The sequence below is a fragment of the Streptomyces sp. NPDC021093 genome, assembly GCF_044333135.1.
Taxonomy (GTDB): domain Bacteria; phylum Actinomycetota; class Actinomycetes; order Streptomycetales; family Streptomycetaceae; genus Streptomyces.
The window spans coordinates 504,883-615,866 of the sequence record NZ_JBIRQJ010000001.1 but is presented as its reverse complement, the minus strand read 5'-3'; the positions used below and the strand labels follow the sequence as shown (position 1 = coordinate 615,866).

General features: G+C 71.6%; 104 protein-coding genes, 3 pseudogenes and 1 riboswitch (1 of these 108 running past the window's edge). Of the genes and pseudogenes, 57 read left to right on the top strand and 50 right to left on the bottom strand.

What is annotated here, in order from left to right:
- Positions 1–1,470, top strand: the 3' portion of a protein-coding gene (locus ACH4SP_RS02855) for a cytosine permease (protein ID WP_398408509.1). Its footprint begins 24 nt before the window's first position; 1,470 of the gene's 1,494 nt are visible here — the last part of the coding sequence; its start codon lies beyond the left edge, outside the window; it ends in the stop codon at positions 1,468–1,470.
- Here the strand turns inward: ACH4SP_RS02855 and ACH4SP_RS02850 are convergent.
- Genes ACH4SP_RS02850 through ACH4SP_RS02840 form a run of 3 tightly spaced genes read right to left on the bottom strand, consistent with a single transcriptional unit; the run spans position 1,460 to position 4,006 of the window.
- The gene (locus tag ACH4SP_RS02850; RefSeq protein WP_398408507.1) at positions 1,460–2,092 is read right to left on the bottom strand and encodes a DUF1345 domain-containing protein; all 633 of its coding nucleotides are present in this window, start codon (positions 2,090–2,092) and stop codon (positions 1,460–1,462) included. The genes ACH4SP_RS02855 and ACH4SP_RS02850 overlap by 11 nt on opposite strands.
- A gap of 4 nt (positions 2,093–2,096) precedes the next feature.
- Positions 2,097–2,909, bottom strand: a complete 813-nt coding sequence (locus tag ACH4SP_RS02845; RefSeq protein ID WP_398408505.1) for a family 1 encapsulin nanocompartment shell protein — start codon at positions 2,907–2,909, stop codon at positions 2,097–2,099.
- Positions 2,906–4,006, bottom strand: a complete 1,101-nt coding sequence (locus ACH4SP_RS02840; protein ID WP_398408503.1) for a Dyp-type peroxidase — start codon at positions 4,004–4,006, stop codon at positions 2,906–2,908. The genes ACH4SP_RS02845 and ACH4SP_RS02840 overlap by 4 nt, the downstream gene beginning before the upstream one ends.
- Positions 4,007–4,427: 421 nt before the next feature.
- On the opposite strand from ACH4SP_RS02840, the pseudogene ACH4SP_RS02835 reads away from it, so the two are divergent.
- Positions 4,428–4,736 (top strand): annotated as a pseudogene (locus tag ACH4SP_RS02835) (formate dehydrogenase); the annotation flags it as partial.
- 33 nt (positions 4,737–4,769) lie between these two features.
- On the opposite strand, the gene ACH4SP_RS02830 reads toward ACH4SP_RS02835, so the two are convergent.
- Positions 4,770–5,477 (bottom strand): NAD(P)-dependent oxidoreductase, encoded by a 708-nt coding sequence (locus ACH4SP_RS02830; protein ID WP_398408501.1) that lies wholly within the window; start codon positions 5,475–5,477, stop codon positions 4,770–4,772.
- Between the two features lie 122 nt (positions 5,478–5,599).
- Between ACH4SP_RS02830 and ACH4SP_RS02825 the strand changes: the two genes are divergently transcribed.
- Positions 5,600–6,340 (top strand): TetR/AcrR family transcriptional regulator, encoded by a 741-nt coding sequence (locus ACH4SP_RS02825; RefSeq protein ID WP_398408499.1) that lies wholly within the window; start codon positions 5,600–5,602, stop codon positions 6,338–6,340.
- 57 nt (positions 6,341–6,397) lie between these two features.
- Here ACH4SP_RS02825 and ACH4SP_RS02820 read toward each other — a convergent pair whose 3' ends face one another.
- Complete coding sequence (locus ACH4SP_RS02820; RefSeq protein WP_398408497.1) at positions 6,398–8,473, bottom strand: ATP-binding protein; 2,076 nt, start codon at positions 8,471–8,473, stop codon at positions 6,398–6,400.
- 295 nt (positions 8,474–8,768) lie between these two features.
- On the opposite strand from ACH4SP_RS02820, the gene ACH4SP_RS02815 reads away from it, so the two are divergent.
- On the top strand, positions 8,769–9,086 hold the full coding sequence (locus ACH4SP_RS02815; RefSeq protein WP_398408495.1) for a hypothetical protein: 318 nt from the start codon (positions 8,769–8,771) through the stop codon (positions 9,084–9,086).
- 139 nt (positions 9,087–9,225) lie between these two features.
- Here ACH4SP_RS02815 and ACH4SP_RS02810 read toward each other — a convergent pair whose 3' ends face one another.
- From ACH4SP_RS02810 to ACH4SP_RS02800, 3 genes are all read right to left on the bottom strand, one after another.
- Positions 9,226–10,008 (bottom strand): thioesterase family protein, encoded by a 783-nt coding sequence (locus ACH4SP_RS02810; RefSeq protein WP_398408493.1) that lies wholly within the window; start codon positions 10,006–10,008, stop codon positions 9,226–9,228.
- An 89-nt stretch (positions 10,009–10,097) separates the two neighbouring features.
- Complete coding sequence (locus tag ACH4SP_RS02805; RefSeq protein ID WP_398408491.1) at positions 10,098–10,427, bottom strand: branched-chain amino acid transporter permease; 330 nt, start codon at positions 10,425–10,427, stop codon at positions 10,098–10,100.
- The gene (locus ACH4SP_RS02800) at positions 10,420–11,109 is read right to left on the bottom strand and encodes an AzlC family ABC transporter permease (RefSeq protein WP_398408489.1); all 690 of its coding nucleotides are present in this window, start codon (positions 11,107–11,109) and stop codon (positions 10,420–10,422) included. The genes ACH4SP_RS02805 and ACH4SP_RS02800 overlap by 8 nt, the downstream gene beginning before the upstream one ends.
- A 203-nt stretch (positions 11,110–11,312) precedes the next feature.
- Between ACH4SP_RS02800 and ACH4SP_RS02795 the strand changes: the two genes are divergently transcribed.
- The gene (locus ACH4SP_RS02795) at positions 11,313–11,771 is read left to right on the top strand and encodes an Lrp/AsnC family transcriptional regulator (RefSeq protein WP_398408487.1); all 459 of its coding nucleotides are present in this window, start codon (positions 11,313–11,315) and stop codon (positions 11,769–11,771) included.
- 44 nt (positions 11,772–11,815) lie between these two features.
- Here ACH4SP_RS02795 and ACH4SP_RS02790 read toward each other — a convergent pair whose 3' ends face one another.
- Positions 11,816–12,352 carry a hypothetical protein gene (locus ACH4SP_RS02790; RefSeq protein ID WP_398408485.1) on the bottom strand — a complete coding sequence of 179 codons (537 nt, stop codon included), beginning with the start codon at positions 12,350–12,352 and terminating at the stop codon, positions 11,816–11,818.
- Between the two features lie 662 nt (positions 12,353–13,014).
- On the opposite strand from ACH4SP_RS02790, the gene ACH4SP_RS02785 reads away from it, so the two are divergent.
- Both ACH4SP_RS02785 and ACH4SP_RS02780 read left to right on the top strand, forming a co-directional pair.
- A complete protein-coding gene (locus ACH4SP_RS02785) occupies positions 13,015–14,025 on the top strand; it encodes a cytochrome P450 (RefSeq protein ID WP_398408483.1) in 1,011 nt (336 codons plus the stop codon).
- Positions 14,022–15,104 (top strand): JmjC domain-containing protein, encoded by a 1,083-nt coding sequence (locus ACH4SP_RS02780; RefSeq protein WP_398408481.1) that lies wholly within the window; start codon positions 14,022–14,024, stop codon positions 15,102–15,104. Before ACH4SP_RS02785 ends, ACH4SP_RS02780 begins: the two co-directional genes overlap by 4 nt.
- 112 nt (positions 15,105–15,216) lie before the next feature.
- Here ACH4SP_RS02780 and ACH4SP_RS02775 read toward each other — a convergent pair whose 3' ends face one another.
- Entirely contained in the window at positions 15,217–15,981 is a 765-nt protein-coding gene (locus ACH4SP_RS02775) for an SDR family oxidoreductase (RefSeq protein ID WP_398408479.1), read from the bottom strand.
- Between the two features lie 68 nt (positions 15,982–16,049).
- On the opposite strand from ACH4SP_RS02775, the gene ACH4SP_RS02770 reads away from it, so the two are divergent.
- Positions 16,050–16,724, top strand: coding sequence for a TetR/AcrR family transcriptional regulator (locus ACH4SP_RS02770; RefSeq protein ID WP_398408477.1), 675 nt, complete (start codon positions 16,050–16,052; stop codon positions 16,722–16,724).
- Positions 16,725–16,735: 11 nt separating this feature from the next.
- Here the strand turns inward: ACH4SP_RS02770 and ACH4SP_RS02765 are convergent, their stop codons facing one another.
- The 4 genes from ACH4SP_RS02765 to ACH4SP_RS02750 all read right to left on the bottom strand — a co-directional run bounded on the left by ACH4SP_RS02765 (position 16,736) and on the right by ACH4SP_RS02750 (position 20,067).
- Positions 16,736–17,182, bottom strand: coding sequence for a TIGR03618 family F420-dependent PPOX class oxidoreductase (locus ACH4SP_RS02765; RefSeq protein WP_398408475.1), 447 nt, complete (start codon positions 17,180–17,182; stop codon positions 16,736–16,738).
- Between the two features lie 9 nt (positions 17,183–17,191).
- Positions 17,192–18,760, bottom strand: a complete 1,569-nt coding sequence (locus ACH4SP_RS02760; protein ID WP_398408472.1) for an MFS transporter — start codon at positions 18,758–18,760, stop codon at positions 17,192–17,194.
- A gap of 23 nt (positions 18,761–18,783) precedes the next feature.
- On the bottom strand, positions 18,784–19,545 hold the full coding sequence (locus ACH4SP_RS02755; protein ID WP_398408470.1) for an SDR family NAD(P)-dependent oxidoreductase: 762 nt from the start codon (positions 19,543–19,545) through the stop codon (positions 18,784–18,786).
- A gap of 132 nt (positions 19,546–19,677) precedes the next feature.
- Complete coding sequence (locus ACH4SP_RS02750) at positions 19,678–20,067, bottom strand: hypothetical protein (RefSeq protein WP_398408468.1); 390 nt, start codon at positions 20,065–20,067, stop codon at positions 19,678–19,680.
- Positions 20,068–20,343: 276 nt separating this feature from the next.
- Between ACH4SP_RS02750 and ACH4SP_RS02745 the strand changes: the two genes are divergently transcribed.
- Positions 20,344–20,994, top strand: a complete 651-nt coding sequence (locus tag ACH4SP_RS02745; RefSeq protein ID WP_398408466.1) for a GNAT family N-acetyltransferase — start codon at positions 20,344–20,346, stop codon at positions 20,992–20,994.
- Positions 20,995–21,052: 58 nt separating this feature from the next.
- Here the strand turns inward: ACH4SP_RS02745 and ACH4SP_RS02740 are convergent, their stop codons facing one another.
- The 3 genes from ACH4SP_RS02740 to ACH4SP_RS02730 all read right to left on the bottom strand — a co-directional run bounded on the left by ACH4SP_RS02740 (position 21,053) and on the right by ACH4SP_RS02730 (position 24,560).
- Positions 21,053–21,937: a helix-turn-helix transcriptional regulator gene (locus ACH4SP_RS02740; protein ID WP_398408464.1), complete on the bottom strand. Its 885-nt coding sequence runs from the start codon at positions 21,935–21,937 to the stop codon at positions 21,053–21,055.
- Between the two features lie 64 nt (positions 21,938–22,001).
- Complete coding sequence (locus ACH4SP_RS02735; protein WP_398408462.1) at positions 22,002–22,280, bottom strand: hypothetical protein; 279 nt, start codon at positions 22,278–22,280, stop codon at positions 22,002–22,004.
- Between the two features lie 60 nt (positions 22,281–22,340).
- Complete coding sequence (locus tag ACH4SP_RS02730) at positions 22,341–24,560, bottom strand: MMPL family transporter (protein WP_398408460.1); 2,220 nt, start codon at positions 24,558–24,560, stop codon at positions 22,341–22,343.
- A 323-nt stretch (positions 24,561–24,883) separates the two neighbouring features.
- On the opposite strand from ACH4SP_RS02730, the gene ACH4SP_RS02725 reads away from it, so the two are divergent.
- Entirely contained in the window at positions 24,884–26,233 is a 1,350-nt protein-coding gene (locus ACH4SP_RS02725) for a sensor histidine kinase (protein WP_398408458.1), read from the top strand.
- A complete protein-coding gene (locus ACH4SP_RS02720; protein WP_398408456.1) occupies positions 26,230–27,021 on the top strand; it encodes a response regulator in 792 nt (263 codons plus the stop codon). Before ACH4SP_RS02725 ends, ACH4SP_RS02720 begins: the two co-directional genes overlap by 4 nt.
- Here the strand turns inward: ACH4SP_RS02720 and ACH4SP_RS02715 are convergent.
- Together ACH4SP_RS02715 and ACH4SP_RS02710 are read right to left on the bottom strand one after the other, a co-directional pair.
- Positions 26,970–27,701: a TetR/AcrR family transcriptional regulator gene (locus tag ACH4SP_RS02715; protein ID WP_398408454.1), complete on the bottom strand. Its 732-nt coding sequence runs from the start codon at positions 27,699–27,701 to the stop codon at positions 26,970–26,972. The two genes, ACH4SP_RS02720 and ACH4SP_RS02715, sit on opposite strands and share 52 nt — an antisense overlap.
- Before the next feature lie 112 nt (positions 27,702–27,813).
- Entirely contained in the window at positions 27,814–31,776 is a 3,963-nt protein-coding gene (locus tag ACH4SP_RS02710; protein ID WP_398408452.1) for a type I polyketide synthase, read from the bottom strand.
- Positions 31,777–32,073: 297 nt separating this feature from the next.
- Between ACH4SP_RS02710 and ACH4SP_RS02705 the strand changes: the two genes are divergently transcribed.
- From ACH4SP_RS02705 to ACH4SP_RS02645, 13 genes and pseudogenes are all read left to right on the top strand, one after another.
- Positions 32,074–33,282: a sedoheptulose 7-phosphate cyclase gene (locus ACH4SP_RS02705; protein ID WP_398408450.1), complete on the top strand. Its 1,209-nt coding sequence runs from the start codon at positions 32,074–32,076 to the stop codon at positions 33,280–33,282.
- Positions 33,283–33,296: 14 nt separating this feature from the next.
- Complete coding sequence (locus tag ACH4SP_RS02700) at positions 33,297–34,571, top strand: acyltransferase family protein (protein ID WP_398408448.1); 1,275 nt, start codon at positions 33,297–33,299, stop codon at positions 34,569–34,571.
- Positions 34,568–36,241, top strand: a complete 1,674-nt coding sequence (locus ACH4SP_RS02695; RefSeq protein ID WP_398408447.1) for an FAD-binding oxidoreductase — start codon at positions 34,568–34,570, stop codon at positions 36,239–36,241. The genes ACH4SP_RS02700 and ACH4SP_RS02695 overlap by 4 nt, the downstream gene beginning before the upstream one ends.
- 93 nt (positions 36,242–36,334) lie before the next feature.
- The gene (locus ACH4SP_RS02690) at positions 36,335–37,285 is read left to right on the top strand and encodes an aldo/keto reductase (protein ID WP_398408445.1); all 951 of its coding nucleotides are present in this window, start codon (positions 36,335–36,337) and stop codon (positions 37,283–37,285) included.
- Between the two features lie 12 nt (positions 37,286–37,297).
- Positions 37,298–38,374 (top strand): ROK family protein, encoded by a 1,077-nt coding sequence (locus ACH4SP_RS02685; RefSeq protein WP_398408443.1) that lies wholly within the window; start codon positions 37,298–37,300, stop codon positions 38,372–38,374.
- A 92-nt stretch (positions 38,375–38,466) separates the two neighbouring features.
- On the top strand, positions 38,467–39,660 hold the full coding sequence (locus tag ACH4SP_RS02680; RefSeq protein WP_398408441.1) for an alcohol dehydrogenase catalytic domain-containing protein: 1,194 nt from the start codon (positions 38,467–38,469) through the stop codon (positions 39,658–39,660).
- 5 nt (positions 39,661–39,665) lie between these two features.
- Positions 39,666–40,436, top strand: coding sequence for an SDR family NAD(P)-dependent oxidoreductase (locus ACH4SP_RS02675; RefSeq protein WP_398408439.1), 771 nt, complete (start codon positions 39,666–39,668; stop codon positions 40,434–40,436).
- On the top strand, positions 40,433–41,476 hold the full coding sequence (locus tag ACH4SP_RS02670) for a sugar phosphate isomerase/epimerase family protein (RefSeq protein WP_398408437.1): 1,044 nt from the start codon (positions 40,433–40,435) through the stop codon (positions 41,474–41,476). Before ACH4SP_RS02675 ends, ACH4SP_RS02670 begins: the two co-directional genes overlap by 4 nt.
- Positions 41,473–42,192, top strand: coding sequence for an HAD-IA family hydrolase (locus ACH4SP_RS02665; protein WP_398408435.1), 720 nt, complete (start codon positions 41,473–41,475; stop codon positions 42,190–42,192). The genes ACH4SP_RS02670 and ACH4SP_RS02665 overlap by 4 nt, the downstream gene beginning before the upstream one ends.
- Before the next feature lie 55 nt (positions 42,193–42,247).
- Positions 42,248–43,483, top strand: a complete 1,236-nt coding sequence (locus tag ACH4SP_RS02660) for a serine hydrolase domain-containing protein (RefSeq protein WP_398408433.1) — start codon at positions 42,248–42,250, stop codon at positions 43,481–43,483.
- A gap of 75 nt (positions 43,484–43,558) precedes the next feature.
- Positions 43,559–44,416 carry an LLM class F420-dependent oxidoreductase gene (locus tag ACH4SP_RS02655; RefSeq protein WP_398408431.1) on the top strand — a complete coding sequence of 286 codons (858 nt, stop codon included), beginning with the start codon at positions 43,559–43,561 and terminating at the stop codon, positions 44,414–44,416.
- 201 nt (positions 44,417–44,617) lie between these two features.
- Positions 44,618–46,408 carry an MFS transporter gene (locus ACH4SP_RS02650; protein WP_398408429.1) on the top strand — a complete coding sequence of 597 codons (1,791 nt, stop codon included), beginning with the start codon at positions 44,618–44,620 and terminating at the stop codon, positions 46,406–46,408.
- A 66-nt stretch (positions 46,409–46,474) separates the two neighbouring features.
- Positions 46,475–47,343: pseudogene (locus tag ACH4SP_RS02645) on the top strand (nitrate/nitrite transporter).
- 24 nt (positions 47,344–47,367) lie between these two features.
- Here the strand turns inward: ACH4SP_RS02645 and ACH4SP_RS02640 are convergent.
- Positions 47,368–49,242 (bottom strand): transglycosylase domain-containing protein, encoded by a 1,875-nt coding sequence (locus tag ACH4SP_RS02640; RefSeq protein ID WP_398408427.1) that lies wholly within the window; start codon positions 49,240–49,242, stop codon positions 47,368–47,370.
- Positions 49,243–49,498: 256 nt separating this feature from the next.
- Positions 49,499–50,125, bottom strand: a complete 627-nt coding sequence (locus tag ACH4SP_RS02635) for a TetR/AcrR family transcriptional regulator (protein WP_398408425.1) — start codon at positions 50,123–50,125, stop codon at positions 49,499–49,501.
- Between the two features lie 99 nt (positions 50,126–50,224).
- Here ACH4SP_RS02635 and ACH4SP_RS02630 point away from each other — a divergent pair, with 99 nt between their 5' ends.
- Positions 50,225–50,650 carry a DUF4345 domain-containing protein gene (locus tag ACH4SP_RS02630; RefSeq protein WP_398408423.1) on the top strand — a complete coding sequence of 142 codons (426 nt, stop codon included), beginning with the start codon at positions 50,225–50,227 and terminating at the stop codon, positions 50,648–50,650.
- Positions 50,651–50,661: 11 nt separating this feature from the next.
- Here the strand turns inward: ACH4SP_RS02630 and ACH4SP_RS02625 are convergent, their stop codons facing one another.
- Entirely contained in the window at positions 50,662–51,660 is a 999-nt protein-coding gene (locus ACH4SP_RS02625) for a GlxA family transcriptional regulator (protein WP_398408421.1), read from the bottom strand.
- 149 nt (positions 51,661–51,809) lie between these two features.
- Between ACH4SP_RS02625 and ACH4SP_RS02620 the strand changes: the two genes are divergently transcribed.
- Positions 51,810–52,721, top strand: a complete 912-nt coding sequence (locus ACH4SP_RS02620; protein WP_398408419.1) for an NAD(P)-dependent oxidoreductase — start codon at positions 51,810–51,812, stop codon at positions 52,719–52,721.
- A 7-nt stretch (positions 52,722–52,728) separates the two neighbouring features.
- On the opposite strand, the gene ACH4SP_RS02615 is transcribed toward ACH4SP_RS02620, so the two are convergent.
- On the bottom strand, positions 52,729–53,655 hold the full coding sequence (locus tag ACH4SP_RS02615; protein WP_398408417.1) for a DUF4436 family protein: 927 nt from the start codon (positions 53,653–53,655) through the stop codon (positions 52,729–52,731).
- Positions 53,656–53,681: 26 nt separating this feature from the next.
- Positions 53,682–54,881 (bottom strand): agmatine/peptidylarginine deiminase, encoded by a 1,200-nt coding sequence (locus ACH4SP_RS02610; RefSeq protein ID WP_398408415.1) that lies wholly within the window; start codon positions 54,879–54,881, stop codon positions 53,682–53,684.
- A 280-nt stretch (positions 54,882–55,161) separates the two neighbouring features.
- Between ACH4SP_RS02610 and ACH4SP_RS02605 the strand changes: the two genes are divergently transcribed.
- The 10 genes from ACH4SP_RS02605 (at position 55,162) to ACH4SP_RS02560 (ending at position 66,082) form a co-directional block, all read left to right on the top strand.
- On the top strand, positions 55,162–55,743 hold the full coding sequence (locus ACH4SP_RS02605) for a TetR/AcrR family transcriptional regulator (protein WP_398408413.1): 582 nt from the start codon (positions 55,162–55,164) through the stop codon (positions 55,741–55,743).
- Between the two features lie 197 nt (positions 55,744–55,940).
- The gene (gene ureA / locus ACH4SP_RS02600; protein WP_398408411.1) at positions 55,941–56,657 is read left to right on the top strand and encodes an urease subunit gamma; all 717 of its coding nucleotides are present in this window, start codon (positions 55,941–55,943) and stop codon (positions 56,655–56,657) included.
- Entirely contained in the window at positions 56,654–58,405 is a 1,752-nt protein-coding gene (locus ACH4SP_RS02595) for an urease subunit alpha (RefSeq protein WP_398408409.1), read from the top strand. Before ureA ends, ACH4SP_RS02595 begins: the two co-directional genes overlap by 4 nt.
- 77 nt (positions 58,406–58,482) lie before the next feature.
- Positions 58,483–59,610 carry an agmatine/peptidylarginine deiminase gene (locus ACH4SP_RS02590; protein WP_398408407.1) on the top strand — a complete coding sequence of 376 codons (1,128 nt, stop codon included), beginning with the start codon at positions 58,483–58,485 and terminating at the stop codon, positions 59,608–59,610.
- A complete protein-coding gene (locus tag ACH4SP_RS02585; protein WP_398408405.1) occupies positions 59,607–61,313 on the top strand; it encodes an ABC transporter substrate-binding protein in 1,707 nt (568 codons plus the stop codon). Before ACH4SP_RS02590 ends, ACH4SP_RS02585 begins: the two co-directional genes overlap by 4 nt.
- A complete protein-coding gene (locus ACH4SP_RS02580) occupies positions 61,310–62,269 on the top strand; it encodes an ABC transporter permease (RefSeq protein ID WP_398408403.1) in 960 nt (319 codons plus the stop codon). The genes ACH4SP_RS02585 and ACH4SP_RS02580 overlap by 4 nt, the downstream gene beginning before the upstream one ends.
- Entirely contained in the window at positions 62,266–63,126 is an 861-nt protein-coding gene (locus ACH4SP_RS02575) for an ABC transporter permease (protein ID WP_398408402.1), read from the top strand. The genes ACH4SP_RS02580 and ACH4SP_RS02575 overlap by 4 nt, the downstream gene beginning before the upstream one ends.
- Positions 63,123–64,127, top strand: coding sequence for an ABC transporter ATP-binding protein (locus ACH4SP_RS02570; protein WP_398408400.1), 1,005 nt, complete (start codon positions 63,123–63,125; stop codon positions 64,125–64,127). Before ACH4SP_RS02575 ends, ACH4SP_RS02570 begins: the two co-directional genes overlap by 4 nt.
- Positions 64,120–64,965 (top strand): ABC transporter ATP-binding protein, encoded by an 846-nt coding sequence (locus tag ACH4SP_RS02565; RefSeq protein ID WP_398408398.1) that lies wholly within the window; start codon positions 64,120–64,122, stop codon positions 64,963–64,965. Before ACH4SP_RS02570 ends, ACH4SP_RS02565 begins: the two co-directional genes overlap by 8 nt.
- Positions 64,952–66,082, top strand: a complete 1,131-nt coding sequence (locus tag ACH4SP_RS02560) for an agmatine/peptidylarginine deiminase (protein WP_398408395.1) — start codon at positions 64,952–64,954, stop codon at positions 66,080–66,082. The genes ACH4SP_RS02565 and ACH4SP_RS02560 overlap by 14 nt, the downstream gene beginning before the upstream one ends.
- Here the strand turns inward: ACH4SP_RS02560 and ACH4SP_RS02555 are convergent.
- Both ACH4SP_RS02555 and ACH4SP_RS02550 read right to left on the bottom strand, forming a co-directional pair.
- Positions 66,079–67,239, bottom strand: coding sequence for an AI-2E family transporter (locus ACH4SP_RS02555; RefSeq protein ID WP_398408393.1), 1,161 nt, complete (start codon positions 67,237–67,239; stop codon positions 66,079–66,081). The genes ACH4SP_RS02560 and ACH4SP_RS02555 overlap by 4 nt on opposite strands.
- 114 nt (positions 67,240–67,353) lie before the next feature.
- Entirely contained in the window at positions 67,354–68,034 is a 681-nt protein-coding gene (locus ACH4SP_RS02550) for a GntR family transcriptional regulator (RefSeq protein WP_398408391.1), read from the bottom strand.
- A 171-nt stretch (positions 68,035–68,205) separates the two neighbouring features.
- On the opposite strand from ACH4SP_RS02550, the gene ACH4SP_RS02545 reads away from it, so the two are divergent.
- The 9 genes from ACH4SP_RS02545 to ACH4SP_RS02505 all read left to right on the top strand — a co-directional run bounded on the left by ACH4SP_RS02545 (position 68,206) and on the right by ACH4SP_RS02505 (position 75,908).
- A complete protein-coding gene (locus ACH4SP_RS02545; RefSeq protein WP_398408389.1) occupies positions 68,206–69,228 on the top strand; it encodes a phosphoglycerate dehydrogenase in 1,023 nt (340 codons plus the stop codon).
- Positions 69,228–70,049: a hydroxypyruvate isomerase family protein gene (locus ACH4SP_RS02540; protein WP_398408387.1), complete on the top strand. Its 822-nt coding sequence runs from the start codon at positions 69,228–69,230 to the stop codon at positions 70,047–70,049. Before ACH4SP_RS02545 ends, ACH4SP_RS02540 begins: the two co-directional genes overlap by 1 nt.
- On the top strand, positions 70,046–70,759 hold the full coding sequence (locus ACH4SP_RS02535) for an aspartate/glutamate racemase family protein (RefSeq protein WP_398408385.1): 714 nt from the start codon (positions 70,046–70,048) through the stop codon (positions 70,757–70,759). The genes ACH4SP_RS02540 and ACH4SP_RS02535 overlap by 4 nt, the downstream gene beginning before the upstream one ends.
- Positions 70,756–72,057, top strand: coding sequence for a 3-oxo-tetronate kinase (otnK, locus tag ACH4SP_RS02530; RefSeq protein ID WP_398408383.1), 1,302 nt, complete (start codon positions 70,756–70,758; stop codon positions 72,055–72,057). Before ACH4SP_RS02535 ends, otnK begins: the two co-directional genes overlap by 4 nt.
- Positions 72,054–72,692, top strand: coding sequence for an aldolase (locus ACH4SP_RS02525; RefSeq protein WP_398408381.1), 639 nt, complete (start codon positions 72,054–72,056; stop codon positions 72,690–72,692). Before otnK ends, ACH4SP_RS02525 begins: the two co-directional genes overlap by 4 nt.
- 65 nt (positions 72,693–72,757) lie before the next feature.
- Positions 72,758–73,477, top strand: coding sequence for a molybdate ABC transporter substrate-binding protein (locus ACH4SP_RS02520; RefSeq protein ID WP_398408379.1), 720 nt, complete (start codon positions 72,758–72,760; stop codon positions 73,475–73,477).
- Positions 73,478–73,549: 72 nt separating this feature from the next.
- Positions 73,550–74,899, top strand: a complete 1,350-nt coding sequence (locus ACH4SP_RS02515) for a TRAP transporter large permease subunit (RefSeq protein WP_398408377.1) — start codon at positions 73,550–73,552, stop codon at positions 74,897–74,899.
- A 20-nt stretch (positions 74,900–74,919) separates the two neighbouring features.
- Positions 74,920–75,174 (top strand): hypothetical protein, encoded by a 255-nt coding sequence (locus ACH4SP_RS02510; RefSeq protein WP_398408376.1) that lies wholly within the window; start codon positions 74,920–74,922, stop codon positions 75,172–75,174.
- An 8-nt stretch (positions 75,175–75,182) separates the two neighbouring features.
- Positions 75,183–75,908 carry a class I SAM-dependent methyltransferase gene (locus tag ACH4SP_RS02505; RefSeq protein WP_398408374.1) on the top strand — a complete coding sequence of 242 codons (726 nt, stop codon included), beginning with the start codon at positions 75,183–75,185 and terminating at the stop codon, positions 75,906–75,908.
- Between the two features lie 4 nt (positions 75,909–75,912).
- On the opposite strand, the gene ACH4SP_RS02500 is transcribed toward ACH4SP_RS02505, so the two are convergent.
- The 10 genes from ACH4SP_RS02500 to ACH4SP_RS02455 form a co-directional block, all read right to left on the bottom strand.
- Positions 75,913–76,749: a class I SAM-dependent methyltransferase gene (locus ACH4SP_RS02500; protein ID WP_398408372.1), complete on the bottom strand. Its 837-nt coding sequence runs from the start codon at positions 76,747–76,749 to the stop codon at positions 75,913–75,915.
- Positions 76,746–78,437: a helix-turn-helix domain-containing protein gene (locus ACH4SP_RS02495; RefSeq protein WP_398408370.1), complete on the bottom strand. Its 1,692-nt coding sequence runs from the start codon at positions 78,435–78,437 to the stop codon at positions 76,746–76,748. The genes ACH4SP_RS02500 and ACH4SP_RS02495 overlap by 4 nt, the downstream gene beginning before the upstream one ends.
- Entirely contained in the window at positions 78,434–78,736 is a 303-nt protein-coding gene (locus ACH4SP_RS02490; protein ID WP_398408368.1) for a helix-turn-helix domain-containing protein, read from the bottom strand. Before ACH4SP_RS02490 ends, ACH4SP_RS02495 begins: the two co-directional genes overlap by 4 nt.
- Before the next feature lie 114 nt (positions 78,737–78,850).
- Entirely contained in the window at positions 78,851–79,642 is a 792-nt protein-coding gene (locus ACH4SP_RS02485; RefSeq protein ID WP_398408366.1) for an SDR family NAD(P)-dependent oxidoreductase, read from the bottom strand.
- 105 nt (positions 79,643–79,747) lie between these two features.
- A complete protein-coding gene (locus tag ACH4SP_RS02480) occupies positions 79,748–80,581 on the bottom strand; it encodes a hypothetical protein (protein WP_398408364.1) in 834 nt (277 codons plus the stop codon).
- Positions 80,582–80,734: 153 nt separating this feature from the next.
- Positions 80,735–81,610: a MerR family transcriptional regulator gene (locus ACH4SP_RS02475; protein WP_398408362.1), complete on the bottom strand. Its 876-nt coding sequence runs from the start codon at positions 81,608–81,610 to the stop codon at positions 80,735–80,737.
- A 22-nt stretch (positions 81,611–81,632) separates the two neighbouring features.
- Positions 81,633–82,445, bottom strand: a complete 813-nt coding sequence (locus ACH4SP_RS02470) for an ABC transporter permease (protein ID WP_398408360.1) — start codon at positions 82,443–82,445, stop codon at positions 81,633–81,635.
- Positions 82,442–83,476 carry an ATP-binding cassette domain-containing protein gene (locus tag ACH4SP_RS02465; protein WP_398408358.1) on the bottom strand — a complete coding sequence of 345 codons (1,035 nt, stop codon included), beginning with the start codon at positions 83,474–83,476 and terminating at the stop codon, positions 82,442–82,444. The genes ACH4SP_RS02470 and ACH4SP_RS02465 overlap by 4 nt, the downstream gene beginning before the upstream one ends.
- A gap of 63 nt (positions 83,477–83,539) precedes the next feature.
- Positions 83,540–85,090, bottom strand: coding sequence for an AMP-binding protein (locus ACH4SP_RS02460; RefSeq protein ID WP_398408356.1), 1,551 nt, complete (start codon positions 85,088–85,090; stop codon positions 83,540–83,542).
- Positions 85,091–85,176: 86 nt separating this feature from the next.
- On the bottom strand, positions 85,177–85,749 hold the full coding sequence (locus ACH4SP_RS02455) for a TetR/AcrR family transcriptional regulator (protein ID WP_398408354.1): 573 nt from the start codon (positions 85,747–85,749) through the stop codon (positions 85,177–85,179).
- A gap of 60 nt (positions 85,750–85,809) precedes the next feature.
- Between ACH4SP_RS02455 and ACH4SP_RS02450 the strand changes: the two genes are divergently transcribed.
- Positions 85,810–86,130: an antibiotic biosynthesis monooxygenase gene (locus ACH4SP_RS02450; protein WP_398408352.1), complete on the top strand. Its 321-nt coding sequence runs from the start codon at positions 85,810–85,812 to the stop codon at positions 86,128–86,130.
- Here the strand turns inward: ACH4SP_RS02450 and ACH4SP_RS02445 are convergent.
- On the bottom strand, positions 86,111–87,145 hold the full coding sequence (locus tag ACH4SP_RS02445; RefSeq protein WP_398408350.1) for a helix-turn-helix transcriptional regulator: 1,035 nt from the start codon (positions 87,143–87,145) through the stop codon (positions 86,111–86,113). The genes ACH4SP_RS02450 and ACH4SP_RS02445 overlap by 20 nt on opposite strands.
- Before the next feature lie 105 nt (positions 87,146–87,250).
- On the opposite strand from ACH4SP_RS02445, the gene ACH4SP_RS02440 reads away from it, so the two are divergent.
- The 3 genes from ACH4SP_RS02440 (at position 87,251) to ACH4SP_RS02430 (ending at position 89,360) form a co-directional block, all read left to right on the top strand.
- Positions 87,251–87,901, top strand: a complete 651-nt coding sequence (locus ACH4SP_RS02440; protein WP_398408348.1) for a DinB family protein — start codon at positions 87,251–87,253, stop codon at positions 87,899–87,901.
- Positions 87,898–88,398: a VOC family protein gene (locus ACH4SP_RS02435; RefSeq protein ID WP_398408346.1), complete on the top strand. Its 501-nt coding sequence runs from the start codon at positions 87,898–87,900 to the stop codon at positions 88,396–88,398. Before ACH4SP_RS02440 ends, ACH4SP_RS02435 begins: the two co-directional genes overlap by 4 nt.
- An 80-nt stretch (positions 88,399–88,478) precedes the next feature.
- Positions 88,479–89,360, top strand: coding sequence for an alpha/beta fold hydrolase (locus tag ACH4SP_RS02430; protein ID WP_398408344.1), 882 nt, complete (start codon positions 88,479–88,481; stop codon positions 89,358–89,360).
- Between the two features lie 13 nt (positions 89,361–89,373).
- On the opposite strand, the gene thpR is transcribed toward ACH4SP_RS02430, so the two are convergent.
- Positions 89,374–89,976 (bottom strand): RNA 2',3'-cyclic phosphodiesterase, encoded by a 603-nt coding sequence (gene thpR, locus ACH4SP_RS02425; RefSeq protein WP_398408342.1) that lies wholly within the window; start codon positions 89,974–89,976, stop codon positions 89,374–89,376.
- Positions 89,977–90,247: 271 nt separating this feature from the next.
- Between thpR and ACH4SP_RS02420 the strand changes: the two genes are divergently transcribed.
- Both ACH4SP_RS02420 and ACH4SP_RS02415 read left to right on the top strand, forming a co-directional pair.
- Entirely contained in the window at positions 90,248–91,504 is a 1,257-nt protein-coding gene (locus ACH4SP_RS02420) for an LCP family protein (RefSeq protein ID WP_398408340.1), read from the top strand.
- A gap of 302 nt (positions 91,505–91,806) precedes the next feature.
- On the top strand, positions 91,807–92,370 hold the full coding sequence (locus ACH4SP_RS02415) for an HPP family protein (protein WP_398408338.1): 564 nt from the start codon (positions 91,807–91,809) through the stop codon (positions 92,368–92,370).
- A 12-nt stretch (positions 92,371–92,382) separates the two neighbouring features.
- Here ACH4SP_RS02415 and ACH4SP_RS02410 read toward each other — a convergent pair whose 3' ends face one another.
- From ACH4SP_RS02410 to ACH4SP_RS02400, 3 genes are all read right to left on the bottom strand, one after another.
- Positions 92,383–93,405 carry an ABC transporter substrate-binding protein gene (locus tag ACH4SP_RS02410; protein ID WP_398408336.1) on the bottom strand — a complete coding sequence of 341 codons (1,023 nt, stop codon included), beginning with the start codon at positions 93,403–93,405 and terminating at the stop codon, positions 92,383–92,385.
- 64 nt (positions 93,406–93,469) lie between these two features.
- Positions 93,470–94,249 carry an ABC transporter ATP-binding protein gene (locus tag ACH4SP_RS02405; protein ID WP_398408334.1) on the bottom strand — a complete coding sequence of 260 codons (780 nt, stop codon included), beginning with the start codon at positions 94,247–94,249 and terminating at the stop codon, positions 93,470–93,472.
- Entirely contained in the window at positions 94,249–95,271 is a 1,023-nt protein-coding gene (locus ACH4SP_RS02400; protein ID WP_398409508.1) for a FecCD family ABC transporter permease, read from the bottom strand. Before ACH4SP_RS02400 ends, ACH4SP_RS02405 begins: the two co-directional genes overlap by 1 nt.
- A gap of 275 nt (positions 95,272–95,546) precedes the next feature.
- Positions 95,547–95,625, bottom strand: a riboswitch (cobalamin riboswitch).
- Positions 95,626–96,027: 402 nt separating this feature from the next.
- Between ACH4SP_RS02400 and ACH4SP_RS02395 the strand changes: the two genes are divergently transcribed.
- On the top strand, positions 96,028–96,657 hold the full coding sequence (locus tag ACH4SP_RS02395) for a TetR/AcrR family transcriptional regulator (RefSeq protein WP_398408332.1): 630 nt from the start codon (positions 96,028–96,030) through the stop codon (positions 96,655–96,657).
- A gap of 23 nt (positions 96,658–96,680) precedes the next feature.
- Here the strand turns inward: ACH4SP_RS02395 and ACH4SP_RS02390 are convergent, their stop codons facing one another.
- From ACH4SP_RS02390 to ACH4SP_RS02375, 4 genes are all read right to left on the bottom strand, one after another.
- Positions 96,681–97,310, bottom strand: a complete 630-nt coding sequence (locus tag ACH4SP_RS02390; RefSeq protein WP_398408330.1) for a DUF4865 family protein — start codon at positions 97,308–97,310, stop codon at positions 96,681–96,683.
- A gap of 30 nt (positions 97,311–97,340) precedes the next feature.
- Positions 97,341–97,754: a cupin domain-containing protein gene (locus tag ACH4SP_RS02385; protein WP_398408328.1), complete on the bottom strand. Its 414-nt coding sequence runs from the start codon at positions 97,752–97,754 to the stop codon at positions 97,341–97,343.
- Positions 97,755–97,768: 14 nt separating this feature from the next.
- Positions 97,769–98,386 carry a TetR/AcrR family transcriptional regulator gene (locus tag ACH4SP_RS02380; RefSeq protein ID WP_398408326.1) on the bottom strand — a complete coding sequence of 206 codons (618 nt, stop codon included), beginning with the start codon at positions 98,384–98,386 and terminating at the stop codon, positions 97,769–97,771.
- Between the two features lie 66 nt (positions 98,387–98,452).
- Positions 98,453–99,778 (bottom strand): MFS transporter, encoded by a 1,326-nt coding sequence (locus ACH4SP_RS02375; RefSeq protein WP_398408324.1) that lies wholly within the window; start codon positions 99,776–99,778, stop codon positions 98,453–98,455.
- Positions 99,779–99,908: 130 nt separating this feature from the next.
- Between ACH4SP_RS02375 and ACH4SP_RS02370 the strand changes: the two genes are divergently transcribed.
- Positions 99,909–100,667, top strand: a complete 759-nt coding sequence (locus ACH4SP_RS02370; protein ID WP_398408322.1) for a TetR/AcrR family transcriptional regulator — start codon at positions 99,909–99,911, stop codon at positions 100,665–100,667.
- Positions 100,668–100,685: 18 nt separating this feature from the next.
- Positions 100,686–101,843: a winged helix DNA-binding domain-containing protein gene (locus ACH4SP_RS02365; protein ID WP_398408320.1), complete on the top strand. Its 1,158-nt coding sequence runs from the start codon at positions 100,686–100,688 to the stop codon at positions 101,841–101,843.
- Between the two features lie 163 nt (positions 101,844–102,006).
- Here the strand turns inward: ACH4SP_RS02365 and ACH4SP_RS02360 are convergent, their stop codons facing one another.
- The 4 genes from ACH4SP_RS02360 to ACH4SP_RS02345 all read right to left on the bottom strand — a co-directional run bounded on the left by ACH4SP_RS02360 (position 102,007) and on the right by ACH4SP_RS02345 (position 106,696).
- Positions 102,007–103,047, bottom strand: coding sequence for a glycosyltransferase family 4 protein (locus ACH4SP_RS02360; protein ID WP_398408318.1), 1,041 nt, complete (start codon positions 103,045–103,047; stop codon positions 102,007–102,009).
- Positions 103,044–104,093 (bottom strand): NAD-dependent epimerase/dehydratase family protein, encoded by a 1,050-nt coding sequence (locus tag ACH4SP_RS02355; protein WP_398408316.1) that lies wholly within the window; start codon positions 104,091–104,093, stop codon positions 103,044–103,046. The genes ACH4SP_RS02360 and ACH4SP_RS02355 overlap by 4 nt, the downstream gene beginning before the upstream one ends.
- A gap of 79 nt (positions 104,094–104,172) precedes the next feature.
- A complete protein-coding gene (locus tag ACH4SP_RS02350; protein WP_398408314.1) occupies positions 104,173–105,582 on the bottom strand; it encodes a nucleotide sugar dehydrogenase in 1,410 nt (469 codons plus the stop codon).
- A 37-nt stretch (positions 105,583–105,619) separates the two neighbouring features.
- Positions 105,620–106,696, bottom strand: coding sequence for a glycosyltransferase family 4 protein (locus ACH4SP_RS02345; RefSeq protein WP_398408312.1), 1,077 nt, complete (start codon positions 106,694–106,696; stop codon positions 105,620–105,622).
- 459 nt (positions 106,697–107,155) lie between these two features.
- On the opposite strand from ACH4SP_RS02345, the pseudogene ACH4SP_RS02340 reads away from it, so the two are divergent.
- Both ACH4SP_RS02340 and ACH4SP_RS02335 read left to right on the top strand, forming a co-directional pair.
- Positions 107,156–107,959, top strand: a pseudogene (locus ACH4SP_RS02340) (SDR family oxidoreductase); the annotation flags it as partial.
- A gap of 89 nt (positions 107,960–108,048) precedes the next feature.
- Entirely contained in the window at positions 108,049–109,590 is a 1,542-nt protein-coding gene (locus ACH4SP_RS02335; RefSeq protein WP_398408310.1) for a class I adenylate-forming enzyme family protein, read from the top strand.
- A gap of 34 nt (positions 109,591–109,624) precedes the next feature.
- On the opposite strand, the gene ACH4SP_RS02330 is transcribed toward ACH4SP_RS02335, so the two are convergent.
- Positions 109,625–109,930, bottom strand: a complete 306-nt coding sequence (locus ACH4SP_RS02330) for a phosphopantetheine-binding protein (protein ID WP_398408308.1) — start codon at positions 109,928–109,930, stop codon at positions 109,625–109,627.
- A gap of 123 nt (positions 109,931–110,053) precedes the next feature.
- Between ACH4SP_RS02330 and ACH4SP_RS02325 the strand changes: the two genes are divergently transcribed.
- The gene (locus ACH4SP_RS02325) at positions 110,054–110,938 is read left to right on the top strand and encodes a ketoacyl-ACP synthase III family protein (RefSeq protein WP_398408306.1); all 885 of its coding nucleotides are present in this window, start codon (positions 110,054–110,056) and stop codon (positions 110,936–110,938) included.
- Positions 110,939–110,984: the final 46 nt, after the last annotated feature.

Sequence of the window (110,984 nt, the reverse complement as noted above, 5' to 3'; positions counted from 1 at the left end):
ACCAGCGACACCCACACCAGCGACACCCACAGCTCCGCGCCCCGGCTGCTCGAACAGCGCGGCGTCGACACCATCCCCGACGAGGAGCGCACCAGCAGTCCGCGCGACCTCGTGTCGATCCTGCTCGGCTCGAACCTCTGCCTGGGCGTGATCGTCTTCGGCTGGCTGCCCGTCTCGTTCGGCCTCGGCCTGTGGCCCGCCGTCACCTCGGTCGTCACGGGCACCGTCGTCGGCGTCGCCGTCACCGCCCCGCTCGCCCTCGTCTCGCTGCGCACCGGGACCAACCTCTCCACCTCCAGCGGCGCCCAGTTCGGCGTGCGCGGACGGCTCATCGGTTCGGTCGTCGGGCTGCTGCTGGCCCTCGGCTACACCGCGCTGACCCTGTGGATCGGCGGCGACGTCATCGTCGGCACCCTCACCCGTGTCGCAGGACTGCCCGACACCGGCGCCGCCCACGCCCTGGCCTACGCGGCCCTCGCGGCCTGCACGGTCGTCGGCGCCGTCTACGGCTACCGGCTGCTGCTGCGCCTCAGCAAGATCCTCGCGGTCTCCATGACCGCCCTGCTGGCGCTCGGCCTGATCGCCTACGCCCCCGACCTCACCGCGGCGGCTCCGCCGGACACCCCGTACCTGCTCGGCTCCTTCTGGCCGACCTGGCTGCTCTCCGCCGTCGCGGCCGGGCTCAGCGGACCCATCGCCTTCATCACCCTGCTCGGCGACTACACGCGCTACATCTCACCGCGCCGCCACGGCACCCGCCCGGTGCTGGCCGCCACCTGTCTGGGGCTGCTCGTCGGCCTGCTACTGCCGCAGCTCTTCGGTACGTACACCGCGCTCGCCGCCCGCGCCGCCCTCGACTACGCGGGCCCCCTGGTGGACGCCGCGCCCGCCTGGTACCTGCTGCCGCTGCTGCTCGCCGCGGCCGCGGGCTCTGTGGGCAACGCGGGCCTGATGCTCTACTCGATGGGGCTCGACCTCGACGCGATCGTGCCCCGCGCCACCCGCCCGCAGGCCACCGCGATCGCCGCCTGCGTCGCCACCGCGTTCGTCTTCCTCGGCCACTTCGTCTGGGACGCCCAGTCCGCGATGACGTCCTTCGTGCTGCTGCTCACCGCGGTCGGCACGCCCTGGGCGGTGATCACCACGATCGGCTACGTGCGGTGCCGCGGCGAATACGACGCGGAGGCGCTCCAGGTCTTCAACCGCCGTGCGAAGGGCGGCAGTTACTGGTTCACCGGCGGCTGGCACCCCGGCGCGACGCTCTCCTGGACGGTGGGCGCCGCCGTCGGCCTCGCCGCCGTGTCGACCCCGCTGTACGAGGGCCCGCTGCTCGCGCTGACGGGCGGCGTGGACTGCAGTTTCGTACTGTCGGGGCTGGTCGGCGGGGTGCTGTACGCGACGTTGGAGGCCCGCGCACCGGCGCGTACTCCCGTACGTACTCCTGAACGCGTGCCGCGCGTCAGGCCGTGACGATTCCGGCGACGAGGTTGATGGCGGTGGCCAGGATGCTGACGCCGAACACGTACGAGAGAAGGCAGTGCCGCAGGACGACGGCGCGCAGTTCGGACGTGGCGACGTCGGTGTCGGAGACCTGGTAGGTCATGCCGAGGTTGTAGCTGAAGTACAGGAAGTCGACGTACCGGGGCCGGTCCCGGGTGTGGAAGTCGATGCCGCCCTCGGGCGGTGCGTAGTAGAGGGCCGCGTACCGCGTGGCGTACATCAGGTGCAGGGCCGCCCAGGCCATGAACACCCCGCACAGCGCGGTGCCCGCCGCCGCGCGGCTCAGGTCCTTGCCGACCAGGAGCAGGGCCACGATGGCGCCCAGGCCGCACAGGGCCGCGCCGACGACGGCCAGTTCCTCGGCGACGGGCCGGAACTCCTCGCGCCGTACGTTGCGTTGGGTGTCGGCGGCGCTCATCGGGAAGAGCACCAGCCAGCCGGTCACGACGAAGAGGGTCTCCGCGACGGCGATACCGGCGAGGACGCCCAGCGGGACCGTCGTGGACAGACCCACGGCCGCGCCTGCGAGGGCGCCGACGAGCGAGGAGCCGACCAGCCGGGGGACGGCGGACGGCAGGGCCCAGTGGCTCATGGGCTCAGGCGTTCAGGACGACGACGGCCTCGTCCGTGTACGTCAGGAACGTCAGCGTCTCGTGGAGGTACAGCTCGACGCCCTCCGCGTCGTGCGCCGTGTAGCCGATGGCCACGTCCTGACCGAGGAGCAGGGTGAAGTCGCCGCCCCGGGTGGACAGGACGAAGGCGCCCTGCAGGGCCGGTGCCCAGATCGGCGGGGAGCCGAGCATCCGCGTCAGGTGGGCCGCGACCGGGTAGCCGTGGTCGGAGGTCTCGCTGACCGCCGTGTACGCGTCGGCGCCGAGCAGCAGCGCGTACGGGCCGTCGACGCCGGCCAGCCGCAAGGAGGTCAGCGCCCGGCTGACCGCGTCGGGGTAGTCGCGGGGTTCGGCGGGCAGCCGCAGCACCGGGTTCGAGGACCGTGCGCGCAGTCCGTCGACGGCTGCCGCCCCGTACCCGTCGAAGATCGTCCGGTCCTCGACGAACGCCAGGGTGCGGGCCGCGTCCTTCACCGGCTGCCAGTCGGAGTCCTTCGCGCCGCGCTCGACGTCGTCCACGGCGGCCCGGGAGACGGTGAACGGCACCCGGAGTTCGATGATCGGCCGGGCGTCGCGCAGCCTCGCGTCGACGCCGGGGGCGGGGGCGGTCAGCTCGGACAGGTGTCCCGTACCGGCGGCGGCGAGTTCCGGGCCCGCCGGGTCGGGGACGTCGACCACGCGACGGCCCGCGACGTGGCGCCGGAAGGTACGGCGGGCCTCTTCCTCGATCTCGCCCCAGGCGGCCGGTGTGATCGGGGCGAGTTCACGGTGGAGGTTGTTCGTGGCGGGGGTCGTCATGGGGCCGGGACGCCTTTCAGGCTGCCGATGCCCAGGGATTGCCCGGGACGGGTGGCATCGGGGGACGGGTCGGATTCGATGGACCGGTCGGACTCCAGGGACCGGTCGGACTCCAAGGACCGGTCGGACTCCAAGGGCCGGTCGGATTCCGAGGGCGGGTCGGATTCCAGGGACGGGTCGGGGAGGTCTTCGAGCAGGTCGGCGCTGGGGACGAAGAAGAGGCCGCCGGTCACGGCCCGGGAGAAGTCGAGGATGCGGTCGGTGTTGCCGGGCGGCGCGCCGAGGAACATGTTCCGCAGCATCTGCTCGGTGACGGCGGGCGTCCGCGCGTAGCCGATGAAGTACGTGCCGAACTCGCCGCTGCCGACCCGGCCGAACGGCATGTTGTCGCGGACGATTCTTCGCTCGGTGCCGTCGTCGTCGACGATCGTGTTGAGGGCGACGTGCGAGTCGGCGGGCTTGGCGTCGTCGGAGAGTTCCACGTTGGCGGACTTGGTGCGTCCGATGACGTGTTCCTGCTCCTCGGCGGTGAGCGACGCCCAGGCCGCCATGTCGTGCAGGTACTTCTGCACCAGCACGTAGCTGCCGCCCTCGAACGGCGGGTCCTCGTCGCCGATGAACACGGCGTCGGCAGCCGCGCCGCCTTCGGGGTTCTCGCTGCCGTCGACGAAGCCGAGCAGGTCGCGCCCGTCGAAGTACTTGAAGCCGTGCGTCTCGTCGACGACGGTCACGGCCCCGTCCAGCCGCGCCACGATCAGCGCGGCCAGCTCGAAGCACAGGTCCATCCGCCGGGCGCGCAGGTGGATGAGCAGATCACCGGGCGTGGCGGGGGCCCGGTGGCGCGGCCCCTGCAAGGGCCGGAAGGGGTGCAGGTCGCGCGGTCGCACTCCGCCGACCAGCCGGTCCCAGGCCTCGGACGCGAGACCGACGACGCAGGCGAGGCCGTCCTCGGGAGACCGGAACGCCACCGAGCGGGTCAGCCCGGCCAGGTCCTGGAGCGTCTCGCGCACGGCGGCCTCGCCGCCCGGGTTCACGGTGGCCACCAGGAAGACGGCCGCCTTGGCGGGCGCCCCGACGACGGGCTGAACTGTGACCATGGGACTCCCGCCGAACCAAAAACCCTGAATACGGACAAAACGGATAGCGTGCGGCAGGGTCAGAGTATCCGCAGGAAGATCGGCACGCAGTCGGCACTGCTCCGGGCATGCTCCGGGCCGCGCGCGGCAGGCCGGGCCTCGAATGGCAGGCAGGAGGCGGCGAACATAGCCTGCCCGAAGGCGCAGTTGCCTTCCCCCGCACTTCCCCCGACACTTCCCCCGTACTTGCTTCCCCCCGGGTCCCCGGCCCCACCCGGGTCCCCGGCCCCAGGCAAGGGTGAGAACCATGAGCATCGACAAGGACGAGCAGGATGCTCCGGAGCACCTGGAACCCCAGGCGCCCCCTGCCGGACCTGTCCCCCGGGGCGAGCCGGAGTTCCGCCCGTACCACCACCCCTCGGCCGGCTGGGGTGCGGCCAAGAGCGTCACCTCCGACAACGACCGCTACCGCGGCGTCAAGAACCTGCGCACGCTGGTCTTCATGAACCGGGCCGACATGCGCGAGCGCCGCATCGCCGACCTGGGCCAGGTCGACATCACGAGCACCGCGAAGGACGGCAGCCAACGGCACCTCACCGGCTACCTGGCCGTTCCGTACGACATCCCGCGCGGCTGCGCGGCCGGCTACATGCCCGAGATGAACGTGCTGTGCGCACTCGGCGACTACAGCACCCAGAGCGACCAGCCGATCATGAAGCACGTCAAGGTCACCATCGGCCCCGCCGCCTGAGCGGTCCCGAGCGGTCCTGAGCGGTCCCGAGCGTCAGTACCCGATCGTGAACCGCCGCTGTACGAACCGCGGCAGCTCCACCTCGTCGATCAGGGCGACCGCCGCGTCCTCCGCCGAGATGCGGCTGCGTCCCTCCGCGTCGCGGACCACCTGGTCACCGCCGGTACGGAAGCGGCCGGTGCGCTCGCCCGGGGCGATCTCCTCGGCGGGGCTGAAGTAGGTCCACCGCCGGTTCGACGTACGCAGCACGTTCAGGCCGTCGCGGGCGCCGCGCGCCGCCTCCGCGTAGGCGCGGGGCAGCCCGAGCCGGTCGAGGGTCTCGTGCACGCGCGCGTCCGAGTCGATCCAGACCAGCCCTGGTTCGATCTCCAGGCTGCCCGCACCGCCGACCACGATCAGCCGGGTGCGCGGGTGGCTCTCCAGCGCCTTCAGCAGGGCGCGCGCCACGGTGGAGTGGGTCGTGGGGTCGGCGATCGAGCGCCGGACGGTGTCCTCGAAGTCCTTGGCGGCGTTGCCGGGCTGGTAGGTGCTGATGAGCACGTCGAGGCCGGGCAGTACGGCCTCGATGCTCGCCGCGTCCAGGACGTCGACGTTCGCCCAGGTGATGTTCTCCCTCTTCTCCTCGGCCTGCGGCCGCGCCGCGTCACGGCTGAGCGCGGTGACGCGGTGCCCCCGCTCCAGGGCCTCGGTGACGACCCGGCTGCCGATGGTCCCCGTGGCTCCGACGACTCCGATGTGCATGGCTCTCCCCTGTTCCTGCGGACGTGAAGGCGCGACGGCAGAATCCGATACGCCGTGCAGTGACTATACGGTGTGAAGTATCTATACGGCCATCAATTCTAGTGACGCTGTAGAGTGCCCGGGTGGCAGGTACAGCGAGCAGGTCAGCGAGCAAGGCAGGGAACATGGGGCGCCGCGAGCGGCTGCGCGCCGAGACGACAGCCGAAATCAAGGACGTGGCGCTGGAGTTGATGGCCGCGAGCGGACCCGACGCCATCACCCTGCGGGCCATCGCCCGCGAGATGGGGATGACGGCCAACGCCATCTACGGCTACTTCGCCACCCGCGACGACCTGGTCACCGCGCTCGTCAACGACGTCTACACCCAGCTGGCCGACTCCGTGGACGCCGCCTGGGAGAGCGCGTCGGCCGAGGGTCCGGCCGGCCGGATCCAGAGCTGGGCCGACGCCTTCCGCAGCTGGGCCCTGGCCAATCCCGAGGGCTTCCGCCTCGTCTACGGCGACCCCGTTCCCGGCTACCGCGCCCCCGAAGGAGGCGCCGCCCCTGAGGCTGCCCGCCGGGTCTGCACAGGGCTCACCGCACTCGCGGCAGCGGCCTGGCCGCACGCCGAACACCTCTATGAGGACAGCGAGTTCGACTGGTCCGACTTCGACCCCGGGCTCCTCGACAAGGTCCGCCCGGACTTCCCCGACCTGCCGCCCGCCGCCGTCGCGCTCGCCCTCCGCCTCTGGGGGCGGCTGCACGGCCTGGTGTCGTTGGAGGTCTACGGCCACCTGCGTTCCCAGACGAACAGCCCCGGCAAGCTCTTCCGGGAGGAAGTGAGCCAGCTCGTAGGGTCGTTGGGGATCCCGCGCCGAAGCTGAAGCGGCGCCCGCGAGGCTTTACGCACCGTCTTTACGCGCCGTCCTTACGCGCCCTCCTTACGGGACCTGCTGCTGGTGAGCGCGCTCGGTGGCGGCGGGGACGGCCGAGGACGGCGCGGTGCGCGGCCGCGGCATCGGCGGCAGGAGCGCCGGGGCGGGGGACGCGGCCCCGGCCTCCGCGTCCGCTCCTGTCTCCCCTGCTGCCGCATCCGCCCCTGCTGCCGCCTCGACGGCGGTGAACAGCTGACGCAGCGCGGCGGGTCCGTGCGGACCGGGCAGCGTGCCGTCGAGGGAGGCGAGCGCGCGGTGGGCCCTGCGCCAGGCGCGGCCGCTGCGGCCGTGCTGGTGGTCGACGAGCGCTAGCGCGTAGCGGGCGAGGGCGCACGCCCAGGTGTCGCCACGGACGCCGGGCCGGGTCAGCGCCCGCCGTGCGGCACGCTGTGCGGCGCGCGGCGCGAAGCCCGACCGGGCAACGGCCAGGGCGGCCAGGCTCACCACCGCGCTGGGCCCGCCGGACACCCGGGCCGGGACGGTACGGGCCGCCTGGTCGAAGTACTCGGCGGCGACCCGCGCCTCGCCCTCCCCGAGTGCCAGCAGGCCCTGGACGTGGGCGATCCAGCCGATCGCCGCGTCGTCACCGGCCAGGACGGCCGCCGGCCAGGCCCGGTCCAGCAGCTCACCGGCGGCCCGAGGATCGCTGTACGAGGTGAGCCAGGCCGTCAACCACAGTCCTCGTACGGTCAATTGACGGTCCGTCGGACAGAGCTCCAGCAGCCGCAGCAGATATGCCCGGCCCTCATCGGCGCCGTCGTGCACCGCCCACCAGAACCAGAGGTTGAGGGCTGTCTCCAGGGCCGCCACCGCGTGCTCGGGGTGGTGCAGCGCGTGCCGCAGCGTGGCCCTGAGGTCGTCCTGTTCGTCCCGTACGAGCCGCATCGCCTGCGCCTGGGAGCCGCTGTCCCACAGGCTTTCGGCGACCACCGAGACCTGCCGGTAGTGGAGGGCGCGGCGCTCGGCGGCCACCTCGACCTCCTGGGCCTCCCGCAGCCGTTCGGCACCGAAGTCCCGCGCTGAGCGCAGCATGCGGTAGCGCGGCTCCCGCAGCCCGCCGGGGCCGCGCACCGCCTCCAGCACGTGCAGCGCCGTCAACTGGGCCAGACAGGAGGGCACTTGGTGCGGCTGGACGCTTCCGCCCGCGCACATGACCACGGCGGTGGATTCGTCGAAGGTTCCGGCGAGCACGCTGAGCCGGCCCCACACGATCCGCACCTCCCGGTCGCACAGCAGGTAGCTGGCACCGACGGCGGTCCGCAGCGACCGGTGCCGTCGCACGCCCGACCGGGGGCGGCTCAGCCAGCACTGGTCCTGCTCCAGGAGCTCCGCGAGGTCGCCGGGTCGATGACGGTCCAGCTGCTCGGCGGCGAGTTCGATCGCGAGCGGAAAGCCCTCCAGCACCTGGCAGATCGCCGTCACCGACCGCAGGTCCTGGTCGTCGACGGGCGCAGCCGTCCGGTCCTCGACCGGCGCAGCCGTCCGGTCCTCGACGGACCCCGCCGTACTGTCGCCCGGACCGGCCGAGCGCGCCCGGGCCCGGTCCAGGAACAGCCGTACCGCAGGCGGGTGTTCGCCCGCACCGTCCGGCTCCCGCGTGCTCAGCGGCATGAGCTCCAGCACCTGTTCCTCGCCGAGCCCGAGGGCGGACCGCGACGACACCAGCACCCGCAGCCCCGGTACGGCCATCAGCAGCCCCTGCACCAACCCCACGCACTCCCGGTGGACCAGGTCCATGTCGTCGAGGACGAGGAGCGCTCTCCTGGCGGTGAGCCGTTCGGCCAGTGCGTGGACCCGCACGGGCCCGGGGCCCGGCCGCGTTCCGGTCACCGCCTCGAAGACCGCGGCGGCCAGCACCCCGGGGGCGCCGCGCCCGCTGCCCTGCCAGCGCACGTGGACCACGCGTCGCCACGGCCCCCGCGACGTCCTGGCCGTCACCGCCACGAGAGCGCTCTTGCCCGCGCCCGCCCCGCCGACCACCGTCACCAGCCGGTGCTCCGCCAGCAGCGCCCGCAGGGCGTCCAGCTCCCGGCCGCGCCCGACCAGGCCGCCGGACCCCGCCCCGGACCCGGCCCCCCTCACAGCAGTTGGCACCTCAAGCCCGCCGACACGACTGAGCACTTGCTTCGTCCCTTCACATGGTTGACGCCACGACCGGTGCGGCACCCCGCGACCGGTCGAGAAATCCGAGTGCAGAACCGTCACTGCAGTGACGGCACAGCACTCCCAACGCCGCAGCGCCACCCAGGTGGCGCACATCCGGCCCCGCTCACGCACCCTGATGAGCACTCGAACCCCCGAGCGGTGACGGCACAGGGGCCCGGCCGATTCGGTCCGCGACCCGACACCGATGTCCGGCAGTGTCGTTGGACTGGTCATGCAGTCTGAAGAAACGTTTCCCTCGCCTGTGGGCAGGCCCCCGGGCCCGGCTCGCGGCGCTCGTCGACGCGGTCGCGGCGGACGGCCCGCCGCGTCTCCCCGCCCCGAGTTCCTCGGCACCTGCTGGCTCGAACACGTACCGCCGGACCTGCCCGGCAACTTCCAGGACCCGCCCGGCGGTTGCGCCTGCGGACAGCGGCTCCTGCACCCGCCCGAACCCCGCGCCCCGTGCGCCGCGGCGCTGTGGGGCGCCACGGCGTTTCTCACCGCGGCGGCCGTCGCCGTCGCGGCGGCCCTGGTGCGCTGGGGCGGGTGAGCACGGCGGGTCCCACGACCGGTCGTGCACGGCTGCGTCCACTCACGGCCGCCCGCTCACAGCCGCCCACTCACGGCTGTCCGCTCACGCCATTCCGCATGCGGCATTCCGCATGCGGCATTCCGCGTCCTGCGCCGCCTCATCCGGGGCGGACGGTGAGCATCTGCTGGGCGTGGCCGACGGGGCCGTTGAGGTCGTGCAGGACGGTGCTGGTGATGCCCTGGCCGGTGGGGCCGAAGACGACCGTGGTGTCGAGTCCGGTCCAGCGGCCTTCGGGCTGCCGGTGCAGGTGGAGGGTCAGGTCGACGTTGGGGAACATCCAGGCGGTGGGCGACTGCCGTACGGCGATGCCGTTGGCGGTGTCGACCAGCGCCACATACGACGCGAGGGGGCCGACCGGCTCGCCCGCGACGAGGTCGAGAGGGGTGGAGAGCCAGGCGGTCGTGCGGCCCGGCTGCGGCGGCGCGAGCGGACGGACGTCGATGGACGCGATGTAGCCGCCGGGCCAGACGTCGGCCATGGGCCAGGGCGCGAGTGCCTCGGGAGGGGTGAGCCTGTCGGCGCCGCCGCCGGCGACGGCACTGGTGTCGCCGGCGGCGAGGAACCAGGCCCTGGCCCGTACGACCGGGCGATCGGCTATGAGGACGACGGCTTCGACCAGTTCGATGGTGCGGCCCGGCCGGACGGTCTCGACCCGGATCTCGCACTCGTCGAGGGCGAGGCGCCCGAGGATGTCGAAGCTGATCCTGGACAGGACCAGGCCGCGATCCCGGCGCGCGGCCGAACTGCGGTCGATGGCGTGGACGATGAGTCCGCCGAGCGGGCTGAAGTGCTGCTCGCCCGGGTCCCAGGCGCCGCCCGCGTGGACGGTCGGCTTGTAGCGGTGCTCGTCGATGGGCTCGTAGTAACTGCCGGTGTTCAACGGACGCGATTCCTCACTCGGTGGCGGGCTCTCAGTGACGGGCTTTCAGTGACGGGCTCTCGGTGGACGGGCTTTCAGTGGACGGGCTTTCAGTGGGCGAAGACCGCGCTGGCCAGGACGACATGGACGACGGTGCCGCCGATGATGCTGATCAGGACGTTACGTCGCCACAGGTGCAGGCCGACGGTAACCGCCAGGGCCGCGACCGGGGCCAGCGCACGCGGCTCCGTGACGGGCAGGTCCCGCAGGCAGTAGACGACCAGGATCACCATGACGCCGACGGGCATGCGGGTGCTGAGGAACTGGACGGTCGCGCTCGCGCGCAGGGGGGCAAGGACGGTGAAGGGCAGGGCCCGCAGGGCCCAGGTGACGGCGGCGGTGACGAGGACGGCGGCGACGGCGTGGAGCGGGTCAGGCACGGCTCGGCCTCCTGCCGGTCGTACAGCGGACGGCCAGCAGCCCGACGGTGAACAGGGCGAAGGCGGCCAGCAGAAGCTGCCCCGGGAAGAGGAGCCGGGCGGCCACCGCACTGAGCAGGGCGAGCACGGGTGTGGGCAGGTCGCCGCGCAGGTCCCGGACGGCGTCGAGGGCGAGGACGGTGAACATGGCGGTGAGGGCGAAGTCCAGGCCGGTGACGCCGTCCGGGATGAGCGAGCCGAGCAGCGCCCCGGCAATCGCGCTGCTCGTCCAGGACAGGTGCAGGAAGACCTGCAGCCACAGAATGCGCCGGCCGGACCAGGAGCGGGCCCGTGTGCCGGTGGTCAGCGCGTACGCCTCGTCGCACAGGGCGAAGGCGGCGTACGTCTTGCCGACGCGGCCGGTCACCCGGTGCAGGGGGAAGGAGAGCGCGTAGAAGACGTGCCGGACGTTCACCATGAACGCGGACAGTGCGATGGCCGCCAGCGGCACCGCCGCGGTGACCATGCCGATCAGCAGGAACTCGAACGATCCGCTGAAGGCGATCGCCGCGGACAGCCCCGCCCACCACCAGTCCAGGCCCGACTGGGTCACCAGCGCCCCGAAGGCGAGCCCGAGTGGGACGAATCCGAGGACAGCGCCTGCGGAGTCCTTGAAAGCCGCACGCGCCTCGGACGGTCGCACGGAGGGAGGAGACGAAGGGGAGGGAGGAGTGCGGGAATCAGGAGGAGAGGGAGGCGCGGGAGGCGCGGGAGGCGCGGGAGGCGCGGGAGGCGCGGGGGCAGCCCGAGGACGGCCCCCGGCGACTGCAGGGCTTCTGTTCATGGAGAAATCTTAAGAAGAATCCGGCCTCATTTGGTTGCCACTTATCGCTCTAGGATGCCGTCATGAGCAATGAAGTAAGCCTGGATCAGGTGGACCGGGACATTTTGTTTCAACTGAGCCAGGGCGGTCGGCTGACCAACGTCGAACTGGCCAAGCGGGTCGGGCTGACCCCGCCGCCCTGTCTGCGCCGGGTCAAGCGCCTGGAAGAGGCCGGTGTCATCACCGGATACCGGGCCGTCATCGACCCCGAGGCCCTGGGCCGCGGACTGGAGGTCCTCGTCGACGTCGAGATCTACGCCCAGGATCGCAAGAGCTTCGAGGCGTTCGAGGCCACCGTGGCCTCCTACGACGAGGTCGTCGAGTGCCGCCGGATGTACGGGCGCCCCGACTACTTCCTCCGCGTCGCCGTGGCCGACCACGCCGCCTACGAGGCCTTCCTCACCGGCAAGCTCAGCGGTCTGCCCGCCGTCCTGCGCCTCGAATCCCACCTCACCATGAAGAAGATCAAGGCGACCGGCTGAACCAGGGGGCGTGCAGTGGCCGTTGCACCGCCACGGCGGGCAGGTCAGTCCTCGCCGAGTTCGGACAGCGCTTCGGTGATGATGCGGGTGGCGAAGTCGGGGTCGTCGGCAATGCGGTTGATGTGCTCCGCGAGCAGGAAGACGGTGGCTTCCAGGGGCTTCATCTCGTTCTCGGTCCACGGTCCGTACTGCGTGCGCCAGAGGCTGGGACTCAGGCCGGTGCCCGCGGCCACGACCAGGCCCGTCATGGTGGGGATCGCCTCGGGGCCGACGCTCTTGGGCATCATGCGCAGCGCGGCCACGAGGGTGGGCACCACGTACTCGATGACGTCCTTGCCCTGGTCCTCGTGGACCCTGCGCAGCCACACCATGAACATGTAGACGAGGGTGCACGCGCCGTCCAGCACGTCCGCTGCACCCTCGGGCCCCAGGGACGCGAGGAACTGGTCGGTCAGCGCCTGCTGTTCGGGGTCGGTCTCGGTCCTGCCGTCGTGAATGCCCTTGAGCCGGGAGTCGATCAGCATGAGCGCCGCGCCCACGTCGCCGGCGGGAGCGTACTGGGGGTCACAGGACGATGGCACAGGATTCCTCCTCGGGCGACCGCGACGGGTAACACGGTGTATTCGTACCGTAGACCGTGCGTGATGTCGGGGTCAGCCGAATCCGCGGGAAGCACACGCGGGGGCCGGCGCGGACCGCACGAACCCCAACCCGCCCCCGCCGTCCGCGAGTTGGAGAAAGGCCAGGTCATCCCGTGCGGCCCGTTCCGCCGGACGGATTCCGCCGGGCTGATGACCCGTCAGTACTGCGCCAACCCGCGCGAAACGTTAGTGGAACGATAGAAAAACGTAAGTGTTGACTGAAAGCGTCATGACTCCCCAACAGGGGCGCGTTTCTCTTTCGATTATGGCGCGGGCACTTCTTCTTGAAGCCCCCGCAGTCCAGGGAATGGAGTAGACATGAAGATGGTCAAGGCACTGGTTCGGAAGTTCAAGAAGGACGAGGACCTCTCGCAGCACTCGTGGATCCTGCACGTCATCTGACGCACCCTCGTCGGTAGTTGTCGGCGGAGGACGCGGCTGTGCCGCTGCCTCCGCCGACGCTCCACGTTCCCCGCCCACCGCGGGAACGCTTTCCCATCGCCATTCCCATGGGCCAATGGCCCCACAGACCAATAGAGACGGGCAGAGGCGGGATTCTCTTGGAAGAAAGGGCGCCGGCAGCGGTGCGCGGCCATTCCGTCGTGTATGCCCCGCGGATTCAGGAACTGCTGGCCAGGGAAGAGAAGGTGTTCCGGATCGACGCGACCACGGTCGGCGTCTCCGAATGCGACCTGGTCGCCGAAATCGTCGCGGCGCGCCCCGTGCTGGCCACCGAGCGCTCGGTCTACAAGCCCGCCGCGGGAGCCGACATCCAGCACGACAGCGCGACACGGACGATCCGCGCGCTGGGGCAGGACGTCCTGGCGGGCATCCGGAATCCGCCGCCCCCGGCGCGCGGACTGTCGGGCGCCTGGCCCTACGCGGCCACCTCCTACCTGCGCCAGTGGCTCTTCTCGTCCGATCCCCTGCCGGTCTCCCTGCTGTCGAAGCGCGGCGTCACGCGCTCCCCCGCCCTCTCCCGGGTCGTCGACCGCGCCGTCACCGTCTGGCCGGGCTCCGGTGCGGAGGGGGGCACCGCGCTGGCCGAGCTGATCCGCGCCGCCTCCGGCGACCTGGACAAGAAGCAGGCCGTCGCGATGTACCGGCGGGCGACGGCCACCCTCTGCGACGGCGTGGCCGCGCTGGCCGGCAACGCCCTGTGGCTCATGGGCCCCGCGCGGAAACCTGCGGAGGCCCCCGCCGATCTCACCGCGGCCCTGTGGGAGACGCTGCGACTGCTCCCGCCCGCGTGGATGCTGTTCCGTACGGACGGGAAGGCGTACACCGGGCTGCACCCCGAGATCCGTCCCGAGGACAAGGTCGCGCTCTTCCCGCTCCTGATGCACCGTCACCCGGACTACTGGGCCGACCCGTTGGAGTTCCGGCCCGAGCGGTGGGCCGGGGTGGCGGACCCGGAGAAGACGCCCGCGTTCATGCCGTACGGGTTCGAAGGTGCCCGCTGCTGGGCCAAGCACCTGATCGTGCCGCTGGCCGAGCGCCTGCTGACCGTCGCCTTCGACAACGGGCTCGTCATCCGCAGTCCGCAGCAGGAGGCCGAGGTCCCGCTGCGCTCGCTGCTCTCCGTACGGTTCGACGCGGGAATCGGGGCATGACCACCATGGAACCGCCCACGAGATCCTCCATGGAACCGCCCGCGGAATCCCCCGTCGAATCGCCCAAGCTGGCCAACTGGGTCGGCGACGTGGAGCGTTTCGCGGGCAACCAGTGGCAGCGCGAGCCCGCGGTCTTCACGCCGGAGACGCTCGCCTCGCCGTTCGACCTCGACGAGTTGGACGCCGCCTTCGACAGCGGGCTGCTGCGCACCCCGTACCTGGAGATGGTGCGCTCCGACAAGGTCACCGTCCCGCCCGCGGCCTACACCACGTCACGCCTGGTCAGCGGCGCCGCCCACCACGGCTTCGCCGACCGCGCGAAGGTCGTCGCACTCCTGCGCGCCGGAGCGACGCTGCTCCTGCGGTACGTCGACCAGTGGCACGGCCCGACGCGCGATCTGGTGGCGCGACTGTCCGAGGAGACCGGCCGGCACGTGGAGGCGTTCTTCTTCGTCACGCCCGTCGGCGGTCAGGGTCTCGCGGTGCACCGCGACGACGCCGACGTGTTCGTCCTCCAGGTGTCGGGACACAAGACCTGGTACGTCCACGACGCGCCGACGGTGGCGGACTGGTCGCTGGGCGAACTCCCGGACGACGAGCGCTCCAAGCTGCTCCTGCAGAGCGTTCTGGAGCCCGGCAGCGTGCTCTACGTACCGCGCGGCTTCGCGCACCGCGCGGTGGGCGCCGCCGGGCTGTCCGCCCACCTGTCGCTGACGATCCGTGACATCTCCCTGCAGGACCTGCGGACGGCCCTGGAACAGGAGTTGACCGAGGGGCTCGGCCTCCCGGCGCGCCCGCTGGGCGACGCCGCGATCACCGACGCCTGCGCCACGCTGCTCAGCCACGTCCGGGCGAGGCTCGACACGATCACACCGGAGGACCTGCGGCTCGCCGCACGGGCCGCGCAGACGCGGCAACCGGTCGCGCAGACGGAGACCCGGACGGAGAGACCCCCGGAGACGTTGGCCGAGACGGCCAGGAACTGGGCGGCCGATGCGCCCGGCGCGGGTCGCGCGGGGCCGATGTCCGTGGGCCGCACCTGGCGCAGACTGCGCGACGCGGCACGTACCGGACGCTGACGTACGCCGCGGCACGTAGCGCGCTTGACGTACGAGGCGGCACGTACCGGCTTGGCGTACGTCGCGGCACGTACCGGACTTGACGTACGTGGCAGGGCGGCGGCCCCCGTGCTCAGGCGCGCGGTCCCAGGAACAGGCCGCCGCTCGCGTCGATGACCTGCCCGGTGATCCAGCGCGCCGCGTCGGAGGCGAGGAAGGCGACGACCTCGGCGACGTCGTCGGGGCCGCCCAGCCGGTCGAGCGCCGTCGTTCCGGCGATGTGCTCGGCCAGGCCCGGCGCTTCGAAGAACGCTCCGTTGGCCGCCGTCCGGGTCGCGCCGGGAGCAACCGCGTTCACCGTGATGCCCCGGACCCCGAGCTCGTTGGCCAAGGTCAGGCTCATCGTCTCGACCGCGCCCTTCGTCATGGCGAAGGACGTCTGGGCGGGGTTGGCCATCCGGGTCACCACCGACGAGATCGTGACGATGCGGCCGCCGTCGCGGAGCAGGGGCAGTGCGCGCTGGACGATGAAGTACGGCGCACGGACGTTCACCGCGAAGAGGTGGTCGAACTCCTTCCGCGTGGTGGCTCCGAGCGGGCCCGCGGGCGCGGCCGCCGCGTTGTTCACCAGGATGTCGAGCGGCCGCCCTGCCAGGCCGGCCTCGACCCCCGCGAAGAGCGTCTCGACGTCGTCGTCCACGCCCAGTTCCGCCCCGACGGTGAACGCGGTGCCACCGGTACGTTCGATCGCGTCGACCGTCGCCGTCGCACCGGAGTCGTCCGTACCGAAGTGCACGGCGACCACGGCCCCCCGTGCCGCGAGCCGGACCGCGATCGCCTGCCCGATGCCGCGCGATGCTCCCGTGACGAGAGCCGTCCTGCCGGTCAGATCGTTCATGCCCACCACCCCGATCTGCGAGTCACCACCAACCTGGTAGTGACTACCACTGCGATAGTGTCTACCACATGACCGACCAGCACCCAACCCTGCGGGCACAACGGCGATCCGAGACGCAGCGCATGATCCAGGCGCACGCGGTACGGCTGTTCACCGAGCACGGATACGACGCCACGACCGTGGCCGGCGTCGCCAAGGCCGCGGGCGTGTCGCCCATGACCGTGTACCGGCACTTCCCCACCAAGGAGGACCTGGTGCTCGTCGACCAGAACGGCCCCCTCGTCGCCGAGCGGATCCTCGCGTCGTCCGCGACGCAGCCCCTGGTCCGCCGTATCGGCACCGCACTCGTCGACGCGGCCACGACGTTGACCGGCGCCGACGCCGGTGGCGGCCCCGGAGCCGACCCGACGGCGAACAAGCAGTTCCTGCTGGCCCGACTCCAGCTCATGATCTCGACACCGGCCCTGCGGGCCAGGCACCTGGACAGCCACTACGCCCTGCAGCAGACGATCGTCGACGCACTCGGGGGCAACGCCGCGGACCCCAACACCCCTGATCCCGACGCGGTGTTCCGCGCCCAAGCAGCGGCCGGCGCCTGCCTGGCCGCCATGAACACGGCACTGATGCGCTGGGCCGAGGACGACGGAAGGAGCGAGCTGCCGGACCTGATCGCGCAGGCACTCACCGCCGCCTTCGGCGGGGGGATCACCGGAACCGACCGGACGGACGGGACGGACGACTGAAGAAGGCCCCGTCAGGAAGCGGGGACGGGCCCGCCCGGCCGGAACCGCTCCACGCCGACGATGTGCCGCACCTTGACCGGGCGTACGACCACCGCGACTCGCTGTTCCCCCGGCATGATCCACTCGAACCGCTCGCTGCCCAGGTACTTGCGGGCCAGCCGGTCCATCCGGTCGTGCGCCTCCTCGCCCTCGATGAAGCGGACCACCTCACCGCTGATCTGCACCCGGTCGAAGGGGTCGACGGCGTCCGCGTGCGAGAGGTAGACGCGGGGGTCGTGGCGCAGGTTCTGCTCCTTCACCCGGCCCACCGAGGTGTTGAAGGTCAGCTCCCCCTCGCCCTCCAGATCCACCCACATCGGGCTGACCTGCGGCGCTCCGTCGGGGAACACGGTTCCTACGTACCAGATGTGAGCGGCTTTCAGGCGGGCGCGGACGGCTTCGTCGAAGATTGCAGTCATCGGGGGAGGCTAACAACCGGGGTCCGTACGACGACTCGGGGGGAGCCTGTCGTCCGGCCGCCCGAGCATGGTGTAAATGGCCACGGACAGGGCCGCGCAGATCGCGGCGCCGACCCAGAGGACCGTCTGCCAGGCGTCGGTGAGGCCGTGGGTGACGAAGTCGGCGAATTCCGGGCGGAGTTCGGCGGGCAGCCCGGAGAGGGCGCCGGTCAGGTCTCCCGCGTTCACGCTGTTGGCCAGCTCCCCGGCCCCGCCCCGGTACACGGGGAACCGGTCCAGACCCGCGGCAAGTTGATTGCTCGTCAGATTGATCAGCGCCGAGCCCGCCGCGGCGATGACGAGGGCCTCGCTGCCAAGACGAAGCGTGTTGAGGAAGCCCGCCGCCGTCCCGGTGGCTTCGGGCGCCACCACGGTGAGGACCGCACCGTCCACCAGGCCGAAGTTGAGGCCCAGGCCGATCCCGAGCGTGATCAGGGGGCCGGCGAGCGCCGCCGGGCCCACGCCCGGTTCGAGGGTGGTGGCGAGCCACCCCGTACCGGCCGTCAGGCACAGCAGGCTGAGGCCGAACACGCCCCGGTGGGACAGCCCCCACCGGACCAGCCTCCCCGCGAGGAGCGGGGTGAGCAGGATCGGCAGCGTCATCAGCAGCATCGTGGTGCCCGCCGCCCGGCTGGAGGAACCGTTCGCGACCAGCAGGTAGTTCGGCAGCAGGGGCAGCAGGATCACGAACGAGAAGGTGACCACCACGGGAATCAGGCACAGGGCCATGAACCGGGCATTGCGCAGCAGCGCCAGGTCGAGCATCGGGTACCGGGCGCGTCGCTCCACGCCGACGAACACCGCCATCAGCAGCACCGCCCCCGCCAGCAGGGCGAGGACCGGAGCGCTGCCCCACCCCCACTGCGGCCCCTCGACCGTGCCGAGCATGAGCAGGAAGAGGCTGCCGACGAAGGCCGCGGTGCCCGCCCAGTCCACCCGGGCCGCCGTGTCACCGCGTGATTCCCGCAGGAACGGTACGGCGCACAGCACCAGCAGCATCAGTACCGCGTGCAGCCCGAAGAAGGCACGCCAGCCCAGCGCGTCGGCCAGCGCTCCCGCCGCCATGGCGCCCAGGGCGAGTCCGCCGCCCGTCACGATGCCGACGGCCGCGAACACCCGGTTGCGCGCGGCGCCCCGGAAGGTCGCGGCCAGCAGTGAACTGCCGCTGGTGAGCAGTGCAGCGGCGCCGACACCGGCCACGGCGCGCGCCACGTCGAGCAGGACGATGTCGTTCGTCGCCACGCTCGCGGCGGACGCCACCGTGAACAGCACACCGCCCGCGGCGAACATCCGGCGCCGGCCGACCAGATCGGCCAGCGAGCCGCAGGCGAGCATGAAGCTCGCGAAGGTCAGGTTGTAGCCGTGCACCACCCACTGCAGCGTGTCCAGCGAGGCGCCCGTGTCGCGCCCGATGTGCGGCAGCGCCACGCCCGAACCGGTCACCGAGGTGGGCAGGATCAGCAGCGCCAGCAGAATCGCGGTCAACACGACGGCGGGCCTCGGCTTCTGCGCGGTGGCGTCCGAGGCTGTCGCCGCCACGGGGCTCACCGCCGTACGCCCCTTCATCGGCCGACGGGCACGGAGCCGAGGAGGCCACCGTCGATGACGAGGTCCTGGCCGGTGATGTAGGAGGCGTCGTCCGAGGCCAGGAAGGCCACGGCGGCGGCGATGTCGTCGGGATGGCCGAGGCTGCCGAGCGGCACTTGTGCGGCGGTGTGGGCCTCGGCGCCGGGGTCGGGGTTGGCGTCCCGGTACATTTCCGTGTCGATGTAGCCGGGGCTCACGGAGTTGACCCTGATCCCGCGCGGGGCGAGGTCGGCGCCCAGCGTACGGGCCAGGTTGTGGGCTGCGGCCTTGCTCGCGGAGTAGACGGACGCGACGGACAGCCCGCGGTGCATGGTCCAGGACGCGTTGATGACGATCGCACCGCCGTCCCGCAGCAGCGGCAGCGCGGTGTGGACGGTGAAGAAGACGCCCTTGAAGTTGATGTCGACCGTACGGTCGAAGTCGTCCTCGGTCAGCTCGGCGCTCGGCTTGAAGATGCCGACACCGGCGTTGGCGAAGACCGCGTCCAGACTGCCGCGCCAGGTCTCGATCTCCCGTACGAGATGGCCGAGTTCGGCCTTGGATGCCACGTCGGCCCGCACCGCGAGTGCCCGCCCCTGCCCGGCGCCGAGGCGGGCGAGGGCCGCGTCGAGGCGCGCCTGGTCGCGCCCGGTGATGACGACGTACGCACCCTCGTCGAGGAGCCTGCGTGCGGTGGCGAAACCGATGCCGCTGGTGCCGCCGGTGATCAGGACCGTCTTGTTCGTGAATCGCTTCATGCCGACGATCGTCGACCGGGTCGCGCGCGGGCGGCAGTGCCGGTCGGGCCTGGGTCTGTCACCACCACCCTCGGCGAGCGGGTTCCAGTGCCGGCCGCCGAGGTGGGCGGGCCGGCGCTGGTGCGGCGCGGGTCAGCAGCTGGACGCGGAGCTGATGCGGATCTTGTCGACCACCCAGGAGTTGAACGTGGTGGTGTTGTTGGGCGGGGTGCACCACGTCTCACCGTTGGTGAAGTGCGTGTACACGATGTCGTCACGGCGGGTGTTCACCATCGAGGTGGCGCCCTTGCTGGCACCGAGGTTCTGCCAGCCGCTGGTGACGTCCTTGAACTGGCCCGTCTTCGTGGAGCCCTTGTAGAAGCAGACGTACGGGTAGGCGCAGCTGGCGGCGGCCTGCGGGGCCGCCGAGGTCTGCGGGACCGCCGAGGCCAGCGGAGCCGCCGAGGCCAGCGGGGCGAAGGCCAGGCCGGAGCCCACTGCCACGGTTGCCACGGAGAGGGCGAGGCGTTTACGAAGGGTCATCGGGTCGGTTTCCTTCCCGGTCACGGGCCGGGTCCCCCTGTGGGATACCTCGTGTTGGCCCGTGGTGCGAGTGGACGCGGTGCCGACGGTCGCCCGGCACCGCGGTGCGTGCTGGGCCAAGAACCTAGGGGCGCCACCGCCGCCCGGGTAGGCGGTCCCCGGTCAAGTTCAGTGGCGGACGGGCCAGGTCCAGTGGCGCCCGAGTGGCTCGTCCGGGAAGCGCACCCTCGGAAATCCAGTGGTCACGATGGCTTGGAGCGAGAAGAATCCCAGGTCATGAACCTGCTGACGCACTGGCCGCTTGCGGGCCTGCGATTGACCACGCCGCGCCTGGAGTTGCGGTTGCCGGACCTGGACGATCTCGCCGCGTTGGCTTCGCTGGCCGCCGACGGTGTGCATGACCCGGGGGTGCAGCCGTTCACCGTGGCATGGACCGATGCCACGCCCGAGCAACGTGCCCGGAATGTGCTGCAGTACCACTGGCGCTGCTGGGGCGAGTGGCAGCCGGAGAACTGGGAGTTGAACCTGGCGGTCGTACGGGACGGGACCGTCGTGGGCACACAGGGCCTCAGCGCCCGGGACTTCTCGGTCCGCCGTGAAGTAGGCACCGGTTCCTGGCTGGGCAGGGCCCATCACGGCCAGGGCCTGGGAACCGAGATGCGCGCGGCCGTCCTCCACCTGGCCTTCGCCGGACTCGGCGCACAGCACGCTGTTTCCGGGGCGTACGCGGACAACGCGGCCTCGCTGGAGGTGTCGCGCAAGCTCGGCTACCACGAGGACGGCATGGAACGTCATACCGTACGCGGCCAACCCGCCGTGCTGCGCAGGCTCCGCCTCCGTACTGAAGGGTGGCAACAGCACCAGCCGGTCCCCGTGAAGACGGAGGGGCTGGCGGAGTGCCTGCCGTGGTTCGGCCTGGAGCGCTGAGCCGGCGGGGACGGCCTGGTGCGTCAGCCGTCAGGATCCGAACCCCAGCCCCCTTCTCCTACCGGGCTCCCAGCCCCGTCCGGTGTCGTTCCTCGCGGCCGGAGTCCGTGTCGAGAACGTCGGCCAGCCGGGCCTCGGTTCCGGTGCCCGGTGCGGGCGTGTACAGCAGCAGCCGGTGGCCCGGGAGGTCGGGCAGCGGCAGCGTCGTGTACTCGAAGACCAGGTCGCCCAGCTCGGGATGGACGAGGGCCTTGATGCCCTGGGCCGCGCTGCCCACGGGGTGTTCGGCCCAGATCTCGGCGAAGGCGGGGCTCGCGGCGCACAGGTCGGAGGCCAGCCGGCCGAACTCCGCGTCGTCCGGATAGCGGGCTGCGTCCGCGCGGAACTGTCCGACGATCTCCCGCGCGGCGTCCTCCCAGTGGCACAGCGCCGACCGGAAGCGGGCGTTGGTGAAGAAGCTCACCAGACAGCTGTGGTCCCCCTCGCCGTACCCGAAGACGAGACGGGCGGCGCGATTGACGGCGAGCAGGTTCCAGTGCCGGTCGATGATGTAGGCGGGCCGGGGCAGCCAGCCGTCGATCACCCGGCGGAGCCCTGGGGACACCTCCCGGTCCGCCGGGCACGACCGGGGCGGGTTCAACCCGGCCAGCAGATACAGGTGTTCACGCTCGGCTCCACCCAGCCGCAGCACCCGTGCGACGGCGTCCAGGACGTCCTCCGACACGTTGATCTCGCGGCCCTGCTCCAGCCACGTGTACCAGGAGACCCCCACACCGGCGAGCACCGCCACCTCCTCGCGGCGCAGCCCCGGCGTGCGCCGCCCGCCGCTCACCGGCATGCCCAGGTCCTGGGGCGACAGCCGCGCCCGTCGCGAGCGCAGGAACTCGCGTATCTCGGCGCGACGTCGCTGCCGTGCCTCTGCGGGAAGCCGGGAGATGTTCATCGCGCCATGTTAGGCAAGGGGTGACGAGCACGGCGACGTCCGTGGAGAGGAGCCGGCCGATCGCCTATTCGGAATGGACAGACCCCTCGACGGAGTAGTCCAGCCCTGGCTTGAATTCCAGCCGGGGAACGGCGGCCAGCACATGGGGTTGCAGGTCAGGGGTCACCTCGTAGGCCGCGCAGGCAAGCCACTCGTCCGTCCCCGCTGGGGGCATACGGCGGTCGAAGAGGTCACGGATGCGGATGATCTCTTCTCGGCTGAGCTCGGTGACATGAGCGGGTTTTTCGTCAGCACCCCACCCGGTCAGTTCCCAGATGAGTCGGTCGTGGGTCATGTTGTTCACACCACAACTGTAGATGCGCAGGTGAAGGGGCCTGCTGGCTCCTTGCCGTTGAAGCCGAGCTCAGTACGCGGTGACCTTGTCGGGTTCCCGGGCCGGTGCGGTCGCACGGTGCTGCCCGTGGGCTCCCCCGGCGGGACGCGGCCGGAACGGCCACCAGAGGGCCCGGCCGAGGAGTGCGGCGAGCGCGGGCACCAGTACCAGGGAGAGTACGAGCGCGGAGAGCAGGATGCCGAGCGTCAGCGCGAAGGCGTCCTGTTCGCTTCCCGGGTTCGCTGCGAGCGTGGCGAAGGAGCCGGCCAGCACCAGTCCGGCCGTCGCGACGGACGGTGTCGTGTGCCGTACCGCGCGGGCCACGGCGGCGCGGGCCGGGCCAGGTCGCTGCATCTCCTCCCGGATCCGGTCGGCGATCAGGATGTTGTAGTCGGTGCCCAGGGCCACGACGAACAGGAACAGCAGCAGCGGCAGCGTGAAGTTGACGCCCCGCCCGCCGAGGGTGTGCTGGAACAGCAGCGTGGCGGCGCCGAGGGTGGCGGCGAAGCCGAGCCCGACGGACAGCATCAGGACCAGCGGGGCGAGCAGGCTGCGCAGGAGCAGCAGCAGGATCAGCGCGATCAGCCCCGCCGCGACCGGGAACACGATCCTCAGGTCGTGGTCGACGGCGACGGACACGTCGGCGAAGATCGCCGCCGTGCCGCCCACGTGCGCCGTCGTCCCGGCGGGGGCGTGCCGGGCGACCGTGTCCCGGATCGGTCCCGCGGCCAGGTCGCGGGCCTGCTGGCTCTGCGGGTCGGCGGTCGGGTAGACGTCGATGCGGGCGGCACGACGGTCCTCGTTCAGTACGGTACGGGCGACCTTGCCCACGCCGTCGACCCGGCCGAGCGCACGGGAGAGGCCGTCGAACGCGGCGGCGTCGAGGACGCCGCCGTCCTTGCCCTCCTTCGCGGTGACGTAGACGCTCGTCGGGTCCGACACTCCGGCCGGCAGCGTGCGGGAGATCTCGGCCGCGGTGACCGCGGCGGGGGTCGGGTCGCCGGATTCGCCCCGGCCGTAGTCCATCCGGATGCCGGCCAGCCCGGCGGCCAGCGCGGCGAGCAGGGCGACGGAGGCCGCCAGCATCATCAGCGGCCGTCGTGCGACGAGTGTGCCGAAGCGGGCGGCACGGCCTTCGCCCGGCTTGTGCAGAAGGGTCTTGGAGGGCCAGAACATCTTGCGTCCGGCGGCCGCGAGCAGCGCGGGCAGCAGGGTGAGGCTGCCGAGCAGCATCACCAGGACCGAGACGGCGATCGCGGGACCCAGCGAGCGGAACTGTCCGAAGGTCGCCAGGCCCAGCGTGGCGAACGCGGCCACGATGGTCAGAGCCGCCGAGGTGATCGCGGTGCCCACCCGTCCCGAGACCTGCTCGGCCGCCTCGCGGGCGGGCTGCTCCGGCCGGTCGCGCAGTTGCTCGCGGAAGCGGAACAGCAGGAACAGCAGGTAGTCGATGCCGATGCCGAGCAGGACGACGTTGATCAGCTCCGGGGTGCTCGCGTCGAGCTTGCGCCCGGTGAGCAGCGCGGCGCCCGCGACGGCGCCCGCCGCCACGGCACCGATCAGGGCGACCGCGATCAGCGGCAGCAGGGCCGCCAGCGCGCTGCGGAACGCCAGTACGTTGAGCAGGATGATGAACACCATGACGAGGGTGGAGCCGACCTTCGCTGCGGTCCTGTGCGCGTCGGTGGTGTCGACCCTGTCGGCGAGGTCCCCGGTGAAACCGGTGCGCATGCCCGCCTCGGCGAACTGCGTCCTGGCGGCGTCCCGGAAGGTCCGGTAGACGCCCTGGACCCCCTTGTCCGAAGGGATCCCGGCCAGTTGCACGGTGAGCAGTGCGAAGCTCCGGTCGGGCGCCGTCATCGACGGGGCGACCTTCGGCGTCTGGGAGCGGTCCGGCACCAGGAACCGTGGCATGTCGTCCTCCATGGGCATGACCATCCGGCGCTGACCCAGCTTCGCCGCCTCGGCCCCGATCCGCTTCTGGTCGGCGGCGCCGAGCGCCTTGCCGTCGGACCTGGCGACCAGCACCGTCACCGTGAGGGCGTCGGGGTTCTCCCCGAACTGCTCCCGGGCGATCTGCAGCGCGGCGGCCGAGTCGTAGCTGCGGGGCAGGAAGTCGTCGGTCCGGTGCTGGGTCACGCGGCCGAGCAGGGTCGGGGCCAGAGCGCTGAGGACGAGACCCAGCACCGCCCAGCTGGCGATGATCTTCCACGGGTGTCTGGTGGAGTAACCGGTCAGGGCGCGGATCACTGTGTCCTCCGGCGGACGGCATTGCGTACGGACGTCTGCCGGGGGTTTCCGGCCGGTCTCAAGACCATCACCGGGAGGGCCCGCCGGGCGTCGTGGCAGCGGATGATCCGCACCGGGGCCCTGGGTCCCTCCCCGGCCCGCGACCAGGACCCTGGTCCTGGTCGGGGCCCGGCTCCCGATGCGGGTCCCGGCCCAGGTCAGGGAGGTGCGAACGGCTGCCGCCCGGTGCTGCCGCCATGGTTGCTGTGCAACCCTGTTGCGGGGGCCGGGACGACGGCAGGCCAAGCGGGCGGTCCAAGCATCCGGACACAGGGAGACCAGACATGCCCAGCAGCCGACACACCGGACCCGACGGCGCCGGGGGACCGCGGGACGCGGGGCCCGGCGACGCCCGAGAGCCGCTGGGCACGGGACCCGGCGAGCCGCGCGAACCGCGGCCCGGCGGCGCCCGAGGGCTGCTGCGCTTCGACGGGGCCGAGCCGCCGTGGACCCGGAACGACGCGCTCGTCACCGGTGGGGCGTGCGCGATGAACCTGCTCAGTTACGTGTTCTTCAACGACCCCGCAGGCCGGCACGACGTGAGCGTGGCCGGGTTCCTCCTCGTCGCGCTGGCTGCCCTGCCGCTGCTCGCCCGGCGCCGTCACCCGGTCGCGGTGCTCGCCGCCGTACTGGCCCTCGACGTGACGGCAGCGCTGACCGTGCCGCTGCCCAGTCACTTCGGTGCGGTCCTGATGGTCGCCCTGTACTCGGTCGCCAGGGCCTGCTCGGGCCGGGTGACGGCGGTAGCGGCCGCCGCGACGATGCTGCTGACGCTGCTGAGCCAGAGCCAGGGCCGGATTCCGCCCTTGCGGGACGCCGTCTACCCGCCCCTCTCCGCCCTGATCGTCGTCGGCGCCGCCCTGGCCGTGAACCGCTGGCAGCGGGAGGTGGCGGCCAACCGCCGGCTCCTCGCCGACCGTGCGGTGGCCGACGAACGGCGCCGCATCGCACGGGAGTTGCACGACATCGTGGCCCACCACATCACCACCATGCAGCTGATGGCCGGGGGCGCCCGGGCCAACCTCGCCCAGCCGGAGGTGGTCCGGGACGCCCTGGTCACCCTGGAGTCCTCCGGCCGGCTCGCGCTGCGCGAGATGCGCCAGCTCCTCGACGTGCTGCGGGCCGGTGACGAGCCGGAGTCCTCGCCCGCGCTGCCCCAGCCCGGCGTCGACGACCTCGACCGGCTGGTGGCCGAGTCCCGGCTCGCCGGACTGCCGACCGCGTTCAGCGTCCTGGGGCCGCGGCGCCCGCTGCCGCCGACCGTGGGCCTCACGGTGTTCAGGATCGCCCAGGAGGCCCTCACCAACACCCGCAAGTACGCGGGCGACGCCCACGCGACCGTACAGCTGACGTACCGTCAGGACCGGGTCACCATCGAGGTGCGGGACGACGGCGGGGGCCGGCCTCCGCAGGAGGGAACACCGGCAGCGGGCTCGGGCGGGTACGGCGGCGGGTACAGCGGCGGGTACGGTCTCATCGGCATGCGCGAGCGCGTCGCCCTGCACGGCGGCACCCTCGCCGTCGGCCCGCAGCCCGACGGCGGATTCGCCGTACTGGCCGACCTGCCGCTGACCATGGACGAAGCAGCCGAGGCGGCCGAGGCAGCCGTCCCGCACGAGGGAGCACCACGATGACCGGGACCGAGACGGGGCCGATGACGGGATCGACGGCAGGGCCGACGGCAGAGTCGTTGACGCCGACACCGACACCGACGCCGACACCGACCCCACGGATCAGGGTGCTGATCGTGGACGACCAGCCGCTGGTCCGGCGCGGACTGTCGCTGATCCTCTCCCCCGACCCGTCCTTCGAGGTGGTGGGCGAGGCCGAGGACGGTGCGCGTGCCGTCGCCCTCTCCCGTGAACTGCGCCCCGACGTCGTGGTAATGGACATCCGGATGCCCGTGCTCGACGGGGTCGGCGCGACCCGCGAACTCGCCGCCACCGTGCCCGACTGCCGGGTCCTGGCCCTCAGCACCTTCGACCTCGACGAGTACGTCGTGGGCGCCCTGCGCGCCGGAGCCTACGGATTCCTGCCCAAGGACAGCTCCCCCGAGGACCTGAGCGCGGCGATCCGCACCGTCCACGCCGGCGAGGCCGTCGTCGCGCCGCGGCTGCTCACCCGGCTGATCTCCACCTACGTACGGACGCCCCGCGACGCGGCCCCGGCCCCGGTCCCCGCGGGACCGGCCGGACCGAGCGGTGAACTCACCCCCCGCGAGGTCGAGGTGTGGCGTCTGATGGCCACCGGCCTCGACAACACCGGGATCTCGGCCGCCCTGGACATCAGCCTCTCCACGGTCAAGAACTACATCACCAGCATCTTCGACAAGCTCGGCGTCCGCGATCGCGCCCAGGCGGTCATCGCGGCCTACGAATCGGGCCTGGTCACCGCCCGCCCGGCGGCGGGCACGGGGTCCTGAGATGAAGGGTCCGCGGGAGGGGTCGGGGGAGGCGCGGGGGAGGTCGAGGGGGAGGTCCAGCCCCGCTGGGCGTAGGAGAGGACGCCGGTGAGGATGACCCGCAGGAGTTCGCGCAGCTCCATCCGCAGCGGTGCCTGGACCTCGGGGTTCTGCGACCAGCGGTAGAGGATGCCGAGGTAGGCGTCCCGCACCACGTTCCCGACTCGGAGGGGGTCGATGCCGGGGGCGATCTGCCCGCTGCGCTGGCCCGCGGCGATGATGTCGGCGAAGACCCGGCCCGCGTACGGCTCCTCCATCAGCGGCCGCCCGGCCTTGACCCAGGCGGTCAGCATGGCGGGGGTGACGTTCCGTTCCGCCTCGTTGAAGTCGGCGAGCGCCGCCATGCAGAGCTCCAGGTGCACGGTGACGTCGTCCGGGGCGTCGCGCATCGTCTCTTCCATGCGCTCTTCGAGCTTCCGCTGCCGCTCGGTCGCCCAGGCGGTGACGAGATCCTCTTTGCGGGGGAAGTAGTTGAAGAAGGTGCCCCTGGCGACATCGGCACGTTCACTGATCTGGTCGACGGTGGTGCTGTCGTAGCCCTGTTCCGCGAAGAGGGCCAGGGCCGACGCGTAGATGTTCTCCCTGACACGTTGTTTGCTGCGTTCTCTGCGGCCCATGGGCTGCAGCGGGTTCTCGGACACAGGTTGCCGCTTCCTTGCTCGTACTGGCCCCCACCATCGAAATACGTATACCACAGTACAATAGTGAGCAGCGGTCCTGAATCGTCCCGGACCGGCACAGGGACCGGCACTCTCACTGGTCCTGGTCGACGAGCGGGCGCAGCACGGTCGCCGCACCGTCGGCGCCCAGCAGGCGCGCGACGGGGATGTCCGCTCCGTACGAGTTCCGCAGCCGGATCCTGAGCTGGCTGGCCATCAGGGAATCGAGGCCCAGATCGCGCAACGGCCGCCGGGGGTCCAGCCGTTCCACCGACGTGCCGAGCACCGCGGCCACCACTTCCATGGGAAGTTCCACGGGAGGCGCGTGCGGCGTCCTGGGGGCAACGGCAACGGGCGGTTCGGGGGCGGACATGGAGACGGGTGCAGGTACGGCGGCGGGCTGCGGGGCGCCGTCGGAGGACAGGCCGCGCAGCGCCATGCCGGTGACCTCCAGGAGGACCCGGCCGTCGGCCGCCAGCACGACGACGTCGCAGCGCGCGTCCTCTCCCTCCGCTCCCTCCGCCCCGAAACGGGCCACGCTCCAGCAGCCGTCCGCGAGTTCGCCCGTGATCGCCACGCTGTCGAAGGACACCGGGAGGTACGCACCGGTCGCTCCCGAGCCCGCCGTCGAGTGCGGCCACGCGGCGAGCATCGGCAGCAGTCCGGCCTCCAGCGCGCCGGGGCCCCTGAGGTCGGCGGTCGACAGCCGGGCCACCGCTTCGCCGTCCCTGCGCCACAGCTGGGAGACCGTGTTCAGGGCCGGGTCGATGTCGAAGCCGCGCGCCTGGGCCCGGCGGTGGAACTCCGCGGCGGGTACGTACTCCGTGCAGCGGGTCAGCGCCGAGTCGAGCAGGTTCTGCCCGTACGAGGCGCTGCGCACGCCCTGCGCCGCCGCCCGGCCCACCCGGACGGTGCCCGCGATGCCCGGCGCCTGCGGCTGTCCCGGCGCGGTGCGGGCGGTGTCGTACCGGACGGTGTCCGTACGGAACCGGAAGCGCCCGGGTGCGCCGAGAGGGTCGAGGGGGTCGAGCCTGACGCGCAGGGCCGTGGACGCCTCGCGCAACGCGGCCAGTTCCAGCGGCGGGCCGGTGAAGGTGACGTCCTCAAGAAGGACGTCCCCGCTGTCGCCGAGGTCCCGGGCGGTCTCCGCCACGGCGCCGAAGTGGACCGCCGGGGGAACCATGGCGAGCCCGCGCACCCGGACTCCCCCGCCCAGTTCGTCGAGTCCCAGCCGGTGCGGGGGGAGTTCACGCAGGTAACCGGAGTCGGGCGTACGGCCGGAGGCGTGGACCTGGGAGCGGTCGGGGAGGAACTCCTCCTCGTCCCAGTGGTACGGGGGCAGTGCCACGAGCTCGCCGCTCTGGCCCGCGTGGGCGAACCAACGGCTCCAGTCGACCGTGCCGCCGTGCACGAAGACGTTTCCGGTGACACGTGCCAGAGCGGCGAGTTCGCTCTGCCGCCGTACCAGCGTCGCGGTGGCCGCGGGCTCCTTGCCCCAGTGCTGCTGGGTGTCCTGGAGTGCCTGTACGAGCAGCGGGTGCGGACTCACCTCCACGAAGACGAAGTCGTCCTCCTTGAGCACCGTCCGCACGCTCTCCGCGAACCGCACCGGCTGCCGGAGGTTGTCCGTCCAGTAGTCCGCGTCGAGGGAGGCGTCCGCCACCGGGGCGCACCGGGTGGTGGAGAACATGCCGGTGCGCGGTGTCGTCGGGGTCAGGTCGGCGAGCGAGGCGGTGAGCGCGTCGCGGAGTCCGTCCATGTGCGGGGAGTGGGAGGCGATGTTGACCTTCACCCGTCGGCAGAACACCTCGCGCTCCGCGAGGTACGCCGCGATCTCGTCCAGCGTGCCGGGGTCGCCGGCGAGCACGGTGGCCTCCGGGGCGTTCTCCGCCGCGACGCACACCGTGTCGCCGAAGCGGGCCGCCACCCGTCGTGCTTCGTCGGCCGGCAGTTCGACGGCCATCATTCCGCCGTTGCCCGCCGCCTGCCGCATCAGGGTGCTCCGGCGGCAGATCACGGCGGCGGCGTCGCGGAGGGAGAGTGCTCCGGAGACGTACGCGGCGGCGGTCTCGCCCATGCTGTGCCCGAGGCACAGGTCCGGTTCGAGGCCCGACTCGCGCAGCAGGGCGGCCAGCGAGACCTCCATCGCCCAGAGCACCGGTTGCACGACCTCGACGCCGCCGAAGTCGGCGCCGGACTCGCCGCCGAGTGCGCCGCCCGATTCGGCGCCGGGGAGTTCGTCCGTACCCCCGGTGAGCACGTCGAGGACCGACCAGCCCACCTCTTCCCGTACGGCGTCGCTGCACGCCGTCATGGTCCCCCTGAACACGGCGGAGGATTCGAGGAGTTCGCGGCCCATGCCCAGCCACTGCGAGCCCTGGCCGGGGAAGACGAAGGCGGTCTTGCGGTCGCCGCCGAAGCCCGTGTCGCCGACGCCGCCGTGCGGGTCCTCCTCGCCGTTGCCGAGGGCGCGCAGGGTGGCGGCGAGTGCGTCGTGGTCCGCTCCGGCCGCCCACATGCGGTAGGGGTGGGCGTCGCGTCTGAGCGCGGCCGTGTGGCAGATGTCCGGCAGGCTGAACTGCCGTCCGGCGCCCGAGGGTCCGAGGTGGTCGGCGTAGTCGAGTGCCAGTCGGCGCAGTGCGGCGGGGGTGCGGGCGCTGAGCACCAGCAGTTCGGGTCTGCCGGTGAGCCGGGGGTGCAGGGCGGGGGCAGGGGCCGCGGGCTCCCGGTATTCGCCCACGACGACATGGGCGTTGGTGCCCGAGATGCCGAACGAGCTGACGCCCAGCAGGGCGGTGTCCGCGGCCGGTTCAAGGGCGGTGTTGCGGCTCACGACCCGCAGCGGCAGCCCGCCCTCCGCCAGCAGCGGGTGCGGCTGCGTGAAGTGCAGGGACGCCGGGATGAGCCGGTGCCTGGCGGTCAGTACGGCCTTGATGAGTCCGGCCATCCCGGCCGCCGCCTCGGCGTGCCCGATGTTGGACTTGACGGAGCCGACCGGCAGCGGGTGTTCGGCGCTCCGCTCCCCGCCGAGTGCTTCGGCGAGGGCCCGGAGCTCGACCCCGTCGCCGACGGTGGTGCCGGTGCCGTGCGCCTCCACGTAGTCCAGCTGGGACGGGGAGATTCCGGCGGTGCGGCACGCCTCGCGCACCATCGCGACCTGTCCCGACACCGCGGGCTGCATCAGCAGGCCGCTGCCGCGGCCGTCGTTGTTGACGGCGCTGCCCAGCAGGAGGCCCAGCACCTTGTCGCCGTCGCGCAGCGCGTCGGGCAGCCGCTTGAGCAGGACGACGCCGATGCCCTCGCTGCGGACGAATCCGTCGGCGGAGCTGTCGCCGAACTTGCACCGCCCGTCCGGCGCGAGCATGCCGCCCTGCGAGTAGGCGATGGCGTCGTCCGGCGAGAGCACGACGTTGACCCCGGCCGCGATCGCCAGGTCGCTCTCCCCGGTGAGCAGGGACTGGCGGGCGGTGTGCACCGCCACCAGGGACGACGAGCAGGCGGTGTCCAGGACCAGGCTCGGCCCGTGCAGGTCGAGGGCGAAGGAGACCCGGCCCGCGGTGGCCGCCCTGAGGCGGCTGCCGACCATGGCGCGTACGTCCTTCGACGCCGCCGCCGGGGAGACTTCCGCGTACTCGGCGGTCGCCTGTCCGACGAAGACTCCGGTACGGGTGCCGGCGAGGCCCGACGGCCGGATCCCGGCGTCTTCGAGGGACTCCCAGACGACCTGCAGGAGCAGTCGCTGCTGGGGGTCCATCGTCGCGGCCTCGCGCGCCGAGATGCCGAAGAACCCGGCGTCGAAGCGGTACAGGTCGTCGAGGAAGCCGCCGTGCCGGGAGACGGACTTGCCGGGTTCCGCGACAACACCGGAGGCCGCGCCGCCGGCGCTCTCGCCGACGGAGACGCAGTGCTCGGCGAGGTCGAACCTGTCCCCGGGGATCAGGGAGACGGCGTCCACGTTCCCTTCGAGCAGGCGCCAGTACGCCTCGATCCCCCTGGCCTGCGGAAATCTGCAACCCATCCCCACGATCGCGATCTCCGGCACAGCAGCCCGCCCCATCCCAACCCCCCTGAATCATGTTCCGGCCCAAAAATACACGTGGCACCAAGGTTGTTCCGACGTCCCGCATGAACACCTTGTTAAGGGTCCGTTAGCCATCTGACCTGCGGCGTACTGAGCGAGAGCGGTGGAGCACAGGGGTCGCGCCAATTCCATGTCAAGTGGATGTTGCGTGCAGCACATGAACTTGCGTCCAAAGTTAGATTGCTGCATACATTTACGTCGGCGGTCGGCGCGACGCACCGATCCGGGACCCTCGTCGGGTCCTGTCCACATACCCCGGGGGGGATTTTTTCCATGACCGAGCAGTTGCATTCAGCCGGGCTCTACACCCGCAGCGAGCACATCGACTCCTGGACCGTGCGTGCGGCGAAGCCGCTGTCCTACGAGGTCCGCATCTGCGAGGACGCGTTCGACCTCGGGAGCACCGCACTGCTCGAAGGTGCGGGCACCAGCACCGGCACCGGCCCCCTCCGGCGCTTCGTGGTGATCGACGAGGAAGTGGCCGTACTGCACGGCGAGCGGATCGAGAAGTACTTCGCGCACCACGGCGTCGACTTCCGGCTGCACCGCGTCAAGGCCAACGAGACGGTGAAGGACTTCGACACCGCAGGCGGCATCGTGGAGGCGCTCGACGCCTTCGGCATCAACCGCAGGCAGGAGCCGATCATCGTGATCGGCGGCGGCGTCCTCATGGACATCGTCGGACTCGTCGCCAACCTCTACCGGCGCGGCACCCCGGTCCTGCGGGTCCCCACCACCCTGATCGGCCTGGTCGACGCCGGGGTGGGCGTGAAGACGGGGGTGAACTTCAACGGGCACAAGAACCGGCTCGGAACGTACTTCGCCACCTCCCTGACGCTCCTCGACCGCTCCTTCCTCGCCACGGTCGACCGCCGGCACATCGCCAACGGCCTCGCGGAGATCCTGAAGATCGCCCTGATCAAGGACCAGCAGCTCTTCGCGCTCCTGGAGGAGCACGGCGACCAGCTGCTGGCGACGAAGCTCCAGGGCAGCCCCCTCGCCCAGGGCCGCGTCGCCGCCCAGGTGGTGCAGCGGGCGGTGCACGGCATGCTGGAGGAACTGCAGCCCAACCTCTGGGAGACCGAGCTGGAGCGGGTGGTCGACTACGGCCACACCTTCAGCCCGACCATCGAGATGCGGGCCCTTCCCGCCCTGCTGCACGGCGAGGCGGTCTGCCTCGACATGGCGCTGACCACGGTCATCGCCGAGCGGCGCGGTCTGGTCACCGAGGAGCAGCGCGAGCGCGTCCTCGGGGTGATGGGCAAGCTGGAACTCCCGCGCTGGCACCCGCTGCTGGAGGCCGGACTGCTGGCTTCCGCACTGGAGGAGACGGTGCGCCACCGCGACGGGCAGCAGCGGCTCCCGCTGCCGGTGGGAATCGGCGACGCGGTCTTCGTCAACGACGTGACCGCCGAGGAACTCGCCGCCGCCGTCGACGAGTTGCGCCGCGCGGACTCCCGCGTTCCGGCTGCGACGAGCTGACGCGGAACACGTCGATGCACACGCAGGAATCCTCCGCACCACCGCGGTCCGCGCCCACGGCCGCGTCGGCGCCCGCGCCCGTACCGGCGTCCATGAGCTCCGCGCGGCTCCCCTCCCTGACGGGCATGCGGTTCTTCGCCGCCGTCGCCGTCTTCGTGACGCACGTGGCGGTCGTCGCGCCCTTCACGGACGAGTCGCTGAACCACGCGTTCTGGAAGTACCTGAGCAGGGCGGGGTACTTGGGCGTCGGGTTCTTCTTCGTCCTCAGCGGGTTCGTGCTCGCCTGGTCCTCGCGGACCGGGGACACCCCCGGCCGGTTCATCAGGCGGCGGCTCGCGAAGATCTACCCGAACCACCTCGTCACCTGGGCCGCCGGTCTGCTGCTCATGCTCGCGACGGGCGCGCACGTATGGCTCGGAAACACGCTCCCGAGCCTGCTGCTCGTCCAGAGCTGGGTGCCCGACCTCAAGATCATGGCCGGTCCGAACGGCCCCAGTTGGTCGCTCGTGTGCGAGCTGCTCTTCTATCTGGCCTTCCCCTTCCTGATCAAACCGATCAGGAGGATCAGGCCGGAGCGGCTGTGGCTCGCCGTCGGTGTCGTCGTCGCCGCGTTCTGGGCGGTCCCGCTGCTCGCGCAGCTCCTCCCGGACGGCCCTCCGGCCCCGGACCAGCCGGTGTCCTGGTGGAAGTACTGGTTCGTCTACTTCTGCCCCGGCACCCGGCTGCTCGACTTCGTCCTGGGCATCCTCATGGCGCGGATCGTACTGGCGGGTCGCTGGATCGGGCTGCGACGGCTTCCGGCGCTGGCCCTCCTGGCCGCCGGTTACGCACTCATGGTCTTCCTGCCGGACGCGTACGGGCTGGTGGCACCGACCGCACTGCCCGTCGCCCTGGTGATCGCCGCCAGTGCCGTGGCGGACGTGAAGAACAAGCGGTCCGTGCTGGCCGGGCGGTTCCCGGTGTGGCTGGGCGAGGTCTCCTTCGCCTTCTACATGGTGCACTTCCTGGTCCTCTACTACGGGCCCATGCGGCTCGCGACCGCCGACCCGCGGACCGGACGCCACTGGGACACCCCCCAGGCGCTCGGCCTGATGGCACTGAGCCTCGCGCTGAGCCTCCTCCTCGGCTGGCTGCTGCACGTACTCGTCGAGCAGCCCGCCATGCGCCGCTGGTCCAAGTCGAAGGCCGACCGGGCGGCAGCCGCCTCGGCGCAGGACCGCAGGGCAGCCGCCCCGACCACGGACAGCGCGGTCAACGACCCCATATTCACAGGGACTTCAAGCAAATGATGACCAACCTCAACCGACGCCTGTTCCTGCGGGCCGGCTCGGCGGCCGCTCTCGGCGTGACCGGCGCCGCCCTCACCGAGGGGACCGCCCAGGCGGCGGCCCCGGCGGCCCCCGCGGCCGCCCCCGGCGCCGGCGGTGTGCTCACCGTGACGCCGCAGGACGCCCGTTACTCCGACCTCACCTCCGGTCTGAACCAGCGCTGGACGTCCGCTCCCGAGCGGATCGTGCTGCCCAGGACGACGGCGCAGGTGGTGGAACTGGTCCAGGCGGCCGTCACCGGCGGCAAGCGGATCAGCGTGCGGGGCGGCGGTCACTGCTTCGAGGACTTCGTGCACAACGCCGAGGTCCAGGTCGTCATCGACATGAACCTGATGGACGACGTCCACTTCGACGAGCAGCGGGGCGCCTTCGCCGTCGAGGGCGGCGCCACCCTGCTGCGGGTCTACGAAGAGCTGTACAAGAGCTGGGGCGTGACGCTGCCCGGCGGCGCGTGCTTCTCGGTCGGGGTCGGCGGGCACGTCAGCGGCGGCGGGTACGGAATGCTCTCCCGCCGGTACGGGCTGACCGTGGACCACCTCGAAGCCGTCGAGGTCGTCGTCGTCGATGCTCAGGGCAAGGCCAGGAGCGTGGTGGCGGGCCGCGACAAGAACGACCCGAACCACGACCTGTTCTGGGCCCACACCGGCGGCGGGGGCGGCAACTTCGGCGTGATCACGAAGTACTGGTTCCGCTCCCCCGGCGCGACCGGCAACGACCCCCGCAAGCTGCTGCCGGCGCCACCGGCGGAGGTCTTCGTCACCAGCGCCTCCTGGCCGTGGGAGAAGGTCAGCAAGGAGGGCTTCGTCAGGCTCGTCGACTTCTACGGCAAGTGGCTTGAGGCGAACAGCTCCCCGGACTCCCCGTACGCGGACCTCTGCTCGTGGCTGTTCCTGAACCACCGCTCCCTGGGCTCGCTGGGCATGCTGGTGCAGACGGACGCCACCGCGCCGAACGCGGAGAAGCTGCTGACGGACTTCCTGTCCGGCTTCACCCGCGCCCTCGGCGGCAGCGAAACGCACAAGGTGCCGCTGCAGAGCGGCGACCGGAGCACATCGGAGCACTTCACCACCTACCGGCTGCCCTGGCTGCGCGCCACCAAGTTCGTCGGAACCAGCGCCGCCCAGCAGACCGACCCGACGCTGCGCGGCAAGCACAAGTCGGCCTTCCACCGCCGGGCCCTCACCACCGGGGCCATCGAGACGATCCACGACCAGCTGACGACGACCGAGCACCGGGCCAGGTTCGCCGGGCTCGTGCTGCCCGCCTCCGGCGGCGCGATCAGCAGCAGGTCCGCCACCGACACCGCGGTCGCCCAGCGCGACTCCATCATGAAGATCACGTACGAGACGTACTGGAACGACCGCGCCGACGACGCACCGAACGTCGACTGGGTGCGGAACATCTACCGGGCCGTCTACGCGAAGACGGGCGGCGTCCCCGTGCCGGACGAGCACACCGACGGCTGCTACATCAACTACCCGGACGCCGACATCAGCGACCCGGAGTTCAACACCTCGCCGGTGCCCTGGACCGAGCTCTATTACAAGGGCAACTACCAGCGGCTCCAGCAGGTCAAGCGGGCCTGGGACCCCCGGAACGTCTTCCGGCACCGCCAGTCGATCCGCCCGTAACCACAGTCGATCCGCCCGTAACCACAGCTGATCCGCCCATAACCACAGCCGCACCACGACCACCGCAGAACCCACAGAAACGGAAGTACCCCCATGCGCACCACCACCCTCGGCGCGAACGGTCCCGAAGTCGGCCGCATCGGACTCGGCACGATGGGCATGTCCTTCGGGTACGACCCGAACGGCAGGGACGACGACACCTCCGTCCAGGTCATCCACCGGGCGATCGAGCTCGGCGTCACCCTCCTCGACACCGCCGACGTGTACGGGCCGTTCACCAACGAGGAGCTCGTCGGCCGGGCCGTCGCCGGGCGCCGCGACGAGGTCGTCCTGTCCACCAAGGGCGGCCAGACGGTCGACGACAACGGCATCCACCCCAACGCCGGACGCCCCGAGCAGCTCCGCGACGCCGTCGACGCCAGCCTCAAGCGGCTCGGCACCGACTTCATCGACCTCTACTTCATCCACCGGATCGACCCGAGCGTCCCCCTCGAAGAGAGCTGGGGCGCCCTCTCGGAGCTCGTCTCCTCCGGAAAGATCCGGGCCCTGGGCCTGTCGGAGGTCTCCCTGGAGGAGATCAGGCGTGCCGAGGCCGTGCACCCGGTGGCAGCGGTGCAGTCCGAGGCGTCGCTGTTCACCCGGCGTTCGCTGACCGACGTCCTGCCGTACTGCGAGGAGCGGGGCATCTCCTTCATGCCGTACTCGCCGCTGGGCCGGGGCGTGCTCGCGGGTGCCTTCAGCAAGCCCGCGGACCTGCCCGACGGCGACTGGCGCAAGTTCATGCCCCGGTTCACCGAGGAGGCCATGGCGCACAACAACGCGATCGTGGACGTCGTGCGCACCGTCGCGGAACGGCACGGCGTGACGCTCTCCCAGGTCGCCCTCGCCTGGCTGCTGGAGCAGGGCCGTTACGTGATCCCCATCCCCGGCACCAAGCGGACGAAGTACCTCCAGGACAACGCCGCAGCCGCCGAGGTCCGCCTCACCGCCGAGGACATCGCGGAGCTCGACGCGCTCCCCGAGCCCCTCGGCGCGTCCGAGTAGGACACCGCGGCCATGAATCCACCGACCGTCGTCATCGACGTGGGCGGCACCCATCTGCGGTGGGCCCGCTGGTCTCCCGAGGGGGGCCTGTCCGAGCGGACCGTCCGTCCTTCGCCGGGCCGCATGCGGTATCCGCGGGCGTCCGTCGCCGAGTTGCGGCGCCTCATGGTCGCCGCGCTCAGCGACGCCGTCCCCGCGGAGCCTGGCGTGGTCGCCGGGATCTCGTTCGGGGCGGCGCTGGACCACCGCAGCGGCGTCGTGTACGCGTCGGCGCCGCTGTGGGGCCCGGCCGGAGCCCCCTTCGACCTGCTCGGTGCGCTGCGCGGGGCGCGGCCCGACGTCAAGTGGCACCTCGTCAACGACGTCACCGCCGCGCTGCTGCACTTCGCTTCCGCACCCGGTCGCGAGGACCGTCGCAAGGTGCTGCTCGCGACGGTCAGCAGCGGCATCGCCTGCCGGGTCCTGGACCGGCGTACCCACACCGTGCCGGTGGACGGGTGCGGGCTGCAGGGGGAGATCGGCCATCTCCCCGCCACGACCGCCCTGGTGGGCCGGCCCGTGGAGCTGACCTGCGACTGCGGGGTGCCCGGCCACGTGGCGGCGTACTCGTCGGGGCCGGGGATCTCCCGCATGGCCCAGGTGCTGCGGCGACGCGCTCCGCTGCGGTGGCTGGACTCCGCCCTGCACACGGGCACGGAGTCCGGCGGGTCCTTCGAGTCCGCCTTCCGTACGGCGCTGGACTCGGGCGATCCGCTCGCCGAGGAGCTCCTCGCGGCGGTGACGTCGCCCGTCGCCGACGTGTTGCGCACCGTGCTCTGCCTCGATCCGGAGATCGACGAGATCGGGCTCACCGGCGGCGTGGCCGTCGGCCTCGGCGCCCACTACCGCAGGGCGGTACTGGCCCACCTGGACCGCCAGGGGCTCTATCTGACCAGCGACCGGAATCCGCAGTGGGTCGCGGACCGCCTCACCGTCTGCGCGAGCGGGGAGGCGGACGGACTGCTGGGGGCGGCAATAGCCGCCACGGCGGGCGCTGTTGTGGACACCACCGCGCCGCACAGTCATGAGACCGGAGAGATGTACGTATGAGAACGTCAGCGCCATCCGTGGCGGAAGTGCCGTCCGTGGCGGAAGTTCCGTCCGTGGCGGAAGAACCGTCCTTGGCAGGAGACCCGCGGCCCGTGTCCGGCGGGCCCGAGCACCGTGCCCTCGTCCGGGAGGGGCAGCAGGTCCTCGTCCGCCGGCTGCCCACGCCACGGCCCGCACCCGGCGAGATCCTCGTCGCCCCGCAGGTCGCCGGAGTCTGCGGCACCGACCTGCAGATGCTGCGCGGGCTGCGGGACGACGCCGCCCCGGTCCTCGGGCACGAGGGCCTGGCCCGCACGGTGGCCGTCGGCCCCGGCGTCGGCGGTGAGTTCGCTCCGGGAACGCCCGTCGTCGTCAACCCCACCCACCCCACCGACCCCACCTTCCTGCTCGGGCACAACGTGAACGGCCTCTGGCAGGAGCGGACGCTGATCCCGGCGAACGCCGTGCACGGCGGCCAGGTCATCGCGCTGGAGCGGGCACCGGAAGCCGAACTGGCCGCGCTGCTCGAACCGCTCGCGGTGGTGCGCTACGCGCTCGCCACCCTGGCCGCCTTCCGGCCGCGCACCCTGATCGTCCACGGGGACGGCACCATCGGGCAGTTGGCGGTACGGGCCGCCCGCCACTGGCTCGGGGCAGGCGTGCGCACCGTCCTGGTGCACCACACCGCCGACGGCCTGGCGTGGAGCGATGCCAGGCCCGCCGCCGACCGGGCGGATCTCCGCCTTCTCAAGGGCCGTGACCAGGTCCGTACCGTACGTACGATCTCGGCGGACGGACCCACGGCGGTCCTGCTCGCCACACCGCGTGACGCGACGCTGCACTGCCTGGAGGAAGCGGTGGCCGCGGCGGGCGAGGACACCACCGTCGACGTGCTCGGAGGCCTGCCCCCGCTCGCGACCACTCCGCTGCTGCCCGGCATCGACCTGAACGCCGTCCGCGCGGCCAACTGTGCCGGACTGCCCGACCCCGCCCGCTGGGTGCGCACCCGCACCAGCACCGGCGGCCAGGTGCGGCTGATCGGCCACCGGGGCGTCGGGAACTTCCATCTCCGGGCGGCGGCAGCCGAGTTGAGCCACGCACCGGACCGCTACCGCGATCTGGTCACCCACTGCGTCGGCATCGAAGAAGCGGCCCCCCTGCTCAGCCGGTTGGCACAGAGCCGGGACCGCATGGTCGACGGCCGCCGTCTCATCAAACTCGCGGTGCGCCTCACACCCGCGCACACCGCTTCCGCGCACGCCTCTTCCGCGCACGCCTCTTCCGCACACACCCCTACGGAGAACTGATCCTGATGCCGACACCTCTCACACCACCGCTCGCGGGCCGCCGGGCCCTGGTGGTCGGCGGTTCCACCGGCGTGGGCCGCGGCATCGCCGACGCCTGGGCGCAGGCCGGGGCCGACGTCCTGGTGCTCAGCCGCTCCGCCCCCGCGGGGCCGGGCGCCGAGGCACTGCGCTGGGCCCCCCTGGACCTCACTGACCGCACCGCGGCCCAGCGGCAGTTGACCGCGGCCACCGCGGACGACCTGCACCTGGCCTGCTTCTCGGCCGTCCACTACGGCGACCGCCGCGCGCTCTTCGGCGATGCCTCCGAGGACGAGTGGCGCAGGCAGGTGGACGTCAATCTGCACGGGCTCTGGCTGACGCTCGCCGCCTCCCTGCCCGCGCTCCGCCGCACCGCGGGGACCGGACTGTTCCTGGGGGTGTCGTCCGAGGTGGTCTTCAACGCCGGACCCGGACGATCCGGTTACGCGGCGACCAAGGCCGCCGGAGCCGCTCTGCTCAACTCCGTGGCCCAGGAGCAGGACGCTGACGACGTCCGCATCGTGCAGGTGCTTCCCGCGGGCATGGTCGACAGCCCGGGGATCCGCCGGCGCCGTCCGGGCGACTTCGACTACAGCTCGTACATGCAGCCCGCCCAATTCGGGGCGGTGGCAACCGAGTTGGCGCTGACCTCGGGAGCGGGACAGCACGGCGAGAGCCTCGTCGTCGACGGGTCGGGAGAGTGGCGGCCGGTCGGCGAGGCCACCCCCGTCTCGCAGAGCCGGCGGACCGCGTCGTGAGCCGCCCGGCCACCGCTGCCGCCGCCGTCCTCCGGTCGTCCGGGCGGCGGACTCCGCAGCTCGCTCTCGCCGACTGGCGGCTGCCCGTGGCCGGAGCGGCTGCCGTGGAACTGGCGGCGAGGGTCGGTGCCGACGCCGTCCAGCTCGACCTGGGCGGGCCCGGCCGGGCCGACTGGCTCGATGCTCCGGGATCCCTCGCGGCCCTGCGCGAGAGGTCCGGAGCCACCGGAGTGGAACTGACCGCGGTCTCCGGGAACCTCCTCAACGACATCGGTCTGACCGCACCGGAGGACAGCGCGCAGGGGCAGCTCGTCCGCACCACGCTGCTCCGCCTCCTGGACACGGCCCACGCGCTCGGCGTGCCGCTGGTCTTCGTCCCCAGCTTCCGCCGCAGCGCGATCAACAACGCCTACGACCTGCGCAGGACCGCGACCGTCCTGGGCCGGGCCGCTCAGGAGGCGGCGGACCGGAACCTGCTGCTGGCGAGCGAGAACACCCTCTCCGCCACGGACTCCCGCGACCTGGTCGAAGCGGTCGGTTCACCGTCCTTCCGGCTTCTCCTCGACACCTACAACCCTCGGGCGGCCGGAGTGGACGTGGTCGAACTCATCCGCGTCAACGCCCCCTGGATCTGCGACCAGGTCCATCTGAAGGACGGCCTGCGGGGAGCGGGCGGCAGCGTGCTGCTGGGCGAGGGCGACGGCCGCCTGGCCGAAACGCTCGCCGCCCTCGCCGACGAACAGGTGCCGGTGCGCACGCTCGTCGTGGAGACCGACCACCGGGAAGGCCGGACCGGACGACCGGCCGCGGCCTCCGCAGACCTCGAAAGCACGGGCCTCGGGGACCCGGGCCCCATGGACACCAACCTCAGGAACACGAACCTCATGAACACAGACCCCTTGGCCACCGACATCGCATGGAACCTGCACGCCGACATCTCATGGGACCTGCACAAGGACACAGACCCCTTGGCCGCAGACCTCGGATGGGGCCGGCGCCACGCAGGACTCCTCCACCACTCCATCGAAGGAACGGCATGAGCAGCACCATCGACGAGCTCCCCGCCACGGCCCCGGCCCACCGGGTGAAACTGACCGCCGAGGCCCTGCTGTTCGACATGGACGGCACCCTCGTCGACTCGACGGTCGTCGTCGAGCGGACCTGGCGGCGCTTCGCCCGCAGGCACGGCCTGGACGCCGACGAGATCCTGGCGACGGCCCACGGCCGGCGCACCGGCGAAACCGTCGCCCGGTACGCGCCCGCCGGTGTGGACGCGGCGGCCGAGACGGCCCGGCTGGTGGCGGAGGAGATCGACGACGTGGACGGCATCGTGCCCGTACCCGGCGCCGCCGAACTGCTCGACGGCCTCCCCGCCGAGAGCTGGGCGATCGTCACCTCGGCCGGCCTGGAGCTGACCGTGCACCGCATGGCGGCGGCCGGACTCCCCCTCCCCCGCTGCCTCCTCTCCGCCGACGACGTCACCGAGGGAAAGCCGCACCCCATGGGCTACCTGGCGGCCGCCCGTGAGCTGGGCACGGCCCCGGTGTCGGCCATCGTCTTCGAGGACGCGGCGGCCGGGCTCGAAGCCGCCGTCGCCGCGGGCACCACGCCGGTGGTCGTCGGCGCCTACACCGGTGCGGCGGCCAAGGGGCTGATCCGCGTCACCGACCTGCGCGACGTGTCCGTCACCGCACCCGCGCCCGGCCGGCTGCGGGTGGGCCTCACGGTACGGACCGCGACCCCTCCGGCCCCGTAGAGCACCGGCCTCTTCACTCCCCGTCCTTCCTCCCTCTCTTCTGGAGCGCATCCACATGTCCATTTCCGCACCGGCACCCGCACCGACCACGGACCCGTCCTCCCTCGTGCACGGTTACGTCGCCGAGGGATTCGAGTCCGTCCGCGAGGAGTTCGTCCGTAACCTGCGGGAGCGCGACGAGCTCGGCGGGGCCTTCTCCGCCCAGGTGCACGGCACGCCCGTCGTCGACATCTGGGGCGGCACCGCCGACGCGGAGACCGGGCGGCCCTGGGAGCGCGACACCCTGGAAATGATCTTCTCGGCGAGCAAGGGCATCGTGGCCATCGCCCTGCTGGTCCTCGTGGACCGGGGCCGGCTGGACCTCGACACCCCGGTCGCGCACTACTGGCCGGAGTTCGGCGCAGCGGGCAAGAGCGCCATCACCCTGCGCGAGGTCGTCACCTACACGGCTCAACTGCCCGGAATCCGCGCCTCCGTCAGCCAGGAGGAGATCCAGGACCCGCGCGCCATGGCGAAGCTGCTCGCCGACCAGGCACCCGAGAGCGACAGCCGCGCGGAGGGCATCCTCTACGGCCCGTTCACCATGGGGTGGATCGTCGCCGAGGTCGTCCGCCGGGTGGACGGCCGCAGCATCGACCGGTTCTTCGCCGAGGAGATAGCCGGACCGCACGGCCTCGACATCTACTTCGGCATCCCCCAGGAGCTGGAGCACCGGGTCGCCAGGCTGGAGTACGGCCAGAACTTCCTCGACCAGTACACGGGCTTCTTCACCAGCGGCGACGCACTGACGCAGCGCATCTGGCAGAACCCCATTCCGTTCCCGCACGAGGAGATGATCTGGAACCGCAGCAGCCGGCGGACCTCCCTGATGCCCGCGGCGAACGTCTTCGGTACGGCCAGGTCGCTCTCCGCCCTGTACGGAATCCTCGCGGCCGACGCCGAGCGTGCGCCCGGTGAGCAGTACACGCTGATCTCGCGCGCGGTGGCGGACGACGCCCGGGGCGAGTACGTGCGCAAGGTCGATCAGCTCATCAACATCCCCATGGTCTACGGCGGCGCCGGTTTCCGGCTGCGCACCACCGAGCGCCCCGGCGTGGACGGCGACTCCTTCGGCCACGACGGCGGCGGCGGGTCGGCCCACCTCGCCTGGCCCGGTGCCGGTGTCGGCGTCTCGTACGTCACCAACCGGCTGATCGCCGTCGGCCCCGACGACAAGCGGGCCGGGTCCCTCCTGAAGGCCCTCGCGGCCAAGCTCAACGCAGCGGCGGCGGGGAGCCAGGGAGCCCGCTGAGCCGTCGGCACCCCCTCTGCTGTCTCCTGCTGTCCCCTGCAGTCACCTACTGCCCCCTGTCGCCCCCGTACGGAAATGAGAAGAGGTCAGCTCATCGAAACCGGAGTCACCATCTTCGCCACGGCTTCCGCCGTGTCCCCCGGCACTCTCGCGCGCACGGTGGAGGAGCGCGGCCACAGCGCGCTGTACTTCGCCGAGCACACCCACCTGCCGGTGACGCCCCAGACCGCACAGCTCCCCCCGATCTTCAGCAGCACGCTCGACCCCTTCGTGGCCGCGACCGCCGCCGCGGCCACGACCAGCAGCCTCAGGGTGGGCAGCGCGATCTGTCTGGTCGCCCAGCACGACCCCATCGTGCTGGCGAAGACGGTCGCCTCGGTCGATCAACTCTCCGCAGGCCGGGTCGACTTCGGCATCGGGGCGGGCTGGGTCGAGCAGGAGATGATCCATCACGGGGTCGACCCGGCCCGCCGGTTCGCCAGGATGAAGGAGCACGCCGAAGCGATCAGGACGATCTGGCAGCAGGACGAGGCAGCCTTCCACGGCAAGCACGTCTCCTTCGAGCGGATGTGGTCGTGGCCCAAGCCCGTGCAGCGACCGCACCCGCCGGTCCTGATCGGCGGCATGGGCCCGACCGTCCTCGACCGCGTGCTCGCCTACGGGGACGGCTGGCTGCCGGACTACGCGAACCACGAGACCTTCCTCCGCACCCTGCGCCGGGTGGCGGAACTGCGCTCCCGCGCCGAGGAGACGGGCCGCGGCCCGCTCCCGGTGGTGCTTGCCGGGCTGCCGCACGACCCGAGGGTGCTCGAACAGTGCGCGGAGGCGGGGATCACCCGGGTCCTCACGCTGCTGCCCTCGGAGGACGGCAGCACTGTGGAACGCACGTTGGACAGCTACGGACGCAGCATCGAGCAGTGGCTGGGCAAGTAACCCGGGTACGGGGCGCAGGGCATGGGCGTGGGGCATGGGGCGTGGGGCGTGGGGCGTGGGGCGTGGGGCGTGGGGCGTGCAATGAGTAGGTCAAGGATTCCGCTCGTACGGCAATCGTCGGAATAGTCGCCCCGGGAAACAGGTTCGGGCTACACGTAACCTGCCCGCGTTCCCGAGACCGCCTTCCGGAGGCCCTCCGCAATGTCCCAGCCGACGACCTCCACTCGCCGAACAGGCGCTGTCGTCCCCGTACTTGCCTTCGCCGGCATCGTCGTCGCGGTCATGCAGACCCTGCTCGTACCGGTGATCAAAGACCTGCCCGAGCTGCTGAGCACCTCCCCCTCGAACGCGACCTGGGTCATGACCGCGACCCTGCTCGCCGGTGCGGTGTCCACTCCGATCATGGGCCGCCTCGGCGACCTCGCGGGCAAGCGCAGGATGCTGGTCGCCAGCCTCGCGATCATGGTGGTGGGCTCGCTGGTCTGCGCGTTCACCGACCAGCTCCTCGTGATGATCGCGGGCCGTGCGCTGCAGGGCTTCGCGATGGGCGCCATCCCGCTCGGCATCGGCCTGATGCGGGACATGCTGCCGGCCGAGAAGCTCGGCTCGGCCATGGCGCTGATGTCCTCCTCCATAGGCGTGGGCGGCGGTCTCGCGCTGCCGCTCGCCTCGCTGGTCGCCCAGCACGCCGACTGGCACATGCTGTTCTTCGGTGCGGCCGGGCTCGGGGTGCTGTCGATCGTCCTGACCCTGGTCGTCGTACCGGAGAGTCCGCTGCGCGCCAAGGGAGGCTTCGACGTGGCGGGCGCCATCGGGCTCGCCATCGGACTGGTGCTGCTCCTGCTGCCGGTCACCAAGGGCAGTGACTGGGGCTGGGGCAGCTCCACCACGCTGGGTCTCTTCGGTGCGGCGGTCGTGGTGTTCCTGGCCTGGGGAGTGATGGAGCTGCGCAAGCAGGCTCCGCTCGTGGACCTGCGCACCACCGTCCGCCGCGAGGTGCTGCTCACCAACCTCGCCTCGATCATGGTCGGGGTCGCCTTCTACGCGATCTCCCTGGTCCTCCCCCAGCTGCTCCAGCTGCCGACCGCCACCGGCTACGGCCTGGGACAGTCGATGGTCGTCGCGGGTCTGTGCGTGGCACCGCTCGGTCTGACGATGATGTTCACCGCGCCCCTCTACGCCCGTCTTTCGGCGCGGTTCGGCCCGAAGATCACGCTGATCCTGGGCATGCTGATCATCGCTGTCGGTTACGGCGCCGGGCTCGGCCTGATGAGCGCCGCCTGGCAGACGATCCTGATCTCGGTGGTCGTCGGCGCGGGCATCGGCCTCGCCTACTCGTCGCTGCCCGCACTCATCATCGGCGCGGTCGACCCGTCCGAGACGGGCGCGGCCAACGGGCTCAACACCCTGATGCGCTCGATCGGCACCTCGGTGTCGTCGGCGGTCATCGGCATGGTGCTGGCCAACACGGCGCACCACGCGGGCGGCGTCGCGACCCCGACGATGCACGGCTTCCGCATCTCGTTCCTCATCGCCACGGCCGCGGTCGTGGTGGGTCTGGCGTTCGCCCTGTTCCTGCCGGGGCGGCGGGCGGCCGTCGCCAGGAAGCACGTACAGGAGCCCGTACAGCAGCAGCACGTACAGCAGCAGCACGTACAGCTTCGGGCGAGCAGCGAGGAGGACGCCGTCCTGGCGCGTGCCGAGGAGGCGCTCGCGGCGTTCCGCGGCCGGGTCGTCGACCCCGCGGGCGCACCCGTCGCCCACGCCAAAGTGACGCTGATCGACCGGCGCGGCCGCCAGGCGGGCACCGCGCTGACCGACGCCGGGGGCCACTACTCGCTCGCGGTGCCGTCCGGCGGGCCGTACGTCCTCGCGGCGACGGCAGCGGGCCACGCCCCGCGCGCCTCGGCGGCCACGCACCACGGCGAGGACCGTCCGGTGCGCCTGGACCTGGCGCTGGAGGCGGTCGGCGAGCACGCCGCGCAGGGCTAGCAGCGACCGGGGCGCGGTACTGCGTACGGCCCAGTCCCCCGCGCCCCGGTGTCTTGACTGATCCGTATGGACACCGAGGTCACCGACCGCAAGCCCTCGGCCGCCGCGTACCGCAATCTGCTGGTGGCGACGGTCGGGTTCACGCTCACCTCTGAGCCTGGGGCCTGATCGCTCCGCCGGCCGCCGGTTACAAGGAGCGCCTCGGGCTCAGCTCGTTCCAGCAGTCGCTGCTCGTCGGCTTCCTGCTCGGGCTCGGCGGTACGACGTTCGCGATCGGTGTGCCGCTGGTCAACTCCTGGTTCCCGCCCGCCAGGAGGGGCTTCGCGCTCGGTGTGTTCGGGATGGGTACGGGCGGTGTGGCGCTGTCCGGGTACTTCACCCCGCGCATCGCCGAGCACGGCGAGAACCTCCCCTTCGTCGTGGTCGCGGTCGCGCTGGCCGGCTACGCGGCGCCGGCGGCGGTCCTGATCACGGACCGGCCCGACCGGACCGTGCCCGTCGCGTCGCTCTCCGCCCTGCTGCGGCAGGCCGGCCGGTTGCGCGTGACCTGGGAGCTGTCCGCCCTCTACGCCATCGGGTTCGGCGGAGTCGTCGCGTTCGGCGTGTACCTGCCGACGTACCTCAAGACCTGGTACGAACTCTCGCCGACCGACGCCGGAACCAAAGCCGCCGGTTTCGCCCTGGTCACCGTCCTGTTCCGGCCGCTCGGCGGCCGGCTGTCGGACCGGGTCCACCCGGCCGTCGTCACCGCCGTCGCACTGGCCGTCGTGGCGGTCTTCGCCGTCGTCCAGGCCTTCGACCCGCCGCTGCTCATGGGTGCCGTCCACAGCGCCAAGGACTCGTACTCGATCGGCTTCATGCTGCTGTCCGACCTCGCGCTGGCCGGGTGCGTGTACGCGTACGTCCGCATGCGCACACAGCGCCCGGCCGCGTGAGCCCTGCGGGCCCTGTGCGCGGGGCTACTTCCCCAGGGCGTACGCGCTCCAGATCCGCAGCGGGAGGACGTTGCCGCGTCCCGAGCCGGTTCCGCCCACGTCCTGCATGCCCAGCAGTTGTGGGGTGCCCGGCTTGCTGCGGAACATCGTGACGGCCGTGGTCAGGCCCTCGGTGGTGCCGATGAACCAGGCCGACCTCATCCGGTCGTCCTTGTCGGTCGCCCCCGCGGAGACCATGTTGCCCTGCGTCGGCCTGGCGAACACGGAGGCCTTCCCCTCCTGCGCCAGCGCCTTCCCGGCCGCCGCGCTCAGAGCGACGTCCACGTCGTCCGCCACCTTGGTGTCCATCGCGCGCTGGAGCTCGGGTTTCTCGAATCCCTCGACGTCCGCGCCGTCCCAGGTCACCCGGGTCACCGCGTAGGGCTCGGCCCGCATGCCGCCGTTGCCGAAGGAGGTGTACGCGTCCGCCATCCTGACCGCGCTCGGGGTGGACGTGCCGAGGGGGAAGGACTTGTCCAGGCGGGCCAGGCTCTTCTCGTGCAGTCCGGCCCCGACCGCGAATTCCTTCACCTTCTCCATCCCGATGTGCTTGCCGAGTTGCGCGAAGGGGGCGTTCGCCCCTGTCTGCAGCGCGTCGTAGAAGGTCGTCGGCATCGCACGCGCCGGCGCCGTGACCCCCGCCACCGGCCGGTCGGGGCTCTCGCTCGGCCGCATGACGGGCACCCCGCCCACGGAGACCTCGACCAGCCGTCCCTCGGTGTCGAAGCCGCTCTCCAGGGTGACCCCTTCGCCGTGCTGCAGGCCCGCGGCCAGCACGAAGGGCTTGAAGGCCGAGCCGACGGGGACGCCCGCGGTGTCGGCGTTGTTGACGAAGTGGGTGACCGCGTCGGCTCCGCCGTACACCGCGACCACGGCCCCGTCGGACCGTACGGAGGCGGCGCCCACCTCCACGTGCTTGTCCTCCTCGCGCTTCTTGGGGTCGAGGTCGCTGCGCTGCACGCCCCGCACGGCCCGCTCCAGCTGCTGCACCCTGGACTTCTCAAAGGTGGTGCGCACCTTGTAGCCGCCCCGGCCGAGGTCCTTGTCGGTGAGGCCCGAGCGCTTCTTGATGTACTTGTTGGCGATGTCGACGAGATAGCCGGTCTGGCCGCCGAGGCTGGTCGGCTTGGCCGCCTTGCGGGGCTCGGGGAACTTCAGGTACTTGGCCCGCTCGGCCTTCGTCATCGTGCCGGTCTCCACCTGCCGGTCGAGGATCCACTCCCAGCGTTCGACGGCGCGCTCGTGGTTGCCGCCTCCGCCCGCCGGGTCGTACTCCTCCGCCCCCTTGAGCAGGGCTGCGAGCAGCGCCGCCTGGCTGGGGTCGAGGTCCTTCGCGGGGATTCCGTAGTACGCGTGCGCCGCCGCCTGGATGCCGTTCGCGCCGCGCCCGAACCAGCTGGTGTTGAGGTACCCCTGGAGGATCTCCTCCTTGGTCTTCTTGTTGTTCAGCTTCAGCGAGATGAAGAACTCCCGGAGCTTGCGGGTGGCCGACTGCTCCTGGCTGAGGTAGGTGTTCTTCGCGTACTGCTGGGTGATGGTGGAGCCGCCCTGGGTCTCACCGCCCTTGACCATGCTGACGACGGCGCGGGCGATGCCCTTCACCGAGACGCCCGAGTCGGTGTAGAAGGTCTCGTTCTCGGCGGCGATGACCGCCTTCTCCACCGAGTCGGGTATGTCGGCGAGCGTCACGTTCTGCCGGTTGACCGCGCCCACGCTCACCATCTGGGTGCCGTCCGCCCAGTAGTAGACGGTGCCCTGCCTGCGCGCCTCGGCGTTCTCCTCGGGGATCTCGACGGACATGTAGACCACGGTGAACAGCCCGGCCAGCGCCCCGATTCCGAGCAGGAACCCGCTCAGCACCTGCAGTCGCGAGGGGACCCAGCGGCGCCATCTGCTCCGCCCCCGGCGGGGGTAGTCGACACGGAAACCGCGGAGCCGACGGAGCACACGGCGTCGACCGCCCCCGCGGAGCCCACGGCGACGTTTCGGGCGGCTGCAGTGTCGGGCCATGCGTCAGCTCCTCGTTCACAAGTCCGCTCCGACGTGGTGCGGGCTTGTGAGAGGAGATGTTCCGGATCGCCATCAGGTTGTCTCGACGACCCGTTTCACCGGGTGTTCAGCCGGAGTTCACCCCGTCCCCGTGTGCTCTGAGCAGGGGCTCCAGTGAGCCCATCAGTGCCCCGATCGCCACGTCGCGCAACTCCGTGCGCGTGCACGTCTCGTGCTCCAGCCAGTCCACGCACAGCACTTGTACGAAGACGAGCCAGCCCTTCACGACCGCCGACATCGCTTCCCTGAGCCCCGCGTCCGTGACGCCGAACGCGTCGACCACCCGCTCGCGCAGCGCGTCGAGTTCGTTCGCGATGACGGTCTGGACCAGCCGGTCGCCGGCCATGAGGCGGTTCGCCGCGATCACGGTGTTGCGGTGCTCCGCGAAGTACCCGATGTGGGCGTCCAGGCCCTCGACGAGCTGCTCCTGCAGGGTGTCGGCCGGATCGAACCGCGACTGCGCGAGCAGACTGTCCGCCACCTGCTGGTAGACCGCCACGAACAGGTCGCGCTTGCAGGCGAAGTGGCGGTAGAGCAGCGCACGCGAGACCCCGGCCGCCTCCGCGACGTTCTCCATCCGTACGTCGTCGTAGGCGTGCGCGGCGAAGAGCTGCGCGCCGACGGCGAGCAGCTGGGCCCTGCGGTCGTCGGGGGCGAGCCGTCTGCGCGGAGCACCGGGGGTTCTGGAAGGCACGGCACCACCTTACTTGACACGCGTCTACTTACCCCCACTACCTTAGTGGACACACGTCTACCAAGCGCCAACACGGCGCAGGACAACGGGGGTTGCAGCATGTCCACCGCTCTCAAAGTGCTCGCACGCATCATGGGCTTCGCCTGCGTGGCGATCGGCCTCTTCCACATCGTCATCGGCAACGCCTCGGTCCCCGGCGGGGAGTCCGCGGGCCCGACGATCGACAGCCTGGGCCGCTTCTTCGCCGCGATCTTCGCCGGGTACGGCCTCGCCTGGCTGTGGGTGGCGCGGCAGAATCCCGTACCGGCGGCCGCCGTACGCGCCCTGGCCGGGATCTTCCTCCTGGGCGCGGCGGGCCGACTCCTGTCGCTCGCGGCCGTCGGGTGGCCGCACCCGTTCCAGATCGTGCTCCTGGTGATCGAACTCGCCCTGCCGCCCGTGTACTTCTGGCTGGCGACCGCCGACGAGAAGCGACACGCGGCAGCGGCGGCGGACGGGACGAAGGGCGTCGCACAGCCCGCGTGAGCCGAGCGGGCTCAGCGGCGGTGGGGAAAGGCCCGCCGGTAGTCGCTCGGGGACACCCCGATCTGCTTGAGGAAGTGGTGGCGGAGGTTGTTGGCCGTGCCCAGACCGCTCAGCTCGCCGATCTTCTCGACGGGCAGGTCCGTCGATTCGAGGAGGCTCTGGGCGCGCCCCAGGCGCTGGTTGAGGAGCCACTGCAGCGGGGTGGTGCCGGTGGCGGCCTGGAGCCGCCGGTGCAGGGTGCGCGGGCTCATCGCCGCACGCCGTGCCAGGTCCTCGACGGTCAGGGGCTCGTCCAGGTGGGCGCGCGCCCAGTCCAGTACGGGGCCCAGGCTCCCGGCGTCGGTGGCGGGTACGGACAGGTCGATGAACTGCGCCTGGCCGCCGTGCCGGTGCGCGGGCACCACCATCCGCCGGGCCAGCTGATTGGCGACGTGCGCGCCGAGGTCGCGGCGTACGAGGTGGAGGCAGAGGTCGAGTCCTGCCGACAGCCCCGCACTGGTGAGCACGTCGCCGTCGTCCACGTACAGCACCGAGTCGTCGACCTGCACCTTCGGGTAGCGCTCGGCGAGTTGGGCGGTGTGCATCCAGTGGGCGGTGGCGCGGCGTCCGTCGAGCAGGCCCGCCTCGGCGAGCGCGAAGGCGCCCGTGCACAGGGAGACCATGCGGGCGCCCGCGTCGTAGGCCCGGCGCAGTGCCGTGATCAGCGCCGGGGACAGCGGTCTGCCCTCCTCGACGCAGGAGTCGGGCACCGAGGCGACGACGACGGTGTCGGCCCCCACCAGGTCGTCGAGCCCGTACGGGGTGCGCAGCGAAAGACCGGCCCCGGCCGCCCAGTCGTCCGGCCGGGGCTCCTCCTCCCCCGCGCTGCACAGCCGCAGGTCGTACCAGGGGTCGGCGAGGTCGGCCTGCGGCTTTCCGAACACGGTGCAGGGGATGCTCAGTTCGTACAGGTCCCACGAGGAGACCGCGATGTCCTCGGGCACGACCACGGCGACGGAACCAGGGTTCATGCTCCGGAGCCTATGCCGAGTACGCCCACACGCATGGCAGGAATTTGGTGGTCGCCGTCACCACCGCCACTGTCCCCGGCCCTTGCGCGCTGAGATCTTGTTCTTACGAGATCGAACGCCGCAGACGCGGCTGAACAGGGAGCAACAGCATGAATGCTGACAAGCAGTCAGTGACCGGCGACGAAGCAGTGACCGTCATCGGACTGGGCAACATGGGCTCGGCACTGGCCGCCGCCCTGCTCGCCCGGGACCACCGGACCACCGTCTGGAACCGGACCCCCGGCAGGGCCCACGCCCTCGCCGAGCGCGGCGCCCGCGCCGCCGCGACGCCCCGCGACGCGATCGCCGCGAGTCCGCTGATCGTCGCCTGCGTACTGGACTACGACGCGCTGTACGCCGTCCTCGACCCCGTCGCCGACGCCCTCGCGGGCAAGACCCTGGTCAACCTCACCTCCGGCTCCCCTGAACAGGCCCACGAGGCCGCCGCCTGGGCCCGCGAGCACGGCGCCGACTACCTCGACGGCGGGATCATGACCACCCCGCCGGGCGTCGGCAGCCCGGAGATGATGTTCCTCTACAGCGGTTCGCCGGACGTCTTCGCCGCCCACCGGCCGACCCTGGCGGCCCTGGGCGACCCCCTGCACCTGGGCACCGACCCGGGTCTGGCCTCGCTCTACGACTCCGCCCTGCTCGGCCTGATGTGGTCCACCCTGACGGGCTGGCTGCACGGCACCGCCCTGGTCGGCGCGGAGAAGATCAACGCCACGGCCTTCACGCCCGTCGCCGTCCGCTGGCTGACCGCCGTGGCCGGCTTCATGACCACGTACGCGCCCCAGGTGGACGCCGGGCACTACCCGGGCGACGACGCCACGGTCGACGTACAGATAGTGGCCGTCGACCACCTCCTGCACGCCGCGGCGGCCCGCGGCCTCGACAACGCGCTCCCCGAACTCCTGAAGTCCGCCATGGAACGCACCAGGGCGGCGGGCCACGGTTCCGACAGCTACGCGAGCGTCATCGAGGTGCTGCGGGACAAGTCGGCGGCCGCCCGGGTCCGGTGATCAGGCGTTACGTGGCGCCGGACCGGCCGTCCTGGACCGGCGGGCCCTCCTCGACCGGTGGGCCCTCCATCCGGACGCCCCTGACGACCACCACGATCACGCAGAACGCGATCAGCGTCTCCGCCCAGAAGAAGGCGAGGTAGTCGAGGAGACTGCCGATCGGCGGAGCCCCCGGGGCGGTGTTGCGGAAGGCCGCCAGGGCGAACAGCGTGGCGGCCATCCAGCTGAGCGCGGGCCAGGTCAGCCCCTTGCGCCGCCCGACGAGGAACCAGCCGCCCATGAGCACGGCGACCGTGAGCGCCCACATCGCCGACATCATGAAGACGGCGAAGACCAGGACGCTCCGGGAGCGGGAGACGTCCGCCGTGAAGACTGCCGCGTCCCGGAGCACGGTGCCCTCGACGTCGAGGGAGAAGAGGGCGTCGCTGTTCGACAGGGACATCCGGACGGGGACGGGCTCCCCCGCGAGTACCGCACCGAACTCCATCTCGGCCTCGTACGCGTCGAACGGGTAGTCCGTGACGGCCCCGCCGGTCAGCGTCACCGGCACGTCGACGGACGCGATGCGGCGGTGCGCGAGAAAGGTGAGGTCGCCGCGGACCGAGGGCGAGGTCTGGAGCGTCAGGTCCTCGGTCGGGGAGATCCCGCCCGCCTCCGCGAACGTGCCGCGCGGTGTGACCCGTACCCGCAGGACCAGTTCCCTGGCGAGGGCGTCGACGCGCTGGACGGATGCGTCGATGTCGATGCGGTCCGGGGCGGAGCTGCCCGCGGTCGTGCGGGCGTCCTGGTCCGCGCGTTCGCCGAACTGGAGCCAGAGGCCGCCGAGTACGGCCGCCGCGACGGCGACGAGGACCAGGACCGTACCCAGCAGAGTGCTCCGGGTTCGGGTTCGGGTTCGGGTCCGGGTCCGGTTCCGGGTTTGGTTCCGGGGCACGGGGTGGTCCTGGTCCGTGGGCATCGTCAGGCGGCGGGCTTTCCGGGCTGGTCGTGGGTCGAGCAGTGGATGCCACCGCCGCCGGAAGCGATGGTGTCGATCTTCACCTGCACGATGTCGCGCTTGGGGAAGTGCTCCTGGAGGATGCCGCGGGCCCGGTCGTCGGCCTTGCGGTCGCCGAACTTCGGCATGAAGACGGAGTCGTTGGCGACGTAGAAGTTGGCGTAGGTCGACACGAAGTCGTCGCCCTCGCCCGTGATCCTGTCCAGGTCGGGCTGCGGCAGGTCGATGATCTCGAACTTCCGCCCCCGCGCGTCGGTGGCCCTGCTCAGCACCGAGCGTGCCTGGTCGGCCGAACGGGACCAGGAGTCGGCGGGCGTGCCGGGGAACGCCTGGTCCAGGAGCACCACACCGGGCGCGGTGAACCGTACGAGACTGTCGACGTGCGCGTCCGTGATGTCCTCGCCGCGGACACCGGCCAGCCAGACCACCTTCTGCACGCCGAGGGTCTCGATGAGCTCCTTCTCGATCTGGTCCCTGTTCTTGCCGCGGTTGCGGTTGTTGTTGACGATCGAGCTCTCGGTGATCAGGAGGGTGCCCTCGCCGTCGGTCTCGAAGGAACCGCCCTCGGCGACGAGCGGCGCCTGCACGCGCGGGACGCCGTACTTGGCGAGCAGGGTGCGGCCCACCTTGGCGTCGTTGGTGTGCTGCTGCTTGTTGCCCCAGCCGTTGAAGTTGAAGTCGACGCCGACGACCTTGCCGTCCTCCTCCACGAAGACGGGGACGGTGTCGCGGGCCCACAGGTCGTCCACGGGGAGGGGAATGACCTCGACCTCCTTGCCGCACGCCTTCTGGGCCGCCGCCCGCTGGTCCGGGCGGGCCATCATCACGACCGCCTCGTAGTCCGCCACGGCCCGCGCGATACGGGCGATGTCCTCCCGTACGTAGGGGAGGTCGTCCTCCCAGACGGAGTCGAGGGCGGGCCAGGACATGAACGTACGGGTGTGGCTGTCCCACTCGGCGCCGAAGTGCCGCTCGGCCTTCGCGGCGGCCGGGGAGCCGCTCGCACGGGTGCCCTGCGTGGACTCCTCGGGGCTCGTGCCCTGCGCGGAGCCTTCCGGACCGCAGGCGGTGGCACCGACGGCGAGGGCGCCGCCGATGCCGGCGAAGGCGCGCAGGGTCGTACGGCGGGAGGCCGTGCGGCGGAAGAGGGGGAGGCGGGGCATGGGGACTCCGATCGTGGGCTGGCGAGGCTATCCGGCGGCGGCGAGCGCATCGTGGTGACGCGCACGGCGGCGGGGATCGCGGTCCCGGACTTCACGCGGTTGCCGTCCCGTGGGGAAACAGCGGTTGCCGTCCCGTGGGGAAACAGCGGTTGCCGTCCCGTGGGGATGCAGCGTGATGTGACGTGTGGGGGTGTCCGGGAACGACGCCACTGTGACACTGACTGGATTTTCAGTCAAACCCCAGTTCGGTTGCCCCGGCGGTCCGGATAGGGTTCAGGGCATGGCGTCTCGTAGTACTCAGATCCTTGAAGCGGCCGCCCGGGTGATCGCCCGGCGCGGGGTCCGCGGGCTCCGCGTGGAGGAATTGGCCACCGAGGCCGGGGTCTCCACCGGCTTGATCTACTACCACTTCAAGGACCGCACCGGAATCCTGCGCCACACGCTGGAGTTCATCAACGACCGCGCCGAGCGGTACACCACCACCGAGGACCCCGACGCGGAGCCGCTCGGCCCGCGCGAGGAGCTGGAGCAGGTCCTCCTCCTGGAGCTCCAGGACACCCCCGAGGTACGGGAGAACAGCTCCGCCTGGGGCGAGCTGCAGGCCAGCGCCGTCTTCGACCCCGTGCTCCGCGAGGACCTCGCCCGCGCGACGCTGCAGTGGGTGCAGGAGGTGGCCGGGCTGCTCGGGCAGGTGCGGCCCATGGCGTCGGCGGCCTCGCTCGCCTCCGCCGCCGAACGGCTCACCGCCCTCATTCAGGGCCTGAGCATGCGCTGGCTGTGCGGCAGCCTCGGGATTGAGCACGCGCAGACGCTCGTGCGGGAGGCGATCGAGGTGGAGCTGGGCGGGCTGCGCCAGCTGTAGGGGGCGGGGCGGGGCCGGGCTGCCTCCCGGGGGGGGGTATCGCGCTTCCCGGGGTACCGCGCACCCCAGGGGTTCGATGCGCCGAATGTATTGACTGAATTTTCAGTCAGTGCCACAGTGAGCGCTCTCCAGCCCTCTCCCCTTCTCGCAGGGGGCGAAAGGAAGACCCCCATGTACGTCACGTACGCGAGGTCGGCATGCCGCTGACCCCCACCGAGCGGGACCGTCTGCTCCTGTTCACCGCCGCCGAACTCGCCAGGGCCCGCCGTGCCCGAGGCCTGCGGCTCAACGTCCCCGAGGCGACCGCGCTCATCGCGGACACCGTCTGCGAGGCGGCCAGGGACGGCCTGCGGCTGGCCGATGCCGTTCAGCGGGGACGTACCGTCCTCGGGCCCGACGACGTGCTGCCCGGCGTCGTCGACGTGGTCACCGAGGTCCAGGTCGAGGCCGTCTTCGACGACGGCTCCCGGCTCGCCGCCGTCGCCGAGCCGTTCGGCGGGCCGCTCGGCGACCGGGTCCTGAACGACGGTGCCCCCGGCGCCGTGCTGCCCGGTCCCGGCGCGATCACCGCGCCGGAACCGGTCGTGACCCTGACCGTGCGCAACACCGCGACCGTCCCGGTCAGCGTGACCTCGCACTTCCACTTCTTCGAGGCCAACCCGCGGCTCGACTTCGACCGGGCCGCCGCCTACGGGATGCGGCTCGCCGCCCCCGCCGGAGCGTCCACCAGGTTCGACGCCGGACAGTCCGTCGACGTGGGCCTCGTCCCGATCGGGGGCTCGCGCGTCGTCATCGGCTTCGCGGGGCTCGTGGACGGCCCCCTCGACGCGCCGGGCGCCAGGGACCGCGCGCTCGGGCGGGCCGCGGCCCGCGGGTACCTGGGTACGGACCGGTTGAAGGGGGCACGGGGATGAGCCGGCCGACCCGGCACAGCGACCACTGCGCACCCGGCGCGAGCCGCCACATCGACCCGTACGAATACGCCTCCGTGCACGGCCCCCGCGCGGGGGACCGGGTCCGGCTCGGGGACTCCGGGCTCGTCGTGCGCGTCGAGTCCGACTCGCAGCGGCCGGGCGACGAGTTCCTCGCGGGCTTCGGCAAGACCGCCCGGGACGGCATGCACCTCAAGGCCGCCGCCGTCCGCGAGACCTGCGACGTCGTGATCACCAACGTCCTCGTCATCGACGCCGTGCAGGGCATCCGCAAGACGTCGATCGGGATACGGGAGGGGCGGATCCACGCGATCGGGCGGGCGGGCAACCCCGACACCCTCGACGGGGTCGACGTCGTCGTCTCCACCGGGACGACGATGATTCCGGGCGAGGGTCTGATCGCCACCGCCGGAGCCGTCGACACGCATGTCCACCTCCTCTCCCCGCGGATCATGGAGGCGTCGCTCGCCAGCGGCGTCACCACGATCATCGGTCAGGAGATCGGGCCCAGCTGGGGCGTCGGCGTCAACTCGCCCTGGGCGCTGCGCCACGCCTTCAGCGCCTTCGACGCCTGGCCCGTCAACATCGGCTTCCTGGCCCGGGGTTCGTCGTCGGACGGTGCACCCCTCGTCGAGGCGCTCGCCGAGGGCGGGGCCTCCGGATTCAAGGTTCACGAGGACATGGGGGCGCACGCACGTGCGCTGGACACCGCGCTCAGGGTCGCCGAGGAACACGATGTCCAAGTGGCCCTGCACAGCGACGGGTTGAACGAGTGCCTGTCCGTCGAGGACACCCTCAAGGTCCTCGAAGGCCGTACGATCCACGCCTTCCACATCGAGGGCTGCGGCGGCGGACACGTACCCAACGTCCTGAAGATGGCGGGTGTGCCGAATGTGATCGGCTCGTCCACCAATCCCACGCTTCCCTTCGGGCGCGACGCCGTCGCCGAGCACTACGGGATGATCGTCTCCGTCCACGCCCTGAAGACCGACCTGCCCGGCGACGCCGCCATGGCCAGAGACCGCATCCGGGCCGGGACCATGGGCGCCGAGGACGTACTGCACGACCTCGGGGCCATCGGGATCACCTCGTCGGACGCCCAGGGCATGGGCCGGGCGGGAGAGACCGTGCGCCGGACGTTCGCCATGGCCGGGAAGATGAAGGGCGAGTTGGGCCCGCTGGAGGGCGACAGCGCGTACGACGACAACGTGCGCGTCCTGCGCTACCTCGCCAAGCTCACCATCAACCCGGCCATCGCCCACGGCCTCGCCCACGAGATCGGGTCGATCGAGGTCGGCAAGATGGCGGACATCGTGCTGTGGCGGCCGCCGTTCTTCGGCGCGAAACCGCAGATGGTCATCAAGAACGGCTTCCCCGCGTACGGGGTGACCGGCGACCCGAACGCCGCCACCGACACCTGCGAACCCCTCGTCCTCGGGCCGCTGTTCGGTGCGCACGGCGCCACGCCCGCGGACCTCTCGGTGGCCTTCGTCAGCCGGGCCGCCGCCGAGTCGGGATCCTTCGGCCGGCCGTACGACGCCATGGCGACCCGCCGTCGCCGGGTCGCCGTGCGCGGCACCCGGGGCATCGGCCCCGCGGACCTGATCGGCAACACCCGCACGGGTGACGTCCAGGTCGACGCGCGCGACGGCCTGGTGACGCTGGACGGCACGCCCCTGCGCTCCGAACCGGCGGAAGAGGTCTCCCTCAGCCGCCTCTATTTCCTCTGACACTCCCTCTGAGCACTCCCTCTGAACACTTTCTCTGACGTTCCGTCAATCTCCTTTCAGCTGAGACGAGTTGAGCAATGACTGAGTTCCGCATGCCCGCAGAGTGGTCCGAGCACGAAGGCTGCCTGATGGCCTGGCCCACCCGTGTGGACCTGTGGGAAGGCGTCCTGGACGCCGTGCGGCGGGAGTACGCCGCCGTCGCCCGCGCCGTCGCCCGCTTCGAGCCCGTCACCATGGTCGCTCCACCGGGCTGCGGCGACGACGCCCGCGCCCACTGCGGCGACGGGGTCACCGTGGTCGAACTGCCCCTGGACGACGCGTGGTTCCGGGACTCCGCGCCGCTCTTCGTCCTGGACGGCGAAGGGCGCAGGGCCGGAGTCGACTTCCGCTTCAACGCCTGGGGCGGCAAGCACCACCCGTACGACTCCGACGACCGGATCAGCGCCCTGCTCCTGGAGCACCTGGACGTCGAGCGGATCCCCTCCGCCATGATCCTGGAGGGCGGGTCGATCACCGTCGACGGCGAAGGCACCCTCATCACCACCGAACAGTGCCTCCTGCACCCCAACCGCAACCCCGGCCTGAACCGCGAGCAGATCGAGGACGAGCTGAAGGCGCGGCTCGGGGTCGAGAAGGTGATCTGGCTGCCGTACGGCGGGCTGCTCGACGCCGAGACCGACGGGCACGTGGACGGGGTGTGCGCCTTCGCGGCGCCCGGCAGGGTCGTCGTCTCCCTGCCGGACGACCCCGAGCACCCCGACCACGCCCGGATGCGGGCCAACCGGGCGGTCCTGGAGGCCTCGACCGACGCCAAGGGGCGCGCCCTGAAGGTCGTCGACCTTCCGCAGACCGCGTTCGCCGAGGTCGCGGGCGTACGCGTGGAGGTCTCGTACCTCAACCACTACCTCGCCAACGGCGGTGTCGTCGTACCGGTGGCCGGGGTGGAGCAGGACAAGGCGGCGCTGGAGGTGCTCGCGGGGGTCTACCCGGACCGCGAGGTGGTCGGAGTGGAGGCGAAGGTCGTCGCGTGGGGCGGGGGCGGCGTGCACTGCATCACCCAGCAGGTCCCGGCCGTGCGGCACGGCGTCACCCAGCAGGTCCTCGCCGCACGGCACGACGTACAGGTCCCGGTCGCACGGCACGACGTCACCCAGCAGGTCCCCGCCGTGCGGCACGACGCGACGGAAGCGGGCGCGACGACATGACGACGACCCCACCACCACCCCGCTTCCCGCCGAGGCTCCGGCCAGGACCGCGTCGCAGGACCGCCCGCACGGCGCTCGCCGTGCTGCTCCCGGTCGCCGTGCTCGCCGCCTGCGCCGGGCCGCCCCGCGACAGGGCGGCTTCGTTCGCCCTGTCCGCCGGCACCCCCCGGGCCCGGGGCGAACTCGACTCCTTCACCTGGGCCGTCTATGCCGAGCCGCCCACCCTCGACCACACCGTGGCCTTCGACTACCCGCAGAACACCGTCCTCGCCAACGTCTGCGAAAGCCTGATGCGCTGGACGCCCGGACTCACCCTCGAACCCGGACTCGCCCGGAAGGCGTCCCGGCCCGACCCGCTGACCTGGGTGTACGACCTGCGGTCCGGAGTGCGCTTCCACGACGGGCGGACCATGACCGCCGACGACGTCGTCTTCAGCCTCGGCCGCCAGCGGGACCCGGCCAACGCGGCGGCCTGGGCGCAGAACTTCGAGAACGTCGCCTCGATCCGGAAGTCGGGACCGCTCCAGGTCACCGTCAGGCTGAAGAAGCCCGACTCGCAGTTCCCCCAGTACATGGCGACCGCCGCCGGAGTGGTGGCCTCCAAGGCCGGGGTGACCAGGGCGGGCAAGGACTACGGCACCTCCGGCGGCCTCGCCTGCACCGGGCCCTTCACCCTCGGCGAGTGGAAGAAGGGGCAGTCGCTCCGGCTCGACCGCTTCGACGGCTACTGGGGCGCCCGCGCCAAGTCGAAGCAGGTCGTCTTCCGCTTCCTCACCGACGCCTCGTCCCGTACGAACGCCCTGCTCAGCGGCGAGGCCGACGGCGGCTACCTGATCCCCACCGAGAGCTACGAACGGCTGCGGAAGAGCGGTGTCGGCACCCTCCACTTCGGGGAGGGCCTCAGCACCGTCAACCTCGGCATCACCCGTATGAAGGGGGCGCTCGGGGACGTCCGCGTCCGCCGGGCCCTCTCCCTCGCCCTGGACCGCACCGGGTTCGTGCACGCCGGCCTCGGCGGTGCGGGCACCGCCACCCACTCCCTGACCGCACGGGCCGCCTGGGCGGGGGCCGCACCGGGGACACGGAAAGCGGCATTCGGTCAACTGCCGCCGACAACAAGGGACTTGAAGAAGGCCAAGGCTCTCGTCGAAGAGGCAGGGGCCACCGGCAAGACCCTGACCGTCGCGACCAGTTCGATCGGCCAGGACGTCTCCCTGCTCGCCACCGCCGTCCAGGACGCCGGAAGCCGGATCGGACTGAAGGTCAGGCTCAAGTCCATCGCCCCCAACGCCTTCACGGCGCTCTTCACCGACCCCGGGGCGCGCACGGGCATCGACATGTTCCCGCTCACCTACTACGACTCGATCACCGACCCGCTCGACCTGCTGACCAACTTCAAGACCGGCGCCTACCTCAACTTCGCGGGCTACAGCGACAAGCGGTACGACGCCCTGGCCGACCTGGCCACCACCACCTACGACCGGGACCGCCGGCTGAGGACCGAGGCCGAGCTCCAGCGGCACGCGTCCGAGCAACTGCCGTGGATACCGGTCGCGGAGTGGCCCACCGCGCTCTTCCTCAACAAGAGGATCACCGGCGCGCCGACGAGCATCGCGTACATGTACTACCCGTGGGCCGCCGACGTGGGGGCCGCCCGCGCGGAAGCCGCCGGGGGAGAATCCGCCGGTGGGGCCACGCCATGAACTTCGTGAAGTTCGCCGTACGGCGCACCGCAGAGATGGCCGTCACCCTCCTCGTCGCCTCGTTCGCCGTCTTCGGCGCGATGTACCTGGCACCCGGCAGCCCCGCGAGCTTCCTGCTCTCCGGCCGCTCCGCATCCCCCGAGGCCCTCGCCGCGATCAACGCCCGTTACCACCTCGACGAACCGTTCGCGATGCGCTACCTGCGGTGGCTCGGCGACCTGTTCCAGGGTGACTTCGGCCGGTCGCTCACGTACCGCACCGACGTCTCCCGGCTCCTCGCCGACCGTCTTCCCACCACACTGCTGCTGGTCGCGATGGCACTCGTGGTGGTCGTCACCGTCGGCCTGCTGCTCGGCCGGATCGCCGCCGTGCGCGGCGGAGCCGTCGACTCCACCGTCCTCGTCGCCACCACCCTCGCCATCGGCACCCCGTCGTTCGTCGCCGCCGTCCTGCTCCAGGGGCTCTTCGCCGTCCGGCTCGGCTGGTTCCCCAGCAGCGGTGCGGGCGACGGTTTCCTCGACACGGTCCTGCACCTCACCCTCCCGGCGATCGCGCTCGCCCTCTACCTGATCGGCATGCTCGCCCGCGTCACCCGTACCGCCATGCTCGAAGCCCTCGGCAGCGAACACGTGACCGTCGCCCGCAGCCGGGGCGTCCCCGAACGCCAGGTCATCCGCCGCCACGTGCTGCGCAACTCCCTCGCCACCCTGCTCACCACCGGCGGACTCATCGTCTCCACCCTGCTGGTCTGCACGGTCCTCGTGGAGACCGCCTTCAGCATCGGCGGCATCGGCCAGCTCCTCGAACTGGCCACCAGCACCAAGGACTTCCCGACCGTCCAGGCCGTCTCCCTCCTCGTCGTCGGCCTGTTCATGGCGGTCAACCTGCTCGTCGACCTGGTCCTGCCGCTGGTCGACCCCCGGATCGCCCTCGGCACGAGGAGCGCAGCCGTATGACCGCCGTCCTCACCCGCAGGCCCGGACTCGCCAGGATCCGCGCCGCCGGTTCCGGCCGCTCCCCTCTCCACCTCGTCTGCCTCGCCTTCGCCGGCCTCGTCGTCTGCGCCCTGTTCGCCCCCTGGCTCACCCCCCACGACCCCAACGCAGTCGACCTGTCCGCCGCACTCGCCGGTCCCTCGGCCGAACACCCCCTCGGCGCCGACGTCGCGGGCCGCGACACCCTCGCCCGCCTCCTCGTCGGCGCCCGTACCTCCCTCCTCGGTCCGCTCGGCGTCGTTGTCTTCTCCACCGTCGCCGGCCTCGCCGTCGGGACCGCGGCGGCCTGGCGCGGCGGCCGGCTCGACGCCGTCCTGTCCCGCTCCACCGAACTCGTCTTCGCGTTCCCCGGGATGCTCCTGGCGATCCTCGTCATCTCCGTGTACGGGGAGGGCCTGCTCGCCCCCGTCGCCGCACTCGGCCTGGCCTACCTGCCGTACGTCAGCAGGCTCACCCGCTCCCTCGTGCTGGCCGAACGCGCCCGCCCGTACGTCAGCGCCCACCGGGTCCAGGGCCACTCCGCGCTCCAGATCTGTCTGCGCCACGTCCTGCCCAACATCGCCCCCGTCGTCCTCGCCCAGTCCACCGTCCACTTCGGCTACGCGCTGATGGACCTGGCCGGACTGTCCTTCCTCGGGCTCGGCGTGCCGCCGCTCACGCCCGACTGGGGCCGCATGGTCTTCGACGGGCAGACCGCCGTCCAGCACGGCTACCCGCTCTCCGCGATCCTGCCGTGCGTCCTCGTCGTGCTGACCGTCGTCGCGTTCAACGTGGTCGGGGAACGGTGGGCCGACCGTGTCGCCAGGAGGGACCGATGAGCTCAACCTCCGTACCCGTACTGGATGTTCACGACCTGCACCTCACCCTGCCCGGCACCGCCCGCCCCGTCCTCGACGGTGTCGACCTCACGGTCGGGCCCGGTGAGACGGTCGCCCTGGTCGGCGAGTCCGGCTCCGGCAAGAGCCTCACCTCGCGCAGCGCCCTGGGGCTGCTGCCGCCCGACGCCCTCACCTCGGGCACCGTACGGGTGGCGGGCGAGGACGTCCTCACCATGAGCGCCGACCGGCTGGGCGCCCTGCGCACGGGCAGCGTCGCCATGATCTTCCAGGACCCGCGCGCCGCCCTCAATCCGCTGCGCCGCATCGGCGACTTCCTCACCGAGGGCGTCCGTTCGGCCGGGGCGAAGAAGGAGGCCGCCACCGCCCGCGCCGTCGAACTCCTCGACGCGGTCGGCCTGGACGAGAGCGCCCTCACCAAGTACCCGAGCCAGGTGTCGGGGGGCATGCTGCAACGCGTCATGATCGCCGCCGCGCTCATGGGCGGCCCCGCCCTCCTCCTCGCCGACGAACCCACCACCGCCCTCGACGTCACCACCCAGGCCGAGGTGATCGCCCTGCTCACCCGGCTCAGGAGACACTTCGGCACCGGGTTGCTGTTCGTCACCCACGACCTCGACCTGGCCGCCGCGATCAGCGACCGCGTGTACGTCATGTACGCCGGACGGATCGCCGAGACCGGCCCCGCCGACGCGCTCTTCGCCCGCCCCCGCCACCCGTACACCGCGGCCCTGCTCTCCTCCACGCCCCGCCTCACCGCCCCAGGCGGCCGGCTCGCCGCCATCCCGGGGCAGCCGCCCGACCTGCGGACGCCGCTGACCGGTTGCGCGTTCGCGGACCGGTGCGCGCTGGCCACCGGGATCTGCCGGGAGCGGGTGCCGGAATTCGTACGGGCCCCGGGGCCCCTACCGGAACCGGCGCACCTCGCGGCCTGCCACCACACCGACCTGCTCACCGCCGAAGGGGCCGCCGCCGATGTCTGAGCCCCTTCTCCAGGTCACCGGCCTGCACCGCGCCTTCGACGCCGTCCGTGCCGTCGACGGAGTCTCCTTCACCCTGAACGAGGGGGGCTCGCTCGGCATCGTCGGCGGTTCCGGCTCGGGCAAGACCACCACCGCCCGCATCCTCGTCGGCCTGGAGAGCGCCGACGCGGGGGAGGTGCGGATACGGGGCCGGGTCAGGCCCCCGCGTGTACGGGGCCGGGCCCAGCGGCTGGCCCGCGCCCGCGAGGTGCAGATGGTGTTCCAGGATCCGTACCTCTCCCTCGACCCGAGGACCAGCGCCGAGCAGGTCCTGCGCGAGACGCTGCGCCTGCACTTCCCCGGCCGTGACCCGGGCCCCCGGATCCGCGAACTCCTCGATCAGGTGGGCCTCGGCGCCCGCGCCGCCGAGGCACTGCCCCGGCACCTGTCCGGCGGTCAGCGCCAGCGCGTCGCCATCGCCCGCGCCCTGGCCGTGGAACCGGCCGTACTCGTCCTGGACGAAGCGGTCGCCGCCCTCGACGTGTCCGTACAGGCCCAGATCCTCAACCTGCTCGCGGACATCCGCGCGCGGACCCCGATCGGCTACCTCTTCATCACCCACGACCTCGGCGTGGTCCGGTGCGTCACCGACGAGATCCTCGTCATGCGCCAGGGCGGCGTCGTCGAGGCCGGCCGCACCGCCGAGGTGCTGGCCGCGCCGCAACACCCGTACACCCGGCTGCTCCTGGAGTCCGTACCGCACCCCGGCTGGAACCCGGAGCGGATCGCGGAGGCCCGCCAGGAGCTGTCGGCTCCGTCAGGCACGTCCCCTTCAGGAGGCACACATGAAACGACCTGAGATCAACCGCCGCCGATTTCTCGCAGCCGCCGGGCTGACCGCCGCGGGCGCCGCCCTCGCGACCGCCACCCGGGCCGGCGCGCGCCCCGCCGCGGGCCCCTCAGCCGCGGGCCCCTTCCGCGTCCCGACCGAGGACGTCCGCCACACCCGCACCTGGATGGCCTGGCCGGACAGCTCCGCGATCTGGGGCGGCCGGCTGGGCGGCGTACAGGCGGACATCGCCCTGATCGCCCGTACGATCGCGAAGTACGAACCCGTCGTCATGTGCGCCAACCCCGCGAGCGCCGCCAAGGCCCGTACCCAGTGCGGCAGTTCGGTCGCCGTCCTCACCACCGTCCCCGTCGACGACTGCTGGATGCGCGACTCGGGACCCGTCTTCCGCACCGACGGGGCGGGCGGCCTCGACACGGTGGGCCTGAACTTCAACGGCTGGGGCAACAAGCAGACCCACGCCAGGGACGCCCTCGTGGCCGAACGGGTCGCCTCCTACGTGGGCGTGCCGTTCACCCGCGCCGACCTGGTCGGCGAGGGCGGTGCGATCGAGCAGGACGGCGACGGCACCCTGATGGCGACCCGCAGCAGCCTGGTGAACCGCAACCGCAACCCCGGACGGTCGGAGCGGCAGCTGGAGACGGCGATGTGTGCCGCGTACGGCGCGTCCAAGGTGATCTGGTTCGACGGGGTCCGCGGCCAGGACATCACCGACGACCACGTCGACGCGACGTCCCGCTTCCTGGCCGCGGGCGAGGCCCTCGTCCAGCTGCCCCTCGCATCGGACGACGACGCCTACGCCCGCGACGCCCGGCAGCAGCACCGCATCCTGTCCGCCTCGACGACCGCCGCCGGGCTCCCGATGGACGTCATGGAGCTCCAGGGCCCGGACTACGACAGGATCCGCTCCACCGACCCCGCCTTCCTCGCCTCCTACGCCAACTTCTACCTCTGCAACGGGGCCGTCATCAGCGCCCACTTCGGCGACGGGGCGGCGGACCGGGCGGCGAAGGCGACCCTGTCCCGCCTCTACCCGGACCGCGTCGTCGAGCAGCTGAACACCGACCGGTTGGGCGCGGGAGGCGGCGGCATCCACTGCGTCACACAGCAGCAGCCGGTGACCTAGCGCACCGGCTCCGCTTCCGGCTCCGTGACCGCCTGTGCATCCGGCTCCCCCGGCTCTCCCGGCTCCCCCGACTCTCCCGGCTCTCCCGACTCTCCCGGCTCCCCCGGTCCGCCGAGCTGGTCGCGCACGTAGTTCCAGATCACCGCGATCAGCGCGGCCGCCGGTACGGCGAGCAGGCTGCCGACCACTCCGGCCAGGCTGCTGCCCAGTACCACCACCATCAGGACCACCGCAGCGTGCAGTCCGAGCCCGCGGCTCTGGATCATGGGCTGGAACACGTTGCCCTCCAGCTGCTGCACCACGACGATGATCGCGAGCACGATCAGCGCGTCCGTCGGACCGTTCGACACCCATGCGATGAGGACCGCGACGAAGCCGGCGAAGAAGGCGCCGACGATCGGTACGAACGCGGACACGAAGGTCAGCACCGCCAGCGGCAGCACCAGGGGCACGCCCAGGATCCACAGACCGATGCCGATGAGGACGGCGTCGAGCAGACCGACGATCGCCTGGGAACGGACGAACGTGCCCAGCGTGGCCCAGCAGCGCGCGGCCACGACCGGGACGTCGGTGGCGAACCGGCCGGGCAGCTGACGGGTGAGCCACGGCAGGAAGCGCGGGCCGTCCTTGAGGAAGAAGAACATCAGGAAGAGCGCCAGCACCGCGGTGACCAGGCTGTTCACCACGGTGCTCACACCCGTGCCGAAGACGCTGACCACGCTGCCGACACTGTGCTGCAGCCGCTCGACCGCCGCGTCGAGGACGCCGGTGAGCTGGTCGTCGCCGATGTTCAGCGGCGGCCCGGAGGCCCACTCGCGCAGCTGCTGGAGACCCGCGATCACTCCGTCGGTCAGCTGGCCGGACTCGGACGCGACCGGCACCGCGATCAGCGCCAGGATGCCCAGGAAGAGCAGGAGGAAGAGCACGGTCACCAGTGAGGCGGCGAGCGCGGGCCGCCAGCCGTGCCTGCGCAGGAACCGGACCGGCGGCCAGGTCAGCGTGGTGAGGAACAGGGCCACGACGACCGGCCAGACCACCGACCACATCTGGCCGAGCAGCCACAGGGCCACCGCGGCCATCGCCAGGACCAGCAGCAGGTCGACCGATATGCGTGCCGACCGCCGGAGCGCGGTCGCGGATTTCGCAGAACTCAACATGTCTGGACATTCTGCCAGCCGCCGCACCCCCGGCCGCATCTTCCGCAACTCCCGTGAGGCGAAGGGGAGTTGACTTGACCGACCGCCCGGCGGAACGACCACTCGGCGGGACGGTCAGTCGGTCGGTACGGCCTGGCGGTCCTTCAGCGCGCGGGCCTTCGCGTTCTCGATGTGCTGCCGCATCCGGTCGGCCGCACCCTCGGCGTCCCCGGCGGCCAGCGCGTCGTACACGGCGGCGTGGTCGTGGGCGGGGGACTCCGCGTCGGACGAGCCGAGCTCGGTGAACAGCCGGAAGCGCTGCACATGGCCGCCCAGCGAGCGGTAGGCCGACTCCAGGAACGGATTGGCGGACTGCTTGGCGATCAGGAAGTGGAAGCGCTCGTCGGCCGACAGGTAGGCGCGCACCGTCGCGGCGCCGCCGTCCGCCGCACAGCGCCGCAGGTCCTCGATGCTGGCCGCGACGTCCTGGAGGAATTCGGGGGTGGTGCGCAGGCCCGCCTCGTAGGTGAGGGTCGGCTCCAGGACCAGGCGCGCGTCCATCAGCTTGATCAGCTCGGTCTCGCTGAAGAGCGGGGCCACGCGGTAGCCCTTGAGCGCCTCGCGGCGGACAAGGCCGGTGTGTTCGAGCCGGGCGAGCGCTTCGCGCAGGGGGGTCTGGCTGACGTTCAGCTCGCGGGTGAGTGCGCCGATGTTGAGCGACTGGCCCGGTGACCACAGTCCGTCCATGAACTGCCCGAGCAGCACCTCGTACATCTGGTCGGCCAGGGGCAGCCGATCGGACGGGCGCGTAACCATGCCAGCCTCCTTCGTCGCCCGATGGTAGCGCGGCCCCTTCTCCGTGATCACATGCACTCACTCATCGCTATAGTATTCGATCGAATCCTATACTATAGTCAAGCGCGTTGAGCTGGACCGGATCACTGGACGCGAGAGCGCGGACAGAAGAGAAGAGACAGAGGACTCCCCATGCCCGTGCCGCACGCCCCGAAGGAACGCCCGCCCCGGGTGCTCGTCACCACTCCGTACCTCGAACCAGGCGGCGAGGTCGACCGGTTGCTCCGGGACGCCGGACTGGAGACGGTCTTCGCCAGGCGGGCCGACCGGGAGGCCACCGGGCGCACCCTCACCGACTGCGTCGCGGACGTGGCCGGCGTCGTCGCCGGCACCGACGCCTTCTCCGCCGAGGTCATCCGGGCGGCTCCCGGGCTGAAGGTCTTCGGCCGCTGCGGCGTCGGTTACGACAACATCGACGTGGCGGCGGCGACCCGGCAGGGCATCGCGGTCACCTGCACCCCGGGCACCAACCGGATATCCGTCGCCGAGCACGTCCTGGCCCTGATGCTGAACTGCGCCCGGCGCATCCCGCGGAACCTCACCGCCGTGCGGAGCGGCGGCTGGCCGCAGGAGAGCGGGCGGGAGCTGTACGGCACGACGCTCGGCGTCGTCGGCCTCGGCTCCATCGGCAAGACCGTCGCCCGCGCGGCGCTCGCGCTCGGCATGCGGGTCGTCGCCCACGATCCGCGGCTGGACGAGGACTTCCTCGCGGAGACCGGCGTCGAGGCGCGGACCGTCGAAGGGGTGCTGGCGGAGGCGGACTTCCTCACCCTGCACCTCTCCCTGGACGACACCACCCGGCATCTGATCGACGCCGCCGCGCTGCGCCGGATGAAGCCCGACGCCTATCTGATCAACACCGCGCGGGGCGGGGTGGTGGACGAGGACGCGCTCGCCGACGCGGTCGAGGCGGGCCGACTGGCGGGCGCCGCACTGGACGTGACCGAGTGCGAGCCGCTGCCGCCCGGCAGCAGGCTGCGTACGCTCGACGCCGTCCTGGTGACCGCGCACATCGGCGCCGCCACGGTCGAGGCGCGCGCCAGGTCCGGTGCGATGGCCGCGCGGCAGGTGATCGACGTACTGGCGGGCCGCGCCCCCGCCCACCTGGTCAACCCGGAGTACGCGAGCGCCGCGTCCGGCGTCGGGGCGCTCTGATGCGGGCACCGAACGGGCTGCGCTTCGACGCCAATCTCAAGTGGCTGTTCACCGAAGTCCCCTTCGAGGAGCGGTTCGACGCCGCGGCCGACGCCGGTTTCACCGGTGTCGAGTACGCCGACCCCTATCCGTACCCGGCCGCCGGGCTGCGCCGGCGCCTCGCGGACGCGGGGCTGCACCAGGTGCTGATCAACACACCGGTGGGCGAGCCCGGTTCACCGGAGCGGGCGGGTGCGGCCTGCCTGCCGGGGCGTACCGACCGCTTCCGCGCCGATCTGGAGCGCGGCCTCGACTACGCGGTCGAGCTGGGCAGCGACTTCCTGCACGTGCTGGGCGGAGTACGACCGCCCGAGGTCGGCCACGACCGCGCTTTCGCCACGTTCGTCGGCAACCTCGCCTGGGCCGTCGAACGGGCCCGCGGCACCGGGGTGTGCCTGGTCCTGGAAGCGCAGAACAGCCGCGACGCGCCCGGCTTCCTCCTTGACACCCAGGCACGGGCCGCCGCCGTCGTGGAGGCCCTGGGCGGAGAAGGGGACGGGGACGGTGCGCTCGGGCTGCTGCTCGACCTCTACCACGTACAAGTGCAGGAAGGGGACCTCGTCACGACGCTGCGCGAGCAACTCCCCCGGGTCCGGCACCTCCAGATCGCCGACCCGCCGGACCGGACGGAGCCGGGCACCGGCGAGATCTCCTGGCCGCGTGTCTTCGGCACACTGCTGGACGCCGGTTACGCGGGCTGGATCGGCTGCGAGTACCGCCCGGCGGACGGCACGGTGAACGGGCTGTCCTGGATCTCCGAACTGGCGGGCGTGGCCCGGTGAACGCCGAAGAGGAAGAGGCGGCCGGGGGCCGAGCGCCCCGCGCGCCCCGGATCGCGCTGATCAGTGCCGTCCCCTCCGCCGTCGCCCCCGCCGTCGCGGGCCTGGCCGAGGAGTTCCCGGCGGCCGAGGCCTGGAACCTGCTGGACGACCGGCTGTTGAGCGACGCACCGGCCGAGGGGCCGCTGCCGCCGGCCCTCGTCGACCGGATGCGCCGGCTGATCGGCTGTGCCCTGGAGGGCGGGGCGGACGGGGTGCTGCTGACCTGTTCGCTGTACGGCCGGGTCACCGAGGCGGTCGGGACGCGGGTCCCGCTGCTCGCGCCCGACACGGCCGCCTTCGCGCGGGCGCTGTCCTCGGGCTTCGGCCGGGTGCTGGTGCTCGCCTCGTTCGAAGGCGCGATGCGGGATTCGGTGGCGCGCTTCTCCGCCGCCGTGGCGGCGGCCGGTTCTGCGACGGAGCCGGTCGGTGTGGTGGCGCCCGACGCCTTCGACGCGGCCCGCCGAGGCGACACCGCCGAGCTGGCCGGAGCGCTGCACCGCGCATGCCTGCCGTACGCCGACGGGGCCGACGCCGTACTGCTCGCCCAGTACTCGCTGGCGCCCGCCGCCGCACCCCTGTCCGCCGCGCTCGGCCTGCCGGTCGTCTCCGGCCCGCAGGCCGCGGCCGCCGCCCTGCGCACCCGCCTCACCACTTACGGAGGGCCCGCATGACCGCACATCCCCACGCACCGGCCCCGCTCGGCGTGATCGCCGACGACTTCACCGGGGCGACCGACGTCGCCGTGGCCCTGCGCAGGGCCGGGCTTCGGACGCTGTTGTTCTTCGGGGTACCCGGCGACGGCACGACCCGACTGCCCCCGCACGACGCCCTGGTGGTGGCGCTGAAGAGCCGGATGGTGCCCGCCCCGGATGCCGTCAAGGCGTCCATGGACGCGTACGAGTGGCTGCGCGGGCAGGGCACGGGGCAGCTCTACTTCAAGTTCTGCTCGACGTTCGACTCGACGCCGCGCGGCAACATCGGTCCGGTCCTCGACGCGCTGGCCGGGGCGACGGGCGCCGGTCCCGTGCCCCTGACGCCGAGTTCACCCGAACACCTGCGGACCCAGTACCAGGGCCAACTCTTCGTGGACGGCGTCCTGTTGGGCGAGTCGCACATGCGCGACCACCCGGTGACCCCGATGACGGACTCGTACCTGCCCCGGCTGCTGCGGGCCCAGACGCGCGAGCAGGTGGAGCTGATCGGGCTCGATACGGTACGGGAGGGCCCGGCGGCGGTACGCGCCGCGCTGACCCGTGCCGGGGACGACGGCGCACGGTACGTGCTCGCCGACGGCATCGACGGGAGCGACCTGCGCACACTGGGCCTGGCCTTCGCGGACGCACCGCTCGTCGCGGGCGCGGCGGGTCTTGCCGCGGGACTCGCGCATGCGTACGCCGGGACGACGGCCGCCACGGACACCGGGTCGGCGCCCGGCGGGCCCGCAGCGGTACTGAGCGGGAGCTGTTCCCGCCGCACCCTGGAGCAGCTCGCGGCGCTCAAGGGGGCCGGCCGGCCCGCGTACCGTCTGGACCCGGTGGCCGTGCCGGACCCGGTGGCGCTCGCCGCCGCCGCGCTCGCCTGGTACGACGCACTGCCCGCCGGTGCCGACTCACCCGTCCTCTACTCCTCCGCCGAACCCGAACTGCTGCGCAGGACACAGGAGTTGCTGGGTGTGGAGCGGTCGGCCGCCATGCTGGAGGAGGCGACCGGGCTGATCGCGGCCGGGCTCGCCGGGCGCGGGGTGCGGCGGCTGATAGCCGCCGGGGGCGAGACGTCAGGGGCCGTGGTCGCCGCGCTCGGGGTCACCGGTGCACGTGTCGGCGTGGAGGCCGCGCGCGGTGTGCCGTGGATCCATCCGCTGGGCGGCAGCGGGCCGCCGCTCGCGCTGTTGCTCAAGTCCGGCAACTTCGGCGGGCCGGGACTGCTCGTGGACGCGTCCGCCCCGGCCTCCGCCGAGGGGACGGCATGAGTCTCCCCGCCGACCAGCCAGAGCGCGAAGACCTCATCGCCGTCGCGCGGGCCGTCGCCGCCCGTTCGCTGACGCACGGCAGCACGGGCAACGTCTCGCTGCGCGCGGGCGCCCACATCCTGGTGACGCCCACCGGGTCGAGCCTGGCCACCGTGCGCGCCGACGAGCTGTCGGTCGTCGACGCCGAAGGGCAGCACGTGTCCGGCGGCAAGCCGTCCAAGGAGGCGTTCCTGCACGCCGCGATGTTGCGCGCCAGGCCGTACGACCGGGCCGTGGTGCACACCCACTCCACGCACGCGACAGCGGTCTCGTGCCTGGCCGGGGTCGACCGCGACGACGTGCTGCCGCCGCTCACCGCCTACTACGCGATGCGCGTCGGCCGACTCCCGCTGGTGCCGTACTTCGCCCCCGGCGACAGCCGGGCGGCCGCCGCCGTCGAGGCGCTGGCCCGCGACCACGCAGCGCTGCTCCTCAGCAACCACGGTCCGGTCGTCGCCGCCCCTGACCCGGGACGCGCGCTGGAGGTGGCCGAGGAGGTGGAGGAGACGGCAAGGCTCTTCCTCCTGCTGCGCGGCACCCGCACCCGCCCGCTGACGGAGGCCCGGCGCGGCGCACTGCGCCCGGCCGACCGTTGAGCTGCTCCCCCGGCCTGCTCCCCCGACCTGCCCTCCCGACCTGCTCCCCCTGCGAAAGGACAAAGATGTCCACGAACAAACCCCACCCGCACCCGGTGCACCTCTTCAGTGCGCTCGCGGTGAAGAAGGCCCTGGACGACGTCATCCTCACGGCGTTCACCGAGCGGACCGGCACCACCGTCGAAGGGGTCTACGACCCGACCAACGTACTGCTCAGGCGCATTGAGGAAGGCGCACGGCCGGAGGTCATGGTCGGGGTGACCGGCTCGTTCCCCGCGCTGTGCGAGGCGGGGGTGATCGACGAGGCCTCGGTACGGGACCTCGCCAGGGTCGGAGTCGGTCTGGCCGTACCGCCCGGCGCCGAGCCGCCCGCCATCGACACGGTCGACGCGCTGGTCACGGCGCTGCGCTCGGCCCGTTCGGTGGCGTACTCGCGCACCGGTGCCAGCGGCGTCCACTTCGCCGGTCTGCTGGAGCGGCTCGGCATCGCGGACGAGGTGAACGAACGGGCCACGGTCGTCGAGAAGGGCTTCACCGCGCTGGCCGTCACCGACGGCCGGGCGGACCTGGCCGTGCAGCAGATGAGCGAGCTGATGTTCGTGCCCGAGGCACGGGTGGTGGGACCGCTGCCGGACGGGGCCCAGCACCTCACCGAGCTGTCCGTCGCGCTGGGCACGGCGGCGGTCGGCCGGGCCGGGGCCCGCGCACTGCACGCGTTCCTCACCGGGGAGGAGGCCCAGGATGCGTACCGTAACGCAGGGTTGGAAGTACCACCGGCGGGCTGAACAGGCCGCCGCCGACGGCCTGTTCCCGCGCCGGAGCAGTCGGCGGGACAGTCGGCGGGACGGTCGGCGCCCATGAACGCGATATTCGCTCTGGTCGCCTTCATCGGGGCCATCGTCGTATGGAACGTGGCGTTCAAGCGCAACATCGGCGAAGCGATGGTCATCGGTTTCCTCGCCGCCGCCGCGTTCGCGGGGACGGACGCGCCGCGCGTCGCGTGGGACGCCCTCGTCGAAGGGCTGAAGTCGGAGATCACCTTCGCCGCCCTGGCCTTCGTCTTCGTCAGCGAACTCCTGACGAGAACCGGGCTCGTCCAGCGGATGATCGACATCCTCAGCTCGCTGCTCGGCCGCCGCAAGGGCGGTTCCGCCTACGCGGCGACGGTCTCGGCCGGTCTCTTCGGGGCAGTCGCGCACAACGGCGCGGCGATCGTCGCGACCATCGGGTCCATCACCATTCCGTGGATGAAGCGTTCGAAGGCGAGCGGCGAAACCGCCGCTCTGGTCCTCTCCGGGAACGCCGGTGTCGGTGCCACCTTCCCCTTCAGCGGCGCCTTCTTCATCCTCCTCGCGGCACCGACCGTACTGCCGGTGCTCACCGCGCAGGACGTGGTCGGCACGATCTTCGTCACGGGTGCCTGGATGGTCGTGCTGCGGCTGGTCATCGCGTACGTCATCGTCAGACGGCGAGGCGTGGGCGCGATGGCGGAGGAGGACATCCACCCGCTGCGCCGGACCTTCGCGGCCGGCTGGACCTCGCTGGTCGTACTGGCCGCCATCGCGGTGCCGATCGTCCTCACCGCGTCGCCGACCAGCGACGTCATCGGCGAACGGCTCGGCGGGCTCGAAGTCTCCGACGTCGTACCGCTGTTGGTCTGGTTGCCGGTGGTGATGCTGCTCGCCGGACTGATCGTCGAGCGGCGGATGCTGCCGCACGGCGGCAGGGAATGGTGGACGCTGCTGTCGGAGATCAGCCCCAAGCTCGGGCTGATCGGCGTCACGATGATCTCGGCGTTCGCCGCCTCCAACGTGCTGAACACCCTGGGTATCGGCGAACAGCTCGCCCCCTACCTGCGCAATCTTGAGGGAGTGCCGAGAATCGTCGCGGCGCTCGTGGTCGGGCTGATCGTGGTGGTCGTCGCGGGCCCGCTCAACACGACGTCCACGCTCGCGGCCGTCGGCCCCGTGGCCTTCGCCGCGCTGACGGCGGCCGACGTCCCGCCGCACATCGCGTTCGCCGCCATCATCGTGTGGGCCTCCTCCGAGGGCTGCTCACCGCCGGGCGCCGCACCGCTGTACGTGGCGGCGGGCATCGCCTCCATCAACCCGGTGAAGATCTTCGTCCCGGTGACGCTGTACTACCTCGTGCCCTCGTACCTCATCGGCGTGCTGATGGTGGTGGGAGCGATTTGGATTCCCGGATGACCCGTGTGAGGAGTACGAATGTGAGGAGTACGAAGATGTATACGTTCTGCCTGAATGCCTCCCGCGTTCTCGTCGCCCTCTTCCTGCTCGCCGGATTCGCGGTGGTCGCGGGCCAGACGGTGGCCATCGCGGTCGGCTCCGCCGCACTGATGAAGACCTTCGGCACCGAGGTCGCCGACACCGCGTGCATCCTGGCCGGGCTGGCCGGAATCTTCGCCTTCCTGCTGCTCTACACGCGGGAGGGGAAGGAGCAGGCGGGAGAGTGGGAGGAATAGTTCCGGCCATGGGCATGAGCACGGACACGGACGGCGCGGAGAACGAGCACGGCTATCTGCTCGACAACCAGCAGTCGGAGGCGGGCGTACGGTTCGGCGCGCTGGCCGAGCTGTTCGACCCGGTGACGTTCCGGCACGTCGACCGGATCGGCCTCACCGAGGGCATGCGGTGCTGGGAGGTGGGGGCCGGCGGCCCGTCCGTTCCCACAGGGCTCGCCGAGCGCGTCGGACCCACCAGGCAGGTGGTCTGTGCGGACATCGACGTGTCCTGGGCCCGGGAGGCCGCCTCCCCGGTGGTCGAGGTCCTGCGCCACGACGTCGCGACCGATCCTCCGCCGCCTGGCGGTTTCGACCTGGTGCACGCCCGGCTGGTCCTGGTGCACGTCGTCGACCGGGCCGAGGCGCTGCGCCGCATGGTCCGGGCGCTGCGCCCGGTGGGGTGCTGCTCCTTGAGGACGCCGATCCGGGGCTCCAGCCCTTGCTGTGCCCGGACGAGTCCGGCCCCGGGCAGCGGCTCGCCAACCGGCTTACGGGCGGACGCCTACTTCCCGATCACCTCGCCCGCCTGCACCGTGCTGGAAGCGGCGACCGTACGGCAGATCCGGGGACGGCTCGTGGCGGCGGGGATCGCGACGGACGCGGACATCGACCGGCATCTGGCGAACGTGGCGACGGGCCAACTCGACCTGGCGACGGCCCCGTTGGTGTCGGCGTGGGGGCGTCGCGCACCCTGATCCCTCAGCTCGCGCCCCGTACCGCCGCCACGATCAGAAAGTTGGGCAGGTGTACGTAACTCTCGATGCCCGGTGTCGTCGGCTCGGCCTCGCGGGCGGTGGCGGGGTCGAGTCCGGGTTCGGCGAGTTCGGTCAACCGGCAGCCCAGTGAGGCGAGTTGGTTGAGGTACACGGAGAGGGGGCGGTGGAAGTCGGAGGCGTGCGTCTGGGCGAGTTCGTACTCCTCCAGATAGCCGCTCAGCCGGTACTCACCGTGTGCGCGCCAGGTCCTCCAGAGCTGTTCGAAGGCGGGGTGGTTGACCGAGAACACGAAGAGCCCGCCCGGCCGCAGCGCCTCCACGCAGGCACGCATGGCGGGCTTCCAGTCGGGGACGGCGGCGAGCACCATGTTGCAGACGACGGCGTCGAAGGGGGCCGACAGGTCCGGCAGCTCCGGCAAGGCGGTCAGATCGGCCTGTACGTACCGGATGCCCTGCCCGCGCTCCCGCTCCTTCGCCCGCGCGTACGTGACCATCGTGTCCGTGGGCTCGACACCCACGACGTCCGCACCGCGCTCGGCCAGCATCCGGCTGAAGTAGCCCTGACCGCAGCCGGCGTCCAGGACCCGCTGCCCCTTCAGGCCACCGTCGCCGAGCATGCGCAGCACCACGGGATTGAGCAGATGCCGCTTGGCGAAGTCCCCCTCGGGGTCCATGGCCTCCAGCACCGCTCGGGGGATGGCGTTCCACTGCCGGATCGCGTCCGCGTTCGTCCACTCGCGATCCGTCCGCTCTCGATCCGCCCGCTCTCGATCCGTCTGCTCTCGCTTCGTCTGCTCTCGCTTCGTCCGCTCGGAAGTCATTCGCCGGACGGTACTCCGGGTTCACCGACGCTGTATACGTCCTTCACCTTCACCTCCGTGACCCCCCGGCCCTCGGGGAAGACCTTGCGCCAGTCGCCGATCACGTGGAGTTCGTCGGTGCCCATGGCCCGTACGACGTGCAGGCCTTCGTCATGGGCCTTGAGGGCCTTCGTCCAGAGGTTGGAGAAGGCCTGGGAGCGGATCAGGTGCATCCAGTCCGGGCGGTACAGCTCCCGGTTGTAGTTCGACTCCCCCATCGTCGAGACGAACTTCGAGTACATCGCCTTCACATACTCCAGCGTCACCTCGTCGCCCTCGGCGAGCGCGGTCTCACGGGCGTCCTTGAGCACGACGCGGAACTTCTCCAGCAGGCCCTCCGTCGCGCCCGAGGTGTACGACTCGTGGATCTCGGGCGGCGCGCAGAGTTGGCGCTTGGGGCCCGAGAGGCGCAGGAGGAGACGGAGGGTCGGCTCGGTGACCCAGAGCGGGCCCGGCTCATCACGGTTGCCGATGGGGTTCGGCAGGACGTCCTCGTGCTCCCACTCCGGCGGGGTGATCAGGTGGACCCCGGCGCGGCGGCGGTCGAAGCCGAAGCCGGTGGAGTGTTCCAGCTGGCCGAGCGGGAGGTGGGTCTTCAGGGCGGAGAGGTACGCGCCGTTCATGTCGAGCGCGGTCACCTCGTGGGCACCGGCGGGGAGTTCGTGGCGGGTCCACTTCGGGCGCGCTTCCCAGATCTGGTCCGCACCCTTGGAGGTCTGCTTGCGCAGTACGTCCGGGATCCACGGGTGGGCGACAATGTCGTACCTGCCGCCCTTGCGGGTCTCGTCGAGGAGCCGCATGGCGTCGGGGATCGCCCGCTTCAGCAGCGCGGCGGTGGCGTCGTCGACGTCGCCCCGGTGCTCGGCGAGGGCCGCCTGCACGGCCTGGGCGATGAGGTCGCCGGGACCGGACTCGTCCTGGAACGCACGGCCCCGGGGCGGCCTCTCCTCCGTCGGCCGCGAGGCCGGACGGCTCGTACGCGTCTGCGTCCTCGTCGGTGTCGGTGTCGATGTCGGCTTCGACTCTGACTTCGACTTCGACTTCACGGCAGGTTCCGTACGTACGGGAACGGCAACGGGAGCCGGGGCAGGGGGAGTTGTGGGGTCGGCCTGGCAGTCGGCGGGGTCCAGGTGCTGGGCGAAGCCGTCCATCCGATGGAGGGCGGGCCGCCCGCAGAGCACGCACGGCTCGGCGGCGGACAGGACCTCCACGTCCCCGTCGTCCTCCTGCTCCTGCCCCGGCCCCTGATCGGGCCCGGCCGGAGCGGCGTCCTCGTGGTCCGGTACGGAATCCAGGTCGGCGTCCGGCTCGTCGGTGCGCTCCGCTGCCGCGCTCCCGAGCTTGTCCCGCAGTCCGTCGAGCAGGTAGGCGTACTTCGTCCGGATCTCGCCGACCGGGTCGCGGCCCGCCTCCCAGCCGCTGACGGTACTGGGGCTGACGCCGAGGGCCCTGGCGATCTGGGCCTTGGAGAGGTGAGCGCGCTCGCGCAGGTCCCGCCGTACCTCCGGGCCGGGCAGTGCGGCGGGCGGGGCGACGGCGGAGAGCAGCGAGTCGATCGCGTCGAAGCCGGAGGTCGAGGTGGCAGAGGTAGGACCGGGCCCGGAGACGGGGCCGGAGGAGGGGCCGGAGCTGTGACTGGAGCCACTCATCGGACCGCCCCCTTCTTCTCCTTCTCCTTCTCCTTCTCCTTCGAGGTGCGGAGCCGGGCCGCGGGCAGGGCGTCGCACGCCCTGGTCGGGCCGTCCAGCAGCTCCAGGGGACGGACGCCGTAGTGGGCGGCGAGTGCGTCCACATCGTCCAGCTGCCACGACGCGGTACCGGACTGGCGGCGCGAGACCTGCGTCTGCGTCAGGCCGAGGACCTCCGCGATCCCCCGCTGCGAGTCCCCGGTCGCCTGCATCAGCGCGGCCACGGTCAGCCGCAGCGACTCCTCCAAGCTCATTCCCATGCCGCGCAACCTATCAAGGCTGATGCGCCTTACGCATGGAACCCACCCCTGACGCGCGATGCTTGCGCGCTCACAGGCTCCGGGAAGTCACCGCCGTCACCGCCCTCACCGCTGTCACCGCTTGTGGCGCTGCCCCCTGGCGAGCTGTTCGGTGACCTTGTCGCTGCCGAAGCGGCGTTGGACAGCGGCCATCAGACCCGGTGCGGCGCTGCCGAGCAGAGCGCCCAGCCGCAGGCCCAGCGGGGCCACGTCCACCTCGGCAAGGTTCTGCTCGACGGCCCTCGCGGTCGCACGTGCCACGTCCTGCGGCGAACGGGTGCCGACTCCCGGGGGCAGGGTCGCGCCGGAGTCGGCGAACATGCCCGCGTCGCTGATGAAGCCGGGGAAGACGGTGGAGACGCCGACGTTGTGGGGCCGCATGTCCTCGCGGAGCGCGAGGGCGAAGCCGCGCATCCCGAACTTGGTGGCGTTGTACAGGGAGGACTGCCCGGACGCGGTCTTGCCGGCGAGCGAGTTGACGAAGACGAGGTGACCGCGGCGGCGGGCGGCCATCCGCTGCCCGGCCAGCTTGGCCATCACGATGGGGGCACGGAGGTTGACGTCGAGCGCACGGTCGACCTCGTGGACGGAGAAGTCGTCCAGCAGGCCCGTCGCGGGAAGTGCGGCGTTGGCCACGAGCACGTCGATGTCGCCCGCCGCCTCCAGCAGTTCCTCGATCGCACCCCGGTCGGCCAGGTCCGCCGGGAGGGCCCGGCCGCCCAGCCGCTCGGCCAACGGCTCCAGCAGGTCCTTGCGGCGCCCGGTGAGCACCACCTCGCTGCCGCGGGCGGCCAGCGCCACCGCCAGTGCCTGCCCGATCCCTCCGGTAGCACCCGTCACCAGTACCCTCGCGCCTCGCAGCTCCATCCCAGGAGGTTCCCAGCAACGCCCCCACCGGACCAGGGCGGTCCGCGCCATTCTCCCCGCCCGCACCGGCCGGATCCGGGCCCTGGCCCCGGCCCGGCCACTGCTTCAGAAGCCGAACCTCCGTGCCCAGATGGTGTTCTCGCGCCCCCGGTGGAACACCGCCAGGCGGCCGGGGCCCGGGGACGCCGTCGCGGTGCCGCTCCAGGCGTAGCCGCCGAGGGACTCCCAGCCGGACCAGCCGATGCCCGCGTCGAACCACTTGTGGTAGACCGCCTGGTCGAGGCCCGTATGGAAGAGGTCGAGTCGCCCGGGTCCCCAACTGGCGGCGGACGGCGCGTCGTTGGTGATTCCACCCATGCTCTCCCAGCCCGACCAGCCGTGGCCCGCGTCGAACCACTTGTGCCAGATCGCCCGGTTGTTGAAGCCGACGCCGAACAGGTCGATGCGCCCGGGGGCCCAGCACGCGGCCGCGACCCCGCCGAAGAACTCGCCGCCCAGGTCCTCCCAGCCCGACCAGGCCCCGTGGTCGTACCACCGGTGCTTCATCGCCAGGGTGCCGTCCCGGTCGCAGGCGAACAGGTCCATGCGCTGCGGACCCCAGGAACAGACCGCTATCGGGTGCTGGGACTGGCAGTCGAAGCGCTGGAAGCCGGTCCACGGGGTGGCTTTGAGGCCGTTGTAGCTGTTGTGGTAACCGAAGTGGAAGAAGGCGTCGAGGTACTCCTGCCCCATGGAGACGACCGCGGGCGGGACCCCGAGGGAGCCGGGCTGTCCCAGCGACTTCCAGGGGGAGTTCACGTCGAAGGGGTCGGTCTTGTGGACGGGGAGGAAGTTCTCACCGAGGGAGAAGAGGTCGATGCGGCCGTACTTGCGGGCACACGCCGAGGCGTAGCCCGTCACCCGGCCCGGCACCTCCCACCAGTCGCTCCAGCCACCCATGGCAACCTCCCACCGCGCACACCGACGAGCCGACGCCGACGGTTCGGCCCCCGCGACTCGGCCCCCTGCCATGGAGCCACGGCCGGGGCGGGGGCGCCAGTCCCGTGCGGACGTACTTCCGCTGGTACGTGCCGCGGGCGGGCGGGCGCGGCGCTAACGCCGGAAGCGCCGTACCCCGGTGTCCTCTTGGCCCTCCTGCCCTGTTCCGGCCGCGCCCCGCGCCTGGCCGTCGACACGTTCGAGCTTGGTCCAGCCGGACCAGCCCCGCTCCTTGAGCAGCTCCATCAGCCGACGGGCCGGCGGCGCGGTGTCAAAAGCCAGCGTGTCCATCAGCTTCACGAACGGTGGCTCGATGTCGGCGTCGTCGACGTAGTCATCGCCCTGTGCGTCGGCCAACTCCGCGATGTAGTCGGCCAGTTCGTCGGCCAACGCCGCCAGCTCGGCCGCCTCGTCCGCCTCCGCCGACGCCACGGACCGTGGGTCCGCGCCGGTTCGGGCGAGCGCCCGGCCCAGGGTGCGATAGAAGTCGACGAGCCGCGGGTCCGCGAGCTGCTCCCGCTTGCGGGCCATCCACTCCGGGACCCGCTCGGGTGAGCGCGCGGCCAGCGGGATCCACCCGTCGCGCTCGACCTGGACGATCCGCTCGTCGACCCCGAGCGCCCGCAACCGGTCGAGGAACTCGACCACCTCCCGGGGCAGCACCAGGTGGTCGCCCGCGGCGAGACGGGCGATCCGCTCGCGGTGCCGCTGCCGTGCCCGGATCTCGGCCCGCAGCCGCTCGTCGATCTCCGCGACCGCCACGGCGAACTCCTCCTCGTCGGCCTGGAGCAGCTCCCGTACGCGCGCCAGCGGGATCCCGGCCTCGGCGAGGGTCCGGATCCTGATCAGCTCGACCACGGCGCCCGCGCCGTACCTGCGATAGCCGGAGTGGTCCCGCTCCGGCTCCGGCAGCAGCCCCTTCGCGTGATAGTGCCGCACGGCTCGCACCGTCACTCCGGCGTACGACGCCAGCTCGCCGATGGTCAGCATCGGACCAGTCTCCTTCTCTCTGCTAGTTCGCGGCGCGGGTCCGGTAGAGACGCCGCGCCCAGAGGTAGCCGGTCAGCCCGATCGCCGCGCACCAGCCGACGGCCCACAGCGAGTCCGTACCGTCCGGCGATCCGGCCAGCAGTCCCCGGGCGGCTTCCATGACCGGCGTGAACGGCTGGTACTCGGCGAACCACCGCAGCCCGACCGGCATCGACCCGACCGGTACGAACCCACTGCCCACGAACGGCAGCAACATGAAGATCATCGGCCAGTTGCTCGCGGTCTCCGGGTTCGGACTGGCCAGCCCGAGCGCCACGGTGAACCAGGTCATCGCGAACGACAGCAGCGCGAGCAGACCGAGCAGGAACGCCCACTGGAGCGCCGAGGCGGCGGCCTCCAGACCGAGCAGGAACGCCACGCCGAGGACCGTGGCGAGTGCCAGCGCGGTCTGGATCAGCGCGCCGAGCACATGCCCGGTGAGCACCGAGGACCTGGCGACGGCCATGGTCCGGAACCGGTCGATGATCCCGCTGGTCATGTCGGTGGCGACCGAGACCGCCGTGCTGATGGACACGCTGGCCACCGTCATCGTCAGGATGCCGGGAGTGATGAACGTCAGATAGGCGCCGCGGTGCCCCGTACCCCCCGTGTCCCCCGTCGGGGCTCCGGGCAGACCGGCGCCCATGGTGCCGCCGAAGACGTAGACGAACAGCAGCAGGAACAGCAGCGGCAGGCCGATCAGCATCAGCGTCTGCGACGGGTACCGGGCCATGTGCTTCAGGTTGCGACGCAGCATGGTCGCCGAGTCCCGGAGGGCGTAGGTCGCGGTGTTCATGCCCGTACCTCCTCGCCGGGGTGGCCGGTGAGGGCCAGGAACACGTCGTCCAGGTCCGGGGTGTGCACGGCGAGCCCGGTGACCGCGCCGTCGTCGGTCCCTTCCGGGTCGTCGAGCCTGTCCAGCAGGTGGCGCAGCGTGGCGAGGCTGCCGTCGTGCGGCAGGGTCACGGTGAGTGCCCCCGGGTTCGGGCTCGCTTCGGGGAACCTGCGCGCCAGCTCGGCCACCCGCCCGCTGTCGGCGGCCCGAAGCTCGATGCGACCGCCGGGGACCAGCCGCTTCAGCTCGGCAGCAGTGCCCTCGGCGACCAGCCGGCCCCCGTCGAGCACGCCGATCCGGTCGGCGAGCCGGTCGGCCTCCTCCAGGTACTGGGTGGTGAGGAAGACGGTGACTCCGCCGTCCACCAACTCCCTCACGATTCCCCACAGTTCACGGCGGCTACGCGGATCGAGGCCGGTGGTCGGCTCGTCGAGGAAGATCAACCGTGGCTCGGCCACCAGGGTCATCGCCAGGTCCAGCCGCCGCTTCATGCCACCGGAGTACGTCCCCGCGCGCCGGTCGGCTCCATCGGCCAGCCGGAACCGCTCCAGCAGCCGGTCGACCCCGGTCGCCGCCCCGCGCCGGTCGCGGTGGCCGCGCCGAACGCGCCGGTCACCGTGGCCGAGGTCGGCCATCAGCCGCAGGTTCTCCCGCCCCGTCAGCAGCTCGTCCACGGCGGAGAACTGCCCGGTCACCCCGATCGCCGCGCGCACCCGGTGCGCCTCGCGCCGTACGTCGTACCCGGCGACCCTGGCCTCGCCCGCGTCCGCCGCGAGCAACGTGGACAGGATCCGGACCATGGTGGTCTTGCCCGCCCCGTTGGGCCCGAGCAGGGCGTAGACGGTGCCCGCCGGGACGGCCAGGTCGACTCCGGCGAGCACCTCGCGGCCGCCGTACGACTTCCGCAGCCCGACGACCTCGATCGCGCTGCCCCTCGCGCTGCTTCTCGCACTGCTTCTCGCACTGCTTCTCGCACTGCTTCTCGTAGTCATGCTGCCATGCTGGGAGGCTGCCCCTGCGTCAAGGTCAACCGCCGCCCCCACCTGCCCGTACGCCTAGGCAGGGTGCGGCGTCGACTCCAGGTAGGCGGCGCGGATGCGGTGCTTGGCGAGTTTGCCGTTGGGGTCGCGGGGCAGTTCGGTGACGAGGTCGATGGTGCGGGGGACCTTGAATCCCGCGAGTGTGGTGCGCAGGGCGTCGCGCAGTTGGGCGGGGTCGAGCGTGGTGTCCGTTTCCGGCTGTACGAGCGCGTGCAGGCGTTCGCCGAATTCGGGGTCGGGGACTCCGAAGACGGCGCAGTCGAGGACTCCGGGGCGGCCGAGGAGCGCGGCCTCGATCTCGGCCGGGTAGATGTTGACCCCGCCGGAGATGACCATGTCGACGGCCCGGTCGCAGATGTAGAGGTAGCCGTCCTCGTCGAGGTATCCCATGTCGCCCACCGAGACGAGTTCGCCGAGGCCGATCTCCTCGCGGGCCCGCTCCCGGCCGCGGTAGGTGAAGTCCGTGTGCGCGGGCTGCCGTACGTACAGGACGCCGACCTCGCCCGGCGCGCACTCCTTCCCCTCCTCGTCGACGACCCGGATCTGCGCGTCGCCGAGCGGACGTCCGACGCTGCCCGGCCGGGCGAGGGCCTCCACCGAGTCGATGACGGTGATGTAGCCGGTCTCGCTGGAGGCGTACGTCTCGTGCACGATCGGCCCGAGCCAGTCGATCAGGGCCTTCTTGACCTCGGGCGCGCACGGGGCCCCGGTCGAGCCGACGAAGCGCAGCGAGGACAGGTCGTAGCGGTCGCGGACCTCGCGCGGGAGCTTCAGCAGGCGTACGTACATGGTCGGTACGCAGTAGAGGGAGTCGATGCGGTGGCGTTCGACGAGGGCCAGGGTCTGCTCGGGGTCGAAGCGCGGCGCGACGACGAACAGCTCCGCGGCCAGGGCGGCGTACTGGGCGTACATGCTCGGTGCGCTGTGGTAGAGCGGTGCCGTCATCAGGGCGCGACAGCCGGCCCGCAGCCCGTACACCTGCTCGACGACGGCGAGGGTGCGGCGGCGGAAGTCGTCGATCTCCTCCACCGGTACGGATGCGCGGACGACTCCCTTGGGACGGCCCGTGGTCCCGGACGTGTAGGCCATGTGCGTGCCCGGGGACACCAACGGGCCGCTGTAGTCGGCCTGTTGGGCGAGCCAGGGCTCGTAGGGGAGGGCCGGTTGTTCGACGGATTGCCCGTCACCCTGCCCGTCACCCTGCCCGTCGCCCTGTCCGTCGCCCTGCTCGCCGCCCACGGCGAGGACGGTGAGGCCGTCGGCGAGTGCCGGGCGCGCCGCTTCGAGCAGGTCCGCGTGGCCGATGACCGCCTGCGCGCCGCAGTCCTCGACGATGTACGCGAGCTCGGCCGGGGTGAAGTGCCAGTTGAGCGGAGAGAAGTGAAAGCCGCCGAGCCGGCAGGCGAGCATGACGTCCACGTACACGGAGTCGTTGCGCAGCAGCACCGCGACCACGTCGCCCGCGCGCAGCCCCAGATCGTACAGTCCTCCCGCCAACTTCCTTGCCCGCGCCTCCAGTTGCTGCGGCGGTATTTCGTTGCCCTCGAAACTGACGGTGGCAGTCATCGGGAGTCCTCTCGTCTGCCGGTGGTGCGCGTGGGCGGTCATGGTAGTTGCCGCTTGCACACAAGCACCACGGGCCCCGGCACCCGTCAGGCGCCGGTCTCTCCGGGACGACGGTCGAGCAGCAGGTCGGCGGCGCGGGCGAGCACTTGGTCCCGGGGGCGGTCACCGGGGTCGGCGGCGAGGAAGTGGCTGCCGATCGCCGCGCAGAAGGCGAGCAGACTGCGGGCCTCGACCTCGTCGGGGTCGGTGCAGAAGGTGCCGATCATCTCGCGCAGCAGGGCCATCCGCCGGTTGTCCACCCGCCGCAGGCGCTCGGCGACGGCCTCGTCGTGCCGGGCCCAGGCGCGGATCGCGAGGTCGATGGGGAGCAGCCGGTCGTCGGAGAAGGTCAGCATGCCCGCGCGGTGGATCTTGGTCTTCGGATCTCCGCCCTCCTCCTCAATGCGGTCGATCACCTCGTCGGTGGCCTCCCGCTCCCAGGTGTCGAGCATCGCTTCCAACAGTGCGCCCCGATCGGCGAAGTATCCGTAGAAGCCGCCCTTGGTGACGCCGAGCCTCTTCGCCAGCACCTCGACGCGCACGGCGTCCGGGCCCGCGGCGGCCAGCGCCCGCAGGCCCTCCTCGATCCAGCTGCCACGTGGCGTGCGCATCGTGCCCATGGGTGTCCCACCTCACTGTCCGCCGTATGTACGGCACCGTATAGAAGAGCTAGCCTTCACTTGTACGTCACCGTATACGTGATCGGAGACAGTGAGATGACCGTCGGCTTCATCGCCTTCCACTACCCGCGTCCTGAGCACTTCGAGGACTTCATCGGCCGCGCGCACCAGGTGGGCGACTCGATGCGGGCCGCCCCCGGATGCCTGTCCGCCGAGATCTGGGCCACCCCCGACGGCGACGCCGTCGTCTCCACCGGCCGGTTCGAGTCCGACGAGACCTTCAAGGCGGCGTTCACCGCCGCCCGTGGCCTGGGCGACGTCGTCGCCTTCGACGAGCGCGAGCTCAAGCCCCGGCAGATCTTCACCCTCCTGCCGAAGTAGCCGACGCAGTCGAAGTGGTCGAGGTGATCGAAGGCGCCGGCCGTGCGGCCGGCGCCCCGGCCGCCCGCAGTCGCTCCGCCAACGCGCGGCAGCGTTCTGCCAGTTCGGGCGGGTCGAGCGCCTCGAAGTCGTGTCCCAGCAGGAGTACGTGCATGAGTACGGCGTCGAGGCTGGCGGCGCCGCTGAGCACCTCGCAGCTCCCGTTCCCGCGCGGCCGTACGACGGCCGCCCCTGCCGGAATCTGCGCGCGCACCGTGTCGGCAGGCGCGTGCACGAGGACGCGCGCCCGGTGCGGGTAGACCCGGCTCGCCACGCCCTCCTGCACGTACGTCGCCGCGTCGGGCGCCGGGCGCGGGCGGAACCGCCAGGTCCGTGCGGACACCTCGGCCATCCGGTCGACGCGGAAGCTGCGCCAGTCCTCGCGGTCGAGGTCGTAGGCGAAGAGGTACCACCGCCGGTCGGAGGCGACCAGCCGGTAGGGCTCGACCCGCCGCCGTCGCAGTTCGTCCCCGGAGCGGTATTCGAAGCCTGCCTCCACCTCGTCGCGGCAGGCGCGGGCCAGCGTCATGAGCACCTCGGGGCCGACCTGCGTACGGCCGCCGCCGAAGGACTCCACCGAACCGGAGAGCGCGCGCACCTCGTGCCGCAGCCGGTTGGGCAGCACCTGGTCGAGCTTGCTCAACGCCCGGAGCGCGGCGTCGCCCGCGCCCGCGACCGCGCCGCCCGCTCCGGCGAGCAGCGAGACCGCGGTGGCGATCGCCTCCTCGTCGTCGAGGAGCAGCGGCGGCAGTTCCTTCCCCGGGCCGAGCCGGTAGCCGCCGCCGACGCCCTGGCCCGCCTGCACCGGATAGCCGAGCGTGCGCAGCCGCTCGACATCGCGGCGCACCGTGCGCGAGGTGACCTGGAGCCGGGCGGCGAGTTCGGGGCCGGTCCAGACCTGGCGCTGCTGCAGCAGCCCGAGCAGGGTGAGCACCCGCTCCGTCGTCCCGAGCCCGTCGCCGCCTGCCTCGTCCATGGCGAGCACCCTTTCGGAGGTGTGTCTGAGGTGTGTCCGAGGTACTTCGGAGATGTTCCGCGATGGCGGACCGATCCTGTCCGCCATCAATGTCACGGTGGCTCCATGAACGCAACCGAATTCGACTGGAACCGGACGCTGCGCGAGCAGTGGGAGTTCCACTGGAACCATCAGCTGCGGGACCGGCTCGACGGCCTCACCGACGACGAGTACTTCTGGTCGCCGGTGCCGGACGCCTGGAGCGTGCGGCCGCGCGGCACCTCGAAGGCGCCCGTGCAGGCCGGTACCGGGGACTTCACGATCGACTTCGCCTTCCCGCAGCCCGACCCTGCGCCGTTCACCACGATCGCCTGGCAACTCGGCCATGTCGTCGTCGGCGTGCTCGCCGCGCGCAACGCGGCGCACTTCGGCGCGCCCGCGGCGTCGTACGAGGGCTGGGAGTACGCAGGCAGTGCCGCCACCGCACTCGACCAGCTCAAGGCCCAGCTGGACGTCTGGATGGCCGGAGTGCGCGACCTCGGCGAGGCCGGGCTGCTGCTCCCGGTCGGCGAGAAGGAGCCCGCCTTCCCCGAATTGGCCATGGCCGATCTCGTACTGCACATCCAGCGCGAGCTGATCCACCATCTGTCCGAGGTGTGTCTGCTGCGCGACCTCTACGCGCACACGCACTCAGCAACGCGTCCCGTCACGAGCACCGCCGCAGGTCACCTCACGAGTCCCGCCGCACATCCTGTCACGAACGGAGAAGCCCGATGAGCCGCCACCTCCAGGTCACCTTCGACGCCCACGACCCGCGGGCCCTGTCGTCCTTCTGGCGCGACGTGATGGGCTACGTCCACCCCGGTCCGCCCGGCGTCGACCTCCCCGAGGGCGCCGACCCTTCCCCAAGTTCTCGGCTTCGCTCGAACAGGGGAGACCCCATGGCCGCGTGGGACGACTTCCTCGCCCGGATCGGCGTGCCGGAGGACCAGCGCAACTCGCATTCGGCCATCGAGGATCCGGACGGGCACGGCCCCCGGCTGTTCTTCCAGCGGGTGCCGGAGGACAAGGTCGCCAAGAACCGCGTCCACCTCGACGTCCGTGCGGCCCCCGGGCTGCACGGCGACGAGCGGATGGCGGCGCTGGAGGCCGAGTGCGGCCGGCTCGTCGCGCTGGGGGCGAAGCGGGTGCACCGCGAGGAGCCCGCTCCCCCGATGAACAACGGCTTCATCGTGCTGACCGACCCTGAAGGAAACGAGTTCTGCCTGGACTGACCGATGAGTTCCTGCCGGTCGGGCGGTCTACCCCGCACAACGGAGAAACGTCGCACCACACCACGCACGAGGAGCCGGCCATGCCCGAAACAGAGACCCGCACGCTGTCCGTCAGCGGTGCCACGCTGGCCTACGACGTCCGGGAAGGCACCGGCGGCGGCACGGACGGCGACGCCGTCCTGTTCCTGATCGGTTCGCCCATGGACGCGAGCGGATTCGCCACGCTGGCCTCCCACTTCACCGACCGTACGATCCTCACCTACGACCCGAGGGGCGTGAGCCGCAGCACGCGCGACGACGGTGCGGCGGAGTCGACGCCGCAGGAGCACGCCGATGACCTGCGGCGCGTCATCGAGGCGGCCGGGGCAGGGCCGGTGGACATGTTCGCCAGCAGCGGCGGGGCGGTCAACGCGCTCGCCCTGGTCGCACGCCACCCCGGCCTGGTGCGCACCCTCGTCGCGCACGAGCCGCCGACGGCCCAGGTGCTGCCGGACCGCGAGGCCGCGCTGGAGGTCTGTGCGGACCTCCGCACGACGTACCTGCGTGAGGGGTTCGGTTCCGCGATGGCGAAGTTCATCGCGGTGTCGAGCCGGAAGGGGCCGTTCACGGCCGACTGGGCCGACGCACCGGCCCCCTCTCCCGCCGAGTTCGGTCTGCCGACCGAGGACGACGGCTCCCGCGACGACCCGCTGTTCGGCCAGAACATCCGCGGCTGCACCGGCTTCTCGCCCGACTTCGCCGCCCTGCGGGCCGCCTCGACCCGCATCGTGATCGCGGTGGGTCAGGAGTCCGCGGGCGAGTTCGCCGCCCGTGCCGGGGTGGGTGTGGCGGAGGGTCTCGGTGTCGAACCGACCGTGTTCCCCAGCCACCACGGAGGCTTCCTGGGTGGGGAGTTCGGCCAGCACGGGGCGCCCGACGAGTTCGCGAAGACGCTGCGGCAGGTGCTGGAGGGGAGCCGCTGAACGGAACCCTCGGTCACCCCCCGAAGTCCCAGGCCTCGATGTCCCGGTAGTGGATCGGCCCCGGGCCTCGGCCGATGTTGCTGCCGACGAGGTGCAGGCGTTCCGCCCGCCAGGGGCGGCCGGTGAATCCGGTGAGCCCGGCGGCGGCCTCAGCGGCCGCTGTGGGGTCGGTGCGGCGGGCGCGGGCCAGGGTCAGATGGGGGCGCAGCGGCCGGTCCTCGAACGGGATGCCGCAGTCCTTGACCACGGCCCGCACCTCGGCGGCGAGCAGCTGCAGGCCGTCGAGGTCGCCGTCGATGCCGCTCCACAGCACCCGTTCGTCGAAGTGCCCGCCGCCGCTCAGCGCCAGGGCGAGGGGCGGGCGGGACTCCGCGAGGGCCGCGAGCGGCGGGCGCAGGAGCGTGGCGGCGGCGACCGGGAGTTCGCCGAGGAACGCCAGGGTGATGTGCCAGTCCTCGATGCGGTTCCACCGCATGCGGGGGTGCGCGTCGTAGGCGGGGCGCAGTGCCTGTTCGAGTTCCTCCTTCGCTTCGTCGGGCGGGGCGACGGCGACGAAGACGCGAACGGTCGCGGGCCGGGGGTGTGCGGTCGGGCGGGCGGTCGGGTGTGCGGTCACAGGGGAATTCGTACCGTATGCGGGTGGTGCGGCCGCGTCCGGCCCCCTTTGCGCGCCTTGTCGCCCGCCTTGCCCTGGGGGCCAAATATTGCTTCCCATTACATGGACAGATGGGGACGCCCGTGTGCTCTTTTCGTGTGCAACCCTTCTGCATGTTCGAATGTCTGACCTTGCAACGTCCGACGCCGGACGTGTGCAAAATGTCGACTTTCCCATTCCCCGTTCCATGACGGCAGGGGGTACCCGGGCATCACGAGGAGTTGAGAAGTACATGGGCAACCGTGGCAGGAGCGACCGGAGCGACCGAATACGGTCCACCGGCAGCCGCCGGAAACAGACCGGCGGGCGGCGCGCGCAGCAGCCCGCCCCCGGTCGGCAGGACAGCCTGCACGGTGACGAGCCCACCCCCGAGTACGCCGGTCGTGCCGCCGCCCGTCGCGCCCAGTCCGGCGGCCGGGGCCGTGCGGCGAACCGCCGCGGCAAGCGCAGACCGCGCAGCAGGTTCGCGCTCCTGATCTGGGCTCTTGCCGCTGTGCTCGTCGTGGGCGGTGCCGGTCTCAGCTGGGTGTACTTCTCCCTCGACGGCAATCTCAAGAGCGTCGACATCGAAAGTGCGCTCGGCAGCAGCAGACCGCCGGAGATCGACAACGGCTCCCTCGACATCCTGGTCCTCGGCTCCGACTCGCGGCAGGGCGACGAGAACAACAAGTACGGCGAGGACGTGGGCAACGCCCGCTCCGACACCGCGATGATCGTGCACGTCCACAAGGGGGGCGACAAGGCCAGCGTTGTCTCGATCCCCCGCGACACCCTGGTCTCCCGCCCCGAGTGCCAGGGCCGCACCAAGCTCAAGCCGGCCGCCGAGCGGCAGATGTTCAACACCGCGTTCGAGATCGGCGGGCCCGTCTGCGCGGTGAAGACCGCCGAGCAGCTGTCCGGCATCCGCATGGACCACTACCTGGAAGTCGACTTCAGCGGCTTCAAGAAGCTCGTCGACACCCTCGGCGGCGTCTCCATCACCACCAACAAGGCGATCAAGGACCCCAAGAGCCACCTCGACCTCCCGGCCGGTACCAACCAGCTGAACGGCGAGCAGTCGCTCGGTCTCGTACGGACGCGAAAGAGCGTCGGCGACGGCAGCGACCTCGGCCGCATCCAGCTCCAGCAGGCGTTCGTCAAGGCGCTGATGGACCAGGTCAAGGACGTCGGCGTCTTCAGCAACCCGAAGAAGCTCTACGACCTCGCCGACACCGCCACCGAGACGCTCACCACCGACTCGCAGCTCAGCTCGGTGCCCTCCCTGATCAGCTTCGCCAACAAGCTCACCGGCATCAAGCCGAAGAACATGAACATGATCACTCTGCCCATCGACTACGACGCGAAGGACGCCGACCGGGTCGTCCCGCTGAAGGAGCAGTCCGACCTGCTCTGGCTGTCGCTCCGGGCGGACAAGCCGATCCCCGAGTCGGTCACCAAGGACTCGGCGGGCGACAAGGTCGACGCGGGCAAGGTCGTCAAGGGGAACTGAGCGGCCTCCCGCCCGCCTCCCCTCCTCCCCCCGCGTCCCGCCCCTCCCGGCTGCGGCGGCCAACCGTCCGTGTCCGGGAGTACGGTCCCGCAGCCCGCGCAGTGCCGGGCGCCGCGCTCCGTGGCGCCCGGCACTGGTGTCCTGAGCCCTGGTGTCCTGAGCCCAGGTGCCCTGAGCCCTGGTGCCCTGAGCCCCGGTGTCCTGAGCCCTGGTGCCCGCCCAGGTCAGGGCGGCACATAGGTTTTCGATAGACGATCTTCCTAGTCTTTCGTCCCGCCGTCCCCACAGGAAATGCGCCTCCCATGAGCCTCGACGCCGTCCCGCACCCCGCGTCCGACCACTCTCCTCCGCCGGCGAAGCCCGCGGTGCGCCGGTGGCGGGTCGTGGGCCGGGCTCCGGCGCGACCCGGTCCTGCTGCCGCCCTGCACAGCATCGGCGTCGGCACCATCGTCCTGCTGGGGCTCGTCGCCATCGGTGCGGCGATCCACGAGCCCGTGCTCATACCCTCCCTCGCCGCCAGCGCCGCGCTCGTGCACAGTGCGCCGACCATGCCGCTGGCCCAGCCGCGCAGCCTGGTCGTCGGCCATCTGCTGGGGGTCGTCGCCGGCTACGGCGTGCTGGCGGTGGCGGGCAGCAGCGCCTGGGCCGCGGCCGCGGCAGCCGGGCTCACCATGGCGCTGATGACGCTCGCGCGCACCCCGCACTCCCCCGCGTGCGCCACCACCGTGGTCATCGTGCTCCAGACGCCGGCCCCGGCCAGGTTCGTACCGCTGCTGGTCGGGGCCTGCGTCCTGATGGTGCTGGCGGAGTACGTCGTCTCGCGGCTGCGGCGCGACGCGCCGAAGTACCCCGCCTACTGGTGGTAGACCGGCGGGCCCTCAGGTGCGGGGCACGCCGAACTTCTTCAGGTCCGCCGCGAGCGACGCGATCGCGCCGGGGTTGCGCGGGCTCTCCACCAGCTCCGCGTAGTCGAGGACGACGATCCGGTCGTTCTTGACCGCGGAGACGTTCGCCAGCGGCGGGTAGGACTTCAGGAACTTGCGCTTCTGCTCGGCGGTGGTGTCCCCGTAGTTGTTGATCACGATCACCTCGGGGTCGCGTTCGACGACGGTCTCCCAGCCCACCGTCGCCCAGCTGTCCTTGAGGTCCTTCATCACGTGGTCGCCGCCCGCCCTGGTGATGATGTCGTGCGGCGCCGCGTACAGACCCGAGGTGAACGGCTTGTCCTGGCCGCCGTCGTACAGGAAGACCCGCGGCCGGTCGGCGCCCTTGAGCGCGCCCGCCTGCGCGTCGGCCACCTGCTTGCGGAACTTCGCGACGAGGGCCTCCGCGCGGTCCTCGACGTCGAAGATCCGGCCCAGGTTCCGCAGGTCGGCGTAGAGCGCGTCGAGCGGCGGCATCACGCCGCGGGCCGTGCCGCCCCGCCCGTTGCGGCACGACTCGCTCAGCAGGTACGAGTCGATGCCGACCTTCTTCAGGTCGGCCGGGGTGAAGCCCTCGCCCTCGTTGAAGCCGTAGTTCCAGCCCGCGAAGACGAGGTCGGCGCGGGCGTCGAGGGCCATCTCCTTGTTGATCTGCTTCTTCGAGAGCCACTTGACCTTGCTGTAGCCGCCCTTCCAGGGGACGGAGTCGAGGTCGCCCTTGTCGTCGGGCATCACGAAGCCCGCCATGTTCTTTTCGAGGCCGAGCGCGAACATGATCTCGGTGATGCCGACGTCGTTGGTGACCACGCGCTGCGGGGCCTTGGCGTAGGTCTTCTTCTCGCCGCAGTTCTCGACGGTGACCGGGTAGTGGCTGTTGGCCGCCTTGGTGTCGGTGGTCGGTTCGACCTCCGCACCGCAGCCGGTGAGGACGAGGGCGGCCAGCGACGCGAGGGCTGCGGGGCGTACGGGAATGCGCATGGTGAGCAGGGATCCTTCAGGAAGTCAGAAAGCCAGGAGGTCAGGAAGTCAGGAAGTCAGGAGGTCAGGAAGTTGCGGGCAGGAGGCGGTCGAACAGCAGCTGTACGGCGCCGGACTCGGGGTGCGGCACGCGGTGCGCCCGTACGCCGAAGACCTCGGCCAGCAGCTCGGGCGTGAGCACGTCGTGCGGGGCGCCGTGGGTGACGATCCGCCCCGCGTCGATGACGTACAGCAGGTCGCAGTGGAGTGCGGCGAGGTTGAGGTCGTGCAGTGCGGTGAGCACGGTCAGACCGCTGCCGCGCACCAGGGCCAGTACGTCCAGCTGCTGGGCGATGTCGAGGTGGTTGGTGGGCTCGTCGAGGACCAGCACCCGTGGCTGCTGGGCGAGCGCGCGGGCGATCAGGACGCGCTGCTTCTCGCCGCCGGAGAGGGTGAGGAAGCCGCGTCCCGCGAGGTGGGCCGCGCCGACCCTGGCCAGCGCGGTCCCGCACACCTGCCGGTCCTCGTCGGTGGTGCGGGCCACCGACCGCTGGTGCGGCAGCCGTCCCATCGCCACGACCTCGGAGACCGTGAAGTCGAACTCGGCGACCGCCTCCTGGGGCAGCGCGGCCAGCCGCCTGGCGCCTTCGCGCGCGGTCATCGCGTACAGGTCGTCGCCGTCGACGCGGACGGTCCCGCCGGCGGGGCGCAGCGCCCGGTAGACACAGCGCAACAGGGTCGACTTCCCACTGCCGTTGGGGCCGACGAGCCCGACGAGCTGCCCGTCGGCCGCGTGCAGCGCGACGTCCTCGACCAGCCGTGCCCCGGCGATCTCGACGCTCAGTTCCTCGATGTCGATACGCATCACACGCCTCCGAAGCTGTACGAGTTGCGGCGCATCAGCAGAACGAAGCACGGCACGCCGATGGCCGCGGTGAGGACGCCGACGGGGAGTTCGACGGGGGCGAGCACCGCGCGGGACAGGATGTCCACCCAGACCAGCAGGACAGCGCCCATGAGCGGGGCGACGGCGAGCAGCCGCCGGTGGTCGGCGCCGACCAGCATGCGGACGGCGTGCGGAACCATCAGGCCGACGAAGCCGATCGCCCCGCTGACCGCGACCACGGCGCCGGTGACGGCGGCGGTCACCAGGAACAGCTCCTTGCGCAGCCGTCCCGCGTCCACGCCGAGCGAGGCGGCGGTCTCGTCGCCCATCGCGAGGGCGTTCAGCCGGCGCGCGGACCACAGCAGATGAGCGAGACCGGCGAGTACGGCCGCGGCGGCGATCGGTACGGAGGCCCAGTTGGCGCCGCCGAGGCTGCCGAGCAGCCACATCATCGCGGAACGGGCGGCCTCGCCGCGTTCGGCGGCGAAGACCATGAACGTGGTGATCGCCGAGAAGCCGTAGTACATCGCGGTCCCGGTCAGTACGAGCCGCAGCGGCGTCAGCCCGCGCGGCGTGCGGGCGATCGCGTACACCAGCGTCATCGCGAGGAGCGCGGAGCCGAAGGCGGCGGCGGACAGCGCCCAGACGCCGAGCGCGCCGAGCGCCCCGAAGAGCAGTACGGCGTTGGCACCGACGGCCGCGCCCGACGAGATCCCGAGGACGAACGGATCGGCGAGGGCGTTACGCACCATGGCCTGCACGGCGACGCCGATGCCGGCGAGACCGGCCCCGACGACGGCGGCCAGCACGGCGCGCGGGAAGCGCAGTTCCCAGACGATGGTGTACGCCGGAACCTGCTCGGCGAATATGGACCCGCCGCTCAGCCCGGCCCACAGATACCGCAGCACCTCTGCCCAGGTGAGCCCCGAGGCCCCGATGCCCGCCCCGCAGACGAGGGAGAGCAGCAGCGCGACCCCCAGGGCGACGACGAGCAACGGCACGGACGCCCGCCGGGGCGGCGCCGGGCCGGGGCCCTTGCCGGTGAGAGCGTGACCGTCGCGGTCTTCACGGTCGTCGCGGGCATGGGCGTCATGGGCACGCGCCTCGTCCGTGTGCGGCGACACGGCGGGCTGGTGCTCGAAGGATGTGGCCACGGGCGGTTCGCCTTCGCCTCGGGCCGTGCGCTGCGCGCCGGAAGCAGCGGCCCGGGACGCGTGGCGCCCTGTGCAGCACCTCTCGCAGTCCACGGCGAATTGTCAGGAGCCTTCACCGCCGCGGGTAATCGGGCTCGCGGAGCGTGGAGTTCACTCCGACCACCGTTGCGGGTCAGCGCCGGACTCTCACCGGACTTCCCCCGCGGGGCGCCTGCAGCTTAGGGCCTGTCCGGCGGATCGGGCCGCGTGGGGTGGCCTTGCCTGCTCGGTGTGGCTGAGCGGGGCAATGGGGCCTCCCCTGCTCGAACGGAGTTGAGAGCTTGGGGAAGCGTGCAGCTGCAAGGCGGAGGATTGAGGCGACGCGGAGCGGGTGGGGTCTCCCCTGCTCGAACGAAGTTGAGAGCTTGGGGAAGATTGACGACAACGCCGAGGGGGTCCCCCCTGGTCCTTAAGACCTTGGGGGCGGGCGTGCCAGGGCACGCGACCGCGGCAGGATCCGCCGGACAGGCCCTAACGGTCGACCGCACCCCCGCACGTCCCTGGCCCCGCACTAGAGTGTCACTACAACCACAAGTACGCAGTCCGGAGAACGGGGTTCGGGACATGGCAGGAAACCCAGGCGTGCGCCGCCAACGCTCCCAGGAGACGCGGGAGCGCGTACTGGAGGCCTCGCTGCGGCTGTTCACCGCACACGGTTACGACGGCACGACCATCGACGCGATCGCACGCGAGTCCGCCGTCTCGGTGCAGACGGTCTACTTCAAGTTCGGGACGAAGTTCGCCGTCCTCAAGGAGCTCCTGGACGTACGGGTCGCCGGTGACGACCAGCCCGTACCGACCGTGGAACGCGAGTGGTTCCGCGACGCGGTCGCGGCCGACGACCCGCGCGAGCAGCTGCGCCACCAGGTGGCCGGGGCGCTTGAGATCTACGTACGGCTCGGCGGCCTGCTCGAAGTGCTGCGCAACGCGGCCCAGAACAACGAGGAGATCGCCCCGCTCTGGCAGCGGAACAAGGAGCAACGCTTCGAGGTGCAGGCCCAGTTGGTCAAGGCCCTCGCCAAGAAGCACCCCCTGCCCAACGGCCTCACCCCCGACCGCGCCACGGACATCGGCTACACCCTGATGGGCCCCGAGGCCTACCACCTGCTGGTCACCGAGCGGGGCTGGACCGGCCAGGAGTGGGCCGACTGGACCCATGCCGGGCTCTGCCGGCACCTGCTCGGCGAGATCTGACCGCGCCCCGCCCGCCGGGAGGGCTACCGGTCCCGCCCCTCGGGCAGGTCGTCCAGGCCGGGGGCGGACAGGTGCAGCACCTCGTAGCGCTCGGTCGCGTCCTTGTCCAGGGCGGAGGTGTCCGGTGCGGACGTGTCCGCCCACAGCACGAACCGCATCAACTGCCAGTGGTGGGGGTCGACGGCCAGCGCGGCCGTGTGCACGCCCGCGTGGCGGGAGAGCCGCCGAAGTGCTTCGACCTCCCGCTCGACCAGCGCGGACAGGCCCAGTCCCGTGCCGTCCGGGTCGGCGTCGGCGGGTATCGGGGTGAGACGGCGGGAGGCCGCCCGGGGAGGTGTCGTACGGGCGGGTCCGGCCTGGCAGGCGATGCCTGTCCAGTGGCGGGCGGCCGGGCGGCCGAAGTCCCGGACGATGTTCTGGAACCCGCCACCGCCGACGAGGAAGTGGGCCATCGCACCGGTGTCGTTCCACAGATAGAAGGGGGCGTACTGGTTGACCGGCGAGCCGTCGACGCCGCGTTCGCGGATGACGTACGCCTTCAGGCCCAGTCCGGCGCGGTCGTCGAGCACGTGCCCGCCGACGGCCACCCGCTTGCGGATGATCTCCATGTCGTAGTCGGCGGGCAGGGTGATCTCGTACTGCTTGGCGTACACGAAGGGTCTTGCCTTTCTTGGCGGGTGGTGTCAGCGGGTCGACTTCGGACCGCTGAGGTATTCGGCCTCGGTGACCGGAGCGCCGCGCTCGGCCTCGGTGCCGTCCTCGGCCACCTCCTGGATGGCCAGATGCGTCATGAAGGCGGTGGGGGACGCTCCGTGCCAGTGCCACTCGGCCGGCGCGATGCGCACGCTGTCCCCGGCACGGACGGCGCGCACCTCACCGCCGCGGCACTGCACGAGCCCGGCCCCCTCGGTGACGTACAGGACCTGTCCGAAGGGGTGGCGGTGCCACACGGTTCGGGCGCCGGGCGCGAAGTGGACGCTGTCGGCCCGGAAGCGCGACGGCCCTTCGGGCGCGGCGATCTCGTCGACCCACACTGCGCCGGTGACCCACTCGGGGGGTGCCACGGCGGTGGGCCGTGGCGGCGGAGAAACACGCATGAGGTGGCCGGTCCCTACTGCTCGTCGACGGAAGCGGAGGCGGAAGTGGAAGCAGGAGCGGAAGCGGAAGCGGAGGCAGGCGCCGTGAGCAGGCCCAGAATTCCGTCGATCGCCTGGTCGAACGGCTGCACCGAGTCGGCCGCACGCGCCAGTACGTAGCCGCCCTGGAGAACAGCGACGACGGTCGCCGCGCAGGCCTGCGGGTCCAGCGCCGCGTTCAGTTCGCCGCGCTCGCATCCCTCGGTCAGCACCTCGGCGATCCGCCCGCGCAGCCAGGCGAGGGTCTCGTCGACCGGGGCGCGCAGTGCCGGGTCGGCCATGACGTCCGGGTCCTGGGTGAGGCGTCCGATGGGGCAGCCCTTGAGCACGTCCCGCTCCCGGCGCAGGTACGCGGTGATCCGCTCCCGGGCGGTGCCGGGGGCGGCGAACTGCTCCTCGGCCTTCGCCCGCATCTCCTCCGCGGTGCGGCAGATCGCCGCGCGTGCGAGGTCGGGTTTGCCGGTGAAGTGGTGGTACATGCTCCCTTGCCCGACGCCGGCCCGTTGCTGGATGGCCTTGGGGCTGGTGCCGGTGTAGCCGCGTTCCCACAGCAACTCGCGGGTGCTGGCGATGAGGAGTTCCGCAGTGCTCATGGCACGAGTGTACGTACTTGTAGGTACAGAATCTCACCGGGGGCCGTCCGCCCTGTCCGCGGGCTCTCATGAACGACTCCGCTGTTCCTCGGGACTGGCCGCCTCGGGGCCGGGCTCAGCAGGGCCGGGCTCCGCAGGGCCGGGCTCAGCGAGGCTGGCCCTGCGGAGGGCCGGGAAGGCCGCGGCGACCGCGAGCGTGGCCACGACGCAGACCAGGCCGCCGGTGATCACCGCGGTGCGGGCGGTGGTGAGTTCGGCGAGGAAGCCGAGGCCCGCGTTGCCGAGGGCCGGGGAGACCGAGGCCTGGACCATCCAGAGGCTGCTGACGCGACCGCGGAGCGCGTCCGGGGTGCCGTGCTGGAGGAGGGCGGAGCGCAGGGCTTCGGAGATCAGGTCGCCCAGCCCCGCGAGGGCGAGCAGCACCAGGGCGAGGGGCAGGAAGGAGGTCGCGCCGAAGCCGGTGAGGGAGAGGCCCCAGAGCAGTACGGCCCCGATGAGCGCGTGGCCGCCGGCCCGGCCGGTCCAGCCGCTGGTGGCCGCGCCGACCAGGGCGCCGAGTGCGGGAGCCGCGTACAGCAGCCCGACGACTCCGGGGCCGCCGCCGAACTGCTGGTCGGCCAGGACCGGGTAGAGCGCCTGCGGCATCGTGAAGACCATCGCCGCGGCGTCGATGAGGAGCAGTCCGACGATGAGGCGGTGCCCCCGCACGTACCGCACGCCGTCCGCCACGGCGGCGAACGACTGCCTGACCCCCTTGCCCGTACCGGCGGTGGCGGCGGGAGGCAGCGGCCGTACGAACAACAGCGCCAGCGAGAAGGCGAGGAAGCCGACCGCGTCCACGGCGAAGCAGGCGGCGAGCCCGGGGCCCGCGACGAGCAGACCGCCGACGGCGGGGCCGAGCAGGGCCGCCAGCTGGGTGGAGGCGGACGTCAACGCGCCCGCCGCGGCGAGGCGTTCGGTGCCGACGAGGGCGGGGATGGCCGCGAGCATGGCCGGGCCGCCGAGGCCCGCGAAGAGTCCGGTCAGGCCGGTGCAGACGTAGATGACCCAGACGTACGGCTCGGCCAGCAGCGCGTTGACCGCCAGCGCGGCCGCGACGAGGGTCAGCGGCAGCCGGGTGGCGAGCATCAGCGTCCGTCGGTCGCGACGGTCCGCCAGTACGCCGCCGACGAGCACGCCGACCACCAGCGGGAAGGCCCTGGCGAGGCTGACCAGGCCGACGTGGGCGGCGGATCCGGTGAGCTCGTAGACCTGCCAGGCCACCGCCACGCTGGTCATCAGCGTGCCGAACAGTGCGCCGAGGAAGCCGGCGTACAGCAGCCGGAAGTCCTTGCTCTCGCGCAGCGGGGAGAGGTCCATGGCTATGGCCATGGCAGGGCGTGCCCGGGACATGAGCGGCTCCAGGGAAGGGAGTTGGGGTGGGAAGGGCAGGGTTAGGTGACCCTTACCCGGCCACTCTGTCGATCGCTCTCCTTAAAGTCAACACGTGTGAAGTTCAGTGGCTTGCTAGCCTCGTACCCCGATGAACAGCGACGACGAAACCGAGCACGCCGGTACGGCCCGGCGCCGGCCGACCCACCGCAAGGGGCGCGCCACCCTGACCCGCGAGTCGGTCGGGCGGGCCGCGCTGGACTTCCTGGGCCGCCGGGGCCCGGCCGAACTGACGATGCGTCTCCTCGCGACCGACCTGGGGGTCTCGCCCCGCGCGCTGTACAACTACGTCGAGGACCGGCGCGACCTGATCACCCTCGCCGCCGAGCTGTTCGAGTCCGACTGGCAGCCGCCGGAGCTGTCCGCCGCTCAGGACCGCTGGCGGGAGAGCCTGCGCGCCTTCTGCCGGAACCTGCGCGCCCACTACCGGCGCCACCCCGGCATGACCACCCTCGCGCTGAGCGAGAACATCACGATGGCCCGGCACCCGGTGATGCTGCGCAACGTGGACGCGCTGATCGGGTTCTTCGTGGAGGTCGGGCTGCCGCTGGAGGACGCGTACCACGCCTGCATGGAGACGATCCGGCACGTCGTGGGCTTCGTGGAGCTGCAGGACGTCCTGTACGACCGCCCGCCCGCCCATCTGGACCCCACGGACCTGGAACGCCTGCCACCGTCCTGGCTGCATCCGGAGGCGGACGCGGACGCGGGCCTCGATCCACACGTCGAGCTGCCCCACCTGAGCCGACTCGGCGGGCTCAAACCCCCTTCCCCCGACGCCCAGTTCGAGTTCTCCCTCACCCTCCTCACCGAGGGAATCGCCGCACACGCCGCCGCCGTGCGGCGCTGACGAGGCACAATCCTCAGCATGCCGACGATCACCGCACGCGACCTCAACCGGGCCACCCTCCACCGCCAACTCCTCCTGGAGCGGAAGCCCTTGAGCGTCGAGGACGCGCTCAGGCAGGTGGTCGCGCTGCAGGCGCAGCACGCGCCCTCGCCGTATCTCGCCCTGTGGAACCGGCTCAGCGAATTCGTCCCGGCCGACCTGGACGCCGCGTTCACCGGACGGGCGGTCGTCAAGGCGACCTTGCTGCGGCTCACGCTGCACGCGGTGCTGGCCGACGACTACCAGGTGTTCCGCGAGGCGATGCAGCCGGCGCTGCGCGCCTCGCGGCTCGGCGACCGCTTCGCCGCCACCGGCCTCACCCCCGCCGACTGCGACCGGCTCGTACCGGAACTCCTTGAGTTCGCGGACCGGCCGCGGAAGGCCGCCGAGCTGGAGGCCTGGGTCGGGGAACGGCTGGGTGCGGAGCGGATGTCCGGGGCGTGGTGGGGGCTGCAGGCGTACGCACCGCTGCATCGCGTTCCGTCGGGCGGGCCGTGGTCGTTCGGCGGCGCCCGGCCTTCGTACGTCGCCGCGGGTACGGGCCCGGCGCCCTCGGGGCGCGAGGCGCCGCCGGAGTCGCTGCGGGCTCTCGTACTGCGCTACCTGGCCGGCTTCGGCCCGGCGTCGGTGGCGGACGTGGCGCAGTTCACCCTGCTGGGGCGCACCGTCCTCCGCAAGGCGCTGAGCGCACTCGGCGAGGCCGGTGCGGTCGAGCAGCTCGAAGGGCCGGACGGCGCCGTGCTGTTCGACCTCCCCGGCGCGCCGCGCCCGTCGGGAGACACGCCCGCCCCGCCCCGTCTCATGGCCATGTGGGACAGCAGCCTGCTGGCGTACGCCGACCGCGGCCGCATCATCCCGCCGGACTACCGCAAGCTGGTCATCCGCAACAACGGCGACGTACTGCCCACCCTGCTGGTCGACGGTTACGTGGCCGGGGTGTGGCGCCCGGCCGACGGCGGCATCGAGGCCACCGCCTTCCACGAGCTGCCGCCCGAGCAGTGGGACCGACTCGCCGCGGAGGCACGGTCGTTGACCGCCCTGCTGGCCGACCGCGAACCCCGCGTCTACAGCCGGTACAACCACTGGTGGGCCAAGCTCCCGGACGCCCGGACGACCCGGCTGCTGCCGGGAGCGTGACCGTCGGGCCGGGACGGGCTGCCGGGCCGGGGCAGTGACCGTCGGGCCGGGACGGGGCTGCCGGGCCGGGACGGTGACCGTCGGGCCGGGACGGGGCTACCGGGCCGGGACGGTGACCGTCGGGCCGGGACGGTGACCGTCGGGCCGGGGCGCCAACGGCCCTTCAGCCGCCGTACTGCTCCAGCACGTCGAGCATCGCCTTCGGCTTCTGCCAGATGTCGCGCTCCTTGTGCACCCAGTCGGACGCGGCCTGCCCGAGGGCGCGGGCCTCGGCACGGTGGTCCGCCACCCAGCGCAGCTGCCGGGCGGCCGCCTCGACATCGGGGACGCCGCGCACTCCGCAGTGCCCCAGGTGCGGTTCGTACACGTCCTCCCAGTGCGACGGCGGTACGGACAGGACGAGATCGCCCGCATCCTGGCAGACGTCGCCCTGCCCCTCCGACGACAGCGCCACGACCGGCAGCCCGGTGGCCATGCCCTCTACCAGCGGCAGACCGAAACCCTCACTGCCCAGCGCGAGCAGCACGTCCGCCTGCTCGTACCAGTGCAGGATGCCGCGGGTCGGCTCGTTCTCGTCCACGATCGTGACCCGGGGGTCGCGCGAGGTCAGGCCGCCGCGCCCCTCCGCACCGAACCGCGCCTTGATCACCAGGCGGGCGGCGGGGTCGTCCGCGAAGGCCAGTCGCCAGGCCTCGATCGCCTGGGCGACGTGCTTGCGCGGTACGACCGTACCGACGACCAGCGTGGTGATGCCCGCCCGCTCGGGGCGCGCCACCCAGGGGTACACGTCGGCGTCGACGCCGTCCGGTGTGACCTCGATGGGCACGGTGATCCCGCTCGTACGGAACATGTCGGCGACGAACCGGGTCGGCACCATCAGGGCCTGTGCGCGGTTGAGCGGCCCGACCCAGCTCGCCGGCAGGCGGCTCGACTCCCACATCGTGTGGATGAGGTGCGGGCGCGCCGCGAACCGTTCGAGTTCCGGCCGCACCCATGAGTTGAAGAGCAGCGGACCGGGTTCGATCCCCCCGGATGCCGCCACGATGTCGAGCATCTCCGGGGAAAGACCGGCCCTCTCCAGTTTGAACGGGACCAGGTTGACCCGGACCCCGAGCCGGCTGAGGCCGACGACGATGTACTCGGAGATGCCCGCGTAGCCGTCGTGTACGTAGAACTCCCCCGCCAGGTTGACCGATCGGCTCACCGGGCCGCCGCCGCGAGTTCGGCCGCCGAGGGTCCGGCCGCCGCGAGTTCGGTCTCGCGCACCCACGCGAGGACCTCGTCCACCATGGCGTCGAGCGGGGTGTCGGCCCTGAAGCCCAGTACCTCCGCGGCCTTCCGGGTGTCGGGCCTGCGGACCCGCACGTCGTCCGGGAAGGCCTCCTCGTGCTTCAGCACCAGCGGCTCCCCGGGGTTGACCCGGTCCCAGACGAACCGGGCGAGTTCGGCGATGGTGCAGCCGTGCTGCCCGGAGAGGTTGAAGTCCTCGTTGTGCGCGGCCTCCGACTCCATCGCCAGGACGATGCCGCGGGCCATGTCCCTGGCGTAGGTGAAGGTGCGGAACTGGCGTCCGTCGCCGAGGATGCGGAACGGATTCTCCCGCCGCAGCGCCCGCTCGACGAAGTCGGGGATGACGTGCCCGCGCACCATCTGCTGCCGGTCGCCCGACGAGGTGCTGCCGTGCGTGGCGTGCCGCTCGCCCGCGCCGACGCAGTTGAACGGGCGGACGATGGTGTACGGCAGGGCGTACTGGGACCAGGCGGCCTTGGCGTAGTACTCGACGGCCAGCTTCTGGAATCCGTAGGCGGTGGACGGCGGTGCGACGTCCAGTTCGTCGCCCTCGCGGAAACCGGTGCCCGGGTGGCCCTCGTACACCATGGAGGAGCTGACGTAGGTGACCTTGCGGAGCTTGTCGCCGTGGCGTCGCCTGCCGACCTCGGCCGCCGCACCGACCAGCTGGTTGTTGGTGGCCAGGATGTCGTAGGCGAGGTCCTTCATGTAGCGGACGCCGCCGATCAGGGCCGCGTTGGCGATGAAGTGGTCGCAGTCCGCGGACAGTTCGTACAGCAGGTCCTGGTCCGCCGCGTCGCCGACGACGCTGGTGAAGCGCTCGTGCGGCGGGAGCGTGCGGGCGGGCCTTCCGTACTTGGAGAGGTTGTCGAGGCCGACGACCGTGTATCCGCGGGCCAGCAGTTCTTCGACGACGTATCCGCCGAGGAAGCCGGCCGCCCCCGTCACCAGGACCTTCACGTTGTTTCCTTTCGCATGTGCCGCATTCGCTTCTCGTGTACCGATTTCGCTGTCCGCCGGTGCCGCGCGGTCGGTCGCGTCATGACGACCGCGTCGGTCGGCCCTCGCCGAAGGCGAGGTACTCCACGTCGCCGGTGAGCGCCGCGCTGTCGTGGGCGTGCACGGCCCAGGCGTCGTACACGAGTCCCGGGCTCGCCATCCGCTCGGAGAGCCAGTGCAGCGAGAGCTCCGCGTACGACTTGTGGTTGGTGCCGATGACGACCAGGTGTGCGCCGTCGACGGCCTCTTTGACCTCGGTGTACGGCTCGTACCCCAGCGCCCGTTGCCTGGCGTGCGGCACCAGCGGGTCGTGCGAGCGGACGACCGGGACGGCCCGCCCGCCGAACCTCTCGCGCAGCCGCGCCATGATCTGCACGGCGGGGGAGGAACGTTCGTCGTCCGTCTCGGGGTGGCCCTTGAAGGCGACGCCGAGCAGCGCGACGGTCGGCGGTCCGTGCACGGTCAGATGCGACATCCGGTCCGCCACCCGGTCGGCGACCTGGGCCGGGGTGGCCCGATGGGCACTGGTGACGCCGTCGAGCAGGGCGGAACCCGGTGATCCGTGGTCCTGGAACGCCCGGGAGAGGATCGCCGTGTCCTTGGGGAGGCAGGAACCGCCGACCGGACCCGCGGCCGGCATCGCCCCGCGGGCGTATCCGGTCGCGGCGGCTTCGTGGACCTCGCGGGAGCTGACGCCCACGCTTTCGCAGAGCCGCGCGAGTTCGTTGGCGAAGGCGAAGCTCGCGTAGCGGTACGCGTTGCAGGCGAGCTTGGCGATCTCCGCCGTCTCCAGGGCGGAGACCTGGACGATGTCGGGGGTCAGGGTGCGGAACAGGGCGGCGGCCCGCTCGGCAGCGGCGGCCGTGGAGGCGGCCACGATCTGCGGCAGGCTGCGCAGCTCCCGCACGGCGACGCCCTGGACGGTCCGCTCCGGGCAGAAGGCCAGCTCGACGTCCCGGTGCGCGCGGAGTTCCGCGAGCAGCGCCCGGGAGGTGCCGACCGGCACGGTGGAGCGGAGTATCACCAGGTTCCCGTCCACCGCGCGCTCGGCCACCGAGCGGACCGCGCCTTCGACCTGGGTCAGGTCGGGGACGCCGCTCTCGTCCACCGGGGTACCGACGCACACGATGTACGTGTCCGCCTCGTGGCCCGGGGGCACGGTGCCGGTCACCGTGAACAGACCGCTGTCGACCGCCCGGTCGAGCTCCAGGCCGGCCTCGTGGACATGGGGCTGCTTGCGGGCCAGTTGCTCGCGGACCGCCGGGTCGCGCTCGACGCCGATGACTCGGCGGCCTTGTGCGGCGAGGGTGACGGCGAGGGTGAGTCCGACGTATCCGAGGCCGATCACACAGGCTGTGCCCGGTCGCTGTTCATGGCGGCTGTGGTTGATGTCGGTCCCCTTCTTCCTGGTGTCGGTACTCGTCTTCTTCTTGATGTCGGTGCTCGTCACTTGGCCCCTCCCCTCCCGGTCGGCCCGGTGCCGCCGGTCACCGGGCCCGCAGCGGGTGCGCGGGCCGCATGTGGGTCTCCATGACGTCGAGCAGGGCCGGGCCCTTGTGCCACAGGTTCCGGTTCTTGTGCACCCACCGCGATGCGGCGACGCCCCGCTGGACCGCCTCCTCGCGGTGGCCGGCCACCCATCGCAGCTGCTTCGCGACCTCCTGGACGTCCGGCACCCCGCGCACCCCGCACCGTCCGTAGCCGGGTTCGTCCGCGACCTCCCAGTGCGACGGCGGTACGGACAGGACGAGATCGCCCGCGTCCTGGCAGACGTCACCCTGCCCCTCCGACGACAGCGCGACGACCGGCAGCCCGGTGGCCATGCCCTCGACCAGCGGCAGACCGAAACCCTCACTGCCCAGCGCGAGCAGCACATCCGCCTGCTCGTACCAGTGCAGGATGCCGCGCACCATCTCCTGGTCGTCGATCAGCCTGATCCGCGGGTCGTCGACGGTGAGGCCGTGCGTCCGGGCCGTCTGGAACCGGGACTTGATGATCAGGCGGGCCGTCGGATCGCCTTCGAAGGCCAGCTGCCACGCCTCGATCGCCTGGGCGACGTGCTTGCGCGGCAGGACCGTACCCACGACCAGGGTCGTCACGCCCTCGCGAGCCTGCCGCTCGATCCACGGGTACAGCTCCGGGTCGACGCCCTCCGGGATCACCTCGACGGGGACGGTCACACCGCTGGCCCGGCAGACGTCGGCCACGAAGCGGGTCGGCACGACGACGGCCCTGGCGCGGTTGAGCTTGCGCGGCCAGTCGGCGGGCAACCGGCTCGACTCCCACATCGTGTGGACGAAATGCTCGGTGTGCGCATAGAGCTCAAGTTCAGGTTCGAGCGCCGCGGAGAAGAGCACCGGGCCTTCCCGGTACGGGGTGGAATGCGCCAGCAGGTCGAGCATCCCCGGCGACAGGCCCTCGGGGAATACCTTGATGGGGATGATGTTTACCCGAGCGCCTTCTTTGGTCATTCCCAGCGCCGCGTACTCGGCCAGGCTTCCATAACCATCCGCCACGAGAAAGTGCGCGACTAAATTGACGGGCACGGGGACGTTCTCATTCACGATGCGACCGGCCTGCTTCCACTGGTGAGTGCCCGACGCGCTGCCCCTTCCGCCCGCTGTTCGCGGGAAGAGGGCAAGGTCGAAGTACGCGTCGGCACGCGAGGGTTGAACGGCGCGAGCGTGCCCAAGGCTGGTTCGCCCGGCGCCGGTGCTCAAGCGAGGTCCTCGGACGCTAAATAACTAATTCGCTTTAGTCAAGCAATCTTGGAGAGCGGGGTTCTGTGCCGGTTTGCCCAGCTATACCGCTTACTGGGATTGATCCTTGACGTTATGCACGAAGACGCTCTAGCGTGACGGTCGTTTCATGCGGCACGCAGATCTGAGTAATCCTGAGTAAAATCGAAGTAAAAGAGACGGCCCTATGTTTCGATTCCTTTCAGCCAGCCATGACTGCTTACCGCGGCCCACCCGAAAGGCGTGCCGAATTCAGAGCTGCCAGGGGGAGCCGGTGGAACGTCCGTGAACGGCCGCACAGCCGTGGTGACCGGAGCAGCCGGCGGAATCGGGTCGGCCTCGGCCCGCCGACTGGCCCAGCAGGGCGTCGCGGTCGCCCTCGCCGACATCGATGTCACCGGCATCGAGCGCCTGGCGGCGGAACTCACCGCGGAAGGGGGCCGGGCCCTGCCCGTGGCCTGCGACGTCTCCGACCCGCGCCAGGTCAAGGCCATGGTGCGGGCCACGACCGCGGCACTCGGCGGACCGCACATCCTCGTCAACAACGCGGGCGTCATCAGGGACGCCACCGTCCACACGATGTCGGAAACCGACTGGGACGGGGTGCACTCGGTGAATCTGCGCGGGGCCTTCCTCTGCGCCCGCGCCGTCCAGAAGCACATGGCGCGGGCACGCTGGGGGCGGATCCTCAACCTGTCGAGCATCTCCGCTCTCGGCGGCCACGGCCAGGCCAACTACGCGGCCGCCAAAGCAGGGCTGGAAGGGCTGACCCGCGCACTGGCCGTCGAGTTCGGCCCGCTCGGCATCACGGTCAACGCCGTGGCTCCGGGGTTCATCGAGACCCCGATGACCGCGCGGAGCATCGCACAGACCACCTCGCGGGCCACCGTACGAAGCGCGGCAGGAAGCACCGTACGAAGCACCGGAGGAAGCACCGCACCCGGCGGTGGCTCGCGGGCGGCGTCGGTCGCCGAGGTCACCCCGGTGCGCCGCGCAGGGCGTCCGGACGACGTCGCGGCGGTACTCGCCTTCCTCGCCGGAGACGGCGCCTCGTACATCACGGGCCAGACGATCCACGTCGACGGCGGACTATCCCTGGGCGGGCTCACGGCCGGCGGCCCACCAGCGGTCGCACAGTCAACTTCCGGGCATACCACGGCATTTGAGGCAGGTCACTGATGCATCAGCAGGTGGAAGAGCACGCGGCCGCACGCCCGGACGCCCCGGCCGTCCGGGTGCTCGCCGACGGCCGGTGGCGCGGTACGAGTTGGCGTGAGTTGCGCGACCGAGCCGCCGGGGCGGCCGAGTGGGCAGAACGCACGGTCGGGCGCGACTCGCCCGTCGTCCTGGTGCTCGACAACTCCGCCGAGAGCCTCGCGGTGTTCCTGGGCCTCACGGCAGCCTCGGTGGACCTGCTCTGCCTGGAGGCGAACAGCTCGCACCTGGACGCCGAACGGTCCGTCGCCCGGCGGATCGGCGCGCGGTACGTGATCGGGCCCGACGGCGGCAGCAGCGGCAGCGGCAGCGGCCATGGCAACGGCAGTAGCAATGGCAATGGCAGCGATACGACGGCGTACGCGGAGGTACGCGGGGACCCGGGAGGTCCGCTGCGCGCTCCGGACCGCAGCCCCGAGATCCTGGGCCTGACCTCCGGCTCCACCGGCGAACCCCGGATCGTCCGCCAGCACCTCGCCAACATCGAGCGCGGCGGCCGCCTCTATGCCGAGACCTACGGCTACACACCCGCCGACCGTCTGCTCGGCCCGATCCCCATGGCGCACTCCTTCGGCATGATGGGCCTGGTCGCAGGCGCCCTGACGGCCGGCGCCGAGATCGTCACCACGGCCCGCTTCAGCGTCAGCGCCGTGCACACGGCGATCGACGAGGGCGCCACGGTGCTGCTCGGCACACCCATGATCTACCGCATCCTCGGCATGGCCCCCCGGCCCACGGGAAGCGGCACGGGGAGCGATTCAGGAAGCGGAACGGGAAACGGAACTGCGCTGCGCGCCCTGCTCTCCTCCGGCGGTCCGCTGCCGCCCGGGACGCGAGCGCAGGCTGAGCAGGTGCTCGGCCTGCCCGTGCACCAGATCTACGGCAGCACGGAAGCCGGGGTGATCGCGTGTCAGTACGACCGCGAGGAGCCGTGGCCCGAAGGGTCGGCGGGCCGGATCCACCCCTCGGCGACGTGGCGGATCGCCCCCGCGCAGACCGGTGCGGGATCCGCCACCGGCCGGCTCCTCGTACGCACCACGATGCTCTTCACCGGCTACCTCGACGACGGGGACGTACGGGACGAGGCCGTATTCGACGAGGACGGTCTGTACGACACGGGCGACCTGGTCACGATCGACGCCTCCGGCGACCTCACCGTCCTGGCCCGCAGGAGCACCTTCATCAACGTCGGCGGCCGCAAGGTCGACCCCGGCCGGGTCGGCGACGTTCTCGGTGCGCACGCCGACGTGGTGGAGGCGCATGTCTTCGGACACGAGGCGGACGGCGAGGAGTCGGTGCACGCGGCCGTCGTGCTGCGCGACCCGCAGGGCGGCGTCGCGGACCTGTTGACGTACGTGCGCGGCAGGCTGGCGGCCTACGAGGTGCCGCACCAGCTCCATGTCCTGGCCGCGCTGCCGCGCACGACGCTGGGGAAACCGGACCTCGCAGCGGTGAAGCGGGCCTGCGCGCTCCTGCCCGCGGTCTCGGCCGGGAGCCAGTCGTGACCGGCCCCCGGCCCCGTCCGCACCCGGATCAGGATCAGGAAATGACCGCCCCGCTCTCCGCCCCGATCACCGCCGCGAGGCGGTCCGGGCTCGGGCCGTCGAACACCGCCGTCACCAGAGCCGCCTGGAGGCGGTCGGCGGCCGGACCCTCGGCGGGCTGCCAGCGGGCGACGAGCCTGGTGACCAGTTCGACGGCGCGCAGCGAGTCGCCCCCGCGGGCGAAGAAGTCCTCGTCCGCGGAGAGCGCCGGACAGCCGAGAATGTCCCCCATTTCCTCGCCGACGATGACGGATATGCGACCGAGATTTCCGACTGCCCCGTGGGCTGCTCCGTTGACCATGTCCGCCATGGTATGCGCACCGCACCGGGATAAACACCCGTACCCTCGCATGGAGTTACTGGGGAGCCTCCTTTGACAGCGCTTCGGGAAGTCGCCGGCTACCGTCCCGAAAGGCGGGTTCCCGTGCGGGAGTTCCTGCAGAGGGATCAGGTTCCGGATGCACAGATCGCGGTTTACGAAAGGTATTTCGGATTCTCCGAGGTCCGCGTCGACGAGGAACCCGATCCGGCTTTCCAGCTCCTGCGCGCGGCCGAACGGCTGGACGGTCTGGCAGGGCACGAACACCGCGTCCGGTACGTGCTCCAGGCCCGCACGATGCCGGTGGCCGACCCCTATCCGACGAGCACCGTGCACGAGGTGCGGGACGCCCTCGGACTGCGCGGGGCGCAGGCCTTCTGCGTCACTCAGCACGCTTGCGCATCGGGCCTGCTGGCCGTGGAACTCGCGGGCCGGCTGCTGGCCGCTGACGGCGACCGGGAGGCACTCGCGCTGGTCCTGACGGGCGAGAAGGTGTTCACCGCCAGCGCCCGGGTGATCCCCGGCACCGGGGTGATGGGCGAGTGCGCGGCAGCCGTCCTGGTCGGCGCCGACGGCCCCCGCGACCGGCTGCTCGGCTATGCCACACAGACCAGGGGGGAATTCGAGGACGGAATGTCCATGGCCGACGACACGGCCGAGGAATTCCGCAAGGTCTATCCGGAGGCGCTGGCCGACGTCGTGCGCGCCGCCGTGGAACGCGCCGGCGTGGCCATGGACGACATCGCTCTGGTGCTGCCGCACAACGTCAATCGGATGTCCTGGCTTCCGGTGTTCCGCAATCTGGGAATCCGAGGAGCCGGACGGCTCTTCACGGACAACCTTTCCGAGATCGGCCACTGCTTCGGAGCCGATGCCTTCCTCAACTATCTGACCGCCCGCGAAAAGGGCAGGCTGCAGCCCGGCCAGCGGTATGTGATGACCTCTGTCGGACTCGGCGCGACTTTCTCGGCCATGGTCTTCGAACACTGAAGGTGAGTACCGAAGGTGAGCACGGAGGATGACTACGGAATGAATT

What these genes read in the sequence shown, in the direction of transcription:
- ACH4SP_RS02580 (WP_398408403.1), top strand. Translation starts at nt 61,310, where the DNA reads ATGAACTTCGTGAAGTTCGCCGTACGGCGCACCGCAGAGATGGCCGTC.
- ACH4SP_RS02780 (WP_398408481.1), top strand. Translation starts at nt 14,022, where the DNA reads ATGACCACCATGGAACCGCCCACGAGATCCTCCATGGAACCGCCCGCG.
- ACH4SP_RS02675 (WP_398408439.1), top strand. Translation starts at nt 39,666, where the DNA reads ATGCCGACACCTCTCACACCACCGCTCGCGGGCCGCCGGGCCCTGGTG.
- ACH4SP_RS02410 (WP_398408336.1), bottom strand. Translation starts at nt 93,405, where the DNA reads ATGCGCATTCCCGTACGCCCCGCAGCCCTCGCGTCGCTGGCCGCCCTC.
- ACH4SP_RS02375 (WP_398408324.1), bottom strand. Translation starts at nt 99,778, where the DNA reads ATGTCCCGGGCACGCCCTGCCATGGCCATAGCCATGGACCTCTCCCCG.
- ACH4SP_RS02495 (WP_398408370.1), bottom strand. Translation starts at nt 78,437, where the DNA reads ATGAGTGGCTCCAGTCACAGCTCCGGCCCCTCCTCCGGCCCCGTCTCC.
- ACH4SP_RS02775 (WP_398408479.1), bottom strand. Translation starts at nt 15,981, where the DNA reads ATGAACGATCTGACCGGCAGGACGGCTCTCGTCACGGGAGCATCGCGC.
- ACH4SP_RS02700 (WP_398408448.1), top strand. Translation starts at nt 33,297, where the DNA reads ATGCACACGCAGGAATCCTCCGCACCACCGCGGTCCGCGCCCACGGCC.
- ACH4SP_RS02490 (WP_398408368.1), bottom strand. Translation starts at nt 78,736, where the DNA reads ATGGGAATGAGCTTGGAGGAGTCGCTGCGGCTGACCGTGGCCGCGCTG.
- ACH4SP_RS02370 (WP_398408322.1), top strand. Translation starts at nt 99,909, where the DNA reads ATGAACAGCGACGACGAAACCGAGCACGCCGGTACGGCCCGGCGCCGG.
- ACH4SP_RS02395 (WP_398408332.1), top strand. Translation starts at nt 96,028, where the DNA reads ATGGCAGGAAACCCAGGCGTGCGCCGCCAACGCTCCCAGGAGACGCGG.
- ACH4SP_RS02485 (WP_398408366.1), bottom strand. Translation starts at nt 79,642, where the DNA reads ATGGAGCTGCGAGGCGCGAGGGTACTGGTGACGGGTGCTACCGGAGGG.
- ACH4SP_RS02385 (WP_398408328.1), bottom strand. Translation starts at nt 97,754, where the DNA reads ATGCGTGTTTCTCCGCCGCCACGGCCCACCGCCGTGGCACCCCCCGAG.
- ACH4SP_RS02625 (WP_398408421.1), bottom strand. Translation starts at nt 51,660, where the DNA reads ATGAACCCTGGTTCCGTCGCCGTGGTCGTGCCCGAGGACATCGCGGTC.
- ACH4SP_RS02710 (WP_398408452.1), bottom strand. Translation starts at nt 31,776, where the DNA reads ATGGGGCGGGCTGCTGTGCCGGAGATCGCGATCGTGGGGATGGGTTGC.
- ureA (WP_398408411.1), top strand. Translation starts at nt 55,941, where the DNA reads ATGCCGCTGACCCCCACCGAGCGGGACCGTCTGCTCCTGTTCACCGCC.
- ACH4SP_RS02695 (WP_398408447.1), top strand. Translation starts at nt 34,568, where the DNA reads ATGATGACCAACCTCAACCGACGCCTGTTCCTGCGGGCCGGCTCGGCG.
- ACH4SP_RS02605 (WP_398408413.1), top strand. Translation starts at nt 55,162, where the DNA reads ATGGCGTCTCGTAGTACTCAGATCCTTGAAGCGGCCGCCCGGGTGATC.
- ACH4SP_RS02525 (WP_398408381.1), top strand. Translation starts at nt 72,054, where the DNA reads ATGAGTCTCCCCGCCGACCAGCCAGAGCGCGAAGACCTCATCGCCGTC.
- ACH4SP_RS02630 (WP_398408423.1), top strand. Translation starts at nt 50,225, where the DNA reads ATGTCCACCGCTCTCAAAGTGCTCGCACGCATCATGGGCTTCGCCTGC.
- ACH4SP_RS02440 (WP_398408348.1), top strand. Translation starts at nt 87,251, where the DNA reads ATGAACGCAACCGAATTCGACTGGAACCGGACGCTGCGCGAGCAGTGG.
- ACH4SP_RS02515 (WP_398408377.1), top strand. Translation starts at nt 73,550, where the DNA reads ATGAACGCGATATTCGCTCTGGTCGCCTTCATCGGGGCCATCGTCGTA.
- ACH4SP_RS02840 (WP_398408503.1), bottom strand. Translation starts at nt 4,006, where the DNA reads ATGGTCACAGTTCAGCCCGTCGTCGGGGCGCCCGCCAAGGCGGCCGTC.
- ACH4SP_RS02560 (WP_398408395.1), top strand. Translation starts at nt 64,952, where the DNA reads ATGAAACGACCTGAGATCAACCGCCGCCGATTTCTCGCAGCCGCCGGG.
- ACH4SP_RS02415 (WP_398408338.1), top strand. Translation starts at nt 91,807, where the DNA reads ATGAGCCTCGACGCCGTCCCGCACCCCGCGTCCGACCACTCTCCTCCG.
- ACH4SP_RS02610 (WP_398408415.1), bottom strand. Translation starts at nt 54,881, where the DNA reads ATGCCCCGCCTCCCCCTCTTCCGCCGCACGGCCTCCCGCCGTACGACC.
- ACH4SP_RS02365 (WP_398408320.1), top strand. Translation starts at nt 100,686, where the DNA reads ATGCCGACGATCACCGCACGCGACCTCAACCGGGCCACCCTCCACCGC.
- ACH4SP_RS02480 (WP_398408364.1), bottom strand. Translation starts at nt 80,581, where the DNA reads ATGGGTGGCTGGAGCGACTGGTGGGAGGTGCCGGGCCGGGTGACGGGC.
- ACH4SP_RS02745 (WP_398408466.1), top strand. Translation starts at nt 20,344, where the DNA reads ATGAACCTGCTGACGCACTGGCCGCTTGCGGGCCTGCGATTGACCACG.
- ACH4SP_RS02690 (WP_398408445.1), top strand. Translation starts at nt 36,335, where the DNA reads ATGCGCACCACCACCCTCGGCGCGAACGGTCCCGAAGTCGGCCGCATC.
- ACH4SP_RS02815 (WP_398408495.1), top strand. Translation starts at nt 8,769, where the DNA reads ATGCAGTCTGAAGAAACGTTTCCCTCGCCTGTGGGCAGGCCCCCGGGC.
- ACH4SP_RS02575 (WP_398408402.1), top strand. Translation starts at nt 62,266, where the DNA reads ATGACCGCCGTCCTCACCCGCAGGCCCGGACTCGCCAGGATCCGCGCC.
- ACH4SP_RS02850 (WP_398408507.1), bottom strand. Translation starts at nt 2,092, where the DNA reads ATGAGCCACTGGGCCCTGCCGTCCGCCGTCCCCCGGCTGGTCGGCTCC.
- otnK (WP_398408383.1), top strand. Translation starts at nt 70,756, where the DNA reads ATGACCGCACATCCCCACGCACCGGCCCCGCTCGGCGTGATCGCCGAC.
- ACH4SP_RS02665 (WP_398408435.1), top strand. Translation starts at nt 41,473, where the DNA reads ATGAGCAGCACCATCGACGAGCTCCCCGCCACGGCCCCGGCCCACCGG.
- ACH4SP_RS02505 (WP_398408374.1), top strand. Translation starts at nt 75,183, where the DNA reads ATGGGCATGAGCACGGACACGGACGGCGCGGAGAACGAGCACGGCTAT.
- ACH4SP_RS02765 (WP_398408475.1), bottom strand. Translation starts at nt 17,182, where the DNA reads ATGACTGCAATCTTCGACGAAGCCGTCCGCGCCCGCCTGAAAGCCGCT.
- ACH4SP_RS02545 (WP_398408389.1), top strand. Translation starts at nt 68,206, where the DNA reads ATGCCCGTGCCGCACGCCCCGAAGGAACGCCCGCCCCGGGTGCTCGTC.
- ACH4SP_RS02435 (WP_398408346.1), top strand. Translation starts at nt 87,898, where the DNA reads ATGAGCCGCCACCTCCAGGTCACCTTCGACGCCCACGACCCGCGGGCC.
- ACH4SP_RS02380 (WP_398408326.1), bottom strand. Translation starts at nt 98,386, where the DNA reads ATGAGCACTGCGGAACTCCTCATCGCCAGCACCCGCGAGTTGCTGTGG.
- ACH4SP_RS02445 (WP_398408350.1), bottom strand. Translation starts at nt 87,145, where the DNA reads ATGGACGAGGCAGGCGGCGACGGGCTCGGGACGACGGAGCGGGTGCTC.
- ACH4SP_RS02705 (WP_398408450.1), top strand. Translation starts at nt 32,074, where the DNA reads ATGACCGAGCAGTTGCATTCAGCCGGGCTCTACACCCGCAGCGAGCAC.
- ACH4SP_RS02655 (WP_398408431.1), top strand. Translation starts at nt 43,559, where the DNA reads ATGAGAAGAGGTCAGCTCATCGAAACCGGAGTCACCATCTTCGCCACG.
- ACH4SP_RS02595 (WP_398408409.1), top strand. Translation starts at nt 56,654, where the DNA reads ATGAGCCGGCCGACCCGGCACAGCGACCACTGCGCACCCGGCGCGAGC.
- ACH4SP_RS02335 (WP_398408310.1), top strand. Translation starts at nt 108,049, where the DNA reads ATGCATCAGCAGGTGGAAGAGCACGCGGCCGCACGCCCGGACGCCCCG.
- ACH4SP_RS02555 (WP_398408393.1), bottom strand. Translation starts at nt 67,239, where the DNA reads ATGTTGAGTTCTGCGAAATCCGCGACCGCGCTCCGGCGGTCGGCACGC.
- ACH4SP_RS02465 (WP_398408358.1), bottom strand. Translation starts at nt 83,476, where the DNA reads ATGACTACGAGAAGCAGTGCGAGAAGCAGTGCGAGAAGCAGTGCGAGA.
- ACH4SP_RS02620 (WP_398408419.1), top strand. Translation starts at nt 51,810, where the DNA reads ATGAATGCTGACAAGCAGTCAGTGACCGGCGACGAAGCAGTGACCGTC.
- ACH4SP_RS02520 (WP_398408379.1), top strand. Translation starts at nt 72,758, where the DNA reads ATGTCCACGAACAAACCCCACCCGCACCCGGTGCACCTCTTCAGTGCG.
- ACH4SP_RS02770 (WP_398408477.1), top strand. Translation starts at nt 16,050, where the DNA reads ATGACCGACCAGCACCCAACCCTGCGGGCACAACGGCGATCCGAGACG.
- ACH4SP_RS02470 (WP_398408360.1), bottom strand. Translation starts at nt 82,445, where the DNA reads ATGAACACCGCGACCTACGCCCTCCGGGACTCGGCGACCATGCTGCGT.
- ACH4SP_RS02540 (WP_398408387.1), top strand. Translation starts at nt 69,228, where the DNA reads ATGCGGGCACCGAACGGGCTGCGCTTCGACGCCAATCTCAAGTGGCTG.
- ACH4SP_RS02455 (WP_398408354.1), bottom strand. Translation starts at nt 85,749, where the DNA reads ATGGGCACGATGCGCACGCCACGTGGCAGCTGGATCGAGGAGGGCCTG.
- ACH4SP_RS02750 (WP_398408468.1), bottom strand. Translation starts at nt 20,067, where the DNA reads ATGACCCTTCGTAAACGCCTCGCCCTCTCCGTGGCAACCGTGGCAGTG.
- ACH4SP_RS02795 (WP_398408487.1), top strand. Translation starts at nt 11,313, where the DNA reads ATGAGCAATGAAGTAAGCCTGGATCAGGTGGACCGGGACATTTTGTTT.
- ACH4SP_RS02845 (WP_398408505.1), bottom strand. Translation starts at nt 2,909, where the DNA reads ATGACGACCCCCGCCACGAACAACCTCCACCGTGAACTCGCCCCGATC.
- ACH4SP_RS02660 (WP_398408433.1), top strand. Translation starts at nt 42,248, where the DNA reads ATGTCCATTTCCGCACCGGCACCCGCACCGACCACGGACCCGTCCTCC.
- ACH4SP_RS02430 (WP_398408344.1), top strand. Translation starts at nt 88,479, where the DNA reads ATGCCCGAAACAGAGACCCGCACGCTGTCCGTCAGCGGTGCCACGCTG.
- ACH4SP_RS02565 (WP_398408398.1), top strand. Translation starts at nt 64,120, where the DNA reads ATGTCTGAGCCCCTTCTCCAGGTCACCGGCCTGCACCGCGCCTTCGAC.
- ACH4SP_RS02685 (WP_398408443.1), top strand. Translation starts at nt 37,298, where the DNA reads ATGAATCCACCGACCGTCGTCATCGACGTGGGCGGCACCCATCTGCGG.
- ACH4SP_RS02830 (WP_398408501.1), bottom strand. Translation starts at nt 5,477, where the DNA reads ATGCACATCGGAGTCGTCGGAGCCACGGGGACCATCGGCAGCCGGGTC.
- ACH4SP_RS02460 (WP_398408356.1), bottom strand. Translation starts at nt 85,090, where the DNA reads ATGACTGCCACCGTCAGTTTCGAGGGCAACGAAATACCGCCGCAGCAA.
- ACH4SP_RS02330 (WP_398408308.1), bottom strand. Translation starts at nt 109,930, where the DNA reads ATGGTCAACGGAGCAGCCCACGGGGCAGTCGGAAATCTCGGTCGCATA.
- ACH4SP_RS02755 (WP_398408470.1), bottom strand. Translation starts at nt 19,545, where the DNA reads ATGAAGCGATTCACGAACAAGACGGTCCTGATCACCGGCGGCACCAGC.
- ACH4SP_RS02570 (WP_398408400.1), top strand. Translation starts at nt 63,123, where the DNA reads ATGAGCTCAACCTCCGTACCCGTACTGGATGTTCACGACCTGCACCTC.
- ACH4SP_RS02650 (WP_398408429.1), top strand. Translation starts at nt 44,618, where the DNA reads ATGTCCCAGCCGACGACCTCCACTCGCCGAACAGGCGCTGTCGTCCCC.
- ACH4SP_RS02720 (WP_398408456.1), top strand. Translation starts at nt 26,230, where the DNA reads ATGACCGGGACCGAGACGGGGCCGATGACGGGATCGACGGCAGGGCCG.
- ACH4SP_RS02725 (WP_398408458.1), top strand. Translation starts at nt 24,884, where the DNA reads ATGCCCAGCAGCCGACACACCGGACCCGACGGCGCCGGGGGACCGCGG.
- ACH4SP_RS02500 (WP_398408372.1), bottom strand. Translation starts at nt 76,749, where the DNA reads ATGACTTCCGAGCGGACGAAGCGAGAGCAGACGAAGCGAGAGCAGACG.
- ACH4SP_RS02585 (WP_398408405.1), top strand. Translation starts at nt 59,607, where the DNA reads ATGACGACGACCCCACCACCACCCCGCTTCCCGCCGAGGCTCCGGCCA.
- ACH4SP_RS02420 (WP_398408340.1), top strand. Translation starts at nt 90,248, where the DNA reads ATGGGCAACCGTGGCAGGAGCGACCGGAGCGACCGAATACGGTCCACC.
- ACH4SP_RS02550 (WP_398408391.1), bottom strand. Translation starts at nt 68,034, where the DNA reads ATGGTTACGCGCCCGTCCGATCGGCTGCCCCTGGCCGACCAGATGTAC.
- ACH4SP_RS02590 (WP_398408407.1), top strand. Translation starts at nt 58,483, where the DNA reads ATGACTGAGTTCCGCATGCCCGCAGAGTGGTCCGAGCACGAAGGCTGC.
- ACH4SP_RS02405 (WP_398408334.1), bottom strand. Translation starts at nt 94,249, where the DNA reads ATGCGTATCGACATCGAGGAACTGAGCGTCGAGATCGCCGGGGCACGG.
- ACH4SP_RS02475 (WP_398408362.1), bottom strand. Translation starts at nt 81,610, where the DNA reads ATGCTGACCATCGGCGAGCTGGCGTCGTACGCCGGAGTGACGGTGCGA.
- ACH4SP_RS02740 (WP_398408464.1), bottom strand. Translation starts at nt 21,937, where the DNA reads ATGAACATCTCCCGGCTTCCCGCAGAGGCACGGCAGCGACGTCGCGCC.